We start from the raw sequence: 109,917 nt of genomic DNA on the forward strand, positions 1-109,917 counted from the left end.
ATCGTCGCATCGACCAGCGTGCCTTCCTTCATCATCAGCCCGCGTTCGCACAGCGAGATGCCAATCTCGTCGAACAGTTTGCGCGTCAGGTCATGTTCAAGCAGCAGGCGCCGGAACTTCAGCAGCGTGGTCGCATCCGGCACGGTCTCGACGGCCAGATCTATCCCGGCGAAGGCCCGCATCGCGATGCTGTCGTACAGCGCATCCTCCAGCCCTCCGTCCGACAGGCTGTACCACTGCTGCAGGAAGTAGATTCGCAGCATCCGCTCCAGACCGATCGGCGGGCGGCCACGCTCGCCCTTCGGGTAGTACGGCTCGATTGCCATCAGCAACCGCGACCACGGCACCAGCTTCTCCATCTCGTCCAGGAAACGCTGGCGCCGGGTCACGCGCTTCTTGCCCGCGCTTTCCGCTTCCGCAAAGCTCATTTGCCGTTTCATCGTCGTGGATTCGTTCCGTGAACTGTCTTCTACAACGTCCTCGGCTACGTCAGCGATGACCGCCGAGCCGGATAAATCAGTGTTTCCTTAAGTGAACCTATTCGAAGTTGCCAATTTGCTGATGTGCATCAATTCTGGTTGCGCGTCACCGCTGGTTTTGGTTGCGCCATAAATCTCTCGTAAAATCAATGGCTTGCGTGGCCGGTCCGACGACGTCAAATCGTACGTATGTTTGCATGTCCACCGTCAACACCCGAACACTCGTTTTTGCAATAGTTTGAGCTACGTACGCTGGGAACTGCGTGGGTGGCTCCCGAGACCGAGTCTCCCGTTACGCCTTGACGCACACTTCATTCGCGAATCGAAGCGGGTTGCTTAAGTTGCTTCAGAGTTCGGCGCCGCTCAAATTTTGGCGTTACGCAATCTCAGCGCGTTCGAGATGACAGATGCGGAACTCGAACTCATTGCAAGCGCCGCAATCATCGGCGAGAGCAGCAGCCCCGTGAACGGGTAAAGTACCCCGGCCGCCAACGGAACCCCGAGCGCGTTGTAAACGAACGCGAAGCCAAGATTTTGCTTCATGTTCGCGACAGTTGCTTCTGACAGTTCTCGCGCCCGCGCGATACCGCGCAAGTCGCCCTTGACGAGCGTCACCTGAGCGCTGCTCATTCGGTGTTGCCGTGACGGCGGTGCTAACACGCGCGTCGCCTTTACTGAGGCTAGCCGGTACGTCAGTTGCGTACAGTGAGACTATATTGCTAAATCATCAGAGGGCGCCATCGGCGACGCCCCGATGTGTTGAGCAATGCGTCAGTTCTGTCCATGGAGGCGGTTGTGTAACCACGCGAAGAAGGCGCCGGCTGCAAAGAACCAGACCGCAAACACGAAGGCCGGATAGATAACAAACCACCAGGACACTGGCTCGCCCGTCTGAAGGCGCCGGAAATCGAGTCCGTGAAAAAGAGCGTTCATGAAATTCATGAACGGTTCAGGAAGTGCCATCCATACAAGTGTGCATAGGAGATAGAAGAGCACAACCGTGGCTGAAAGTGTCACGCCAGTCTTGAAGGGCTTCATTGCAGCCTCCTCATCCCGGAAGATTACGATGGAGTCCGGCAGCAGCGTCGGCTATGGGTGAGCCGCCTGAATTCAATGTATTTGGGCCGGGCGTTTCCCAAACAAATTAGGTACAAAGCGCGGCGTGTGTGCTGCGTATTCACGCCACGCCGCGCCGAACTGTATCTCCGAATCGCGCTCCTCTTGTATCGCTAGTCGAACGTACATGAACACTAGAATGGGGAACATAGCCAGAGTCACGAGCGTGGGCCACTGGAGCAGAAAACCCAGCATGATGACGACGAACCCGACGTACTGAGGGTGTCGGATTCTCGCGTAGGGTCCGGTGGTCGCCAACTCCTTGGCACGCTGAGCTTCATACAGGACGTGCCACGCCGTGGACAGCAAGTAGAAACCGCCCAATATCAAGAAGAAGCTGAGAAGATGCGGAAGTCCGCCATGCGGGTCGCCGTGCCTGCCGGTCAAAGTCCACCAGAGGTGTCCCGCATCGTGCGACAGAAAATTTGTTTGCGGAGACCTCGTCTGCAACCAGCCCGATAGCAAATAGATGGTGAGTGGAAACCCATACATTTCTGCGAATAGCGCGACGATAAAGGCGGAGAATCCACCGAACGACCGCCAGTCCCGCTTTGTCGCCGGCTTGAAGAAGCTGAACGCGAAGATGATGAAGACAAGAGAATTGATAGCTACGAGGCTCCATAGCCCGTAACCGTCACCGATGCTGGTCATGACCGTCTCCCGAATCAGAACGCCCTTCGGTCGATTTCGTCCCATCGTGCCCGTGCCCGTGGTGCATAAACAGATGCATCAGCGGGCACGAGAGCAACAGCAGATATGGCAATACTCCGAGGAAGTGGGCGCGGTGTTCGGAAAGCAAGAGGAATAGTGCTATTGCAGCGAACGCTACAAATGCAATGGCTGACCGCGATTTCCAGAACGGCCGAGCGCCATGTGAGCTGTCATTCATGCCTGCCACCCATCTCGAACGGCCTTACTTCTCGGCCGGATGCTCCTGCGCAGCCTGACGGTCCATCATTGCCTGCATCATCATTTGCATCATGTCCATGCGCTTTTCCATACTCTCCTGTCGCGACGACATCGGCATGCCGGATGAATGGGCGCCCATCATTCCCATCATGCTCATACCGTTCTGCATGACTTTCATCTGCTCGTCCATCAGGGCAGCGCGTTCCTGAGGCGTCTTCGCGTTCATCATCTTTTCGTGCATTGCACGCATGCTCTGCATTTGGTCGTCCGCTTCGCGGTTCGCCTCGCTTGGCGCTTTTGCGGCCGCTTTACTGGGATGATGGGCATCGTGAGCTGCATTGTCGGCGGCCGCCGGCGTACCAGCGATTGCAACGGCACTGACCATGCCGAGCGTCGCAATTGCGATTGCGAGTTTTTGCGGGAATGCCATCTTGTTCTTCACGAGAATAGTTCTTGAGAGCCGGTTGAACCGTGAAACCACTCTATGCTGACGCCGCTTCGACGGCTTGACGTGGCTCAAAGAATCACGAACCGAATTCTTCGTACGTAGCACGGCCCAGACGTGCCGCGTCGAAGTGCCGGCAACCTGTGTGAATGCGATTAAGCTTCGACCAACGCATGTTCGGCGGCCGTAAGGCACCCGGAGTTCGTGTTTCGCCCGGCCGTACGCACAAGCGTCGAATGCAACGTATCGTGATAGTGCAATGTTTCGTAGCCCTCAGCATGAAATGACTGCAACTTTTCGAGTACGTTTTCAACGCGTTGTTCGAGAAATGCTAGCGCATCCGGAAATGTGAGGTCGTCCAAGCGAGTGGCAAGTAAGGAACCGAAGCAAAAGGTCGTCGTCCATTGACTGGTAGGTGACGGGCGTTGGGTGGCTGAAAGGTCTGGAGGGTGGCAGCTCAGGCCGACAATGAGGCCGCGAACGTCCGCTCAATGGGGCGTCGCTCCTGTGCAATTTGTGAAATCTGCAAGGCAATCGCAAAAAAGGGGCGCCGAAAAAAGCTCCGGCGCCCCTTTGACAACAGTTTCAGTTACGCCTTGTCAGGAAAGGTTTAGCGGCACAAAAGGCCCTCGTAACCAAACCTAAATCGAGCGCCCCGTAACAGGAATTAATGCAACTTAGCACACCTGCCGAGGCGCATTAATTCTGGTTACGCGTCACCGCTGGTTTTGGTTACGCCCGAACTCTCTCGGCAAATCAATGGCTTCCGTGGCCGACCCGACGACGTCAAGTCGTACGTATGTTTGCGTGACCACCGTCAACGTCCGAACACTCGCTTTTGCAATACATTGAGTTACGTACGCTGGGAACCGCGGGGAGGCCCCTAGACCGAGTCTCCCGTCACGCCCTGACACACACTTCATTCGCGAATCGAAGCGGGTTGGTTAAATTGCTTCAGAGTTCGGCGCTGTTCAAATTTTGGCGTTACGAAATCTCAGCGTGTTCGAGACGGCAGATGCGGAACTCAAACTCATTGCAAGCGCAGCAATCATCGGCGACCCCAGGCAATGCGGCGGCCGAAGCTTCAAGGTCGACATTGAGCGGGTAGCGCCTGAGCGGGCACATTGCCATCGTCTGAATGAGCCCGCAGACGGTAACCTCGTCAGCAGAGGCGAGCATCAGCAAGATGCTCTCGCATATCACCAACGGGTTTTGTGCGCTCACGGCTCTCAGCCGACGTCTCGAAAATGAAGCATCGAGACAGCAAAATCCTCGGCAATTCGGCGGCGGAGCGTGGTCCCCAGATGGGCATTGCGGCCTTCTGCGAGTTTTGGCCGAGAATGCAGTGGGGTAGCAAATCCGGCCAGCACAAAATTTACGGCAAAATGGCATCCAGGTCAAAAGGAGTCAATACGGGCCAGCTTATACGTCCCAGTTTTTGTGCACACTTCGCCGCGAACGCGCTATCAACGCCCTTCGCATAAGCGATTAATCCGTCAATATGGTGTTTCAACCCGACGATGGAGTGAAAGCCACGAGCTTTGGCGTGCTCAACTGGACCACTCATTTCGAGATGCCTTAGGTGTAGCGTCAATGCGTCCTTGAATTCCGAAGTGAGCCTTGGCCTGTCTCCGTCCACGAGCAGCCCGAGAACTATCCGTCGGTGACCTGGGCCCCGAATGACCGACTTAGCCAAATTCGGTGAGAAGCCATGCTTATAGAGCGCACTATGGATTGCACCAGCTACCTTAACGGCGTCTGCACGGGTGGTGTCAGGTGACGCAGATGAAAATGCAATGTCATCAGCGTACCTCGTATAACGAAATCCGGTGCGAATTGCGATTTGACTGAGGGTAACGTCTAGCGGATTGGCGACGAGATTGGCCAGCACCGGGCTCGTGGCAGCCCCTTGCGGCAGGTGCCCGATATAGCCGCTACGGTATGCCTGAATTTTATACGCCCGACTCTTTGTCCGTGAGTTTCGCAAGTCTTTTGCATTGGTTTCGTCCACTGTACGTACTCGGGTGCAGATGCGAGCGAGCTCAAAAGCTATCAAAGGCTGGTACCCAGCTGCCCGAAAAATTGAGTAAACATCTGGTTCCAGAATTGACTCGAAAAAGTTAGTGACATCAGCTTTGACCAGCCACCGAGCTTGCTGATGCCTCTGAGCCGCGTCAAAAGCGCAACGACCACTGCGATAGGCAAAGCTCGCAGGATGCTGCTGCAATTTTGAAAGAATTTCCGTATTAATCCAGCGCTGGACACGCAGCAAAAGTGGATGAGGCGCGGCTATCCATCGATAGCGTTCCTCTCCGCCAGCGCTAGGCTTCTTTAGCCGAAAGACTCGATACGGATATTCGCCGCGAGACCGAGATACGATTGCCCGTAGAAACTTATAGGGTACTCCTGTCCTATGTTCCAGGTGCCTAAGAGTAAATAGCGGTGGAAGGTCGGGACGCGCCAACAATGCGGCGGTTTGCGTTGCAGCGTCGAGCACGTCTTGAGGCGTGTTGGACGGGGCGTCATACTGGAAGAGCTGAGGGTCCCACATTGACATCGTATCTACCATCCGTTCGACATCCATGGATGCTATTGGCGCCTCCCGTGCTTAGGCCACGCAGCGTCTTTTGAGGGAGGTGCCAATCGCTTCTCTAATCGCAAGTTCCAACGTGGACTACCAGACAGGTAGCCCATCCTCGCCGAAGCAAGGACCCTCATCCGACCGTGGGCCGAGCCCGAGCCTTCAGAGACACTCTAGATACTTATGGAACCCTCAGCTGCGTAGGATAATAGTACACGGATGGGGGCGATGTCACCCTCAAATTGCCGTCCCGAGCGTTTGAGAGCAATGTATCCAGGCTTCCAATTCCCAAATCGGTTAGCCGGTTTTCGCTGGTCACCAGTTGATGCTTCATTGCCAATATCTTCAGCGCAGCGAGTTCATGCAACCCTAGCCCAAGTCGGTCACACTGAGCCTCAGCAGAACGTAGACCTGCTCTCAGTGCGGCTAAAAAAAGCACAAGCTTCTTGCTTTGCAGCGGTAGCGTCAGAAATTTTTTGCCTTGAGCGTATTCTGGAAATTTAAGTGCAGAAAAAGCAGCAAAGAAATCAAATTCTTTAAGTTTTGAGCCAAGACTGTCACTTGTTCTGATAGATGTTCGGTTGAGGAAAATTGGCTTCCATTTATCTGTGTCATCGTGAAAAATAGCAGGCACGTTGTTTGGGCAGCCGTGCTTAAATGACAATAAGACTTCGCCATTTTGATAACCCAAAGCGCGCGACGGTAAACCACGGTTGTACTTGACACATATGTTTCTCAGGGCTGACCAATCCGGTCGGTCAAACTGAGTGCGAATCGTAGGCGCCTCCCGAGCCGTCACTATTGTCGGCGACGACGGATGGTTTTTTATTCTCGCTACACCTTGACGAGTACCTGAGTATGCAAAAACCGTAAACCGAATCAACTTAGAGGAATGCCAACTCCGTACTGAGCGTACCGACCATGCACTATTCAAGTAGTCGCAAATTCGGTCGCCGCTTCCGATAAAATCGGTGACCACGGCAAAATGACGTATGTGCTTCTTTCTGATTAATCCTGGGCCTGGTACAGAGACATATCGATTGGGCTGGCGTCTGGCAAGCTGACCAATAAGAGAGGCGACGACGCCTTCACTACCGACCTCTATTCGGTCACCTCTCATTCGAGCGAATACAGCCGGCGCTTCTCCGAACGCACTTCTTTTTTTCTTCCGACTCGGCCGTTTACGAGCGGAAAGGCGCTCCTTGAACAGTCGATGAGGTACACCTAGCCGCTTTCGCACCTCCCTCTCGGGATACAGGCCTACCGCGCCTTCTTTCCGGTCGAACGCACCCATGATAAGCGTACACATGACATTGAAAAACTCATCATGCGATACGACGTGGACCGCGTTGAGTAGCTTTTCCGCAAATGGTCGGTCAGAAGAACTGAACTGGTCGAGCCACTCGCCTCTCGTCGCAGTCTTAAGCACACTCGTGGTAAGCGCTGGAGCGAGAGACATGGATTCCCAGTGAAAGATGGCGTGCCTCCGATATTATCGCATCCGTCTCATCTGCAGCTAGGCGGTCAATGCTTCCCCCAGCCCAACGACTACGTCCGCGCTGCTACCCATGGACCATGCCCGCCGACCTCCGTTGAGTTTCTCATCTCACGCCCCAGGTCAGACCGGCGTCCTTCATTGACTCCGATGGGGAAAATGATGTAGACACGCTAGTGTGTTACGTGCAACAACCAGAGTCACGAGTGCACCAAGAATTCGTGGCGCAGGGACTAGCCCACGGATAAAACAATGCTCCAAATCAGCACTGGCAAGTTTTTCAACACCAACGAAACCTACGACACGATTCATCGAGGCGTGCTGTATTCGAACCTCCATACGTTGCCGGGCGATTGCATCACTACACCGGCCGGCAATTTATCACCCGCAGCGCGTTGGGGAGATATCGAAACCCTCGTATGTGAGGTCATCGAACGCCAGCCGAACGTTCGCGCAGTAGGCGTAATTCTGTCGGTCGGCCCGGATGCATTCATTCATGATTTTGCCGCAGTATCTTCGTTTTCCCTACAGCGCCTACTGACACCAGACCACGACTTGGCGATGCGCCTGCTTACCGCGCAACGGCCGCCACTAGGTATTCCCAAACTTCCCAAGCAATACGTATCAAAAATGTTTGATATGTCATTGCCGTACGACGTCCAGGCCGGCCAGCGTCTCTCCACCTTCTTGGACGACCTGCTCAAGCTCGAGCGAAAATCGTTTTCTGGCGCAATGAAAGCGATTCGACGGTACGTGACGGCAACTCATCGTCTGGCCGATGACCTAGACCTTGCGTATGCCCTGTTGGTTGCCGCTATCGAATCGCTCGCGCAGGAGTTCGATGATTTTAGCCCTGAGTGGGACGATTACGACCAGAAGAAACGACAGCCTGTTGACCGCGCTCTCGAAGGGGCGCCCACTGATGTCGCGCTCGCTGTTCGCGAAGCAATCCTTGGGGCAGAACATATTGCTGTCAGCCGAAGGTTTCGCGAATTTACCTTGGCTCATCTTGGTCGCGATTTTTTTCGGGGCGAAGCCGAGGGGCGAGTAGCGCCAGTAGGTAAGGGGGACTTGGAAGTTGCGCTGAAGAATGCGTATAACGTCCGTTCAGGTTATGTCCACGCGCTGAAGTCGATACCGCGACTGCTGGCATCGCCGATGGCATTGACCGATTTGATGGCCGTGGATGGCATGCCCTTTTTGACGTTTGAGGGGCTAGCACGCGTTGCGCGCACTGTAATTCTCGAGTTTATTTCTCGCGCCCCGACGACAGAATCCGAGGAAGTCGCATACATGGACGACTTCCCCAATCTATTGCGGGCGCCGCTTGCGCCAAGTATGTGGATACATAATGCGGAGGGATATTCCGTCCAATCTGCTTATTTGTATTTGAATGGATTCTTAGAGCAAGTCGAGCAGGCGCTGCTGAGTGCTTCGCCAGTCACAGACATTCGCGGCGTCACAGAAAAAATTGAGATGCTGTTGCCGTCACTGGCAAAACCTGAGCAACGACGGCCACTAATTGCGCTTCACTTTTGGTTCTCTCACTTCCTGTCAAAAGAGGAAAGGTATCGTTATCGGAAGCGCATGGACAATTTCATTAGCGAGTTGGACACGGAATGCCCCGAAGGATTCTTTTTGTACGTCTATGGAGGTCATTTGCCGCCTTGGAGCGCAGAAAGCTGCGAAACGATATTCGACACATACATTCGACGTAGATATGGAAGCAAAAAACTGAATGTTGGTACCGTTCTCGGTGCAGCGGGGGCGCTCACCATCGCTGAATTGTATAGGCTTGCTGGTGATGAGGATTCCGCGCGCCGCCTCATAGCCCGCGCGATTGACGAGTTTCCGGGCCTGGCACGGTTGCGTGAGTATGAAGCCAATATCGGCGATTCAGTCCCACCGATACGCCAACACGCCGAAGCACTATCGGCACTACATGCACAACGGTGGTGGGGACGCAGCGGTTTTGCGACTTCGGCTCGACGAAATCGGCCCATCCTATATCCACTCGCGAAACTTGGAATTTCCTAGTCTGGTTGGAAAGCGGCTGACGCTCATAGGCTGTGGAGCGATTGGCGGGTATCTGGCGCAGGCATTGGTACGGCTGGGCGCTGGCACCGGGAAAGGTGGCTTGTTGCGACTCGTCGACGTAGGACAGCTTGAGCCTGACAACTTGGGACGGCACGCTCTGGGATTTCCGTCTCTGTACCAGAACAAGGCCGTTGCTCTTCGCGAGGAGCTCATTCGGCAGTTTCCGTATCTGCAGGTCGAGGCACAGTGGGACACGCCTAGATTGAACGACCAGTTTTTTGCGACGGACCTCATCATTGAAGCGACCGGGGAAGAGGCCCTGAGCAGTCTCGTGAACGCCTCGCACATGGCACATCGGCTTGGACCCGTTCTGTACGTGTGGGTAAAGGGGAACGGTGAGTGTGTCCAGGCGCTGTGGTCCGATTCATCGAAGTTCGGCTGTTTTCAGTGTCTGCGTCAGGGAATCGGGTCCAACTATCGTCAGGACCGGTTCCCGGTCCTGACGAATCCGCCTCGAACGAAATTCCGGGGGTGTAGCTCGTTTACTCCCTATGCGGTTTCTGCTCCCATGTCCGCGGCGGCATTAGCTGCCGATATGGTCAGTGATTGGCTGAAGGGTGCAGTCAGCCCAAGATTTCGTACCCGTTATCTGGAAACGGCTGATGCCCAACGCATCAAGAACCAGGATATCGCCCCGACGAACGGATGTCCCGCATGCCAGCAGCTCTGATTCTTCGACACCCGTTCCACGAAGACGCGCGAATTCTGATTGAACCGTTCGTACTGTCGACGTTGATGGGCTTTCGGCAAACGGACCCTACAGCGCCAGAGTCCGGTGGCATCTTGCTGGGCTATCGACGGGGCTTGCATCTTCACGTGTCGATGGTGACGACTCCACAACCAGGTGACACCCAACACCGTTACGGTTTTCGACGACAGGCACATGGGCATCAGAAAATAGCCCTTGACCTCTGGAAAGCCGAGCGCGAGACAATGGACTACCTCGGTGAGTGGCATACCCATCCGGAAGCTGTCCCTACACCGTCGTCAATCGACACCGGGGAATGGCGAAAGATTTGCGCGAAAAAAAGCGAGTCCATGATGTTTCTGATTCTTGGTACTCGCAACGTGCTGTGGGTCGGAGCGGGCCGACGTGGCGAACTGCGTGGGGAAACTGCCGACGTGCCTAGCGAAAGTAGAACAGAATAGCGGACGAATGTTCACCGCAATGGTGAAGCCGCAGGATGTCACCTCAAGGTGGAACATTGACGGCCGGAGAGCGTTCGGGTCATGTGATGGCATGCGCCCTGGTCCGTCGCTGCCTAAGCGTCTAACCAGCATCATCTATCGCGCGCCCATGCTTCAAATCTTCCTCCATGGGCGCAGCTGCTGAAGACATATGCTCGGTCGGCGTCGCTCGCCGCACGGCTCGCGTGGAGTCCTCTTGGCTCGACGGCGGCTTCCTTGGGCTGATGCGTCGTGAAGGCGAAATCCGGGATGCCGTGTGCAAACGAAGGGCGCTAGAAAATGCTCCATCGCCCCGTGAGGCATTAGTTTTGGTTACCGCTTGCCAGGTGCGGCTCAGCGGCCGGAAAGAGCTGCGTAACCAAAACTGAATCGAGGCTTTGTAACCGAAACTAATGCACCTGGGCACACCCCACAAGCATCCGGCGCTTGCTACTCCACCGTCACCGACTTCGCCAGATTCCTCGGCTTATCAATATCCGTCCCCCTCGCCAACGCCGCGTGATAGGCCAGTAGCTGCATCGGCACCGTATGCAGAATCGGCGACAGCGGCCCGTAGTACTCGTTGAGCCGAATCACCTCGATCCCCTCGCTCGGCACCAACCCGCAGTCCACATCCGCGAACACAAAAAGCTTGCCATTCCGAGCACTGACCTCATACATGTTCGACCTGAGCTTTTCCAGAAGCACGTCATTCGGCGCCACCGCGATAACCGGCATTTCATTACTGACCAGCGCCAGCGGCCCATGCTTCAATTCCCCCGCGGGATAAGCCTCCGCATGGATATAAGAAATCTCCTTCATCTTCAGCGCCCCTTCCAGCGCGATCGGATAATGCATCCCGCGCCCGAGAAACAGCATGTTGTCGCGTCGCGCGAGCAGCTCCGACCAACCCATGATCTGCGGCTCCAGCGCGAGCACCTTCGACATCGCATCGGGCAGATGCCGTAGCGCACGCAAATGCGCCTTCTCCTCGTCGTCACTCAACCGCCCACGCACCTGCGCCAGTGACAAAGTCAGCAAGAACAACGCCACGAGCTGCGTAGTAAAAGCCTTCGTCGAAGCCACCCCGATCTCGATCCCCGCCCGCGTGACGAACTGCAGCGCGCATTCGCGCATCAGCGCACTCGTCGCGACGTTGCAGATCGCGAGCGTATGCATCATCCCGCGCTGCTTCGCGACATGCACGGCGCCGAGCACGTCGGCGGTCTCGCCGCTCTGCGACACCGCGACGACCAGCGTGCGCGGATTCGGCACGCTGTCGCGATAGCGAAACTCGCTCGCGATCTCGACACTCGCCGGCAGCTTCGCGATGCTCTCGATCCAGTACTTCGCGGTCAACGCCGCGTGATAACTGCCGCCGCACGCGAGCAGCAACACTGAATCGACGTCGTTGAACACGCGCCACGCGCCGTCGCCGAACAGCTCGGGCATGATCGACGCGACATCGAGCAGCGTATCGGCCACCGCCTGCGGCTGCTCGAAGATTTCCTTCTGCATGTAGTAGCGATACGACCCGAGGTCGGCCGCGCCGCTATGCGCCGCAACCCGCTGCACCGCGCGCTCGACGCGCTGGCCGGCCGCATCGACGATCCAGTAACGATGCAGCTGGATATCGGCGACATCACCGTTCTCGAGGTAAGTGATGCGATCGGTGATACCCGACAACGCGATCGCATCCGACGCCAGGAAATTCTCGCCATCCCCGACACCGACGACGAGCGGCATCCCGTCGCGCGCACCGACGATCCGGTGCGGTTCGTCGCGGCACATCACCGCGATCGCATAGCTGCCGCGCAGTCGCGCGACGGCACGGCGCACCGCGTCGAACAGGTCGCCGTCGTACAGGTGATCGATCAGGTGCGCGATCGCCTCGCTGTCGGTCTGACTCGCGAACACGTAGCCGTGCGCCTGGAGTTCCGCGCGCAGTTGATCGCAGTTCTCGATGATCCCGTTGTGCGACAGCGCGATGCGCGCGTTGTCGTCGCTGGGCGAGAAGTGCGGATGCGCGTTGAGCGTGACGGGCGCGCCGTGCGTCGCCCAGCGCGTATGCGCGATGCCGGTGTAGCCCGACAGCGCATGTGCGGCGATTTCGCGCTGCAGGTTGGCGACGCGGTCGACGCTGCGCGCGCGTGCCAGCGCACGGTCGCGATAGACCACGACGCCGCACGAGTCGTAGCCGCGGTATTCGAGCCGCTTCAGCCCGTCGACGAGGTTCGGCAGGATGTCCCGCTGGGCAACCGCCCCGACAATTCCACACATATCGCGCTCCGTAAATGTCCTGTCTGGACCCGTGACAGCGATGGTAGAAGCGGTTGGATGGAATTAAATTTCAAAATACGTTAACAAGTGAAACGAACCGGCGATCAGATATCATGCTGAAATTAAATTTCACATCCTGACCGGAAGGAGCCGCGAATGGCCGGCATCACGCTCGACGATCTCGACCTGCGCATTCTCGCGATCCTGCAGGACGACGCATCGGTGTCGAACCTGCAACTCGCCGAGCGCGCGCTGTCGTCGCCGCCGACCTGCATGCGTCGCGTGCGGCGGCTGACGGAAGCGGGCGTGATCCTCCGCCAGGTCGCGGTGCTCGATCCGGTCGCGATCGGCACGGCGGTCACGGCCTTGATCGAGATCAGCCTCGACCGGCAGACGGCCGAAGACTACGACGCGTTCGAAGCCTACGTGTGCGCGGAGCCGGCGGTCACGCAGTGCTACCGTGTGTCGCCGGGGCCGGACTTCGTGGTGCTGGCCGATCTGGCCGACGTCGCCGAATACGACGCGTTCGCGCGGCGGCTGTTCACCGGTGCATCGAACGTGCGCAACGTGCGGACGTTCTTCTCGACGCATCGCGCGAAGTTCGAGGCGAACGCGCGGGTCGCGCATGCGATGCGCAAACGGAGCGACGATTAGGTCATACCGTGCTCGCCGGACGGTAAATGTGCGACGTCAGAACGCGAGCGTCTGCTGTACCGGATAACGTTCTCCGCGCGCGAACCCTGCACCCTCGAGCGACAACAACGCGCGTTTGCGCTCAATGCCACCCGCATACCCGGTCAGGCTGCCCGACGCGCCGATCACGCGATGGCACGGCACCATGATCGCCACCGGGTTGCGGCCGATCGCGCCACCGACGGCGCGCGCTGCACTCATCGGTAATCCGACGCGTTCGGTGATGGCGCCGTACGACACGAGTTCGCCGAACGGAATCGCGAGCAGTTCCTTCCACACGCTGCGCTGGAACGCGGTGCCGCGCAGATGAATCGGCACCGAGAAGGTTTCGCGCGTGCCGGCGAAATATTCGGCGATTTCTTCCGCAACCTTGCGCGCGGGCGGCGACGCGACGCGTGCGTCCGTGTTCGCGTCCGCAACGATCGCCAGCGACGGATAGTATTTCTGGCCGACGAAAAAAAGGCCCGTCAGCGCATCGTCCTCGATACGCATGGCGATGTCGCCCAGCGGGCTCGGAATCAGATGAGCGGGAGTCATCGCGAAACTTCTCCATGAAGGCGCCACACATGCAGTGCGGCGTACGCGCGCCACGGCGCCCAGCGCGCCGCATGCGGCGCGGATGATGTGATACGCGGCCGTTCGGCGGCGGCGCGCGGCGCAAGCCACGCTTCGTCGGCGGGGAACGCGTTCGGCCAGGCCATCGCCCGCATCGCGACGTACTGCACCGCGCGTTCGTCGAAACCGGGCAGCGCGCGCAACGCGGCCAGTGTCGCGTCGAGCGGCGCCATCGGTTCGAGCGCGAGCGTACCCTCGGCGATCGCGCGTGCCAGCGACACGATCGCTCGCGCCGCATCACGTGTCACGCCGATTGCCTCGAGCGCCGTCGGCGGTGCACTGGCCAGCGTTGCGGCAGAAGGCAACGCATGCGTGAGCCCCGGCGGCGCGTGGTCCACCGGCGTGCCGAAGCGCTCGGCCACACGCGCCAGCACCGCGCCTGCCTGCGTCGTCGCCAACTGTTCACCCGCGATCGCGCGCAAAGCAATCTCGAGCCCGTCGAACGCGCCGGGCACGCGCAGTCCGGGCGTGCCGTCGGCGAGTTCGCCGAGATGCGCGTCGATCACGTCGGGGCGGCTGTCGAGATCGAACAGCCGGCGCACGCGCGCGAGCACGGCCGGCACGACGGGCGTCAGCGCGGGCGACACGGTGACCGCGAGCGCGAACCGCTGCGGCACGTGCGTGACGGACAGCCAGCCGGTTAATTGACCGTTGCCGCTCGGCAGCGCGACGACCCGCGCATAACCATGCGCGTCGATCCGCTCGACGCCGTCGATCTGTCGCTGCGCGAGAAAGCGCATCAACTCGGGCCACGCGAACGGCGGCCGGTAGGGCAGCGGGAACGTCATGTCGCCGCCGGCGGACGCACCGGCGCCCTTGCGCAAGCGCAGCGGATTGAGGCCGTAGCGTTGCCGGAACAGATCGTTGAAGCGCCGCACGCTGCCGAACCCGGCAGTCGACGCGACGACGGCCACGGGCAGCGCGGTATCGGTCAGGAGGCGCTTGGCCATCAGCAGCCGGTGCGTCTGCGCGAATTCGACCGGCGACACGCCGAACTGTGCGGCGAAGATCCGGCGCAGATGGCGCTCGGTCACGCCGACCCGCTGCGCGAGCGCGTCGACGGAGCGCGCGTTCAGGAAACCGTCGTCGATCAGCGTGGCGGCCGCGTCGGCGAGATTGCCGGACAGGTCGAGCAGCCCGTGACCGGGCGCAAGCTCGGGCCGGCAGCGCATGCACGGGCGAAAGCCGGCTTTCTCCGCGGCGGCGGCGGTCGGGTAGTAACTGCAGTTCCGCGCCTTCGGCGGTTTCACCGGGCAGACGGGGCGGCAATACACGCCGGTCGTCGACACGCCGACGAAGAACCAGCCGTCGAAGCGGCGGTTCCGCGAAAGCAGGGCGTCGTAGCAGGTGTCGGGATCGAGGCGCATGCGACGACTGTAAACCATCCGCGCCATCGGTTCTGGCTGGAATCGGACATGTGTATCGACGCGCCGGCCCGCGTCATGGCCCCGTTTCGCACGGGGGAAAATCCCGGAAAAACGGTTAATGCCATCCCGCAAAACAGTCATCTCTTTTTGCGCGACCGATTTTGAGATGACTCATCGAAATCCCCGACTGACACGGCACCGGGCCACGCCCTATCCTTTGAAAAACGTTTTCCAGAACTTGACGGACGAGCGGCCGCGCCACGCAAGGGGCGGGCCGCCGCCCGCCCCGGCGCCCGTCGCCGGTCACGGACAGGCAACATCCAGCGGCGCGACGGGCGCGGCCGCGCATCGGAGACACTCATGCAATCTGCCGTCGTCGGCGCGGTGCGCGCGGCCGCCAGCCGCTACCGCTGGACCGTTTGTGCGCTGCTGTTCTTCGCGACCGTCATCAACTACATGGATCGACAGATCCTCGGCCTGCTCGCGCCGATGCTCCAGCACGACATCGGCTGGAGCCAGGTGCAGTACGGCCGCATCGTGATGGCGTTTTCCGCGTTCTATGCGATCGGCCTGCTCGGCTTCGGGCGCATCGTCGACTGGCTCGGCACGCGCATCTCGTATGCGGTCGCGATGCTGGTGTGGAGCATCGCGGCGATGCTGCATGCGGCGGTCGGCTCCGTGATGGGCTTCGCGGCGGTGCGCGCGCTGCTCGGGATCGGCGAGGGCGGCAACTTCCCGGCCGCGATCAAGACGACGGCCGAATGGTTTCCGCGCCGCGAACGCGCGCTCGCCACCGGCATCTTCAACTCGGGCGCGAACATCGGCGCGGTGTTCGCACCGGCGATCATCCCGGCGATCGCGGTGGCCTACGGGTGGCGTTCGGCGTTCGTGATCGTCGGCGCGATCGGCATTGTGTGGCTCGTGGTGTGGCTGGTGCTCTATCGCCCGGCCGACACGCGTGCGCTCGCCGCGGAATACGACGAGCCGCGCGACGAAGCCGAAGCGCTCGACGCGGCGAACGCGGACGCCGGTGCGCCGCGCTGGGGCGAACTGATCCGCAAGCGCGAGACGTGGGCGTTCCTGATCGGCAAGTTCCTGACCGACCCGGTGTGGTGGTTCTACCTGTTCTGGCTGCCGAAGTGGCTCAACGAGTCGCGCGGGATGGACATGCAGCATATCGGTCTGCCGCTCGTGTGCATCTATGCGCTGACGACGGTCGGCAGCATCGGCGGCGGCTGGCTGTCGTCGGCGCTGCTGCGCGCGGGCTGGAGCGTGAACGGCGCGCGCAAGACGGCGATGCTGATCTGCGCGTGCTGCGTGCTGCCGATCGCGTTCGTGTCGCAGGTGCAGAACCTGTGGATCGCGGTGCTGATCGTCGGCCTCGCCGCGGCCGCGCACCAGGGCTGGTCGGCGAACCTGTTCACGACGGCGTCCGACCTGTTCCCGCGCCGCGCGGTCGCGTCGGTGGTCGGCATCGGCGGGATGGCCGGTTCGATCGGCGGCGTGCTGTTCTCGGAAGTGATCGGCCAGGTGCTGCAACGCACGGGCCACTACTGGGTGCTGTTCGCGATCGGCGCGCTGGCCTACCTGGTCGCGCTGGCGGTCATGCACATGCTCACGCCGAAGATGAAGCCCGCGAAGCTCGACGCGTGATCGCGTGCCGGCAAACGAACGCGCCGCCCGGAGGCGGCGCGTTTTTATTTGCGATGTGCAGAAGCGAAGAGGCGGTCGGTGGCGGACGCGGCGCGCGCTTCAACCCACCGCGGCGGTCGACGCACGCATGATGAGGCGCGGCTCGAACGTCGAATAGCTCGCGTCGGTGCGCCCGGCGAGCGCGTCGATCAGCTTCTGCATCGCGAGCTCGCCCATGTTCTCGCTCTGGATGTCGACGGTGGTCAGCGCGGGCGCCGCGTATTCGCCGTACGGCACGTTGTCGATGCCGGCGATGGACACGTCCTGCGGCAGCCGGAACCCAAGCGACGCGGCTTCCTTCATGAAGCCGAGCGCGATCAGGTCGTTGTAGCAGATCACGGCCTGCGGACGCTGCGGCCCGAGCATCACGCGCGAGCACGCGCGCTCGCCGGCGTCGGCGGTCGGCGCATGCGCGTCGTGCACGTCGAGCGTGAGCCCCGCTTCGGCGAGGCAGTCGCGCGCGCCCTGGATCCGTTCGTCGTTCACGCGCGCCGCTCCGAAGCCGAGGTACGCGATGCGTGTATGGCCGAGGTTGAGCAGGTGACGCGCGAGCATGTAGGTGGCGAGCCGGTTGTCGATGCCGACGCTCGGGATCGGCAGGCCGGGGCTGCGCCGCAGCAGCACGAGCGGCTTGTGCAGGTCGAGCATCCAGCCGGCTTCCTCGTCGGGCATCCGCGTGCTGACGATCAGCCCGTCGACGCGCTGCGCGAGCGCCTCGATCAGCGAGCGTTCGCGCGCCTGGTTCTCTTCGGTATCGACGAGCAGCAACGTGTAGTCGTGCTGGAGCGCGACGCGGTTCGCGCCTTTGACGACGTTGGTGAAGTACGGGTTGCTGATGTCGAGGATCACGAGGCCGATGGTGCGCGTGCGCCCGGTGATCATCGAGCGCGCGAGCGGGTTCGAACGGTAGCCGAGCCGCTCGATCGCTTCCTTGAGCCGCGCTTCGACGGTCGGCGAAAAGCGCTGCGTGCCGTTCACGTACTTGGATACCGTCGCGACCGACACGCCGGCTTCCGCCGCCACGTCGCGGATCGTCGGGGAAACTTTTTTCATCCGAAGGGTAACGTTTTCGTTCGATTGCAACGGATTGTGGCAGAAAAAGCCGGCGTCCGGCCACCGGCCGATATCGGGAAAGTGCGGATGGCTGCGAACGGGCTCAGCCATTGACGTTCGGCTTTTGTCCCGCGTATAGTTGGAAAACGTTTTCCGATTTGGGCCGATTGCAACCGATTCCGCCGGTTTCGGGCAGCGTCCAGGACACCTCAGAACCGATTCAAGGAGATTCGATGAACGCCACATCCACCGGCGCACGCAAGCCGTTCGGGCGCCTGCTGCTGACCGGCGCGGCCGGCAACCTCGGCCGTCAGGTGCGCGGCGCGCTGGCGAACTGGGCCGACGTCGTGCGCGTGAGCGACATCGCCGCGCTGGGCGACGCAGCCCCGCACGAAGAAACCCGGGTCGTCGACCTGGCCGACCGGCCGGCGGTGATGGAACTCGTCGACGGCGTCGACGCGATCGTCCACCTCGGCGGCATTTCGGTCGACGCGCCGTTCGACGATCTCGTCGATGCGAACATCACCGGCACGTACAACCTGTACGAAGCCGCGCGCAAGCATGGCGTGAAGCGCGTCGTGTTCGCGAGCTCGAACCATGCGATCGGTTTCCATCCGGTCACGGAAGTGCTCGATGCCGATTCGCCGCAGCGTCCGGACAGTCTCTATGGCGTGACGAAGTGCTTTGGCGAGTCGCTGTCGCGCTACTACTTCGACCGCTTCGGGATCGAGACGGTGTGCCTGCGGATCGGTTCGTCGTTCGAGGCGCCGAAGAACCCGCGCATGCTCGTGACGTTCCTCAGCTATCGCGACTTCATCGAGCTCGTGCGCTGCTCGCTGCTGACGAACCGCGTCGGGCACGCGATCGTCTACGGCGTGTCGGACAATCCGGTGAAGTGGTGGGACAACACGAAGGCCGGCTTCCTCGGCTTCCGGCCGCAGGACAGTTCCGAGCAGTTCGCGGGGCTGTTCCCGCTGGCGGCGCCGACCGCCGAGTACGACGATCCGGCGCAACGCTACCAGGGCGGCGGTTTCGTCGTCGGCGAGCCGATGGAGCGCAACGCGAAGTAGCGTCGTACGCGTCGCCGGCGTAGCGGATCAGCGCAGGATGTCCGTCGCCTTGTGCGACTTGTCCACGCCGTCGATCAGGATCAACGGGCCGCTCGCGTGCCGCGCGCGCAGCGGCTGGATCTGCCGGTACGCATCCGATTCATACCACGCGCGCGCCGTATCGAGATCGGGAAACGCGATCGCGATCAGGTCGCCGCGCCACACGCCTTCGCGCACGTCGGGCCGCGCGCCGTGAATGACGAAATAACCGTCGAACGGTGTGAGCGTGCCGTCGATGCGTTCGAGGTATTCGAGGATGTCGTCGCACATTTCAACGTCGTGCAGGTGGGCGATGGCGTAGGCGGTCATGGCGGGCTCCGTGGCGTCGATGCGATGCGTCGATCGGTGAAGCCATGATCGGCGCGCGGGCGGGGCACGTCGATTACCTGCGACGTAAGCAAATCCATGTGGCCGTGCACGATGCGGGCCGCGCCGCGCGTTCACGCGCGCTTGCGCACCACCGGCCGCGGGTGCGGCACCGATGCAGGCGCCGATACCGCCTCGGCCTCTTCCTTGCACAGCTTGTCGAGCATGCGTTGCGCGGCGCTCGCGCAGTCCTCGCCGGCGGGCTTGTTCGCGATCTCGTCGATCAGCGCCTGCAGGTTGCGCCGATTCTGCGCGAGCCGCTGTTCGAGCAGCGCGATTTCATCGACCTTGTGCCGCAGCGTTTGCAGCAGCTCGTCGCGCGGCCACGCGCCAAGATCGGGCGGCAGCACCGCGCGGATCTCGTCCAGCGCGAAACCCGCGCGTTGCGCGCGGTCGATGATCGCGAGCCGCGTCAGCGCTTCAGGCCCGTATTCCCGATAGCCGTTCGCTTGCCGGCGCGCCGGTTCGAGCAGGCCGCTCGCTTCGTAGAACCGGATACGCGACGCCGCGATGCCGCTCTTGCGCGCCAGTTCGCCGATCTTCATGGTGTGCTCCAGGGGGGCTTGACCTTGAAGTTGACTTTAAAGTTATGGTTGGGCCTCGTCAATCGAGGATGTCACCATGAACCTGTTTGCCCCCCTCACGCTGCCCAATGGCGCGGTGATCCCGAACCGGCTCGCCAAGGCCGCGATGGAAGAGAACATGGCTGATGCGGATCACGCGCCGTCCGATGCGTTGGTGCGCCTGTACCAGGCATGGGCCGACGGCCGGGCCGGCCTGATCCTGACCGGCAACGTGATGGTGGACGGCCGCGCGATGACGGGGCCGAACGGCGTCGTGCTCGACAGCGACGCGCATCTCGACCGCTTCCGGCGGTGGGCGCGGGTCGCGCGCTCCGGCGGCGCGCACGTGTGGATGCAGATCAACCATCCGGGGCGCCAGATGCAGGCGGCGCTCGGCCAGACGACGCTCGCGCCGTCGGCCGTGCCGCTCGCGCTCGGCGCGCTGTCGAAGCAGTTTCCAGTGCCGAAGGAGATGACGGAAGCCGACATCGCCGACGTGCGGCAGCGCTTCGTGCGCGCCGCGCGGCTCGCCGAGCAAGCCGGCTTCACCGGCGTGCAGATCCACGCGGCGCACGGTTACCTGCTGAGCCAGTTCCTGTCGCCGCTGACGAACCGCCGGCAGGATGCGTGGGGCGGCAGCATCGAGCACCGCGCGCGCCTCCTGCTCGACATCGTGCGGGCGGTGCGCGCGACCGTGTCGCCCGCGTTCGTCGTGTCGGTCAAGCTGAACTCGGCCGATTTCCAGCGCGGCGGCTTCAGCGCGGACGATGCGAAGCGCGTCGTCGAATTGCTGAATCCGCTCGGCGTCGATCTGGTTGAACTGTCGGGCGGCAGCTATGAAGTACCGGCGATGCAGGGCGAGGCGCGCGACGGACGCACGCTGGCCCGTGAAGCGTATTTCCTCGAATTCGCGCGGGACATCACCGCCATCGCGGCCATGCCGCTGATGGTCACGGGCGGGATCCGGCGCCGCGCGGTGGCCGAGCAGGTGGTTGCCAGCGGCGTGGCGATGGTCGGCATCGCGACCGCGCTGTCGATCGATCCGAACCTGCCGCGCGACTGGCAGGCCGGCAAGGACAGCGCGCCGGCGCTGCAGCCGATCCGGTGGAAGAACAAGGCGCTGGGCGCGCTGGCGAACATGGCCGTCGTGAAGTTCCAGCTCGCGCGGTTGAGCGTCGGGCGGCGCACGCATCCGGGCGTGTCGCCGCTGCGCGCGCTGGTGTCGCAGCAACTCGCCGCGCAGTGCCAGACGCGGCGTTACCGCAAGTGGATGGCGGGGCGGGCGGCGCGCTAGCCGCGAACGCCGCGAACGCCGCGAAGGCGGTGCAGCGGGCTGCCCGATGCCCGCTCACACCGGATACGCATCGTCGACCTTCAGGTTCGCGAGCCGGAACAGCGTGCGCAGCGTCTGCGGGTGAATGTCGCGGCGTGCGGCGAGCGACGTCAGCATGAAGTCGAGGACCTTCGCGTAGCGCAGCAGCACGAGGCAGCGCGCGAGATCCGCGTTGCCGCCGCGCATGCCTTCGGCGAAGTGGACCATCTGGGTCGACAGCGAGCGCGCCATCTCGAGTTCCATCTGCTGTTTTTCGGTCCATTCGAGCTGCGGCTGTTCGAGCAGTTTCGCGAGAAAGAGCTGGAACGACGTATCGGACGAGTTGGGCAGCGCATCCATGATGAGCCTCGTTGCGTGCGTGGATCGTTCGGGCGTATCCGGTGAACGGATCGCGATCCGGGTTCATGTTCGCGCCGATCGGCGGCACGGCTGTCGCTGCAATGCGAATGCAGGTTCCGTACCAGCGCGGCTAGCCGATTGTCGAGCCATGTCGACGCGGGGCGCGGCAGCAGCCATCGCGTCCCGCCGATACTGGCTCGCACGGAAAATCGACGAGGGTGTCGATACGCCGCGCGCGATCGCGGTCGGCCGCGCGGCAGGGTCCGGACAGACGAAATGCTTCAGCGATGTAACGTAACGTCGGGTTAAAACCAACAGCGTGATTCGGTCGACGAATCGGCGGCGTGCCGCGGCGCATGTGCGACGGCGGCGCCCCACGGCCTCGGGCCGGTTGCGTGCGGCGCGCCGCGACGATGCCCGCCGCATGATGGAAGCGCGCGGCGCAGGCGCCGGATGTTTCATATCCGAGACGTTTTTTTCGCGGCCCGCCGGATGCATGCGCAACCTGCGTCACGCGCCACCCAACTGGCCCAGCGAATAACCGGACAACTGTCCATGGGCAGCGGCGCCGTGTTTGCGAACAATCACCGCATCATCCCCGCGAGGTTCGACATGAGCATCCATGCCTTTTTCTCGGCCAACCTGCTGCTGGCCTACACGGCTTATTTCGTCGGCACGGCCAGCCCCGGTCCGAGCAACCTCGCGATCATGTCGGTCGCGGCGAACCATGGCCGCAAGGCGGCGCTCGCGTTCGCGCTCGGCGTCATCTCGGGCTCGATGTTCTGGGCGACGGTGGCCGCGCTCGGCGTATCGGCCGCGCTGCTCGCATGGTCGAAGCTGCTGGTCGCGATCAAGCTGTTCGGCGGCGTGTACCTGCTGTGGCTCGCGTTCAAGTCGGGCCGCACCGCGTGGTCGGCCAAGGCGGCCGCCACGCTGAAGGCGGCGCCCGATCAGACGCTGTCGCGCGTCTACGCGCGCGGCGCGATGCTGCACCTGACGAATCCGAAAGCCATCCTGGTGTGGGTGTCGATCGTCGCGCTGTCGTCGAACGGCGCGGGCGCGTCGCACGGCGCCGTCGTGCCGGGCTGCATCGCGATCGGATGCCTGGTGTTCGGCGGCTATGCGCTGGTGTTCTCGACGGACGGCGCACGCCGGCTGTACGTGCGCGGCCGGCGCGCGATGGAAGCGTGTCTCGCGGTGGTGTTCGGCGTGGCGGGGATCCGGTTGCTCGCGTCGAACGTTTGAACGTATCGCGCGCACTCGTCACGCGTATCAACCAGCAAGCCGCCGCGCGATCGCGCGGCGGCTTGTTCATCGCATCGCACGCACTCGCTTCAGCGCTTCAGAAAATGAAGCCCGTGTTGATGAACTTCGAGTAGTGATCCGACACGATCGAATCGAGCAGTTGCTTGCTGCCGTCGGTCTGCTTCGCCGCGACCATCGAGCGGATCGAGAACGCGCGCAGCGCGTCGGTCACCGACAGCGTGCCTTCCGCCGAATCCTTGCGCCCGGCGAACGGGAACACGTCCGGCCCGCGCTGGCACTGGCAGTTGATGTTCACGCGGCACACCTGGTTCACGAGCGGATCGACGAGCGCACCGATCTGCGCCGGATCGGAACCGAAGATGCTGACCTGCTGGCCGTGCTCCGACGTCGTCACGTAGTCGAGCGCGGTTTCCACGTCGTCGAACGGCGCGACCGGAATGATCGGCCCGAACTGCTCCTCGCGATACAGCTTCATGCCTTCGGACACCGGATACACGACGGCCGGATAGAACAGCGTCTTGCTGAACTCGCCGCCCGAGTGGTTGACGACCTGCGCGCCCCTGGCCTTCGCGTCGTCGATCGCGTCGGTCATGTACGCGGTGCGATGCATGCCCGGCAGCGGCGTGATGCTGACGCCTTTCTCCCACGGCATGCCGATCTTCAGCTGTTCGAGCGCGGCGGTGAAGCGCTTCAGGAATTCGTCGACGATCGAGCGATGCACGAGCAGCATCTTCAGCGCGGTACAGCGCTGCCCGTTGAACGACAGCGCGCCGAGCAGGCACTCCTTCACGGTGAGGTCGAGATCGGCGTCGGGCAGCACGATCGCCGCGTTCTTCGCGTCGAGGCCGAGGATCGCGCGCAGCCGGTGCGACTTCGGATGCTGCTTCTTCAGGTGATCGGCGACCTTGCTCGAGCCGATCAGCGCGAGCACGTTGATCTTGCCCGACGCGAGCATGTGCGGCACGACCACCGCGCCCGGCGCGTAGATCGTGTTGATCACGCCCTTCGGGAACGCGTCGCGGAACGCCTCGAGCAGCGGTTCGAACAGCAGCGTGCCGTACTGCGGCGGCTTGAACACCACGGTGTTGCCCATCAGCAGCGCGGGGATCAGCGTCGCGAAGGTTTCGTTCAGCGGATAGTTGTACGGCCCCATGCACAGCACGACGCCGAGCGGCGTGCGGCGGATCTGCCCGATCGTGCCTTCCGCGATCACGAAGCGCGAGTTCGCGTTGTCGAGCTCCTTCAGCGCGTCGATCGTCTGCGTCATGTACGTGACGGTGCGGTCGAACTCCTTCTGCGAATCGGCGAGGCTCTTGCCGATCTCCCACATGATCAGGTTCACGACCAGCTCGCGCTGCGCGACCATCCGCTTGATGAAGTCCTGCATGCACGCGATGCGCTGCTCCACCTTCATCGTCGGCCACTCGCCGCGGCCCGAATCGTACGCGCGCACCGCGGCGTCGAGCGCCGCATCGCTTTCCGTCTCGCCCATCACCGGATAGCTGCCGATCTCCATCTGCGCGACGCTGCCGTCCGGCTGGCGCACGCACACCGGCGACAGCACGGTCTTGGTCGTGCCGTCCCACGGGCGCAGCTCGCCGTCGACCAGCGACACGCGCTGGTGGATCGGTGCGGCGAGCCGGAACTCGGCGGGGATGTCTTGATAGGCGGGAAACAGCTGCTGCAGGGAAGCGGAATCGGGCATGACGGTCTCGTTTGACGGGGTGTCCGGGAAGGACGGGCAATGCGGAATCCTGAGCTGAATGATCCTCGATCCTGAATCGGCATGATGACGCGCGGACGTCGAGGCGTCACGCGGAGGCATGGCCGAAACACGGAATGGAACCAGTTCCATTAAAAAGGAACGCCGCGCCGATTGCAAGATTTGCCGAACGTGATCGCACGCTGCGTAAACAAATTGAAGGATTGTGTCCGAATGCCGGGTATAAGCCGCTCAGAGCGTACGCAAACGTTTCACTTCGGCTGGTTTGGGCGGATAATGGTTGGGCGCGGCGCAGCAAAAAAATGCCCCGAACCTGAGAGAAAACACACGTAGTGAAGAAAAGAGAGAAGGTCCGCCGCGCTGCCGAAGCGAGGTCGGCTGCCCGGAGCGCCGGGTCGGGGTTGCCCGCCCGGCGCGCACCGGACCAACCGCGGGCCGCCGCGATCACTCGACGTCTTCGTCATCTTCCGCATCGGCGTCATCGCCATCGCCATCGTTGTCCCGCCCCGGCGCCGCATACGCGCTCGCCTGCTCCAGCAACCACGCACGAAACGATTCCAGCGGCTTGCTGTGGCTGAACTCCGTCGGATACACGAGGTAGTACGCCGAATCGCCGACCGTCGCTGCGTCGCAGGGCACGATCAGGCCGAGCTGCTGCAACTGTTCCTCGACGAAGAACTTCGGCACGAGCGCGATGCCGAGCCCGGCCGCGGCCGCGCTGATCAGCATCGTGTGCAGTTCGTAGCGCACGCCCTGCATCGTGCGGATGTCCTCGACGCCGTGCGTCTCGAACCATTGCGCCCATGCGCCGGGGCGGGTGGTCGAGTGCAGCAGCGGATACGCGAGCAGGTCCTCCACGCGTTCGACTGGCCGGTCGAGCAGCGCGGGCGAGCAGATCGGCACGACTTCCTCGCCGAACAGATAGTCGGACGATGTGCCGGGCCAGGTCGGCTTGCCGTAGTGGATCGCGGCCTCGAAGTGCGTGTCCTCGAACGAGAACAGGTCGGTGCGGCTGCCCATGTTCACGCGCACGTCCGGTGTGCGGTCGTAGAAGCTCTTGATGCGCGGGATCAGCCAGTGCGACGCGAAGGTCGGCAGCACCGCGAGCTCCAGGTAACCGCCGCCGCTGCCGTGCGCGATGATCGACAGCGTGTCGCGATCGAGCGCCTCTAGCGCGCGCCGCACCTGCGTGCCGTACAGCTTGCCGGCGCGCGTCAGCACGACGCGCTGCTTCACGCGCGCGAACAGCCGCACGCCGAGGCTGGCCTCGAGCGTCGCGATCTGCCGCGATACCGCGCTTTCGGTCAGGAACAGCTCCTTCGCCGCGTGCGTGAAGCTCTCGTGGCGCGCCGCGGCTTCGAAAGCCACGAGCGCACCCATGTTGGGGATCTTGAATTTGCGCATGCTGATTTTGTCTGACGAACGGACCCGCCCGCGGCGGGCCGGCGGACGAGTGCGGGGGCCGCGAATAATTCCAAAAACTCATCACGTGTCAATTTAATCTCGCTTTACGCCCCGCTGCAACCCTTTGAATAATGCATCCCACGCAAGGCCAGGCGCCCGCTGGGCGGCCGGCCATCCGAGTTGCCGGCACGTTTGCCGGCGGTCCCCCGAACACGAGAATCCTGATGCGCAATCCGAATATCGAGAGCCTGCTGACGAAGCTGCTGGGACAGGCGAAGACCGACGCCCTGTTCGCGACCCTGAACATGCCGGCCATCCTCGACGAATGGGAAACCGACGTCGTCACGCGCGCGGAAATCGCGCAGGCGATGAACATGGCGCTGTTCGAAGGGCTGCTCGAACGTTCGGCGAACGGCCGCGCGTACACGGCCGATGCCATCGAAAACGGCGGCTCGGTCTACTTCGACCATGGCGCGCTGCGCACGGTGCGCTGGCCGCACACGGGCGCGCTGCCGCCGGGCGAAGCCGCGTTCACGCGGATCCTGCGTCCGCTCGGCTTCCGCCTGAACGGCCGTTATCCGCTCGACAAGCTCGGCATGACCGGCCGTGCCTACGCGCATGAAGACGCGCCGGACGAGATCGCGCAGTTCTTCGTCAGCGAGCTGCATCCGGAGCGCTTCTCGAAGGAATTCCAGCAGGCGGTGACGAACGTCGTCAGCTCGTCACGCGATCCGCTGTCGCCGGCGGCCGTCGCGCTGTTGTGGGAGATCGAGCGCGAAGGCTGGCTGTCGCTCGACGCCGCGCACGCGCTGTTGCCCGAGATCGTCGGTGCGTTTGCGCGCCAGCACGACCTGCCGAACGAACTCGACTACGAGACGCTGCTGCTCGAATCGGCCGAAATGGCGTGGATCGCGACCGAAGGCAACGCGTTCAACCACGCGACCGATCGCGTGATCGACGTGTTCAAGCTGTCCGACGACGAGAAGGCGAAGGGCCGGCCGATGAAGCCGGAAGTCGAGCGCTCGCGTTCGGGCCGCGTGTTCCAGACCGCGTATCGCGCGGACATCGTCGAGCGCGAGTTCCGCACGCGCGACGGCGGCACGGTGAAGCGCAACGTGCCGGGCTCGTTCTACGAATTCATCACGCGCCGTCGCACGTTCGATCAGGCGGCGCGCCGCTGGGTGACGGACCTGCGTTTCGATGCGGGCAACGCGCAGGGTATCTTCAAGATGACGGCGAACGCGGCGAAGTAAGCGCGGCGCGCAAACACGAACGGGCCGACGGCTGATCACAGCCGCCGGCCCGTTTGCGTTGCATGGGCGCTTCGATTGTCAGAGTGCACCGTCGGCCGCATCGGCACTTGATGACAATTCCTCACAACATAGTTCCGATATTTCGTTTGCTGCACGCGTATTGGCTACCCACAATCGGTTCACCTCTTTCGCGCTGACAGGTTCCCCGGAGACGGAACCGCGGTGATCGACCGGCAGGCGACGCGCCATTGGCGACGCCCCGGCGACGGAAAAAATCACCGGCACGCGGGAGGTCGCCGGCGCGCGATGGTCGCGCGTCGCATCCCGACCCACAGAAGAAGGATTGGCCGATGACGTTCCGCATTCGCTCGCTTTCCGGCATGGCACTGACCGCCGCGATCTTCGCGTTCCAGACGGGCGCGGCCCACGCGCAGGAGACGGTCGTCAAGGTCGGCGTGGCCGTGCCGCTGACCGGCGGCGGCGCCGCGTATGGCAAGGACATCGAGAATGGCGTGCGCATGGCCGTCGACGAGGCGAACGCCGCGCACACGACGATCGGCGGCAAGCCGGTGAAATTCGTCGTCGCGTCGCAGGACGACCAGAGCGATCCGCGCATCGGCGTGCAGGCCGCGCAGCAGCTGACCGACGCGCAGGTGGCCGTCGTGATCGGCCACTTCAATTCCGGCACGACGCTGCCCGCATCGAAGATCTACGCGAAGGCCGGCATTCCGATGATCACGCCGTCGGCGACCAATCCCGACATCACGCGCGCCGGGCTCGGTACCGTGTACCGCGTGATCGCGACCGACGCGCAGAACGCCGGCAATGCCGGCGCGTATGCGGCGAGCGTGACCAAGGCGAAGCGCATCGCGATCATCGACGACCGCACCGCGTTCGGCCAGGGCGAAGCCGACGAATTCGAGAAGGCCGCGAAGGCAAGCGGCGGCACGATCGTCGCGCGCGAATTCACGAACGACAAGGCCGTCGACTTCAGCGCGCAGCTCACGAAGATCAAGAGCACGAATGCCGACCTGGTGTTCTTCGGCGGCCTCGACGCGCAGTCCGCGATGCTGGTCAAGCGCATGCGCCAGCTCGGCATCCGCGCGCAGTTCCTGGCCGGCGGCGGTGTGATGAACGCGAACTTCATCAAGCTCGCGGGCAATGCGGCCGAAGGCGCGTCCGTGTGGGAATACGGGCAGCCGCTGTCGCGTCTCGCGAAGGGCAAGCAGTTCGAAACGAAATTCAAACAGAAGTACGGCGTCGACATGCTCGCGTATGCGCCGTTCGCGTACGACGCGACGTGGATCGCGATCAACGCGATGCAGAAGGCAAATTCGACGAAGCCGGCCGATTTCAACGGCGCGCTGAAGACCACGCGCTACGACGGCATCACGGGCACGATCGCGTTCACGAACACGGGCGACCTGAAGAACCCGAGCTCGACGCTGTATGAAGTGAAGAACGCCGCGTGGCAGCCCGTCACCACGCAAACGGCGGACTGAATACCCGAACGCGCGCGGACTTTCGCGGCGACGCCGGACGTGCTGAAATAGCCAAAGCGATCGGATGCGATCGCGGCGCATGTCGGGGCGATTCGCCGGGTGGTCCGCACGCACGGCGCCGCGCGCGACGCGGCACGAACAACCTTCGGGCGCGGCTGGCTGGCCGCGCCTTTCACGTGCAACTGGAGTCAGTCGTGAGTTCTCAAGTCGTCATCGTCGGCGGTGGTGTGATCGGCAGCTCGATCGCCTATTTCCTGCGTGCTACCGATCCGACGGTGTCCGTGACCGTCATCGAACGCGATCCCACCTATGCGAAGTCGTCGTCCGCGCTGTCGGCCGCGTCGATTCGCCAGCAGTTCTCGACGCCGCTGTCGATCGAGATGTCGCTGTTCGGGATCGATTTCCTGCGCTCGATCGGCGAACGGCTCGAGGTCGACGGCACGCGACCGTCGATCGATCTGCATGAAGGCGGTTACCTGTTTCTCGCGACAGCGGCAGGCGATGCGACGCTGCGCGAGAACCACGCGCTGCAGACGAAGCTCGGTGCCGATATCCGGCTGATGGATCGCGATGCGCTGCGCGCGAAGTTTCCGTGGCTGAACGTCGACGATCTCGTGTCGGGCGCGTATGGCGTGAGCGGCGAAGGGTGGTTCGACGGTTACGGGCTCGTGCAGGCGCTGCGCAAGAAGGCGCAGGCGCTGGGCGCGCGCTACGTGCCGGCCGACGTGACCGGCGTCGTTCGCGACGGTCGCAAGATCACGCATGTGGTGACGAGCGATGGCGAGCGCTACGCATGCGACACGCTCGTCAATGCGGCCGGCGCGTGGACGCGCACGCTGTCGTCGATGATGGGCATCGACATTCCCGTGTATGCGCGGCGTCGCAGCATCTTCAACGTGTCGTCGCCGGCGAAGCTCACCGACTGCCCGCTGCTGATCGATCCGACCGGCGTGTATTTCCGGCCGGAAGGGCGCACGTATATCTGCGGGACGTCGCCGAGCCCGGATCGCGATCCCGACGATCTGCCGCTCGACCAGGTCGATCACGACCTGTTCGACGAGGTGATCTGGCCGACGCTCGCGAATCGCGTGCCGGAGTTCGAGGCGCTGCGCGTGGAGAACTGCTGGTCCGGGTACTACGAGTACAACGTGTTCGATCACAACGCGATCATCGGGTATCACCCCGAGCTCGACAACGTCGTGTTCGCGAACGGGTATAGCGGGCACGGGCTGCAGCAAGGGCCCGCGACCGGGCGTGGGGTAAGTGAACTGATCCTGGGCGGGCGATACGAATCGCTCGACCTGTCGTCGCTCGGCTGGGAGCGTGTGCTGGAAAACCGGCCGATCGTCGAAAAGAACGTCGTGTAGCGCGGCGTGACCGCCCGGTGTGGGGTGGGCGGGATTCTCCTTGTGTCTCAATCTGATTGGCCCGGCTCTGCCGGGCTTTTTTTGTTGACGCGCGGATGCCGGACGCATCGTTCCGGCGCGCGCGACTCAGGCCAGCAGGCACGCGATCAGATCGTGGGTCGTGCGGACTTCGTACTTTCGCAACAAGCTCGCGCGATGGATGTCGACGGTGCGCGGGCTGATGCTCAGCTCCTTGCCGATTTCCTTGCTGGTGAGCCCGTGAACCAGGAATGCGGCGACGTCGCGCTCGCGATCGGTCAACGTGCTGGCGACGTCGGGATGCTTCGCGTCGCCCGACAGGTCGGTGAACGTCCAGATCGCCAGCTCGAAAGGCCGCTTCGGGTTGTAGCCGAAGCCGCACACGGTGACCCAGAAATGGCTGCCGTCGACGCGGCGCATGATGCGGTCGTCGCTGAATCCCGCATGTTTCGCGAGCAGCGGCGCAAGGCGACGGCCGGTCGTCGCGAAGTCCTTCTGCTGCGGATACAGCTTCGCGAACGACTGGTCGACGATGTCGTCGCGGGTCGCCCGGAACAGTTGCAGCGCCTTCTCGTTGCAGTCGACCATGATGCGTTCCCTGGCCACGATCGCCGCGACGGGCAGATGCCTGAAGAGGTCTTCGTAGTCGAGGCTGGGCATCGTGTCGGTCATGTTCGGCATCGGGTCGACGGGGCCGAACCGCGTTCGGACCCAGGCTATCGGGTGGGGGCGCTCCTGTCGGATTGTAGCCGTAGCGTTTGCAAGAAACTCAACCGACGTGAAAGACGCAGCAGTCGTGCCCTTCGCCCGCACACCGGACTTCCGCCGAATGCGCGCGCGGGCCCTTGCTCGCCGTGTCGGCCGCGGTGTCGTTGACCCAGTCCATCGCGCCGGCGAACCAGCCCGCGAACATGTAGCAGAGCTTGCCATGCTTGTCGGGCTGCGCCAGCACGAAGGACGAGTGGTGCAGATGGATGCGCGCATGCGACGTCGCCGGATCGGCTTCGGCGAGGGTGAACACGCCCCAGCCGCGCTGCGACAGCCGCTTCAGATAATGCTCGAACACAGCCATGCCGCCGAGGCCGTGCTGCTTCGCTTCCTTGTCGCACCAGTGATAGGCGGACTTGTAGCCGGCCTGGTAGAGAATCGACGCATAGGCTTCGCGGCCGAGCGCTGCTTCGACGGCGACATGATTGTTCGTGAAGAAATGGCGCGGCACGTACAGCATCGGCAGCGCGTCGGTGGTCCAGACACCGGTGTCCGGGTCGACGTCGATGGGCAATTGTGGCTGCATGGCGGGTGCGTATGCGTCGTGCGATTCAACCGTTCCAGACTTCGCCGAACACCCGCAGCCAGTTCTCGCCCATCACCTTCTTGATGCGCGATTCGCTCCAGCCGGCGCGTTGCATCGCGGCCGTGAGGTTCGGGAATTCGCCGATCGTGCGGATGCCTTCCGGATTGATGACCTTGCCGAAGTCCGTCAGGCGACGATAGCGGCCCTTGTCGTGCGTGATCCAGTCGAAGAACTCGGTGCTGTAGCCCTGCGTGAAGTCCGTGCCGATGCCGACCTTGTCCTCGCCGATCACGTCGATCACGTATTCGATCGCTTCGAGATAGTCGTCGATCGTCGCGTCGGCGCCGCGACGCAGGAACGGCATGAACATCGTGACACCCACGAAGCCGTTTGCTTCGGCGATCTCGCGCAGTTGATCGTCCGTCTTGTTGCGCGGATGCTCTTTCAGTCCGGACGGGCAGCAGTGCGAGTAGGTGACCGGCTTCTTCGAGCAGGCGATCGCGTCGGACGACGTCTTCGCGCCGACGTGCGACAGATCCACCATGATGCCGACGCGGTTCATCTCCTGAATCACTTCGCGACCGTATCCGGACAAGCCGCCGTCCGGTTCGTAGGAACCCGTGCCGACGAGGTTCTGCGTGTTGTAGCAGAGCTGCACCACGTTCACGCCGAGTTCCTTGAACACCTCGATGTAGCCGAGGTTGTCCTCGAACGCATACGCGTTCTGGAAGCCGAAGATGATGCCGGTCTTGTTCTCCTTCTTCGCGCGCAGGATGTCGTCCGTCGTGCGCACCAGCGTGAGGATCTCACTGTATTCGCGGATCTGCTGCTTCATCTCCGCGATGTTGTCGATCGTCTTCTGGAAGTCTTCCCACACGGAGACCGTGCAGTTGACGGCCGTGACGCCGCCCTTGCGCATGTCTTCGAACACCGAACGCTCGAATTTCGAAATGTTCAGGCCGTCGATGATGATGCTGGAGTCGTGAAGGCTGGTCATGGTGTCTCTCGATGTATGCGTTGATTTTCTTGCGTGACGGGTACTCAAACCGCGCCTTCGACGCCGCGCTTGGCGGACCGGGCGGTCCTCGCGGATGCCGGACCGGCTTCCTCGAGTGCCGTCTTCGACGTTTCCGGCAGCGCCAGGCCGCCGATCATCGCGAAGATCGACACGGCGATCAGGTAGTACGCCGGCGACAGGTTCGTTCCGGTCGCGGAGATCAGCCACGTGGCGACGAGCGGGGCGGTGCCGCCGAAGATCGTGTAGGCGAGGTTGTAGGTGATCGCGGATGCCGTATAGCGGGTCTTCGTCGCGAACACTTCCGACATCAGCGGTGCCGTCACCACGCCCGAGAACACCGCGCCGATGGCGAGCAGCGCGACGCCGATCAGCGAGTGCGACAACACGCCCGAGCCGCCGAGCGAGAAGGCCGGATACACCGACACGATGATGAAGATGCCGGTCGTGGCGATCGTCGCGCGGCGGCCGACGAGGTCGGAGAAGAAGCCGGCGACCGGGCACAACGCCGCTGCGAAGAGGAGGGCGAGCACCGTCACGAGGAGCGACGTGCCGCGGGACAGGTGCCCGGCCACTTGCAGGTAAGTCGCGAAGTACGTCGTGAACGTGTAGAACGACAGCGCCGTCACGGACACGAACGCACCGAGCTTCAGGATATTCAGCGACTGCGAATGCAGCGTTTCCATCAGCGGGGCATGCGCGATGTCGTGCTTGCCTTCGAGCGCCTGGAACGCGGGCGTTTCATTCAGGTTGACGCGCAGGTAGATGCCGATGAGGCCGACCGGTGCCGCGATCAGGAACGGCACGCGCCAGCCCCAGTCGATCATCGCCTGAGATGACAGCGACGACTCGAGCAGATAGGCGACCACCGCCGCGCAAGCGAACGACGAGAAGGTCGATACCGGCACGAAGCTGCCGAAGAATGCGCGGCGGCGGCGCGGTGCGTGTTCCATCACGTACGCGCATGCGCCGGCGTACTCGCCGCCTGCCGAAAACCCCTGGACGCAGCGAATGATCGTGAGCAGCAACGGTGCCCAGTAGCCGATGCTCGCGTAGGTCGGGAGCAGGCCGATCAACGTCGTCGAGCCCGCCATCATCAGGATCGTCAGCGCCAGCGTGCGCTTGCGGCCGATCCGGTCGCCGATGACGCCGAAGATCAGGCCGCCGAGCGGACGGAATGCAAAGGCCACCGCGAAGACAGCGAAGGTCTTCAAGAGTCCGATCGTGGGGTCGCCGCTGGGGAAGAATTCGCGGGTGAGGATGGTGGCGAGAAAGCCGTATGCGGCGAAATCGAACCATTCGACGAAATTGCCGATGGACGCTGCGGCGATCACGCGCCGCAGGGTGCTGGTGTCGACGTCCTGGGTGGTCATGGTCGTGTCCTCTTGGTGTGGGGCGCTTTGGGTCGCGTCGAAAACCATGGTAGGGACGCCAATTACCTAGGTCCATACGTGTCAATTACCTAGGTAATCGGGGGCGGGATGGCGAGGCTGCCATGCGTCTTCGGCCGGTAACCGCTGTTTGTGCGCGGTGCTGCGGGCCGTTGAAGAGCATCCCCCGCTGCCCCCAATTAATGACCAAACCGCAAGACCTAGTGCATAGATATCGTTTGCCGCAGCGTTAATGACTATCGACAATCGTGGCTCGAATTCCCGCCGTTGCGCCAGAAGCGCGTTGGCGGGCGGCACCTGTCGGCTATCCCGGCCGTCCGTGCCATCCAGCTCACGACGACATGTACGCGTTCACGCCCTCATTCCAGAATCCTGCCGGTTCGCCGATCCGCGAGCTGTTCAAGTACCTCTCCGAACCGGGGATGATTTCCTTCGCGGGCGGCTATCCGGCCAGCGACCTGTTCGACGTCGACGGTCTGAATACGGCCGCCGAACGCGCGTACGCGCAGCCGGTCCGCTGCCTGCAATACGGCCCGACCGACGGCCTCGCCGAACTGAAGCAGCAGCTGATCGCCTTGATGGCGCGCCGCAACGTGACCTGCACGCCGGCCGAACTGCTCGTCACGACCGGCTCGCAGCAGGGCCTCGACCTGTTGCTGCGCGTGATGGTCGCGCCGGGCGACGTCGTGCTGACCGAGCAACCGGCGTATCCGGCGACGCTCTCGGCGATGCGTCTGCAACAGGCGCGCATCGTGACGATCCCCGTCGACAGCGAAGGCCTCGACGTCGACCGTCTCGCGTCGCAGCTCGCATCCGGCGCGATCGTTCAGCCGAAGCTGCTCTACACGGTCCCGACCTTCGCTAACCCGACCGGCGCGACGCTCACGCGCGAGCGCCGGCTGAAGCTGCTGCGTCTCGCGGTGCAATACCGTTTCCTGATCGTCGAGGACGATCCCTACGGCGACCTGCGTTTCGCGGGCGAACCGGTGCCGTCGATGCTCTCGCTCGCAAACGAAGTCGAAGGCGCGCGCGACTGGATCGTGCACTTCGCGAGCCTGTCGAAAATCGTCGCGCCGGGGCTGCGCGTGGGCTGGACGATCGCGCCGGCCGAGATCGCGCGACGCTGCGTGATCGCGAAGCAGACGGTCGACCTGTGCAGCACGCCATGGACGCAAGCCACCGCCGCCGAGTATCTCGCCGACGGCGCACTCGAACGCCATCTGCCGCGCATCACGGCGGCCTACAAGCGCAAGTGCGACGCGCTGTGCGACGCGCTGCGCGACGGCTTCGGCGATGCGATCGCGTTCCATCGTCCCGAAGGCGGGATGTTCGTGTGGGCGCGCATCGGCGCGGTGTCGTCGGACGTGCTGCTGCAACAGGCGATCGCGAACAAGGTCGTCTTCGTGCCGGGCAAGGCGTTCTTCGTGGACAACGTCGACGCCGCATCGCTGCGGCTGTCGTTCGCCGCGCCCGACGTCGACGCGATCCGGGAAGGCGTGGCGCGCCTGGTGCGCGCGTATGGTGCGGCGCTGGCCGCGTGAGGAGACAAACATGAACATCGTCATCAACGACACCGCATGGATGGATGAAGCGCCGGGCATGGCCGATATCCGTCCCGTCGAGCACAAGTCGTCGCAGATCAGCGCGGGGCCGCAGTATGTCGCGGATGTGCTCGGCCGCTTCGGCGCGGATTCGACCGACACGAGCGACGCCGCACCGGTCATCCTCGGCTACAACTGAGCCACGCGGCGGCGGGCTCGCAACGGAAGCCACGGCGCACCCGGAGCCCGTCGCCGAAACGGTTAAGCTAGCGCGATCGAATCCCGCCAGATCGCCGCGCCATCATGTCCGATCCCGCTTCGGAATCGCTCACGCAAACCTACGACCGCCTCTGGTCCTGCCTCGAGTCCGGCGTCGGCACGCAGCGCTCGCCGTTCACGATGCTGCAGGCCGCGACGCTCGGCCTCGACGGCGCGCCGAAGGTACGCACGATCGTGTTGCGGCAAGTGAGCCGCGCCGATCGTCTGCTGTCGTTCCATACCGATGCGCGGTCGGAGAAGGTTGCGGAGTTGCGCCGCGATCCGCGCATCGCCGTCGTCGCCAGCGATCTCGACGCGCTCGTGCAGATTCGCGCGGAAGGCGTTGCATCGATCTGCGACGACGAAGCGCAACGGCGCGCGATCTGGCAATCGAGCCGTCCGCATACGCTGCTGTTGTATCGCGCACCGTTGCGGCCGGGCACGCCGATCGACTCGCCTGAAGAAGCGCATGTCACCGCAAGCGGGAACACCACGCCGGCCGACGACGGTTACCGGAACTTTTGCGTGTTCTACGTCACCGTGACGCGCATCGACTGGCTCGATCTCGCGCGCAGCGGCCATCGACGCGCGGTATTCGACCTGAACGACGACGGCTACGAAGGCCGCTGGATCGCGCCCTGATGTGACGGCGACGTCCGCATCTCCGCTACAAACGCGTACAAATCAGACAAATCCCGGATACATCAGACCTTTCAAATGGGCAACGCCGCGTGGCCGGCGCGCGCCCGAATGAAAGCGAAGGCGCGCTCGGGCGCGCGGCATGTTCACTTTCCACTTCACGAAAGGAGATGCCGAACGATGTCTTCCTCACCGTTTTCCCCGATGCGTCGCCACCTGCTGGCCACTTCCGTGGCCGCCGGTGTATCCGCGATGCTGCCTACCGCGCTACATGCGGCGACCGGCGGCAACGGCATACGCCCGTTCACCGCCCATATCCCTGATGACGCACTGGCAGACCTGCGCCGCCGCATCGCCGCGACGCGCTGGCCGGGCCGCGAGACCGTCGCCGACGAATCGCAGGGCGTGCGGCTCGCGCGCATGCAGGCACTGCTGCAGTACTGGGGCACCGATTACGACTGGCGCAAGGGCGAGGCGCGCCTGAACGGTTTCCCGATGTTCATCACCGAAATCGACGGGCTCGACATTCACTTCATCCACGTCCGGTCGCGGCACGCGAACGCGATGCCGATGATCATGACGCACGGCTGGCCCGGTTCGATCTTCGAGCTGCTGAAGGCGATCGGCCCGCTGACCGATCCGACCGCGCACGGTGCCAGTGCCGACGATGCGTTCCACGTCGTCGTGCCGTCGCTGCCGGGCTTCGGTTTCTCGGGCCGACCGACCAGGACGGGCTGGGGTTCCGACCACATCGCGCGGGCCTGGGGCGAGCTGATGGCGCGCCTCGGTTATACGCGCTTCGTGTCGCAGGGCGGCGACTGCGGCTCGGTGATCTCGCACCGGATGGCGATGCAGCGCGTGCAGGGCCTGGCCGGGATCCACGTGAACATGCCGGCGACGGTGCCGCCGGACATTGCGACGCTGCTCCAGACCGACGCGCCGGCGCCGGCATCGCTGTCGCCGAAGGAGAAGGCCGCGTACGAGAAGCTCGCGACGTTCTATCGCGACAACTGCGGCTACTCGGCGATGATGGTCACGCGTCCGCAGACGGTCGGCTACGCGCTCGCCGATTCGCCGTCGGGGCAGGCCGCGTGGATGTACGACAAGATCTCGCAGTGGACCTACAGCGGCGGCGTGCCCGAACGCTCGATTCCGCGCGACGAGATTCTCGACGACATTTCGTTGTACTGGCTGACCAACACGGCGACGTCGGCCGCGCAGATCTACTGGGAGGATCACTCGAACAACTTCAACGCGGTGGACATCTCGCTGCCAGCGGCGATCACGGTGTTTCCCGGCGAGATCTACCAGGCACCGCGCAGCTGGGCCGAGCGCAGCTATCACAACCTGATCTACTTCAACGAAGTCGACAAGGGCGGGCATTTCGCGGCATGGGAGGAGCCGGAACTGTTCGCGCGCGAAGTGCGTGCCGGGTTCCGGCCGTTGCGTCGCGCGTAAGCAGGGCTTGACGGGAGCGCGCGGGCCGGTTGCAATGCCGGCCTGCGTCGCCGCATCGAGAAAGGCATCCTTGCTGATGGCGCTGTATGAAGCAAGGAAGACCATTACCAAGCTCACGGGCGGAACGGTGCTTCCGATCGGGCGGCAACGACGGTGAGTCGCGCTGCAGGATACAGTCGGCGCTCATCATGCGACCCGCCACGTACCTTTCGAGACCATGACGGGGTTGGAGAACGCTTTCCGCGCCGTGGCTAAATTTCCGACAGAGCGTCCAATTCGCGAGCCTCCGGCAACTGCGCCCACGATGCCGGTCCCGCGCTGATTTCGTCGACGGTCAGCAGGCACGTATCGAGTTCATGCCTCAACTGCTCGCAATCGATAGCCTGACCGATGAATACGATTTCTTGCCGGCAATCACCGACCGGCTCTTCCCATTTGTCGAGAACGCCGGCGACGCGATAATCGTCGCGCGGCCAGTCCGATTGCCGGACGAACCGCCACCAACGACCGACATAGCCCAGCTGGAATCGCCCGCCGGTCTGGACCAGCATGCCGATTTCAGCATGGCGGTGTGCGGCCCAGAGGTAGCCCTTGCAGCGCAGCAGGCGTCCGTTGGTCCATGGCTGACGCAGCCACGCGAGCAGGCGTGCCGGGTGAAACGGTGCACGTTGGCGATAGACCCACGACGAGATTCCATACGACTCTGACTCCGACGGCCTGTCATCGATCCGCATCCGTTGCATCCATCCGGGTGAATCGACGAGTGCCGGCAGGTCAAAGCGGTGGGTATTCAGAATGGCGAAAGGATCGATTGCCCCGTCTCTCATGGGTAGAACTACCGCGGATGGGTTCAATGCTCGGAGCACGGCGCGGAGTCGGTCGAAACCTGCGTCACCAATCCGGTCGACTCGGCTCACGAGAATCACGTTCGCATATTCGATTTGCTCGATGAGCAGCGTCGAGAGCGGACGCGACTCCGCGGTATCGCGACTGTCCGTGCCGTTGGCATTTCGCACGACCGCTTTCGTGACGGACGCGACGGACGCAATCCTGCTCTCGATCGTCTCGCCGTCAACGACCGTGACGAGCGTGTCGAGTCGAGCGAGTTCGCTGAGGCAGAAGCCGTTGCTGTCGAGGAATGCGAACGTCTCCGCAACCGGCATCGGCTCCGAGATACCTGTGGATTCGATCAACAGGTAATCGAAGCGCCGCTGCCGGGCGAGCGTGCTGATTTGCTCGAGCAAATCAGCACGCAGCGTGCAGCAGATGCAGCCGTTGCTCATCTCGACCAGTTCTTCGTCGCCGCGACGCAACTCGACATGGCGGCGCACGTCGTCCGCGTCGATGTTCACGTCGCTCATGTCGTTGACGATCACCGCCACTTTCAACCCGGCGCGATTGCGCAGCACATGATTCAGCACGGTCGTCTTTCCGGCGCCGAGAAATCCCGACAGCACCGTCACAGGGATTCGCGCCGGCGCTTCAACCGGCGCACCCGAATTCGTGCGGGTATTCATGCCGGCGTTTCCGGAGCGCGATCGAGATAGCCTTCGAAAAGGTCGGCAACGACGTAACCGTCGTCGGCGGCGTCGCCCCACAGATCCTTCACCCTGAATTCGACGTGATAGGTCGGCTGGTGTACCGCGCTCGCGTCACCGTGGCCGATCGTATCCGGGAACGGCCACGATTCGGTCGTTCGATGCAGTACGACGCCTTCCTTGCCGCGCACGTAACCCGGCGCGCGAATGTGCCCGGCCACGTATTCGTCGCGAACAACGACGCGATCGCCGACCTCGAACCGCGTCGAGTCGGCGGGCGCCGCGCGGCCGGCGGCGTGCGGCGGGTTGGCGAGCTTGAAGCGGGAGCCCAGCGCGCGGTCGAGTTCCGCCTGCGTCAGCACGCCGGTCTCGACCAGCAGTGTCGCGGTCGCGATCACATAGCGTTCGTAGTAGCGCGTGCCGACGTGCTGACGCACGTCAAGCCGTTCGACGGCGTGACGTACTTCATCCACGCTGAATTTCTTCAGGTGATCGACACCGACGAACATCAGGCCGTACGCGAGATGTTCCCAGTCTTCCTTGAAGACCGGCTTGTAGCCGAGACTGTTGATCGTGTGCGGTACCTTGCCGAAGCCCTGGAATCCGCCGAGGTCATGAAAGCCGTCCATCCGTGATCTCCTAAATGAAATTCGATTGAGGTGCGCTGCCGATCAGTGCGTACGCGGCAGCGCGACGCCGATCAGCACGTCCTTCGTGACAAGCTCCCGCAGTTGCTCCTCCGTCATGTCCTCGGTGCCGGATGGGCGCAGCGGCAGCACCAGATAGCGGCTTTCGGCGGTCGTGTCCCAGACTTTCACGACGACGTCGTCGGGTAGGTCGGTGCCGAGCTCACGCAGCACCGTACGGCCCTCACGGACGAGCCGCGCGCGGTACTCGAAGCCCTTGTACCACTCGGGCGGAAGACCGAGCACGGGCCAGTTCGTACACGAGCACAGGCTGCATACGATCACGTTCTTCAGTGTCGGCGTGTCTTCGAGCGCGACGATGTACTCGCCTTGCGGGCCCGTGTAGCCGAATTCCGCGCATGCGGCGGTACCGTCCTTCAGCAGGCGTTCGCGAAACGCCGGATCGACCCACGCACGCGCGACGATCCGCGCGCCGTTGGCCGGATCCCAGGTCGTCGACATCAACTCCGTCAGGCTTTCGATATAGCCATCCGGGATCAGATTCTTCTCATTCATTACGCGAAACAGCGCCCAGGCACGTTCGCCGGGCGTCGAGGTTGTTTCCGCGGGGGGCTTCGCGTTCATCGTGGGGCTCCTTGTCGTGGTTCGGGTCGAGCGGCGCCGAGGCGTGGTTCCGCGGCGGGTCGCGGCTACGTCGTGTCGGTCACGCTCCACGAGCAGGGTAAGAAGAGAAAAAGCGCGGTTCTTTGTCGGCACGGATCGGAAACTGTGCTGAGACGGTCACGCCGGCCGTTTCGTTACCGCTGCATGGCATTGCCCCTGGAAGCCCGTCACAGCCAATTTCTTGTTCCGCCCGAAAACAGAACCGCGGATTTTGCCTTCCTATTCTCATCCTCAAGCGACGACCGGTCGGTGTCGCGAATCCACGGTGCGTCGGACGCGCCGGCCGATAACAGTCAAGCAGCACACCGAAACCACGACGTCCATCAATGGCGCGCGTTTGCCGCGCGACGGACGAGACGGTGTCTGCGCATCCAGGTGAGGGGAATGATGGACAACGTCAACAAAATGAAGCTGAAGCGAATTGCGTACTGGATCGGCTCATCCCTGATGGTGGTGGCATCGCATTACGCAGGCGCGGTCGAGGTCGATCCGGGCGATTACGAGCAGTACCCGGCTGGCGCGACAATCGGCGTGCTGTACTACAACTATTCGGCGACGAACGCGTATTACGCAAACGGTCACAAGACCTCGGATTTCGATCTGCAGTCGAACATCGGCATTGCGCGTCTGTTGCACGTGTTCCAGCTCACCGATCGCCTGACGATCGATCCGCAGGTGCTGCTGCCGTTCGGCCACGTGAGCGGCTTTGGCAATGCAAGCGCTCTCGGCAGCACGACCGGCGTCGGCGACGTGATCCTGACCGCTCCACTGAAATACCGCCTGAACGACGCGAAGGATGTCGCCGCGGCGACCGTCTATCTGTACGCACCAACCGGAAGCTACGATCGGAACCGCGCGCTCAATCTCGGCGCGAACCGCTGGTCGCTCGATTTTCAGGCCGCGTACGTGAAGCATTTCTCGCCGCAGTGGGCACTCGATGTCGTCGGCGACGCGATCTGGTACGGCAACAACACGTCGTACGGTGCAAGCGGTGCGACGCTGCACCAGCGGATGAGCTACAGCGCACAGGTGATGGTCCGTTACATGCCCGATCCGGGCACGTCGCTCGGCCTCGGCGTCACGCAGCTTTGGGGCGGCGAGACGAGCGTCGATGGTCTTGACAGTCACGATGCGCTGCGCACGACGCGGATGAGGTTGACCGCATCGAAGTTCGTGACGAAGGCGGACCAGGTGCAGATCCAGCTCGGTACCGATCTAAGCGTGCGCAATGGACCGAAGGACAGCGTGTTGGTCGGGCTGCGTTACGCACACATCTTCTGAAGGTACGCCCGCACCGGGATCCCACGCCGGTGTCTGTTAATTCGTTTTACTGACCGTCGAATCGTCGACATCCGTCCTATTCTCCAGTGAGGTCATGCATGGAATCCGCCATCGATAGACACCTTGTCTGCCCGCGAACGCTGTCACGTCGCGTCGCCGACGATTACCAGCCGCCGTTCCCGATGTATGTTGCGCGGGCGGGTGAAGATCTGAGCCAGGTCGTGATGGGCTACTTCGGGGTCCAGTATCGCGGGGCCGATAAACGGGCCGCCGCGCTGGACGCACTGCGCCGGATCGTCGCCGATTTCGGCGCGCCGGATGGCCCGGGCAATCATGACCTGACGCAGCATACCGACAATCAGGGCTACGAAAATCTGATCGCCGTCGGCTACTGGCGCGACCCTGCCGCCTACGCACGCTGGATTGCGTCGCCGGCAGTGGTCGAATGGTGGACATCCGATGCGCGACTGGCGGACGGAATCGGCTACTTCCGCGAGATCGTCGCGCCGCGCGCGGAGCAGTTCGAGACGCTGTATGCGTTCACGAACGATTTCCCGGGCGTCGGCACCATCATGGACGGCGTCAGTGGCGAGATCGAGGAGCACGGCTACTGGGGATCGATGCGCGACAGGTTTCCGATCTCGCAGACCGACTGGATGAGCGCAGACGGCGAACTCCGGGTCGTCGCAGGCGATCCGGCCCGCGGCGGCCGGGTCGTCGTGCATGCGCACGACAACATCGCACTGATTCGCTCCGGGCAGGACTGGCGTACGGCCGAAGACGACGAGCGCCGGCTGTATCTCGACGAAATCGAGCCGACGCTGCGCGCCGGAATGGATTTCCTGCGCGACAACGGCGTCGACGTCGGCTGCTACAGCAACCGCTACGTGCGATCGATCGATCTCGACGGCAACCTGCTCGACGAGAGCTACAACATCGGTCACTGGCGCTCGCTCGACCGTCTCGAGCGCTGGGCCGAATCGCATCCGACCCATCTGCGGATCTTCGTGACGTTCTTCCGCGTTGTCACCGGGCTGTCGAAGCTGCGGCTGTATCACGAAGTATCCGTATTCGACGCGAAGCATCAGGTCTACGAATACGTGAACTGCCATCGTGAAACCGGGATGATGCGCGACGCCGTCGCCAACACCCGCTGAATCGTGCCGGTGCCGCACGTTGCATGCGGCACCGCCTTACCGAACTGGAGAACTTCGATGGCAATCAAGCGCCCGACCCGCGAACAACTTTCCGACATCGCGGCCGACTTCGGCTTTCATGTCGATGCCCGGCAACTCGCCGATTACGACGAGGCGCTGCAGGCGAATTTCGACGCCTACGATGCGATCGATGCGTTGCCCGACTATCTGCCGACCGTTAGCTATCCGCGCACACCGGGTTACCGCCCGGAAGGCGACGAGAACCGCTATGGTGCGTGGGCACGCAAGAGCACGATCCATGGCGCTGCCGACGGCAAGCTGCGCGGCAAGACGGTGGCCGTGAAGGACAACATCTGCGTTGCCGGCGTGCCGATGCGTAACGGGGCGAGCACGTTCGAAGGATACGTGCCCGACGTCGATGCGACCGTCGTCACGCGGATGCTCGATGCAGGCGCGACGATCGTCGGCAAGTCGACCTGCGAGTACTACTGCTTTTCCGGCGGATCGCATACGAGCGCATCCGGGCCCGTGCACAATCCGCGCAAGGCTGGATATTCGTCGGGCGGCTCGTCGTCCGGCAGTGGCGCATTGGTCTCGAGCGGGGAGGTCGATATGGCACTGGGCAGCGACCAGGGCGGTTCGGTGCGGATCCCGTCCGCCTATTGCGGGGTCTACGGGATGAAGCCGACGCACGGGCTCGTGCCGTACACCGGTGCGATGCCGATCGAGGCGACCGTCGACCACCTCGGGCCGATGACGAGCAACGTGCTCGACAATGCGTTGCTGCTCGACGTGATTGCTGGCGACGACGAACTCGATCCACGGCAGCGGGCATTGCCGCCGCGCGCCGACTATCTCGGCACGATTCGCGGCGGCATCACCGGTATGCGGATCGGGATCCTGCGCGAAGGGTTCGGGCTCGGGAATTCGGAGGCAGTTGTCGACGAGGCGGTGCTTGCCGCCGCCCATCAGTTGCGCCGGCTCGGTGCGATCGTCGACGAGGTGTCGGTGCCGCTGCATGCGGCTGGTACCGCGATCTGGCTGCCGATCGCGGCCGAGGGTGCCACGCAGCAGATGATGAAGGGCAATAGCCACGGCTTCAACTGGAGCGGCCTTTACGTTACCGGCATGATCGATCATCACGCGGGCTGGCGAGCGCGCGCCGACGAGCTGCCGGACACGGTGAAGGTGACCATGCTGCTCGGCGAGTACTTCACGAGCCGGTATCGCGGCCGTTACTACGCGAAATGCCAGAATCTCGCGCGGCGGCTGCGCGCGGATTACGACACGGCGCTGCAATCGTACGATCTGTTGCTGATGCCGACCGTGCCGATACGCGCGTCGAAACTGCCGGAGTCCGATTGCACGATGTCCGAGTCGCTGACGCGCGCCTTCGAGATGCTCGCCAATACCGCACCGTTCGACGTGTCCGGACATCCTGCAATGTCGTTGCCGTGCGGGGTCGCCGAGGATCTGCCGCTTGGGTTGCAACTGGTTGGCCGACGCTTCGACGAGGCGACGATCTACCGATGCGCGTTTGCGTATGAACAATCGTCAGACTGGCGAGCGACGACATACGGATAACGCGCCCACTGTGCGTGTTCCGCGCCAACGTGCAACGCAGCTTGAACGGTCGAATCGGTTGGACAATCGTTTTATGAACGGGCACCCTGTCGGTTGCCCGTTCGCCGACCAATTTGGGGCATGATCATGACGATGCATCCGATCCTTCCTGCCTCGCGCGGTGCTGACGCGGGGCTCACGCCAGGCGGTGCGCCGTTCGAGTGGGCGAGTTCATCGATCGAAGTGGCGACCGACGGCTCGGTTAGCCAACGCATCGAATTCTGGCGCGAAATGATCCTGCGTCTGTTCGCCGACGTGCAGATCGCGACCGTGCAGAAGGCCGATTTCTTCGGCCAGGTACGGCAGCGCAAGTGCGACAAGCTGCGAATCTCGGACATCCAGGCAAGCGAGCAGGCGGTAACCCGACGCTATCGTCAGGCGCGGAGCGAATACGAGGACAAGTATTTCGCGGTCCTGATGCTCGAGGGGAGCCAGGCTGTCGAGCAGGACGGCAAGATCGTCACGCTGCAGCCGGGCGATTTCGCGGTGTACGACGCGACACGGCCGCATCATCTGCAATTCGGACAGTCGTGGCGCGAGATTGTCGTCAGTATTCCGCGCGCGACGCTGAACCAGCTTGTCGTCGGGATGGAGCACCGGACGGCGTGCCCGATCCCGACAGGACAGGGCGTCGGCTGTGTCATGCGCGGGTTTCTCGAACAGATGTCCTCGCAGATCCGCCACGTCTCCGAAGACGAGATGCTGCAGTTGTCGGATACCGCGATCTCGCTGATCGCGATGACGCTCGGGAGCCTGCAGCGCAACGATCTCGCGCAGTCGCGCATGAAGGCGCTGACGCTGACACGGGTGAAGCGGCATCTGCTTGAGCACTTGCACGACCCGGACCTGAACCCGATGCTGATCGAGCAAGCGATCGGCATTTCGTCGCGGTATATCAACAAGCTGTTCGAGGCGGAGAACACGTCGTTGATGCGTCACGTGTGGAACCTGCGTCTCGAACGGTGCGCGAACGATCTCGCGAATCCGCAATGTGCGACGTTGCGCGTGTCCGATATAGCGTTGCGCTGGGGGTTCAACGATATGTCGCATTTCAGTCGCGTATTCCGCGAGCGATTTGCGATGTCGCCAAGGGAATGGCGAGAGTTGAGGCACGCAGGGAGAGCCCCGGATTGACCATTCAGGGCGGGCGTTTCGCGGCGTGGGTAGCGCCGGAGCTGATTGCCCGCGAAGTGCGTGCCGGGTTCCGGCCGTTGCGGCGCACGTAAGCGTCGCCTGAGGGAGCGCGCGGGTCGGCTGCGATGCCGCCCCGCGTTCATTGCTACTTCAGCGCATGCAGCGCCTGCGCAAACCGCTTGTCGGCCAGATACGCGACATTGAACCGGCAATACGCGGACGGTTGATCGGCCTGCGGCGAGAACACTGCACCCGGCGCGAGGATCACGCCGCGCTCCAGCATCGCCTGCGCGAGCTGCATCGAATCGGACCAACCGGGCAACGTGGCCCACAGATACAGGCACTGCTCGCTCGGCCGATAGACCTGCGCGCCGAGCCGATCGAGCGCGTCGAGCGCGGTGGCGGTCGCGCGCCGCAGCTTCTCCTGCAGATGATTCGTGTGCCGGAGGAAATGCCCGTCGCTGACGATCGCATCGAGCGTGCGCTCGCAATACTCGGAGCTGCTGACGTGGGTCAGCATCTTCACGTCGGCGAGGTCGCTCGCGAGTGCCGCGTTGCACGCGAGGAAACCGACGCGCAGCGCCGCCGACACCGACTTCGAAAAACTGCCGATATAGATCGTCCTGCGCAGCTGATCGAGCGTCGAGACGCGCGTGAGCGAGCGCGGCCGCAGGTCGGCCAGTGCGTCGTCCTCGACGATGATCAGGTCGTGCACATCGGCGAGCTGCAGGATCCGGTGCGCCTTGGCCGCGCTCGTATCGGTCGCGGTCGGGTTGTGCCCGACCGATTGCGTGAAGAACAGCTTCGGCCGATACGCGGCGATATGCTCGGCCAGTTTCGCGACATCGGGGCCGTCGATCTCGCGCGGCACGCCGACGATGTTCGCGCCGCTCAGCTTGAGCTTGCCGAACAGCGGGTAGTAGCCGGGATCGTCGACGAGCACGGTGTCGCCGGGGCGCACGAAGTAGCGCAGCACGAGGTCCATCGCCTGGTTCGCGCCGTGCGTGAGCACGATCTGCGCGGGCGGCGCCTCGATCTCGTAGCCGGCGAGCTTCTGCTGCAGCGACTGGCGCAGCGGCAGGTAGCCGAAGCGGCTGCCGTAACGGAACAGCGACGCGGACCCGGTGCGCACGATGCGCTGCTGGTACTGGTTCAGCCGCGTCTCCTCGAGCCATTCGATCGGCGGGAAGCCTTCGCCGAGATTCAGCACGTCGGGTTTCTCGTGAAGCTGCTCGCGCATCAGCCACACGATGTCCATCGCGCGGTCGAGCGAGCTTGGCTCGTCGACGTCGGGCGCGGCCGCCGCGCGCCGCGTGACGAAGAAGCCGGAGCCGCGGCGCGGTTCGATCAGGCCGTCGGCGGCAAGCATCTCGAATGCGCTGATCACGGTGTTCTTCGAACACCCGGACGCCTCGGCGTATTCCCTGATGGAAGGCAGCTTCGCGTCGGCCGGCAACACGCCTTCCTCGATCTGTCTGGCGAGATTGTCCGCCATGGCGCCAGACAGGCTGGCTCTTGCACGCTGTTTCATCGCGATGTTCCGTCGGGCAGGTTCACTGTCATGGGTACAGGTGGTCGACTGTCTGGTCCTTCTGTACCTTTTCAATGGGTACAGCGTGACTATTATTCGGCTATCCGCTGCCTGCCGCAACCGTGGCAGTCAACACCGCCACCCCGAAACAGAACGACATCATGCCCATCGATTCCGCGTTGCCGAACTTCCGTGCGCTCACGCCCGCACAACGCCTGTCCCATCTTGCCCGTACCGTCGGACTCGACGATGCCGAGCACGCGCTGCTCGCCGCCCCCGGGGCGCTGCCGCTCGACACCGCGAACGGCATGATCGAGAACGTGATCGGCACATTCGAGCTGCCGATGGCGGTCGCCGGCTACTTCCGGATCAACGACCGTGACGTGATCGTGCCGATGGCCGTCGAGGAGCCGTCGATCGTTGCGGCCGCATCGTATATGGCGAAACTGTCCCGCGCGGCCGGCGGCTTCCGCACGTCGAGCAGCGGGCCGCTGATGCGCGCGCAGGTGCAGGTGATCGGCGTCGGTGACCCGTACGGCGCGCGGCTCGCGATCCTGCGGCACGCGGCCGAGCTGATCGCGCTCGCGAACAGCCGCGACAAGGTGCTGGTCGGCCTCGGCGGCGGCTGTCGCGACATCGAGGTGCATGTGTTCCCGGACACGCCGCGCGGCGCGATGGTGGTTGCGCATCTGATCGTCGACGTGCGCGACGCGATGGGCGCGAACACGGTCAACACGATGGCCGAAGCCGTCGCGACGCGCATCGAAGCGATCGCAGGCGGGCAGGTACGGTTGCGGATACTGTCCAATCTCGCGGATCTTCGGCTGGCGCGCGCGGAGGTACGGTACTCGGCCCAGACGCTCGCGACCGACGACTATTCGGGCGAGGCGGTGATCGACCGCGTGATCGATGCGTACGTGTTCGCGGCGACCGATCCGTACCGCGCCGCGACACACAACAAGGGGATCATGAACGGCATCGATCCGGTGGTGGTCGCGACCGGCAACGACTGGCGCGCGGTCGAGGCCGGCGCGCATGCGTATGCGAGCCGCAGCGGCCGCTACACGTCGCTGACGACGTGGGAGAAGGCCGGCAACGGCGACCTCGTCGGCACGATCGAGATGCCGATGCCGGTCGGGCTCGTCGGCGGCGCGACGAAGACGCATCCGCTCGCGCGTCTTGCGCTGAAGATCATGAACGTGACGTCCGCGCAGGAACTCGGCGAGATTGCGGTCGCGGTCGGCCTTGCGCAGAATCTCGGCGCACTGCGCGCGCTCGCGACCGAAGGGATCCAGCGCGGCCACATGGCGCTGCATGCGCGCAACATCGCCGTCGCCGCCGGTGCGACGGGCGCGGACATCGACCGGATCGCGCAACGGATGATCGTGGCGAAGGACGTGCGCGCGGATTTCGCGGTCGCGCTGTTGGCGGAGCGCAGCGCGGGCTGACGCGCGGCGTTCGGCATGCCGCGTGCCGCGTGCCATGCCGGTAGGGCCGGCGACATATCAATCAAGGAGGAGACACATGGAACAGACCGGTTCAAGCGCCGTATCGGTGGCGTCTCATCGCGTGCGGCCGTTTGCGCAGGCCGACGCGTCCGCCGGCACGCTCGTCGAGGTGTGGGGCGACACGGTCGCCACGAAGCACCTGGCGTGGTCGGTCCTGCTCGGCATCGCGATCAGCCTCGGCGCCTTCGAGGCCGGCCGGCTCGCGCTCGCATCGTTCGTGCACGACGCGGCCATCGCGCGAGCGTACGCGATGCTGATTGGGCTCGGCGGCTGCCTGCTGGCCGGCGCGCTGTGCGCATTCCTGTTCAAGCCGAAGCGCACGGTCATCGAGCATGCGGCCGGCGGCCCCGAGCGCGACGAAGCGCTGCGGCAGCTCGCCGAAGCATCGGGCGGGCTCGGGTCGGTGAGCGACCTGTCGCCGAGTGCACGCGCCGAGATGGAAGAGCTGGGTCTGCTCGACCTGTTCGCTTCTTACGAAGCGTCTTCCGCGCGGGTGCGCACGGGAGGCCGCTGATGGACGCTCTCCTGCATGCGTTGCCGTCCGCGCTGGCGATGGGGCTTCTTGGCGCGATCGTGTTCTCGGGCATCGGCCTGATCTCCGGCACCGACGAAACGACGACGATCGCGCCGCTCACGTTGCTCGTCGCGCTGCTCGGCGTGCCGCCCGCCGGCGTGTTCACGTTCTTCCTCGCGGGCGCGGTGGCCAAGCACATCACCCATTCGATCCCGACCGCGCTGCTGGGCATTCCCGGCGACACGATGGCCGCGCCGCTGCTGCAGCAGGCGACACTGCTGCGCGCGCTCGGCGTGCCGCACATCGCGCTGCGCAAGATGATCTCCGGCGCGATCGTCGCCGCGTTCGTCGCGCTGCCGCTCGCGGTGCTGTTCGCGTCGCTGCTCGCACCGTTTGGCACGGTGATCGCCAAAGCCGCACCGTGGGTGTTCCTCGCGGCCGCGGTCGGCATCGCGTATTTTTCCGCGGGACGCTGGGCGTCGGTGCTGCTGCTCGTGCCGTTCGTGATGCTGGTGGTCGGGCTGCAGGCGCTGACCGGTCATTACGGCGTGAAGCTGAGCGTCAGCTATTTCCTCGGGATCGCGATCGGCCCGCTGGTCGCCGATCTGTTCTCGATCCTGTCGCCGGCCGAGCGGCGGCGCATGCGCCGCGACGGGCCGTCGACATTCGTGCTCGCGCCGGACGTGAAGAGCTGGCGCGGCTACTTCCCGAATCCGCTGAAGGTGCTCGACCGCGAGCAGGTGGGCTGGACGGTCGGGACGGCCGCCGTGTCGAGCGCGACCTTCGTGTTCAGCCCGGTCGCGATGACGGTGCTGATGGGCGAGATCGTCGGCGCGCGCGTGCGTCATGCATATCAGCGCCTGACGACCGTGATCGCCGCGCGCAACGGCGTGACGGAGGCAACGTACATCGCCGAGGCGCTGATCCCGCTGATCGCGTTCGGGTTGCCGCTGAGTCCGGTGGCGGCCGGCCCGGCCGCGCCGCTGTTTAACGCGCCGCCGCGCTTCACGGTCGACGCGGCCAGTGGGCAGATCCACAACCTGCATACGCTGATGAGCTGGCCAGAGTTCCTCGGCTATGGGCTGCTGTCGATCCTGCTGGCCGCACTGATCGCGTATCCGCTCGCGATGCACCACGCGCACCGCGCGGCATCGTTCGTCGCACGCAAGCTGAGCCACGAGGCGATCATCGCGACCTTCGCGGGGCTGATCGTCGTGATCGGCGTGTGGGAAGGGCAACTGCTGGGGCTCGCGGTGATCGTCACGGTCGGCCTGTTCGGCGGGATGCTGTCGCGCCTGTTCGCGTTCAACACCGGCGTGCAGTTCATGGGCTACTACGTCGCGGTGCTCAGTGTGCCGGCGATCGTCAAGCTGCTCTGACGCTTCGGCGCACCGGGCCGCGTGTGCCGCGCGGCCGCCGAAACGCCTCGATTCACACCGATTCGCGTGCGATTTTGAATCGCTGTATGTCGTATCCGAACACGGATACGTTGAGATACAAAGCATCCGGAGGGTTCGGATATAAAACCCGTGAAGCGATTCACACGGCGGCGCGGTGCCATGCGCCGCCGATGTGAAACAGCGAAACCGGAATCCCTTCCTTAGCGATCGACAATGGAGAACGAGTCATGCCTGATACCGTGAACACCCGCCGCCGCCTGATCCTGGGTACGACACTCGCCAGCCTGAGCCTCGCCGACCTCGGGTTCGGCTCGCTGGCACGCGCGCAGTCGGCACCCGATGCGTCGACGACGAAGCGCACGGCCGGCGCGGCCTCGCTCGGCAAGATCCACCAGATCGACGCGGGCGTGCTGAACGTCGGGTATGCGGATCTCGGGCCGAAGAACGGCCCCGTCGTGTTCCTGCTGCACGGCTGGCCGTACGACATCTACAGCTACGCGGAAGTCGCGCCGCTGCTCACGGCGGCCGGCTATCGCGTGATCGTGCCGTACCTGCGCGGCTACGGATCGACGACGTTCCGCTCGGCCGACACGGTGCGCAACGGCCAGCAGGCGGTGACGGCCGTCGACATCGTCGCGTTGATGGATGCGCTGAAGATCGACCGCGCGGTGTTCGGCGGCTACGACTGGGGCGCGCGCACGGCCGACATCATCGCGGCACTGTGGCCGCAGCGCGTGAAGGCACTGGTGTCGGTGAGCGGCTACCTGATCGGCAGCCAGCAGGCGAACAGCAAGCCGCTGCCGCCGCAGGCCGAATTCCAGTGGTGGTATCAGTTCTACTTCTCGACCGAGCGCGGCGCGCTCGGCTACACGGAGAACCGCGATGCGTTCAACAAGCTGATCTGGCAGCTCGCGTCGCCGAAGTGGCAGTTCTCCGACGAAACCTATGCGCGCAGCGCCGCGTCGTTTCAGAACCCCGACCATGTGGCCGTCGTGATCCACAACTATCGCTGGCGCCTCGGGCTCGCGAAGGGCGAAGCGCGATACGACGACATCGAGCGGCGGCTCGCGGCCGGCCCGGCGATCACCGTGCCGACGATCACGATGGAAGGCGACGCGAACGGTGCGCCGCATCCGGACCCGGCCGCGTATGCGAAGAAGTTCACCGGCAAGTACCAGCACCGGACGATCACCGGCGGCATCGGCCACAACCTGCCGCAGGAAGCGCCGCAGGCGTTCGCCGATGCGATCCTGCAAGTGGAGCATCTGTGATGCGGGCCGGGAGTGACGTGATGCGTCGCGGTGCGCGCCGTGCGCTCGTCGCGGGCGTGCTGCTGGCCGGCGTGTGGTCGGCGACCGGCCCGGCTGCGTTCGCGGAGCAGCCGAAGCCGGCCGCGTCGCCGATCTACGGCGTGACGATCCCGCCCGGCTACCGGAAGTGGGAAATGGTCGCGCCGGCCGAGGAAGCGGCGCCGCTCGACGAATTGCGCGTGGTGCTCGGCAACCCCGTTGCGATCCGCGCGCTCGAACAGTCGACGCTGCCGTTTCCGGACGGCACGATCCTCGTGAAGCTCGCATACAAGCGCAAGCAGTCGGACGAGTTCGCGCCGGCGACGGTGCCCGGCCAGGCGACGACGGTGCAGGTGATGGTGAAGGATTCGCGTCGCTATGCGTCGACGGGTGGGTGGGGCTTCGGGCGTTTCATCAACGGCGTGCCGGCCGATATCGGTCAGCATCAGACGTGTTTTGCGTGTCACCAGGCGCGCGTGAAGAATCACGACTTCGTGTTCACGCGGTTGGTGCCTTGACGGTGTGTGTGCATAGAAGCCACCGAGCGTGTTGATTGCCGTTCCATCATCAATGGGAGGCTGCGTGGGACTACGCTCGGCCCGGGTTGGACGCGGCCGCCCGGATGATTCCTCGCGCTTTGGCCATTCCGTTCGACGGCATGGCAGCGGCAACCCGGTCGCTCGGATTGCGCCGCCGTATCGCTTGCGTCACCACGAATAACCCTGCATGCCGTAATCGGTATCGTGTCGGCGTCCCCACCACGGCAAGTAGGCGTTGTTTCCGCCGCGCGCGCGGAACCAGTCCTGGTTCGGATCGATCGGCGTGACCTTCGACGGCGGCCTGACGACGACCGCGACGGGGTGCTCCGCGTCGGTCGTGCCGGCAACCAATGCATTGCCGCCGAAGTGATTGACCCGGCCGATCGCGAGCGCGACGTTGGTCAATGCGCTACCGGTTCCCATATCGCCGAGCAGTCCGGCCGTGTTGAAGGTCTGCTTCGTGTAGTCGTATTCCGGAAGGGTTTCGGTCAACGTCCGTGCGAGTGACGCGATGCGTGACGACGCTGTGTCGCTGGCTTTGCCCGCGTCGTGGAAGATGTAGTGGAGGTCGGGAACCGCGACACCGGCGTTTCGAGCCGCCTGATCGATGGTTGTCTTCCATGCCTGCACGGCGCGTGTCGTGCCGACCTGTGGCGGAAACGCTTGGGTGTCGCCCGTCGCGGCCTTGCCGATCCATGCAAGCGGTTCGCGCTCGGTGTTGAAGGTCGGGCCGGCGAGGAACAGCACGACGAGGTTTTCGTTGATCTGCGCATCCGTGGGCGGGAAGTTCGGGGCGTCCCAGTTCGCCACCCATACGGTCTTGTCGGGGTTTTCCTGCAAGTAGTCCAATGCCTTGTTCAACGATGTGAAGCCGGCGTTTGCGTCGCCTTGCGTGATCTGAACATCAGGAGGCGTGTCGCGGCTCCAAAGCGTCTTGGGTGACGGCGGGCCGATCTCGAAGAAAGTCATCATCCGATCAACCATGCGGGACTTGGCAAAGGCCGGATCAAGTCGGGGAGGAATAGCAATTTCTACGTGTATGCCGGCGAGTTCGCGCCAGTCACTCTGGCGATCGGGACTCACTGTATAGAAATACTTTGCATTGCTAAAATAGCGCGAGCGTAGCAATAAAATGAATTTATCAATGTACTTGGCGTAGAAGCCGTTGAACGTCTCCGTACCGCGGTTGCCGTACACCAACGCGCCGATCGACTTAAGCGTTGCAAACGACTTCGGATCAGTGCGCACCATGTCATCGTTTTTGTTTGGCGCGGTCAGCCCTTGTGCCCACAACAATTGCCATTCGGTCGGGTAGTCCATACGTTGCAACGGATTCAGCCACATCAGGCCGACAACCTGCGCGACGAACGGCTTGGCTGGCTCTTCCGCTGCTGGCGCTGCGATCTCTGCAGGCTCCCGGACAGCTGCAGCTTGTGCCGGACGCATGATGGCCGTGGTGAACAGAAACACCATAAGCGCGGTCAGGCCAGGTACAATAACGAATCGTTTCATCCAATCTCCTATTTCCAATTGTGCCGGGTCGGGTTGCTCTACGTGAGCCATCAGCGTGGCCATGAGCGCGGTGGCGATCAGCCATGCCGAAACGGCAACAGCGGCCCGTCGCGGCCATGTAGCGATCAGCGCCTTCAAATCACACCCCCGACCATCAGATAGAACTCACCTTCACGGACATTCACGATCGCGTCTGGAATCTTTCCTTCGCTATCGTTGAGATGTATCCATTCGTACATCGAAGTACGATCGAGATTTCCGGAATCAAAATACTCGGCATATTTCTTGTTCGAGTTACTCAGGGGAATCCCATCCCCCATCCTCCAATCCGCCTCAATGCGCAAGTCGTAAAGTTGATCGGGCGTCAGGTAGCACAGGCCCACAGAAACGTCATAAGCAAGCGCCTTCTCAGCATGCTCCGGATTGGTCATCGTCGTAGAGTGGTTGGTCGGGCTGTTGGTCGCACCACGATCGAGCCAGTCGACAATCTGCTTGTCGCGCCATTCCTTGTAGCCGTCCGGCATCGCGCTTTTGCCGTCCTCGCCGATCACGTGGCCATCGCCATCGAGCCATTCGGTGTTCAGCGTTCGACGTGCCTCCATCCGCATCAGCGCGCGATCCTCGTAACGCTGTCCGGCCTCGGTTTCTGCCGTACCCTGCGCGACGCTATCCTCGTTCTTCGCGTTGTACTGGTCGTAGGGATCATCGGCGCGCTTGTCCGCATCGGCCTTGTTCGCATCACGCCAAGCGGCCGGCGGATCGTTGCCTTCGTTGAAGTCGCTGACCGCGTCACCGTCCTTCGTTTCAACAGGCTTGCCGAATCGCAGCGCCTTCGGCGGGAACGGATCATCAAGTGCCGGAGCATCCGCCACCACGGTCCAGCCCTTCGGCGGATCGGCGTTCACGCGGAGCATGTTCAGCGCCGAACTGATTCCGGTCACGACGAACATGAGCGGTGCGGTCACAAGCGTAGCTGCCACGCCCAAAACAGACTCGTTCCCTTTGAGTGCGCCGATCAGATTGAACTTGGCCGGCGGCGATGGCGGATACCAGAAACCCGGTTTCGTTCCGTGCTTGCCGTGCCGCCAATCGTCTTCCCAATACCGGTAGGGTTTCTGAATACCAACCGGAAGGCCGGATGCGAACACGCGCTGCGTCAGGATGCCGGCCGCGCCGATATCGGCGAGTTCATGCTTGCTGATTCCGCGCCAGCCGATGCCTTGAACCGTCACGGCCGAGATCACCTGGTCGTGCGGGCAGCAGTACGCCGTGACGCGACCGTATGTCGACTGATTCAGGCCGTGCCGATCGCGATCCTCTTGCGCCGCATAAGAGCGGTTGCTCGTTGGTGAGACACGCTCGTTTTCCATGTCTTCATCGATTTTTTCCGCGGGCAGTTCGTATGCCTTGCGGGCGCCGATGATCGATAGAAACGTGCCGAATGTTTTCGTGCGCGCGGTGTAAGCCTGCCGTCCGCGCTGCCCGCTCGCGTCTTTTGTCGCGCGCTGTGACCACGTATCCATGAACGTGTCGGATTTGTACGGACCGTCCGCGTTCGCGAAGCTGTACGGTGCATTCGCCAGCACGTAGGCGTCCGCAACGCAGTGGCCCGTGCGTCCCCACGGGTCTTCCACATCGGGGAATGCGTCGCCGAAGAACGCTGCCGTGAGGCCCACGATGTTGCCTTGGCTATGGCACACGACGGTAATGGGTACGTCGGCCTGCATGCGGCGAATCGACTCGATCAGCCTGGCCAGTCGCAAGGCAGCGAGCACGCCATACGCGCGCGGCGGCGCGCGATACAGCGGACGGTTGGTCGAGTTGATGCCTTGCACCGTCATCCATCCCATTGTTCGATCGTCCAGACCGCCGTGCCAGAGATCGGGTAGGCTCGAACAGCCGTTCGTAAACGGACCACCGCCCCAATAATCCTTTTCGTTCAGAAAGATCTTGTCGCCGTATTCCTTCAGTTCGGCCCCAGTCGCGCGATAGCCCCATCGAAAATGAATCACGGGCGAAAACGACGGGTCGGGCTTGACGTAGTTGTTCGGGAGCAGCTTCGGATTCAAGAACCCATCTGGCGTCACACTTTCCGTGTACTTCGCGGGCGTCAATTGTCCGGCCTCGATGCCGTGATACATCATTTGATCGTCCAGTCGCCCGAGCCGACGATTCAGACCTTTGCACAGCCCTTCCTCCGTTGCGTCGAACCATTCGCCTTCGGAGTTCACGCCATGCACGAAGATCACGATACCGGGCAAGGGCATCTGCTTGATGCAGATCAGCCGTATGCCTTTCGTGAACCGAGTCACGCCTTCGCCCCGGCCGACGACGATCGGCGGCGGCTCCGGGCGCGGCGCAACCGCGCCGGGTTTATCGGTTTTAGCGGCGGGGTCGCTGGTGGGCGAATTCGCTGTCGGTCGCGGATTGATCAATGAATCGGTCATCCAAACTCCTGAACATCTCAAACACGTTCCTCCGTTATCGGATGCTTACGAAATGAATAGATAAGTGTCCGAAACGATTGAGAATCGCAACGAGGCGGCAAGCATATCGAACTGGAGCAGGTGCTAACCGTTGGTGCCGGAAAAATGTGCTCAGGGGCTATGGCGACGAACTCAAATTGTCAGAATGTGTTTCCAGGCGGAAATCCGTCGCGTCTTTTCATCACTAAAAAAGCGCAGCTGAAGCGGGCTGTTTCCCAACCCATCGCGCTGTCAGGCCCGTCACCCGCCGATGTGGCCGTCTGACGCGCTGCATACGACATTGCGTCTGTATTTGTCCACGAGAAATTCGTTATCGTCCGTACATCCATGGCGACGCCGACGAGTTTGTATCGCACTGTATCTATCGCCGCTCCGGAAACATCGGATTGCGCTGAAGCCATGGTTCGGAAACATGCCGGATACGTGAGCGGGTTCTACTGTCGACATGCAGCAAACGTTCGGTGCCAGACGTTCGCACCGGATACCGAGTGATCGATACCCCCCAACTTCCGCCAAGGAGAAATCTCATGAAAGCCGCTCGAATCCTCGCAGTTGCCGTGCTCGCCTCGATCCCCGCGTTGTCGTTCGCCGATACCGGCCACGGCCTCACGCGTGCCGAAGTACGCGCCGACCTCATCCGGCTCGAGAAGGCCGGCTACAGCCCGGCCAGCAGCGAAGCGCACTATCCGGACGATATCGCCGCCGCACAGAACGCCGTCGCCGCCGCGCAGCGGGTCGCGCGTTCCGACCAGAACGGTCCGTCGAAGTCGCAGGACGACAACGTGGCGGACGCGTCGGCACCGGCCGCCCGCTTCGCCGCATCCGACACGCGGGCCGCACGCAACGCACGCACGGACGCCGACGATCTGTACGCGCACTCGTGATTCGCTGCCGCGCCTGCCGCACGTAGGCGCGGCCGCATCGGAAACACCTCATATGAACAACACGATGGAAAGGAGCATGACGATGGTCGGTTTGACGAAACGGGTTCTGGTGTCCGCGGCGGTGCTCGGCGGGCTGTTCGGTGCGGTCGCGGTGCAGGCAGCGCCGAAGGACGACCTGAAGGGCACGAACGTCGTGCTCGTGCACGGCGCGTTCGCCGACGGGTCGAGCTGGAACCGCGTGATTCCGCTGCTCGAAGCGCGCGGCCTGCATGTGGTATCGGTGCAGAACCCGCTGAGCTCGCTTGCCGACGATACGGCCGCGACGAAGCGCGCGATCGACGAGCAGAAGGGGCCCGTCGTGCTGGTCGGTCATTCGTGGGCCGGCGTCGTGATCAGCGACGCAGGCAACGACGACAAGGTGAAATCGCTCGTCTACGTCGCCGCGTTCGCGCCGGACAACGGCCAGTCGATCGCCGACGTCACGCAGGGGCTGCCGGCGCCGGCGTGGGCCGGCGAGCTGCGCAAGGACGCCGGCGGCTTCGCGACGCTGTCGGACAAGGCGATCGCGCAGGATTTCGCGCCGGACCTGCCGCCCGTGCAGCAGCGCGTCGTCGCGGCGACGCAAGGGCCGTGGTACGGTGGCTGCATTTCGGAGAAGGTGACGCAGGCCGCGTGGCATGCGAAGCCGTCGTCGTTCGTCGTCGCGACGCAGGACCGGATGATCGATCCGAAGCTGCAGGAGGCGATGGCGAAGCGGATCGGTGCGACGGTCACGCGCGTGAACGGCAGCCACGTCGCGATGCTGAGCGAGCCGAAGGCCGTGGCCGATGCGATCATCGCGGCCGCGGAACGTGCGAAGCAGGATGCGCAGTGAGTGAATGCGGCGCCGCGATGCGGGTGACGCGCGGTGCCGTCGGTGATTGTGATGTCCTTTCACGAGGAGCAGTCATGACGCAGCAACTCTGGCAACTGTCGGCGACTGAAATTGCGAAGCGGGTGCGGCAACGCGAAGTGTCCGCAAGGGAAGTGGCGGACGCCACGCTGGCGCGTCTCGACGCGGTGAACCCGGCGATCAATGCGGTGGTCGAGCATCGTCCCGACGACGTGCGGCGACAGGCCGACGCAGTCGATCGCGCGATCGCGCGCGGCGACGATCCGGGGCCGCTCGCCGGCGTGCCCGTGACGGTGAAGATCAACGTCGACGTCGCGGCATTCGCGACGACCAACGGCACGCGGCTGCAGGAAAACCTGATCGCGAGCGCGGATAGCCCGTCCGTCTCGAACCTGAGAAAGGCCGGCGCGGTGCTGCTCGGCCGCACCAATTCGCCGACGTTCGCGCTGCGCTGGTTCACGTCGAATCTCGTGCACGGCCATACGTACAATCCGCGCAACCGGTCGTTGACGCCGGGCGGATCGAGCGGCGGCGCGGCGGCGGCCGTGGCCGCCGGGATCGGCCCGATCGCGGTCGGCACCGACATCGGCGGCTCGGTGCGTTACCCGGCCTATGCGTGCGGCGTGCATGGCATCCGGCCGTCGCTCGGGCGTGTGCCGGCGTTCAACGCGTCGTCGCCCGAGCGTGCGATCGGCGCGCAACTGATGTCGACGACGGGACCGATCGCACGCACGATCGACGATCTCGCGCTGGCGCTACGTGCATTCGCCGCGCCGGACCCGCGCGACCCGTGGTACGTGCCGGTGCTGATCGAAGGCCGCGCGGTGCCGAAACGCGCGGCGTTGTGCGTGCGTCCGGGCGGCTTGCAGGTCGTGCCCGAGGTCGAGGCCGCGTTGCGCGATGCGGCGCGCCGGCTCGTCGATGCGGGCTGGACCGTCGATGAAATCGACGATACGCCGCCGATGCGCGAGGCCGCGCTGTTGCAGGAGCAGCTCTGGCTGGGCGACGGATTCGACGCGTTGGCGAACGCGGTCGCCAGCGACGGCGATCCGGGCGCGGCCGCGGTGATTGCCGCCGTGCGCGGCAAGGTGCGCGATCTGCCGGCCGACGTGATCAGCCGCGCGCTCGTGCGGCGCACGACGCTGACGCGGCAGTGGCGGCTCTTTCTCGATGAATACGCGGTGTTGCTGCTGCCGGTGTCGTCGGAGCTGCCGTTTCCCGACGATCTCGATCGGCAAGGACCGGAAGGGTTCGAGCGCGTATGGGAAGCGCAGCTCACGCTGCGCGCGCTGCCGGCGATGGGGTTGCCGGGGCTCGCGGTGACGACGGGGTTCGTCGATAACGTGCCGGTAGGCGTGCAGGTTGTCGCCGCGCATCATCGTGAGGATCTGTGTTTGCTGGCCGGGCGCGATATCGAGGCGCGTGGCGTGTCGATCGCGGCGGTCGATCCTGTCGTTTGATGCGGTGACGGGCGTGGTGCGTCGGCGATGCACCGCGCCCGTCGGTTGTTGTTTGTCGAATCGTCGATTCATCAAAGCGCGCGTCATCCCGCCCGGCGCATGATTCCGCTTCGGATTCCATTACAACGTGCAGCGCGTCGCGTCCTACACCGTTCTTGACTTCGCACCCGCCAATCCTTTCAACAACCTTCGATGCATGACGTCGAACGGCCGTCGTTCCACATCCCCCGCGCGAACCCGCACCCATAGCGCGCCTCTGCTATTGCAATTCACGCGCCGCTGATTTGGAAATGAATTTTTATTGGTTCTGCTTCCCCGACCGCGCTCGCATAGTGGGGCTGACGGCTATAGACAGCACGCAAGCTGCACCGGCCGCATTCCCGGTGTTGTTGATCATACGAATCTGCGAGAACAAGGAAGCGTGATGACGTTTGCATTGGAAGAACGAACCGCCGCCCACCAGGCGCTCGAAGACGCCCGCGCGGCGGCCGCATTGGCGGGCACGCCGTACGCGGGTGGCGTGGCACCCGAAGCAGCGTGGGCGCTGTTTTCCGCCGGCGACGCGTTGCTGGTCGACGTGCGCACCGCGGAAGAACGGAAATTCGTCGGCCACGTGCCGGAGTCGCTGCACGTGGCGTGGGCGACCGGCACGAGCCTGACGCGCAACCCGCGCTTCGTGCGCGAACTCGAAGCGAAGACCGGCAAGGACGCGGTGGTGTTGCTGCTCTGCCGCAGCGGCAACCGCTCCGCGCAGGCGGCCGAAGCTGCCACCAAGGGTGGCTTCACGCAGGTATTCAACGTGCCCGAAGGGTTCGAGGGCGACCTCGACGAACAGCAGCATCGCGGCGGCCGGAACGGCTGGCGCCATCGCGGCCTGCCGTGGGCGCAGGACTGAGTCACGGCCGTTACGGGGAGAAGTCAGCATGGCCGCATTCGACATCGACGACATCGTTCAGTCGCTCCAGACCGTGCGCCGCGCGTGGCGCGAGAAACAGCGGCGCTCGCTCGAACCGGGCGGGCGCGACCTGCCGGCGCGCGAGGCGCTCGCACAGATCATCGGCGCGCTGAAGGGCGTGCTGTTCCCGATGCGGCTCGGGCCACCCGACCTGCGGCAGGAGAGCGAGAACTTCCATGTGGCTCACGCGCTTGACGCGGCACTGAACGCGCTGCTCACGCAGGTGACGCTCGAGCTGCGCTACGCGGCGCGGCAACGCAACGCCGACGCGCAGATCGACGAAGCGGCCTCCATCGCCGTGCAGGCATTCGCCGCACGACTGCCCGACATCCGACGGCTGCTCGACAGCGACGTGCTGGCCGCATTCCATGGCGATCCGGCGGCGGGCAGCGTCGACGAAGTGCTGCTGTGCTATCCCGGCATCCTCGCGATGATCCACCACCGGCTCGCGCACGAGTTGTACCAACTCGGGCTACCGCTGCTCGCGCGGATCATCGCCGAGCAGGCGCACGCGGAAACCGGCATCGACATTCATCCGGGCGCGCGCATCGGCGGCGGCTTCTTCATCGACCACGGCACGGGTGTCGTGATCGGCGAGACCGCGATCATCGGCGAGCGCGTGCGCGTGTACCAGGCCGTGACGCTCGGCGCGAAGCGCTTCCCGCGCGATGCGGCCGGCCATCTGGAGAAGGGGCTCGCGCGCCATCCGATCGTCGAGGACGACGTCGTGATCTATGCGGGCGCAACGATCCTCGGCCGCGTGACGATCGGCCGCGGCGCGGTGATCGGCGGCAACGTGTGGCTCACGCAGGACGTGCCGGCCGGCGCGAACATCACGCAGGCCGTGCTGCGCAGCGAGGCGAATGCCGCGCCGCGCGCGCGGACCGAGCCGGCCGAGCCGGTATCCGACACGCAGGTGACGACATGAGCGACCTGATCCAGCACTTCGGCGCCAACGTGCGCAAGCTGCGCGAAGCGCGCACGTGGTCGCAGGAGCAGCTTGCCGAACACGCGGGGCTGAACCGTTCGTATGTCGGCGAGATCGAGCGCGGCGAGGCGATTGCATCGATCGTCACCGCCGACAAGATCGCGCGCGCGTTCGACGTGTCGATCTCGACGCTGTTGCCCGGCGTGTACGTCACCTGACGCATCCCGCTTCCTTTCCCGTTCGGTTGTGCCGTGTGACGGCTATAGCATGTTGAGCCGGCAGGTGCGTGCTTCCGATAATCCCCCCCGCGTCATAAGCAATCCCGTTTTTCATCTTAAGAACCCGGAGCCACACATGTCGACCGTTGCAAGCGGCACGGCCGCGCTGAGCGATCACGCCGCCCGCCAACTAGCGAACGCTACCAAGACCGTCCCGCAGCTTTCCACGATTACACCGCGCTGGCTGACCCATCTGCTGCAGTGGGTGCCGGTCGAGGCCGGCATCTATCGCCTGAATCAGGTGAAGAACCCGGAAGCCGTGCGCGCCGCGTGCACGCAGCTCGAGGACGAAAGCGTGCTGCCGCGGACCTTCGTGCCGTACGAGGAACAGCCGCGCGAGTATTTCCTGAACGCGGTGAGCACGGTGCTCGACGTGCATACGCGGATCTCCGATCTCTACAGCAGTCCTCATGACCAGATCAAGGAACAGCTGCGCCTGACGATCGAGACGATCAAGGAGCTGCAGGAAAGCCAGCTGATCAACAACCCCGACTACGGGCTGCTCGCGAACGTGACCGACGAACAGCGGATCTTCCCGCTGACCGGCGCACCGACGCCGGACGACCTCGACGAGTTGCTGACCAAGGTGTGGAAGGAACCGGCGTTCTTCCTCGCGCACCCGCTCGCGATCGCCGCGTTCGGCCGCGAATGCACGCGGCGCGGCGTGCCGCCGCCGACGGTCAGCCTGTTCGGCTCGCAGTTCCTCACGTGGCGCGGCATTCCGCTGATCCCGTCGGACAAGGTGCCCGTCGCGGACGGCAAGACCAAGATCCTGCTGCTGCGCGTCGGCGACAAGCGCCAGGGCGTCGTCGGCCTCTATCAGCCGGGCGTCGCGGGCGAGCAGGGGCCGGGCCTGTCGGTGCGCTTCATGGGGATCAACAACCAGGCGATCGCGTCGTACCTGATCTCGCTGTACTGCTCGCTCGCGGTCCACTCGCCGGATGCGCTGGCTGTCCTCGATGACGTTGAAATCGCCAAGTACCATGACTATCCCGACACCTACCGTTAATCCCGGCTCGGCCGCCAGCGACGCGCTCGCGTTGCCGCACGCGCCGCTGCCGGCCGGCCTGCCCGACCCGGCGGCGCTCGCGCGGCTTGCGTCCGAGTTCTTCGCGACGCCGCCCGGGCAGGCCACCGCGCCCGGGTTGTCGGCGGGCAGCGGGGCGGTCGGCGGCGTGCCGTCGGCGTTGCCGGCTGCCGCACCGATCCTCGCGTCGGTGAGCAATCCGGCACCGGCCGGCTCGCCGCTCGCGGGGCCGGGCGGCATGGGCACCGGCGTGCCGGGCCTTGCGTTGCCGCAAGGCAAGGCGCCCGGCGCGAACCTCGCGCCGTCCGCACCGACGCACGTGCTGTCGCTGGGAAACCGCGTGCCCGCGCTCGCGCCGCATGCGGCCGCGCAGAATGGGCTGCCCGACAACGCGGTGTCGATCGCGCCCGCGTTCGAGCCGCGCGTTGGCGGCGCGGCGCTCGGCGTGCCGCAGGCGAATGCGGCGGTGTCGGAGGGCGCGGTGAAGGCCGCGCCGGCCACGTCGCCGTATTACTTCACCGACGGCGCGCTGCAGGGCTGGCAGGCGACGCCGCAGGACATCGTCGTGCCGTCGAACGGCCTCGCATCGCCGGAAGCGTTCGGCCTGCCGGGCGACGACGCATTGCGCGACCTGCTCGCCGTGCATCGCGACGTGCCGGTGTCGCGCGCATCGGGCGCGGACGTGCCGCGTTACTTCATCGACGATGCGCATGCCGCCGAGCCGCGGGGCCACCTGCATCGCGGCGCGCACCCGCCGTTCGACGTGAACGCGATTCGCCGCGATTTCCCGATCCTGCAGGAGCGCGTGAACGGCAAGCAGCTCGTCTGGTTCGACAATGCGGCGACGACGCACAAGCCGCAGGCCGTGATCGACCGTCTCGCCTATTTCTATGCGCACGAGAACTCGAACATCCACCGCGCCGCGCATGCACTGGCGGGCCGCGCGACGGACGCGTACGAGCATGCGCGGGATACCGTGCGGCGCTTCATCGGCGCGGCTTCGCCGGACGAGATCGTGTTCGTGCGCGGCACCACCGAGGCGATCAACCTGATCGCGAAGACGTGGGGCGTGCAGAACGTCGGCGAAGGCGACGAGATCGTCGTGTCGCATCTGGAGCATCACGCGAACATCGTGCCGTGGCAGCAGCTTGCGGCGCTCAAGGGCGCGAAGCTGCGTGTGATTCCGGTCGACGATTCGGGGCAGGTGCTGCTCGATGAATACCGGAAGCTGCTCAACGACCGCACGAAGATCGTGTCCGTCACGCAGGTGTCGAATGCGCTCGGCACGGTCGTGCCGGTGAAGGAGATCGTCGAGCTGGCACATCGCGCGGGCGCGAAGGCGCTGGTCGACGGCGCGCAGTCGATCTCGCACATGCGTGTCGACGTGCAGGCACTCGATGCCGACTTCTTCGTGTTCTCCGGACACAAGATCTACGGGCCGACCGGCATCGGCGTCGTGTACGGCAAGCGCGCGATCCTCGACGACATGACGCCGTGGCAAGGTGGCGGCAACATGATCGCGGACGTGACGTTCGAGCGCACGGTGTTCCAGCCGCCGCCGAACCGCTTCGAGGCCGGCACCGGCAACATCGCGGATGCGGTGGGGCTCGGTGCGGCGCTCGACTACGTGAGCCGCGTCGGCATCGAGAACATCGCGCGCTACGAGCACGATCTGCTCGCGTATGCGACGAGCGTGCTCGCGCCGGTGCCGGGCGTGCGGCTCGTCGGCACCGCGCGCGACAAGGCGAGCGTGCTGTCGTTCGTGCTGAAGGGCTATGAGACCGAGGAAGTCGGGCAGGCGTTGAACGAGGCGGGCATCGCGGTGCGCTCCGGGCATCACTGCGCGCAGCCGATCCTGCGCCGCTTCGGGCTCGAGGCGACGGTGCGGCCGTCGCTGGCGTTCTACAACACCTGCGATGAAGTCGATGCGCTGGTCAGCGTCGTGAGGCGGCTGGCGGCGCGGCGCTGAGACGCGCGGCACGCGAGAAGGCCGCTTGCGGCTCCCGGCAACGGGACGTCGCAAGCGGCTTTTTTTCCGGCTCTGCGCATATTTCCCGGGAGAGGACCCGGCAGCCCGGCAATCGGCGTTCGTCGGTCGTGAGTCTGCACGGCACGCGAGCGACCATCAATGCGACAGCGCCGCGGCATGATCGTGCTCGCGCAGCGCGCCAGGAATCGCGCACTGCGCAAGTCCGCCCGCATCGATCCACGCGCGGGTGCGTTCCGCGGCCTTGTCGATCAGTTGCGCGCACTGCGAGTAATCGTATGACGACACGTCGAGCGGACAGAGCGGCGGCACGACATGGATTTGCGCGTGTGCCGCGTACAGTTCCAGATCGCGCACCAGTTGCCGCGCGATCACGAGCGTCAGCGCGTGCGTCGCATGCGCGATCGCGCTTCGCGGCGGCACGCGCAACGCACAGGCGAACCCGGCCGGCAGCACGACGATCCGCTTGACGCCGAGCGCGATCGCAACGGAGATCGGCGTATTGTTCGCGACGCCGCCGTCGACGAGTTCCACGCCGCCGATGCTGACCGACGGAAACACGCCGGGAATCGCCGCGCTGGCCTGCACGGCATCCACGACCGAGCCGGCCGACAGCACGACTTCGTGGCCGTTCAGTACGTCGGTCGCGACGATGTGGAGCGGCAACGCGGCCTGCTCGATTCGCCGGTACGGCAGGTTCTTTTCCAGCAGCAGGCGCAGCGCATCGGCCTCGACCAGATGCGGCCGGTTGCGCAGAAGCATCGCGATGACGCTGCGCATCGAGAACGGCATGACGTCCTGGCGGCGGATTCTGCACCACAGCGCGGCGAGCATCGCGACGCCGTCCGCGTCCGGCCGGCCGGCGAAATAGGCGGCATTGATCGCGCCCGCCGACGCGCCGACGACGCAATCGGCCCGTTCGCCGCTCGCGACCAACTCGCGGAGCATGCCGACCTCGATCGCGCCAAGACTGCCGCCGCCGGCGAACACGAAGGCGGTCGAGGGACTGGGATCGGAAGTCACGGTGCGCCCTCCTGCGGTTGGCTGCGACAGTGCTTTCTCCATCATGGATCGTACGGCGTACCGGATGTCCTGATGAAAACCCTGCCGGCACGCGGAGCCGGCCGTTCCGCCGACGACGCGCGCTGCAGGCCGCGTTCCCCGGAATCCCGCGATGAACCTTTTTTTGAGGGGTAGTGCGGAAACGTGACGCCGATCAACGCCCCGCCAGCATGCGTCCGCCGAGCCCCATCAGCAGCAGCCCGGCCGTCGTATCGAGCACGGCCTTGCGCCGAATCAGCAGCCGGCGCACCGACGGGTGCGACGCGAGCAGCGCCATCGCGCAGTACCACGCACCCGAGATCCCGATCGACAACGCGACGACCGTCAGATCGAACCATGCCGGTGCGTGAGCCGGCACCATCAGCGCGAAGATACTGCCGTAGAACGCGACGGCTTTCGGGTTCGTCATGCTGACCACATAGCCCTTCTTCGCGGCGCTCCAGTCGGAGGACGCGGCCGGCGCGGAAACGGGCGGCGGCTTGCGTGCGGTCAGCACCATTTTCAGGCCGAGCCAGATCAGGTACGTGGCGCCCGCGAGCCGCAGCGCGGTGTGCACCCAGGCGGCGTGGGTCACGAGCAGGCTGAGCCCGGCAATCGCGATCGCGGCCCAGGTGCCCGATGCGGCGGCGAGACCGAGTCCGGTCATCACGCCGGCGCGGCGCCGCGCGACCGCGGTCGACGTGACGATCACGAAGTTCGGGCCCGGGCTGGTGACGCTCAGCAGCAGGACGCCGGCGAGCGGCAGCAACGTGTTGACGGTGGTCGACATGGCGGCGGGCGGTGAGGCGGGAGGGGCTTTCATCTTACCCGAGCGCGACGACCCGGTCGCCGCATGGCCGCCACGGCAATTGTTGACGGCGCTGGAAAGGTCCAATCCAGAAGCAGCAATAGGTGCTGCGAATATGACCGATTATTCTCCCGATCGCAGTACCGGCCGGCGAACGCAAATGCTGTCGGACTGCTTACAAAATCAATTGCTCAGGGAGGCCTTTCATGAGACGCATCGTCGCTTCCGGTGGTATCGGCGCGGTTTTCGTCGTTGCAGCATCGTCCGCGTTCGCGCAGAGTTCCGTTACGTTGTATGGCCTCGTCGATACGGCGATCCGTTATCAGACGAACGCCGGCCCTGACGGCAAGGACTTGATCGGTATGACGGTCGGTCCTGAAACGCACAGCCGCTGGGGCTTGCGCGGCAGCGAGGATCTCGGCGGCGGGCTGTCGGCGATCTTCCGTCTCGAGAACGGCTTCGAGCTCGGCGACGGCAAGCTGCATGTCGCGAACACGCTGTTCAGCCGGCAGGCCTACGTCGGCCTGTCGAGCGACCGGTACGGCTCGCTGACGTTCGGCAACCAGTACGCGCCGCTGTACGACACGATGGGCGACGTATTCGATCCGATGACCGTCGGCGACTACTGGCAGGACAGCTGGGCGTACAACGGTATCGGCAACTACCTGACGGTGCCGAACTCGGTGAAATACCAGTTCTCGTACAACGGGTTCGGCGTCGATGCGATCTATGGGTTCGGCAATCATGCCGGCGCGATGGGTCTCGACAGCACGTACGGCGTGGAGCTGACCTACGCGCATGGGCCCGCGTCGATCAACGCAGGTTTCCAGCAGACGTCGGTGTCGTCCGTGAACGGCAGTTCGGTGAACGGCGCGAAGGTGAACTTCGTGCACGTGAGCGGTGCGTACCAGGTCACACCGTCCGTGCGTCTGCTTGCCGGCTGGCTGCACGGCCAGGACAAGACGGGCACGACGGACTTCAACATGCAGCAGGCCGGGGCGCCCGCATTGGGTGGCGGCAGCCCGAACCGGATCGACGATACGTTCTACGTCGGCGCGAACTGGCAGGCCACCGCGCCGCTGCTGATCACGGTGGCCGGCTATTACGGCCATGCGCGCAACGCGCAGCGGCTCGACGGCACGCTCGGCTCCGGGATCAACTACTCGGCGACCGTACTGGCCGAATATGCGCTGTCGAAACATACCGAGGTGTACGGTACGGTCGATTTCGCACGCGGCAACGGTGCGTTCGCGGCCGACTATCCAGGCGCCACCAACCGGCTCACGGGCAAGGTCGACCAGATCGGCCGGACCAACAATGTCGGGGCCGCGATCGGCCTGCGCCAGATGTTCTGATGGCGTTTGACGGCGGCTCGCACGGCGTTCGCGAAAAAAAAACGTGGCGACCGCTGCCGCCACGCGTCGTGGGTCAAGCATGTGGCCGCCCGGCTCGGGCGGCCACATTGACCGCCGTCAGAAATTGAACCCCGGCCCGCCCGCGCCCGGGCCGCCCGGCACCGCGGCCGGTGCTGCATCCTTCGGCGCTTCGAACACCGTCGCATCGGTCGTCAGCAGCAGCCCCGCGACCGACGCCGCGTTCTGCAGCGCGGTGCGCGTGACCTTGGTCGGATCGAGCACGCCCGATTCGACGAGGTCGCCGTATTCGCCGGTCTGCGCGTTGTAGCCGAAGTTGCCCGACCCGTCCGCGACCTTCGCGACGACCACGCTCGCTTCCTCGCCCGCATTCGTGACGATCTGGCGCAGCGGTTCCTCGAGCGCGCGCAGCACGATCTTGACGCCGGCGTCCTGGTCGGCGTTCGCGCCCTTGAGTGCGCGGATCGCCTGCCGCACGCGGATCAGCGCGACGCCGCCGCCCGGCACGATGCCTTCCTCGACGGCCGCGCGCGTCGCGTGCAGCGCGTCGTCGACGCGGTCCTTCTTCTCCTTCACTTCGATCTCGGTCGCGCCGCCGACCTTGATCACCGCGACGCCGCCCGCGAGCTTGGCCACGCGTTCCTGCAGCTTTTCACGGTCGTAGTCGGAGCTTGCTTCTTCGATCTGCACGCGAATCTGCTTCACGCGCGCCTCGATGTTCTTCGCGTCGCCCGCGCCGTCGATCACGGTCGTGTTTTCCTTGCCGACCTCGATGCGTTTCGCCTGGCCGAGCTCGGCGAGCGTCGCCTTGTCGAGCGTGAGGCCCGTTTCCTCGGCGACGACTTGCCCGCCGGTCAGGATCGCGATGTCCTCGAGCAGCGCCTTGCGGCGATCGCCGAAGCCCGGTGCCTTGACCGCGACCGTCTTCAGGATGCCGCGGATGTTGTTCACGACCAGCGTCGCGAGCGCTTCGCCCTCGACGTCTTCGGCGATGATCAGGAGCGGCCGGCCCGACTTCGCGACCTGTTCGAGCACCGGCAGCAGGTCGCGAATGTTCGAGATCTTCTTGTCGTGCAGCAGGATGTACGGGTTCTCGATCTCGGCGATCTGCTTGTCGGGATTGTTGATGAAATACGGCGACAGGTAGCCGCGATCGAACTGCAGCCCTTCGACGACGTCGAGCTCGTCGGCGAGCGACTTCCCGTCCTCGACGGTGATCACGCCTTCCTTGCCGACGCGGTCGATTGCTTCGGCGATGCGCTGGCCGATCGATTCCTCGCCGTTCGCGGAGATCGTCGCGACCTGCGCGATTTCCTTGCTGGTGGTGGTCGGCTTGCTGATCTTCTTCAGCTCGTCGACGGCCGATGCCACGGCCTTGTCGATGCCGCGCTTCAGGTCGAGCGGATTGAGCCCGGCCGCGACGTATTTCTGGCCTTCACGCACGATCGCCTGCGCGAGCACGGTGGCCGTCGTCGTGCCGTCGCCGGCTGCGTCGCTGGTACGCGACGCGACTTCCTTCACGAGCTGCGCGCCGATGTTCTGCAGCTTGTCCGCGAGTTCGATGTCCTTCGCGACCGACACGCCGTCCTTCGTGACGACGGGCGCGCCGAAGCTGCGTTCGAGCACGACGTTGCGGCCCTTCGGCCCGAGCGTGACCTTCACCGCGTTCGCGAGAATGTTGACGCCTTCGGTCAGCTTCGCACGCGCGACGTCGCTGAAAATGATTTCCTTCGCTGCCATGATTGCACTCCGTTATTGATTGACGACCGCGACGATGTCTTCCTCGCGCAGCACGAGGAATTCGTTGCCGTCCACCTTGACGGCCTGGCCCGCGTACTTGCCGAACAGCACGCGTTCGCCGACCTGCAGGTCGGGCACGATGCGCTGGCCGTCCGCGTCCTTGCGGCCGGGTCCGACGGCGATCACTTCGCCCTGGTCGGGCTTTTCCGCGGCGCTGTCGGGGATCACGATGCCCGAGGCGGTGGTGGTTTCCTGGTCGAGTCGCTTCACGATGACCCGGTCGTGCAAGGGGCGTAGGCTCATCTGTCCGTCCTGTTCTGTTGCGTCGAAATGGGTTGGCACTCTTTATCGGAGCGTGCTGACGAGTATAGAAACGCGCGGCGGCGCGATCCAATAACGGATTCGGAAAAGCATTTGCGCGGAGGCGCTATGGATGAGCGGCGCGCGGCGCCGCGAAGCGCAAGCGTATGATTTCGACATCGCACACTCGTCCGGGGAGCACATGAGCGTCGCAACGACACCGGAAGCCGGACATCAGCCGGGCTGGCTGCGCATCGCCTCCGCATTGTTCCTGTTGCTGTGGGCGAGCGGCTTCGTGTTCCTTAAGCTCGGGCTGCGCGACGCCGATCCGCTGACGTTCCTCGCGCTGCGTTATGCGTGCGTGGTCGCGCTTCTTGCGGGGCCGTTCCTGTGGCTGCATCCCGCGTTGCCGCGCACACGCAACGAATGGCGCAATCTCGTCGTCGTCGGTTTGCTGCTGCAGGCGGGCTATTTCTCATTCACATATCTGAGCCTGAAACTCGGGATGTCGGCCGGCGCCGTCGCGCTCGTCACGTCGCAGCAGCCGATTCTCGTCGGGCTGCTCGCGCCGATGATCGCCGGCGAGCGGGTCGGCGCGCTTCGCTGGATCGGCCTCGCGCTCGGCGCGGCCGGCGCGGTGATGGTGATCCTCGCGCGTTCGTCGGTTGCGGTGTCGTCGTCGTGGGCGCTGGCGTTCGCATTGCTCGCGCTCGCGTGCATCACCGGCGGCACGCTGTGGGAAAAGCGCTTCGGCACCAACGTCCATCCGGTGACCGCGAACCTCGTGCAATACACGGTCGGCTTCGCGGTGACCGCGCCGCTCGCGTTCGCGCTCGAACCGATGAACTTGCACTGGACCGCCGGCCTCGCCGGTTCGCTCGCGTACCTCGTGGTCTGCAATTCGCTGATCGCGATCTCGCTGCTGCTCGCGATGGTGCGATACGGCGAAGCATCGCGCGTGTCGGCGCTGTTTTTCCTGATTCCGCCGGCCGCCGCGTTGATCGCGCTTGTCGTGCTTGGTGAGACGATCGGTGTGCTCGCATGGCCGGGCATGGCGCTTGCGGCCGCCGGCCTGTATCTGGTGATGCGGTACTGAGCAAGCCGCACGTGCTGCCTCGAGTCCGTAACACAATTAAAAGGTTTTGATGGGGCGAGTGCGCTCTTGTGTACCCGCCCGAATGCACTGGACTATCCGTGCCCACCCCGCGGGCCGCAGTGCTTCTCCAAGGAAACCATGCAAGCTTTCAGCCCCGCCGAGCGCGGGGCTTTTCTCTGTTCCATGAAAACCGGGAGCTTGTGGCGTCGTGTTTCGAAAAGTAGATTCGCCCGACGGTAACGCTGGGGTGTCGAATGGCTTCAATTGCGATCGAGTTGGGTTCGGGAAAGCGCGCGACGCTGACACGCGCGGGAAGTGCAACGTTGTCAGTCGATCAACGCGCTGCGGTCACTGAGTTGATGCTCCACTGGCCGAAGTACGCGGGTCTGACAACGAACGCGATGACGTATCTACGAGAATTGGGTATTGACGCATTCCGTGGTGCCCCGCTCGATGTGCTCAGGTCTGCCATCGAGGGTGGGCGGGTCGTGGTCGAGATCGAACGCCTGGCGGTTGGTGGAGGCGCTTCTGGTGGTCATCCGTCCACGCCACCTTTCCCGCGAGCGAATCGTTCCACGAGTGTCGCGCCTATAGCATCGCTTCCGGTAGACAAGCCAATCCCGAGTTGGGCATGTCCAAGTGATGTATCGGCCGATGAGTTGATAAGCTATTTGGAAAGCGTCATAGAGGCCGCAGGCAGTCGTGTTGCCGACATCACGCGCGGACTCGTTGACAGTACGCCGCTCGGCGGTGCCGGCCCGTTCTTGCTCGATGATTTGCCGTTGGGCGCTGCTTTGAGCATGGCGGCTGTCGACCCGTTTCGCGAGGAACAGTGTTTCGCACGATACGAAATCGACATGGAAATGTGTGCGGCTGTTGGCGCGATGTATAAAGACCCCCTGACCTACGCGCTATGCAAGCAACGTGCTTTTGATAAGTACCAAACCTGTAGAGGAATGTGACATGAGCAAACCGAGACGCGCAACCATCGTGTTTTACGACGAAGATACCGAACAGGTTACGTTGTGCAATGTGTTTCGCAAGGACGTGCAGGCTGTCCTTGACCGCGAAATGAAGGCAGGTGTCGCCATCACGATCCCGCCGCATGCCGAACCGAACGACGGGTGCCCGATTACCGATGAGGACGCGCGAAGATTAGGCGGTATGGCACTGTTGATGCAGGCGGGCATCCACCCGGAATTGCGCGCACGGCTCAAGTTCGCGGAGGCAGGTTCCGTCGACTGGTCCCCTCTTCGCCGTCCTGATTCAGACTGAAGTTTCCGTGCACGGGCCGCAGGACTACCACGACGATCGCGTTAAAGGCGCCGATCGAGCAGGTGACCTCGGCGCACGCAGCTGACGCAAAGGAACCATCGCGGCGCTGGCCATGGAATACTGGCTCGCGCCGCATATTCCCGCTCCCCGTTAGCATGTGACGAATCCGACTTTGGGCGCCGCGCGGGCGACGCTAAGATCGCCGATCCCGTAGATCGAGCGTTCACAACAATGAAGAAGTCCGCCGCGCCGTTGCATGCTTTTCGTTTCCGTGTCGTCTGCGCCGCGATCGCCGGCGCGCTGTCGCTCGCGTCGTGCGGCGGCGTCGACAGCAATCCGCCGCCACAGGCCAATGCGACGCCCGCGGCCAAGCGCCCGAACATCCTGTACATCATGGCCGACGATCTCGGCTATTCCGACATCCATGCATTCGGTGGCGAGATCAACACGCCGAACCTCGACGCGCTCGTCGCATCGGGCCGCATCCTGTCGAACCACCACACCGGCACCGTGTGCGCGATCACGCGCGCGATGCTGATTTCCGGCACCGATCACCACCTCGTCGGCGAAGGCACGATGGGCGTGCCGACCGACGAGCGACGCGGCCTGCCCGGTTACGAGGGATACCTGAACGATCGCGCGCTGTCGTTCGCGCAACTGCTGAAGGACGCCGGCTATCACACGTACATCGCGGGCAAGTGGCACATCGGCTCGGGGATCGTCGGCAGCGCGACGGGCAGCGGGCAGACGCCGGACCAGTGGGGCTTCGAGCGCAGCTACGTGCTGCTCGGCGGCGCGGCGACGAACCACTTCGCGCACGAACCGGCCGGCTCGTCGAACTACACCGAAGACGGCAGCTACGTGCAGCCTGGCCAGCCCGGACAGCCGGGCGGCGCGGGCGGCAGCCCGGCCGTGTTCTACTCGACGAATTTCTATACGCAGAAGCTGATCTCGTACATCGATTCGAACAAGCAGGACGGCAAGCCGTTCTTCGCGTACGCGGCGTATACGTCGCCGCACTGGCCGCTGCAGGTGCCGGACCCGTGGCTGCACAAGTATGCGGGCGTATACGACGCCGGCTACGACGCGATCCGCAACGCGCGGATCGCGCGGCAGAAGGCGCTCGGCCTGATCCCCGCGGACTTCAAGCCGTTCGACGGCCTGCCCGAAACGACGGCGGCATCGCCCGCGACGGCGAACAACGGCACCGCGAACGCGAAGTACCTCAGCGCCGTGCATTTGGCCGCCGACGGCTACAGCGACTACGGCACCGGCAAGGTCGACAAGCTGTGGGCGAGCCTGAGCCCGGCCGAGCGCCGCGCACAGGCGCGCTACATGGAGATCTATGCGGGGATGGTCGAGAACCTCGACTACAACATCGGCCTGCTGATCCAGCACCTGAAGGACATCGGCGAATACGACAACACCTTCATCATGTTCCAGTCGGACAACGGCGCGGAAGGCTGGCCGATCGACTCCGGCGCGGACCCGACGGCGACCGACACCGCGAACGGGCAGGAGCCGATCTACTCGGCGCTCGGCACCGACAACGGCAAGCAGAACGCGCAGCGGCTGCAGTACGGGCTGCGCTGGGCCGAAGTGAGCGCGACGCCGTTCCGGCTCACGAAGGGCTATTCGGCAGAAGGCGGCGTGTCGACGCCGACGATCGTGCGTCTGCCCGGCCAGACGCAGCAGTTGCCGACGTTGCGCGCGTTCACGCACGTGACCGACAACACCGCGACCTTCCTCGCGGTCGCGGGCGTCACGCCGCCGTCGCAGCCGGCACCGCCGCTCGTGAACACGCTGACGGGTGTCGACCAGAACAAGGGCAAGGTCGTCTACAACAACCGCTACGTGTATCCGGTGACGGGCCAGTCGCTGCTGCCGGTGCTCACCGGCTCGGCGACGGGCGAAGTGCATACGGCGCCGTTCGGCGACGAAGCGTATGGCCGCGCGTACCTGCGCAGTGGCGACGGGCGCTGGAAGGCGTTGTGGACCGAACCGCCGCTCGGGCCGCTCGATGGCCACTGGCAGCTGTACGACCTCGCGGCGGATCGCGGCGAGACGACCGACGTTTCCGCGCAGAACCCGTCGGTGATCAGCACGCTGGTCGACCAGTGGAAGACCTACATGAGCAACGTCGGCGGCGTCGAGCCGCTGCGTCCGCGCGGCTACTACTGAGGACGGCATGATGCGGTTGCGCTTCTGGACGCTCGGCGCCGTGCTCGCGGCCACACTGTTCGCCGCCGCGTTTGCCGCCGGCTATGCGAGCCCGTCGGTGTCGCCCGCCGGGGCCTTCGACGACGCGAATCGCGGCCGCACGCTCGCGCCGCTCGGCTCGGAGCGGCAGTGCGAGCGCTACTCGGGCCTGCCCGCGCAGTGGCGCGACGACCCGAAGGCCGGGATGGTGCACCTGAGCGGCGGCGCGTTCGTGTTCGGCAGCACGCGCGGCTATGCGGACGAGCGTCCGGTCGGTGACGGCAAGACGCGCGTCGGCGGCTTCTGGATCGACCAGACCGACGTGACGATCACGCAGTTCGCCGCGTTCGTGCAGGCGACCGGCTACGTGACCGAGGCCGAGCAGCAGGGCGGCGCGGCGGTGTTTCATGTGCCGACGCGTGACGAGCTGAATGCGCGCGACCTCGCGTGGTGGAGCTGGGTGAAGGGCGCATCGTGGCGGCAGCCGCGCGGCCCCGGCAGTAGCGTCGACGGGCTCGGCAACCTGCCCGTCACGCTCGTCACGCAGCGCGACGCGCTCGCGTATGCGCGCTGGCTCGGCCGCGATCTGCCGACTGAAGCCGAATGGGAATACGCGGGCAAGGCGGGGCGCGACGACGCGTCGCTCGACGCGGCGCCGCGCGACGCGCAGGGCAAGCCGGCCGCGAACTACTGGCAGGGTGCGTTCCCGGTGCTCGATACCGCCGAGGACGGCCATGCGGGCCTGGCACCGGTCGGCTGCTATGCGGCGAACGGTTTCCGCCTGTACGACATGATCGGCAACGCATGGGAATGGACGAAGGACCCCTACACGGGCCCGCACCAGTCGCACACGAACGGCGACACGGCGGCCGTCGCACCGCCGACGCGTCGGCACGACACGCCGATGGTGATCAAGGGCGGCTCGTTCCTGTGCTCGCGCGATTACTGCGTGCGCTATCGCGCGTCGTCGCGCGAACAGCAGGAAGCCGATCTCGGCGCGTCGCATATCGGGTTTCGCACGATTCTGAGGGATGCTTTATGAAGCAGGTGATGCACGTCATCGCCGCATCGCTGATTGTCGCGTGCGGCCTCGCTCATCCGGTCCGGGGTGTCGCTGCCGAGTCCGCCGTGCCGGTTGTGCGCGTCGGCGTGACGCGCGGCGTGCATGCGGACATCCTCGACGAGGTGAAACGTGTCGCTGCCGCGCGCGGGCTGGGTGTCGATGTCGTCGCATTCGACGATGCGTCGCATATCGATACCGCACTGGCGGACGGTACCATCGACGCGGCAAGCTTCGAGGACGCGCAGCGCCTTGCCGCGACGCGTGCCGCAAAAGGCTACGCACTGACCGCCGTCGCGCCGACTGTCACGTTGCCGATGGCACTCTATTCGCGCAAGATCAGGAGTCTGAACGAACTGCAGCCCGGCGCGACGGTCGCGATCCCGGCCGATCCGCGCGGGATGGCACGCGCGCTCGTGCTGCTCCAGAACGACACGCTGGTGACGCTGCGCGACAAGGCCGGCCTGCATGCGACGCTGCGCGACGTGACGGGAAACCGGCTCGCGCTGAAGTTCGTGGCACTGCGCCGCGACCGGCTGCATGCGGCGCTCGACTCGGCCGCGTTCGTCGCGATCGACAGCGAGGACGCCGCGCGTGCGGGGCTGCAGCCGGCGCGCGACAGCATCAATCTCGAGGACGCACGCTCGCCGTATGCGAACGTGCTGACCGTGCGCGACGCCGACCGCGCGAAGCCGTGGGTCGCGCAACTCGTCGCCGCGTATCACTCGGACGACGTCGCGCATTTCATCCTGACGCGCTACCAGGACTCGGTGCGACGGCCGTGGTAGACGACTATCGCCTCGCGTGCAATGCGTGCGGGCGCTGCTGCAACAGCGCGCCGACGTTGTCGTTGCGCGAATTGTTCCGGCATCGGCACCGCTTCGTCGGCGCGCTGACGATCCAACGCGTGCCGAAGCGGCGCATCGGCGAACGAACGCGCACGGCTGGACGCGCGCATGCGCTCGACGCGGACGACGTCGCGGCCTTCGATGCGCTCGCGAATGCGTTGTTCCACCGCACACGCGGGGCCGGTGACGAATGGATCGCACTGACGCTGCAAGGCTACGACTATCCGTCGTTCGGCCGGTGCCCGGCGCTGGCCGACGACGGACGCTGCAGCGTGCATGCCGACAAGCCGTCGATCTGCGGCGCGGTGCCGCTCGATCCGATGCTGCCGGATCGCTTGCAGTCTCGCGTGCTCGCCGGGCGGCGCGAGGAGGCAGCGTGGCTGGGTGCACGTTGCATCGTCGGCGCGGACGACGGCACGGCTTCCGTCGATGCGGCATCGGCGATCCCGCTGGTGACGGCAGGTCAGGTCGCGGACCGCGCGGCGCTCGACACGTTTCGCGATGCGCTCGCGTTCGAGCGCGCGGTGTGGCGCGACGCGGTGTTCGCATCGCTGATCGATGGCGGGCCGCAAGTTCGCGAGGCGTTGTCGCGGCTCGCGCCCGGCGGCTACCTGACGATGTCGATCGTGCCGGTGCTGCTCGCCGTCGCATCGGTCTCCGCGCATTGCCGCGTACTGTGCATCGATTTCATCGACGCGCAGTGCACGTTGATCGACGCACGCGTCGAAGCGGCGCTCGTGCGCCGGCGTCTCGAGGATAGGCCGGCGACACGCGAGTTGCGCGGTTTCGCAGCGGCCCTCGAACGTGCGCGACACGCACTCGCCGCAATGCCGACAGCGACAGCGACGGCGACGGCGACGGCGACGGCGACAGCGACAGCGACAGCGACAGCGAGCACGCGCGCCGACGCCCCGCGTATCGACGCTTGGCTCGACGATCGACACGACTTCGGCGTGCTCACCGCGTGACGACGGCGGCACGCGACGCGTGCCTTACACTTGGCGCTCTTTCAACCGTCTCCGATGGAGCGCGCATGTACGCATCGACCTTCATTTTCCGCGCCGGACAATACGACGACGAATTCCATCGGCTCGACCGCCAGATCGCCGACATGGCACGCGCGACGCCCGGTTATCTCGGCGAGGAGACATGGGAGAACGCCGACGCGGGGCTGATCCAGAATGTTTATTACTGGGAATCGGAGGCGGCGCTGCGGCAATTGATGCAGCATCCGGCGCATCTGGAAGCGAAGGCGAAGCAGGCGCGCTGGCTGGACGGTTATCGCGTGGTGATCTCGCAGGTGCTGCGCGAGTATGGCGACGGCAAGCTCATGCAACCGCACGCGGGACAGCCCGCGTGAGCTGAACGGCGCTCAAAGCGCTTCCACGAGCAACCGGTTGCTCTTCTCGCAATACTCGTGACACGCGGCACGCGCGGCAATCGACGCGCCGTGCACGAACTTCGGCGCGTCGGCCCGCCGCGACATCGACACGACGATCGACGGCGGCGACGGCTGCAGCGGCAGCTCGACGACCTCGCCGCTCGCGATCAACGCATCGACGAACAGCACCGGAATCGCGGCGACACCGAAGCCGTCGCGCACGAGCTGCACGATCACCGAGATCGACGGCGAGCCGGTGATGCGCGTCTCCGACAGCGGCACGCCATGCGCATGCGCGAGCGTCCGCACGATGTCCTCGAGCGCGCGGTGCGGCGCGGTACCGCGCCCGTAGGTCAGGATCGGCTGGCGCAGCACCTGCCGCGCGAGGCCCGTGCGCGTGGTCGGCAGCAGCCCCGCGCGCGCGATCCAGCGCACCGGATAGTTCGCGAGCGCGTCGCAGACGACCGACGCCTCGTCGCTGCCCTCCACGCGAATGATCAGGTCGAGCTCGCCGGCCATCAGCCGGCGCTGCAGCACGACACTGACATCGACGGTCAGGTCGATTTCCAGTTGCGGATAGTCAGCGGCGAGGCGGCGCAGGTAATGCGGCAGCCAGCTGTGCACGACCGTCTCGATCACGCCGAGCCGCAGCTTGCCGCGCAGCGCGCTTTCGCCGGCCGCGGCGGCCTGCAGCTCGTGCGTCGCCTCGACGACGGCCTTCGCATAACCCAGCAGGTACTCGCCGTTCGGCGTGAGCCGGAACTCGCGGCTGTCGCGGTCGACGAGCACGGTCTGCAATTCGTCCTCGAGCGCTTTCAGGCGTTGCGAGATCGCGGCCGGCGTCGCGTGCAGCGCGGCGGCCGTCGTGCGGAAGTTGCGCAGCTTCGCGAGCGTGACGAAGGTTTCGAGGAAACGCGTGTTCATGGCGATCGGACGGACGGTGGACGCGCAGCTTGCCGGTGAAGAAAAGTGAACGGGACCGGGGAAAACCCCGAGATCCGTTAAGAAATTCTATACACGGGGCGCAAAAAAACTCGTTGGCGACAAAATTTTTTCTTTTCTATTCTTCGCCGTATCCGCTGACACAACGCCGTCACCACGACGACACCCCGATCCGCCACCACACATCATGACGCCTTCCGAATTCCGCCAGTCCGTACGCGACGGCACCTTCCGCCGCCCGACCGCCGGCCAGTGCGGCCCGTTCGCGCAAGCGAATCTCGCGATCCTGCCGAATGCGTACGCGCACGATTTCCTGCGCTTCTGCCAGGCGAACCCGAAGGCGTGCCCGCTGCTGGGCGTCGGCGAACCGGGGGCGTTCCGGCTCGACGTGCTCGGCGAGGATCTCGACATCCGCACCGACGTGCCGAGCTACAACGTATACCGAGACGGCCGCCTGACGGAGCGGGTGGAATCGCTCGAAGCGCTGTGGCGCGACGATTTCGTCGTATTCGCGATCGGCTGCTCGTTCTCGTTCGAGGACATGCTGGCGCGCGAAGGGATCGGGCTGCGCCACATCGAGGAGGGTCGCAACGTGCCGATGTACCGCACGTCGATCCCGAATCGCCGCGCGGGGATCTTCGGCGGCCAGCTGGTCGTGTCGATGCGGCCGCTGCGCGGCGCCGACGCGATCCGCGCGGTGCAGATCACGAGCCGGTTCCCGGGCGTGCACGGCGCGCCGGTCCATATCGGCCATCCGGAGGAACTGGGCATCGCCGATCTCGGCGCGCCCGATTTCGGCGACGCGGTGACGGTGCGCGACGGCGAGCTGCCGGTGTTCTGGGCGTGCGGCGTGACGCCGCAAACCGCGCTGATGGAAGCGAAGCTGCCGCTCGCGATCGCGCATACGCCCGGCTACATGCTGATGACCGACATCACGAACGCGTCGCTGGCCGTGTTCTGACCCGACCGACGCCGGCAGCCCGCGCGGCTGCCGGTCCGGCCCCGTCGCGGCGGCATGCCGCGACCGCAGACGATCCGCCCGGCCGGAGGGCGGCGCGCAGCCGCGACCCGACGATCGCGAGCGCGATGCACGCACGACACGCACGGTTTCGACCGCACATTTCGACAGGAGCATCACCATGGAAAGCAAGACCCTAGCGGCGCCCGCCGCCGATCCCGCGGGCCCCGCACGCAACGGCCTGTTCGGATGGTATGCGGACGCACAACCGCGCGAACGCCGCGCGTTCTGGAGCTGCAAGGTCGGCTACATGCTCGACGGGATGGATACGCAGATGCTGTCGTTCGTGATCCCGACGCTCGTCGCGACCTGGGGCATCTCGCTCGCGGACGCCGGCTTCATCGGCACGATGACGCTGCTCGCGTCGGCGCTCGGCGGCTGGATCGCGGGCATCTTGTCCGACCGGATCGGCCGCGTGCGCACGCTGCAACTGACGGTGCTGTGGTTCGCCGTGTTCACCGCACTGTGCGGGCTCGCGCAGAACTATCACCAGCTGCTCGCGGCGCGCGCGCTGATGGGCTTCGGCTTCGGCGGCGAATGGACGGCCGGCGCGGTGCTGATCGGCGAGGTGATCCGCGCGCGCGATCGCGGCAAGGCGGTCGGCCTCGTGCAGTCGGGCTGGGCGATCGGCTGGGGGCTGTCGGCGCTGCTGTATGCGCTGCTGTTCTCGGTGCTGCCGGCCGAGCAGGCATGGCGCGCGCTGTTCCTCGTCGGCCTCGCGCCGGCGCTGCTGGTGGTCGTGATCCGCCGCTACGTGAAGGAGCCGGAGGTCTACGAGCAGGAGAAGGCCACGCAGGCGAAGGGGGCCGACGCGCCGCGCCTCACCGAAATCTTCGCGCCGAAGCTGCTGTCGACGACGCTGCGCGCGGCGCTGCTGACCACCGGCGCGCAGGGAGGCTACTACGCGATCACGACCTGGCTGCCGACGTTCCTGAAGACAGAGCGGCACCTGACCGTGATGGGCACGGGCGGCTATCTCGCGACCATCATCATCGGCTCGTGGGTCGGCTACCTGACGAGCGCGTACCTGACCGACCGCCTCGGCCGCAAGCCGAACTTCATCCTGTTCGCGCTCGGCTCGATGGTGATCGCGTTCGCCTACACGTCGCCGGTGCTGCACCTCACGAACGCATCGATGCTGTGGCTCGGCTTCCCGCTCGGCTTCTTCGCATCGGGGATCTTCTCCGGGATGGGCGCGTTCCTCACCGAGCTGTTCCCGACGCGGGTGCGCGGCTCGGGGCAGGGCTTCTGCTACAACGTGGGCCGCGCGATCGGTGCCCTGTTCCCGTTCCTGATCGGCGCGCTGTCGAAGCACTACGGGCTCGGCGCGAGCATCGGGATCTTCGCGGTCGCCGCCTACGGCGTGATGATCGTCGCCGCGCTGACGCTGCCCGAAACGCGCGGCCGCGAACTCGACGCCGCCTGAGCGGACGCCAGCCCGCCCGCCGCCTTACTTTCCCTTTTCATCGAAGCCCTCACGCGGCGCGCGACGCGCGCCGTGCGGCGGCGCTCGTCCTTAGATTCAACGACGCTCCACATTCATCGCCATGACTGACCGACACACTTTCCCCGTTTCCTCCGACGCCGCGCGCTGGCAATTCTGGATCGACCGCGGCGGCACCTTCACCGACATCGTCGCGCGCCGGCCCGACGGCTCGCTCGTCACGCACAAGCTGCTGTCGGAGAACCCCGAGCAGTATCGCGATGCGGCCGTGGCCGGCATCCGCCACCTGCTCGGTCTCGCCGACGGCGAGCCGATCACGCCCGAACGCGTCGACATGGTGAAGATGGGCACGACGGTCGCGACCAACGCGCTGCTCGAACGCAAGGGCGAACGCACCGCGCTCGCGACGACGCGCGGCTTTCGCGACGTGCTGCGCATCGCGTACCAGAACCGCCCGCGCCTGTTCGATCTAGACATCGTGTTGCCCGATGCGCTGTACGAGACCGTCGTCGAGGTCGACGAGCGGATCGGCGCGCACGGCGACGTCGTCGCGCCGCTCGACATGCAGGGCGCGGAAGCGGCGTTGCGCCGCGTGTTCGACTCGGGCGTGCAGGCATTGGCCATCGTGCTGATCCACGGCTATCGCTACACCGCGCACGAGCGCGGGCTGGCGGACCTCGCGCGCCGCATCGGCTTCACGCAGGTGTCGGTGTCGCACGAGGTGTCGCCGCTGATGAAGATGGTGTCGCGCGGGGACACGACCGTGGTCGACGCGTACCTGTCGCCGATCCTGCGCCGCTACGTCGAGCAGGTCGCGCACGAGATGCCCGGCGTGAACCTGCAGTTCATGCAGAGCAGCGGTGGCCTGACGCGCGCCGATGCGTTCCAGGGCAAGGACGCGATCCTGTCCGGCCCGGCCGGCGGCATCGTCGGGATGGTGCGCGCCGCGCGCGCGGCCGGCTTCGACCGCGTGATCGGCTTCGACATGGGCGGCACGTCGACCGACGTGTCGCACTACAACGGCGAATTCGAGCGCGTGTTCGAGACGCAGGTGGCGGGCGTGCGGATGCGCGCGCCGATGATGAGCATCCATACGGTCGCGGCCGGCGGCGGCTCGGTGCTCGGCTTCGACGGCGCGCGGCTGCGCGTCGGGCCCGAATCGGCGGGCGCGAACCCGGGGCCGGCCGCCTACCGGCGCGGCGGCCCGCTGACGGTGACCGACTGCAACGTGATGCTCGGCAAGATCCAGCCCGATCACTTTCCGCGCGTGTTCGGTCCGCACGCGGACCAACCGCTCGACCGCGACGGCGTGGCCGCGAAGTTCGCGGCGCTCGCCGACGAGATCCACGCGGCGACGGGGCGTCGCGAGACGCCCGAGGCGCTCGCCGAAGGGTTCCTGGAAATCGCGATCGGCAGCATGGCGAACGCGATCAAGAAGATCTCGGTGCAGCGCGGCCACGACGTGTCGCGCTACGTGCTGACGACGTTCGGCGGCGCGGGCGGCCAGCACGCGTGCGGCGTGGCCGACGCGCTCGGGATGACGCAGGTGTTCGCGCATCCGCTCGCGGGCGTGCTGTCCGCTTACGGAATGGGCCTCGCCGACCAGACCGCGATGCGCGAGCGCGCGGTGGAGGCCGTGCTGTCCGACGCGTCGCTGCCAGCGCTGAACGCGGCGCTCGACCGGCTGACCGACGACGCGGTCGGCGCGCTGCTCGAACAGGGCGTGCCGCCGGAACGCATCGCGACCGAGCGGCGCGTGCACCTGCGCTACCAGGGCACCGATTCCGCGCTCGATGTGCCGGCCGGCAGCGTCGTCGCCATGCAGCAGGCGTTCGAAGCCGCGTACCGGCAGCGCTACGCATTTTTGATGCCCGGCACGCCGCTGGTCGCCGAACTGGCCTCGGTCGAGGCGATCGGCCGGTCCGATGCGCCGGTCGAGATCGCGCCGCTCGTGCCGCGCGACGAGGGCGCGGCGCCGCACGCGCACAGCGCCGTGCGCTTCCATTCCGGCGGCCAATGGCATGACGCGGCGCTGTACGTGCGCGACACGCTGCTGGCCGGCGACACGATCGACGGCCCGGCGATCGTCGCGGAGAAGAACGGCACGACCGTGGTCGAACCCGGCTGGTGCGCGCGGATGACCGCGCAGGGCAACCTCGTGCTGACGCGCACGACGCCGCTGCCGACGCGCCGCTCGCTCGGCACCGATGCCGATCCGGTGCGGCTCGAGATCTTCAACAACCTGTTCATGTCGATCGCCGAGCAGATGGGGCTGCGGCTGCAGAACACCGCATACTCGGTGAACATCAAGGAGCGGCTCGACTTCTCGTGCGCGATCTTCGATGGCGACGGCAACCTGATCGCGAACGCGCCGCACATGCCCGTGCACCTGGGCTCGATGGGCGAGAGCATCCGCACGGTGATCGAGCGCAACCGCGGCCGCATGCGCGACGGCGACGTGTTCATGCTGAACGACCCGTATCACGGCGGCACGCACCTGCCGGACGTCACCGTCATCACGCCGGTGTTCGCGGACGGCTCGGACACGCCGCTGTTCTACGTCGGCTCGCGCGGCCACCATGCGGACATCGGCGGCACGACGCCGGGCTCGATGCCGCCCGATTCGACGCACATCGACGAAGAGGGCGTGCTGATCGACAACTGGCAGCTCGTGTCGGCGGGCGTGCTGCGCGACGCCGACACGCGCGCGCTGCTCGCGTCGGGCCGCTATCCGGCACGCAACGTCGAGCAGAACATGGCCGACCTGCGCGCGCAGATCGCGGCGAACCAGAAGGGTGTCGACGAGCTGCGGCGGATGGTCGGGCAGTTCGGCCGCGACGTCGTGCTCGCGTTCATGGGACACGTGCAGGACAACGCGGAAGAGGCGGTGCGGCGCGTGATCGGCGCGCTGCAGGATGGCGCATACCGCTATCCGCTCGACAACGGTGCCGAGATTCGCGTCGCGATCCGCGTGGACCGCGCGGCACGCCGCGCGGAGATCGATTTCACCGGCACGTCCGCTCAGCTCGACAACAACTTCAACGCGCCGAAGGCCGTCTGCATGGCCGCGGTGCTGTACGTGTTCCGTACGCTGGTCGGCGACGACATCCCGCTGAACGCCGGCTGCCTGAAGCCGCTGACGGTGATCGTGCCGGCGCGCTCGATGCTGAACCCCGAGTATCCGGCGGCGGTCGTGTCGGGCAACGTCGAGACGTCGTCGGCGATCACCAACGCGCTGTACGGCGCGCTCGGCTGCGTCGCATCGAGCCAGGGAACGATGAATAACTTCACATTCGGCAACGATCGATACCAGTACTACGAGACCATCGCCGGCGGCAGCGGCGCGGGCGACGGCTTCGCGGGCGTCGGCGCGGTACAGACCCACATGACGAACTCGCGCCTGACCGACCCGGAGGTGCTCGAATGGCGCTATCCGGTACGGCTCGACTCGCACCGGCTGCGCGCGGGTTCCGGCGGCGCGGGGCGCTGGCGCGGCGGCGACGGCGCGGTGCGGCGGATCCGCTTCCTCGAGCCGATGACCGCGTCGATCCTGTCGAACAACCGGATCCACGCACCGTTCGGCGCGGCGGGCGGCGAGGCTGGCGCGCTCGGCCGCAACACGATCGAACGGGCGGACGGCACGGTCGAGACGCTCGAGCATATCGGCCGCGCGCAGATGGCACCGGGCGACGTGTTCGTCGTCGAAACGCCGGGCGGCGGCGGTTACGGCGCGGCGGGCTGAGCGATACGGCATTGACGCACGCGGACGCCGTGCGGCGGGGCGCCCGCCGGCCGGTTTCCGCGTGTTCCGGCCGGCCAATCGTACCGGTTCCATTCATGCCGCCGCATTGCCTGCGCGGTCCGGCGATATATTCGCTCGCACCGATCGGCGAGATATTGCAGCTAATACGGGAATAAGGACGCGCATTCACGCGCGAACGGCACCGAAAATCCCCGATTCCGCGGGCGGCGCAATGCGATCCGACCCCGCCACGGTACCTGCCGGCGCGTCGCTGCCGGGATGCCGCGATTTCCCGCAAACCCCCGTCCCACGGGGCGCTCCGGCGATTCCGCCGGCCTGGTTCGACGCGCTTGCGCCTGCCTGCGCGCATCCCGCCAATCATGAAAAAGCCCCGGTGCCAATCGAGTTCCGATTCCTTGACACCCCGTTCCAAATGTGAGTGCCAATCTTCATCGTCATTTGATAAGATGGGTTCCACCATTCGTTTGGAAAACCTGCGCGCGACATGCGCGAACGCCGGGTCGCATTAGTTGGAAACAAGTACGGAACGAGGGCCGCTGTCACAGGCATCACGACTGCCTCGCCGGGTGTGCGCGCTGCGCGCCCGGGGGACGGGTGCGGCCAGCTCGCCTCCGTCTACACTGTGCGTTTTTTCTGGATCGGGGCGTGTCCATGGATGACGAAAACGAAAGCGCCGTGCTCGAAGCGCATCTCGGTACGCGCAGCCCATGCTGGCGCCTCGGCAGCGACAGCAATGCACTCGAACTGGCCGCCGTTCGCGGCCTGACCAATGTCGCGGTTGCGCTGAGCGGCGAGCAGGCCGCGCGGATTCGCGCGCTCACCGGCGTCACGTCGCACCTCGTGCTCGAACTCGCGCTGTTCGGCGATCCGGTCAGCCTCCATCTGGTCGGCAGGAAGGTCGATACCACCAATTGGGCCGGCACGGCCTCCGCCTATTCCGATACCGCGTCCGTCGCCAGCGACCTCGCGCACGGGCTCGCGTTCGCCGAGCAGGTCGTGTCGGAAGTGAATTCGCTGGTCGTGATCCTCGACCGCAACGGCATGGTGCAGCGCTTCAACCGCCTGTGCGAGGAAGTGACGGGCAAGCGCGAGGTCGACGTGATCGGCCGCAGCGCGTTCGAGCTGTTCATGAGCGCCGAGCAGGGCGCGCAGTCGCGCACCAACATCACCGGCTTTTTCGCGAGCAACCGGTCGTTCGCGGTCGAGCGCTACATCAACACGGTCAACGGCCCGCGCCTGTTCCAGTTCCGCAACAAGTTCGTGCAGAGCGGCAGCGGCGCCGACGAGCAGTACCTGATCTGCTCGGGCATCGACGTCACCGAGGAGCGCAACGCGCAGCAGCGGCTCAGCGAACTCGCGAATACCGACGTGCTGACCGGCTTGCCGAACCGTCATGCGATCAGCGAGCGCATCCGCGTCGCGCTGGCCGCGGACCGCACCGACGTGCGCGGCCAGGTCGGCATCCTGTTCCTCGATCTCGACAACTTCAAGCGCGTCAACGACCACTACGGGCACATCACCGGCGACCGCCTGCTGCAGGACGTGTCCACGGTCATCGGCGGCTGCCTGCCGTCCGGCGCGACGCTCGCGCGGCTCGGCGGCGACGAATTCCTCGTGCTGTTCGAGCACGGCACGCGGCCGCTGCTCGAGGCGACCGCGCAGATCATCCTCGAGCGGCTGCGCACACCGATCCACCTCGGGCTGGTGGAGGTCTACACGAGCTGCTCGATCGGCATCGCGATGTATCCGCAGCATGGCGATTCGCTGGAAACGCTGATCCGCAGCGCCGACACCGCGATGTACGTCGCGAAGGAAGAGGGCAAGCATACGTACCGCGTGTTCTCGCTCGAGATGAACCAGAAGGTCGCGAAGTACATGTGGCTCGACACGAACCTGCGCAAGGCGCTCGAGGAAGAGCAGTTCGTGCTGCATTACCAGCCCGTCGTCGACATCGCGACCGGCGACGTGCACGCCGTCGAGGCGCTGATCCGCTGGCAATCGCCCGATCGCGGGCTCGTCGCGCCGATCGAATTCATCCGCTTCGCGGAGGAGTCGGGGCTGATCGCGCCGCTCGGCCGCTGGGTGATGCGCACCGCTGCCGCGCAGGCCGCCGCGTGGAAGGCGAAGGGGCTCGGCGTGCGGATCGCGGTGAACGTGTCCGCGCGGCAGTTGCAGGACATGAACATCGTCGATCAGTTCGCGTCGATTCTCGACGGCGCGGGGATGAAGCCGAGCCTCGTCGACATCGAGCTCACCGAAAGCAGCTTCATCGAGGACGAGGAATCGGCGCACGAACTGATGAAGCAGTTCCGTCAGCTCGGCGCGGAGATTCACCTCGACGATTTCGGCACCGGCTATTCGTCGCTGTCGCAGCTGTCGCGGCTGCCGCTCGATTCGATCAAGCTCGATCGCAGCTTCATCACCGGCATCGACCGCAACCCGCGCTCGCAGGCGCTGGTGCGCTCGGTCGTGTCGCTCGCGAGGGCGCTGAGTTTCTCGGTGGTCGCCGAAGGCGTCGAGACGCATGCGGAAGCCGAATTCCTGAAGCAGATCAACGTCGACCACGCGCAGGGCTTCTACTTCGCGCGGCCGATGCCGGCCCAGGCCTTCGAGGCCTGGCTCGCGGAGACGAGGAAGCTCAGGCTGATCGCCTGAGCCTCCCCGCATGACGGGCGCCGCCGCCGACGCGGCGGCGCTTCGCTCACATCACACCGTGCGCAGCTTCGACACGCGCCGGTTCTGCAGCATCACCAGACGTTCCATGTACGCGAGATCCTTCGGCTCGATCGTGAACGCCGCGTGAACCCATTCCTCGGTGATGTCCATCAGCTCGGAACGCGTGAGGTGGAACACGCGTTCGCGTGCGCGCAGCATCGCGCGGATGCCGTTCAGCTTCGGCTTCATCACGTCGATGAAGGTGCGCGTCGCGAGGTACGCGTCGCCCGCGTCGAACGTCTGGTCGATCAGCCCGCGATCCTCGTACCACTCGGCCGCATGAGGCTCGCCGGACGAGATCAGCGATTCCGCGAGCCCGCGGTCCGCCTTGCGCGCGACCAGCGAATAGCCGCCCATGCCCGGGAACAGGTTGAACGCGATCTCGGGAAAGCCGAGCTTCACGCCCTTCTGCGCGAGCATGTAGTGGTGCGCGAGGGCGGCCTCGAAGCCGCCGCCCAGCGCGCTGCCCTCGACCATCGCGATCGAGATCGCACCGGTGCCGAAGCCCGTGTAGATCTCGTACACGCCGTCGATGCACGAGCGCGCGTAGGCCATCAGCTGGTCGCGGCGGCCGCTGCGGATCGCGTCGACGAAGAAGCTCAGGTCGCCGCCGACGTTGAACAGCTCGGGGACGAGCGAGCCCGTCACCCAGAAGTCGAACGGCAGGCCCGAGTCACGTGCGACGCGCGCGAGATGGATGATGTCGGTGACGAGTTGCTGGTTGAAGCACGGCCGCGGCTCCGATCGCAGCATCATCCACATGACGTTGCGGCCTTCTTCGTAGAACGCGGTCAACTGCGTGAGTTCGCCTGCTTCGTAAAACGGGCGGCACGCCGGATGGGATTGGAGTTGCATGGTATGTCCTCGTGAGATGTGGTTTTCCAGAAACCGTCGCGACCGGCGTCGTGGAAACCTGCCCCCGGATGGCGCCGACCGCGAGGCACCGCCATTGTTGCGCGCACACAAATGTCGAATTGCGGGGAACAACGCAGGACCGGGACGCGGGTGGGCGTCCCGTCCGATGCGAACCGTGCGAGTCATGCGAATGACGCGATCGATGCGATCGATGCGATCGCTCGACGGGACAACGGTGAGGGGAGATGAGCGGGACCGGGCCCGTGGTCGTCCGCGCCGGTGAAGGCGGTAAGGGCCGCCGGGATGACGATGCCGTGCGCGACCCGCGCGGCCGGCCGGCGGGCAGTGCAGGCATGCCGCTTCGGGAGACGTGCGGCGTGCCGGATGCTTACGCGTTGAAAGCGACACCGCGCCGTCGGCCGCGTCTCATGGAATATGCGGACTGGTGCGGCGGCCGGGCGTCGGCTAGCTTTAGAGGATGACGCCGCCGCACCCGGCGTTCCGGGAGGGGACCATGACCGCAGTCCAGAAGATGTGGCGGCTGCTAGTCGGAAAGCCGCTGGACCCGCTCGATCCGCGCACGCGCCATGCGATCGCCGTGACGCCGTTGCTGGCCTGGGTCGGACTCGGTGCGGACGGGCTGTCGTCGTCGTGCTACGGCCCGGAGGAGGCGTTCCTCGCGCTCGCGCACCACACGCCGCTTGCGCTGTTCCTCGCATGCGCCACCGCGGCGACCGTGTTCATCATCGCGCTCGGCTACAACCAGGTGATCGAGCTGTTCCCGACCGGCGGCGGCGGCTATCGCGTCGCGACGTCGCTGCTCGGGTCGAAGCCGGGCCTCGTGTCGGGCGCGGCGCTGCTGGTCGACTACGTGCTGACCGTCGCGACGTCGCTCGCGAGCGGGGTCGACGCGTTCTTCAGCCTGCTGCCGGTCAGTGCGCAGGCGTTCAAGCTCACGACCGAGATCGTGCTGATCCTGTTGATGACGGGGCTCAACTTCCGCGGGATGCGCGAATCGATCATGGTGCTGCTGCCGATCTTCATCGGCTTCGTCGTGCTGCACTTCGGGCTGATCGTGTACGGCGTCGCGGTGCACGGCAGCAACCTGGCGGCGATCGTACCCGACGCGGTGCACGAGGCGCACGGGATGTCGCAATCGCTCGGCGTGTTCGTGATGCTCGCGTTGCTGATGCGCGCGTTCTCGCTCGGCGGCGGCACCTATACGGGCCTCGAGGCCGTGTCGAACAACGTGAACATGCTCGCCGATCCGCGCGTGCCGAACGGCAAGGTGACGATGTGGTACATGTCGACGTCGCTCGCGTTCACGGCTGGCGGCATCATCCTGCTGTACATGCTGTGGCATGCGCGGCCCGTCGAGGGCGAGACGCTGAACGCGGTCGTGTTCGGCAGCGTGATCGACCATCTCGGGCTCGGCTCCGCGTTCGCGCGCCACGCGCTGCTCGCGGCCGTGCTCGCGTTCGAGGCGGGGCTGCTGCTGGTCGGCGCGCAGACGGGGTTTCTCGACGGGCCGGCGGTGCTGTCGAACATGGCGTCGGACTCGTGGGTGCCGCGCCATTTCCGCGACCTGTCGACACGCCTCGTGCGGCAGAACGGCATCATCGTCGTCGGCCTGTCGAGCCTCCTGATCCTGCTGTGGACCCACGGGAACGTCGACGTGCTCGTCGTGCTGTACAGCATCAACGTGTTCCTCACGTTCAGCATGTCGCTGCTCGGGCTATGCACGTACTGGTGGCACCATCGCAGCGATCGCGGCTGGTTCAAGCACTTCTTCCTGTCGGCGCTCGGGCTCAGCGTGACGGCGACCGTGCTCGTCATCACGCTGATCGAGAAGTTCACGGCCGGCGGCTGGCTCACGGTGCTCGTGACGAGCGCGGTGATCGCGCTGTGCGTCATGATCAACCGCCACTACGCGTACACGCGCACGCAGCTCGCGAAGGAAGACGCGCTGTTCTCGGGGCCGCCGCCGGCAGTCGACGAGGCTGCCGCGCCGGGCCGGCCCGATCCGTCGCAGCCGACGGCCGTGCTGCTGGTCGGCAAGCATCGCGGTGCGAGCATGCACGCGCTGCTGTGGGTCAACCGGCTGTTTCCCGGGCACTTCCGCAACGTGATCTTTCTCGCGGTGGGCGAAGTCGATGCGAAGGCGTACGACGGGCACGAGCATCTCGAGCGCCTGCGTCACACGATCACCGAATCGCTCGACTACTACGTCGCGCACTGCCGTCGCAACGGCATCGCGGCCGACTACCGGATCGCGTTCGGCACGAACCCGGTCGTCGAATTCATGAACCTCGCGTCGTCGACGCTCGATGCCTATCCGAACGCCGTGTGCTTCGCGAGCAAGCTGATCTTCCGGCGCGTGAATTTCCTGACCGCGTGGCTGCACAACCAGACGCCGGTCGAGCTGCAGGCGCGGCTGCACGTCGAGGGGCGGCAGATGGTGCTGTTGCCGATGAATGTCGGGTAGCGGGGCGGCCGAAACGGGAAGCGCCGGCCGATGAAAACGATTCAACCTGACGCGTGGCGTCATATCGTAAGCAATAGAAAATAATTTGAAGAATTGCCCGGAAAGATTTGGCAAGATTCGCGCGCTTCGAACCAACAACAATTCTTTCCGAGAGACTTCATGACGATCGCAGCCACGACTGCCACCCGTTTCCTGCGCCACGGCCCGCGCGCGCTGTCCGCCGCCGCGCTGCTGTCGCTTTCCGCGCTCGCGTGCGCCGCCGGCGACGTGCCCGGCTCGAAAGACCATCCGCTGCTCACGCGCTTCACGGGCGCGACCATCAACGCCTATTCACAGACCGCGTTCGACGAGGCGTTCCTGCCGAGCCAGCCGATCGACGACTACCAGGCAGCCAAGGGCCTGGCGCTGGAAGGCAAGGTGACCCGTGTCGCGTACACGATCGGCGGCAACAAATCGACGCTGGAAGTCGAGCGCAACTATCTCGACGCATTGCAGAAAGGCGGATTCCAGATTCTCTTTCGTTGTACGCAGGATCAGTGCGGCAAGGGCAACGGTCTCGACTTCCAGAAGTTCGTGATCAGCTCGAACAAGATGATGAAGTCGGGCGGCGGCGAAACGTACTTCGGCGACAAGCACCGCACGATCCTCGCGAAGCTGCCGCGCGCGTCCGGCGACGCATACGTGTTCCTGCACGTGATGGACGATTCGGCATCGAACAAGCGGACGCTCGTCTACGAGGAAGTCGTCGAGGTGAAGCCGATGCAGACCGGGCAGGTCAAGGTGCTCGATTCCGGTGCGCTGCAGAAGGGGCTGGCCGCGACGGGCAAGGTCGCGCTGTACGGCATCTACTTCGACACCGACAAGGCACAGGTAAAGGCCGAGTCGAAGCCGCAGCTCGACGAGATGGCGAAGCTGCTGACGGCGAACCAGGCGCTGAAGGTGTACATCGTCGGGCATACCGACAATCAAGGGCAATTCGCGCACAACGCCGACCTGTCGCAAAAGCGCGCGGAGGCCGTCGCGCAGGCGCTTGAGACGACGTACAAGATCGCGCCGGCGCGGCTGGTCGCGAAGGGCGTCGCGTCGCTGTCGCCGGTCGCGTCCAATGGCGGCGACGCGGGCCGCGCGCAGAATCGCCGCGTCGAACTCGTGCAGCAATAACATCCCCCGACCGGACGCATGCGCCGCCGCGCACGCGTCGTCCGGTCGATCGTCGATCTCGCGGCACACATGGGTTCGTTCCGGGGCCGGATGCTTGAATGCATCACAACGCGAAATAAAATAAAAGCAGGCCTTCTTGTCATCCGGCCACTCCGCCGCAAACGAACCCGGCCGCGCGATGCGCGCGTCGTGCCGGGCGAACGTCCGGTTTGGAAGAACGGGGCGGCGGCCGGGCGCGGCAGGACGGCCGCGGGTTTCGCCGCGACCGGCGGCGGACAACGTCGCCCGGCTTGGTGGCGACGACAGGGGGGCATGACGATGATGGTTACGTTTCGGTCATCTGCCGCACCGGATATCGTGATGTTGCGCGATCTGGCGCAGTACCTGCTGGGGCTCGTCGGCAAGGAGCTCGACGTGCGCGGCGTGATTTCCACCGACGAATTGCCGGGCGCGATCGCGCGGCTCGAGCAGGCGATCAGGGATGACGCGGAGCGGGAAAGCGCGCACGAGCGTTCGACGCAGGCGCGGCGCAGCGAGCTGTCGCCGTATGCGGGCAACCTCGCGCAACGCGCGTGGCCGCTGCTGGACATGATGCGTGCGGCCCGTGAACAGGGCCGCCACGTGATGTGGATTGTGTAGGCGCGCGACGCGCGCCGGCTGCCCGGGAACCGGACCTCCGCTGCAAGGCCGACGGCCTGGCGTCGCAAGGCGCCGAACCGTCGGCCGTTTTTTGTGCGGTGGCGCTTTCCGCCTACGAATGGTGGTGCGTATGCGAGCGTGCCGAACGTCGCGACGAGCGATGCAGCAGCCGGTCGCGCGTGCTGTCGCGGCTGCGCCGTTCCGCGAAGAACAGCACCGCGAACACGAGGACCGCGAGCAGCAAGACGGTCACGACGATAGTGTTTTCCATGTCGCCTCCGGCAGGTTGCGGCCGGTACCGGTCGTTCCGACCCCGCGTTGCGAACGCGCATGTCGCAAACGCGCACGTCGCGGCAGGAGCGGGGCGCACGAACGAGGGCCAGGCCGTGTTTACGTCAGCATCGGCATCGCTTCGATCAGCGCGATCCCGAGCAGCGCGCCGATCGCGGCGCCGACCAGCTTCGGATACCACCGCTCGAGATGCAGCGCGGTCAGCAGCGCACCGATCAGGATCACGCCCAGCAGCGCGAACGCGATCACGAGATAGCCGATTTCGAAATCGGTGTTGATCAGCATGATGTCTCCTTCCCCATGTCGGCGTGTCGAATTCATCGGATCGTCATTCGTTTCGGCGACGTCGCATGCACGCTTTGGCTGTCTTGATTATATGTCATGGCGTGATATAAAAAGCGATCGGGCGCGGAGCAGGTCGTGAAAGTGCGCCAGCCCGCCTGCGCGACGCGCGCGGCGCTTCCTCGCCCGCCCGGTGCGTGGCGGCGCGGGCCGCCGCGCCGCGGCTTGACGCTCGCGGGCACGTCACCCACACTGGGCTGGACGACGGGGCGCGGCGTGCGCGCATGCGTGTCCGTTGCGTCCCGAGATGAACACGAACGCGCGGAGAGCTTCGACGTGGTGCGTTTTCCGTTCCGATCGACCGGCAGGCTGCCGGGCCGCACCGTTGTGTTCGCGGTTGCCGCCGCCGCCGCCGCCGCCGCCGCCGCCGCCGCGGTCGCGCTGGCGCTCGTGCGTCCCGCGTTCGCCGACACGGGCGACGAGGCGCCCGTGACGCTCATCAGCGATGTCCATGTATTCGTGATCCAGCACGACGGCTCGCTCGACGAGGACGACGATTCGACGCTGCGTGCGAACGATGCGAACGGGATCGATGCGATCGCGCAGCGCTACGTGTGGTTCGACAAGAACCTGGAGAAGGTCGACCTGGTCGCGGCCGAGACGATCGATCGCGACGGCGCCGCGCATCCGGTCGGCCCCGACGGCGTCCGCGACGTCCAGGAGCCACGTTCGGCCGGCGCGCCGACCTTCCAGGACGGGTTGCTGCGCACCGTCGTTTTTCCCGGCGTCGAGGCGGGGTCGAGCACGCGCATCGCGTTCCGCAAGTCGCGCACGAGGCCGGTCAACGCCGGTTACTTCGGCTACACCGTCGAACCGTCGCGCGAGCCGGTGGAGAACCAGCGGCTGATCTTCGACGTACCGGCCGACATGCCGCTGCATGCGGACGCGCGCGGCTACGTCGCGCTGCCGCCGGTGACCGCGAACGGCCGCACGCGCTACGCATTCGATTACCGGCACGGCCCGTACGACCGGATCGAGAACGGCTCGGTCGGCTATCCGACCTACGGGGACCGGCTCGTTGTGTCCACGCTGCCCGACTACGCCGCGTTCGCCGCGCGCTACCGGAACGCGGCCGTCGACCCGAGCGTGAACGATCCGGCCGTCGAGGGGCTGGCGCGCGCGCTTACCGCCGACGCCGCCGATCCGCACGACAAGGCGCGCATCCTGTACGACTGGGTGCAAGCGAACGTGCGTTACGTCGCGATTTTTCTCGGCGAGACGGCCGCCGCGCCGCATCGCGTGACGGACATCCTGCGCAACCGCTATGGCGACTGCAAGGACCACGTCGCGTTGTTCGGCGCGTTGCTCGCGGCGATCGGCATCCGCAGCGAACCGGTGCTGATCAATCTCGGCTCCGTGTACACGCTGCCGTCGGTGCCGGGTTACGGCGGCGGCGCGATCAATCACGCGATCACGTGGCTGCCCGATCTAGGCCTCTACGCGGACACCACGACGACCGGCATTGCGTTTGGCTACCTGCCGCCGATCGTGATGGACCGGCCGGCGCTGCTCGTCGATACCGGCGTGCTGTCGCGCACGCCGGCCACGCAGCCGAAGCGCCGCGCGGCGCGCGTGGCGATCGACGCGGCGCAACCGGGCGCCGCGCAGTTTCACGCGCTGGTGGAGGACGACGGCTGGACCGCGGAGCTCGAACGCACGCTGTTTCGCCGCGCGGCGCCCGACCGCATCCGGCAGCTCGCGAACGAACGCCTGCGGCAAAGCGGGCTGCGCGGCCGTGCCCGGATATCGACCGGCGATCGCCGCGCGACGGACGGACCGTTCGACGTCACGTATGTCGGCACGCTCGATCACTTCGTGTGGCCGGACGGCACGACGGCCGTGCCCGCGCTGTCGAGCGTCACGGGCGGCATCGCGACGCAGGTCGAGGGCTGGCTGGCCGAGCCGGTGCGCACCCAGCCGTGGGTATGCCTCGGCGGCACGTTCGACGAGACCGGCCAGATCGCGCTGCCGGCCGACGTCGCGGTGACCGACCTGCCGGCCGATACGGCCGTGCACGACCGCTTCGTCGATTTCACGTCGCATTACGTCTTCGATGCGGCCGCGCACGTCGTGCAGGTCACGCGCAGGATGACGGCGGCGTTCGGCCGACAGGTCTGTACGGCCGATGAATTCGCCGCGCTGCGCACGTCGCTCGAACGCATCGAACGCGACACGCAGGCGCAGATCGTCGTGCGGGCAAGGCAACGTTGAACGTCGCGCGCGGCGGAAGCGGTGCCCGGCGCGATTGCACGCGCGGCCGAACCGGCCGACGCACAGGAGAGGAACATGACGGAACGGGAATACGAGATCGCCGACCTGTCGAAGGAATTGCTGGGCAGGATCGTGCAGGGCGCGGTGATGAGCGGCGCGCCGGTGGATGCGCAACAGTGCGCCGCGCTGGCCGTGGAGTGCGCGACGGCGCTGATGGACCAGCTCGACGCGCGTAGCGGCTGAGCCGGCGAGGTCGATGCGCCGCGCGGACGTTGCTCGCCAGTGCGTTATTGCGGCGTTGTCGCCAGCGCTCCGCGGAGCGTGGCCCGCTGACGCCGGCAGTACCGCCCGAGCCCGACGATGCCGACGAGCGAGACGAACGACAGCAGCGTGAAGAACGCCGCAAGCGGCAGCCATTGCCCGCGGAACTGCTGGGCGAGCAGCGTGCCGATCATCGGCGTGGTGCCGCCGGCGATCATCGCGCACAGCTGGTAGGCGATCGAAATGCCGGAGTAGCGCACGCGTGTCGGAAAGGCCGGCGTCATGAAGCCGGCGATGACCGCGTATATCGCCGACAGGGTGACGACCGCGAACGAGATACCGGCGACGATCGCGACGGGGTTCTGCGTCTGGACGAGCAGGAACATTGGATAGGGCGTCGCCATCGACAGCAGTGCCGCGCAGGTCAGGAAGCGGGTCTCGCCGAATCGTTGCGCGAGCAGCGCGGAGACGGGCTGAGACAGCAGCTGGATGACCGTGACGACGAACAGGCAATCGAGGATGAACGACTTGGACATGCCGAGGTAGGTCGTCACGTACGAAATCATGAACGTGTTCGTGAAGAAGAAGCCTGCCGAGCCGATCGTCGTGGCCGCGGCCGCCAGCAGGATCGGCACCCAGGCAGTGCGCAGTACCTCGGCGACCGGATACTTCGCCACTGCATTGGTATCGCGCACGCGTTCGAATTCGGGTGATTCCTTCACACCGAGGCGGATGGCCATCCCGAAGAGGAGCAGCACGAAGCTCGCGAGAAAGGGCAGGCGCCAGCCCCAGCTGACGAAGCTCTCGTGATCGAGCGTCGTGACGAGCCGGAACGAGATCAACGACAGAATCAACCCGGCCGGGCTGCCCATTTGCGGGAACGATGCGAAGAACGTCTTGCGGCCGGCCGGCGCATGTTCGCTGGCCATCAAGACGGCGCCGCCCCATTCGCCGCCGACCGCGATGCCCTGGAGGATCCGCAGCAGGACCAGCAGGATCGGCGCCCAGATGCCGATCGTCGCGTAGCCCGGCAGCAGGCCGATGCCGGTCGTCGCGATACCCATCAGGAACATCGTCAGCACGAGCATCTTCTTGCGGCCGATGCGGTCGCCGAGATGGCCGAACACCGCGCCGCTCAGCGGTCGCGCGACGAAGCCGACGAAAAAGGTGCCGAACGACGCCATCGTGCTCAGGAAATGGTTGCTGCTTGGAAAGAACACCTCGCCGAGCACGAGCGCCGCGGCGGTCGCATACGTGTAGTAGTCGTAGAACTCGACGGCAGTGCCGATGAACGCGGCGGTGGCGGCGCGCACGGGTTGATGCGTGGTGGGGGTGGGTTGAGACATGGGCTGTCCTATCGTTCGTCCTGGGGGCGTTCGGCCGCGGCAATGCACCGCCTGCGGTGTCGCGGGGCTGCTGCGTGGTTTATCCGTCGCCGATATGCGTGCGTAAAATTCTGTTTCTTAATCGCCAGCATTAGTGGTGCTTATGCTCGACCCGCTGGCATGCACGTCGACCGCCCGCTGGCACGCTGCATGGCGCGCCAGCAGGCGGCGCGCGTTGTTTGCGTCCGGCGCGTCGATCCTGTCGCGCATGGCGCCGTTGCCGGATGCGGCTTGCGCGCGATCGGCGTCGAGCAAGGCGCGCGCTGCGTCCGCATCCGCGTCGCCGGGCGTCAGTGCCCGGTTGATCGCGTCGACGTGCTCGGCGAACACGGCGCATTTCGACTGGAACCCGAGCTGCGTCGACGTATCGAGGTCGAGCGCGAGTGCGTCCGGCGCACGGTAGGTGCAGGGCAGGTCGATCGGTGTGCAGCCGGCGGCGATGCACTCGATCAGGAACCGGCTGCGTGCGTGCAGCAGTTCGCGCCCGTCGCGCGAGCGGCGTGCACCCAGGCTGGCCGCGAGATCCTCGGTCGCCAGCATGGCATGGCGGATACGCGGGCTCGCGCCAAGCATCGCGCCGAGGTGTACCAGTCCATACGCCGATTCGATCGTCGGCACGATTTCCGTCGATCCCTCCGGGATGCTGTGATGCGCTTCAAGCGCCGTCAGCGCATCGGCCAGCCGCGCGAGTTGCAGCGGGGTTTCCGCATGAGGCAGGAAGATCGCGGCGGGCCGGCCCGGCATCACGCCGGCGAGATCGTCGTGGCCGTCTTGCTCCAGCTTGTTGATCCGTACCGCGCCGAGCGCGCCGCGGGCGGCCGCGTCGGCGAGCAGCGCGGTGATATGCCGGTGTGCGGCCGGCCGGTCGTCGGGCATGGTCATTTCTTCCAGGTCGGCGACGATTGCGTCGGCAGACGTACCGAGTGCGACGGCGTGGGCCGACGTGTCGGCGCCGGGCACGAAAAGCCAGACGCGGCGCAGCGCGGCGAGCGGTCGATGAGGGTAGCGTGTCATGGTCGGGAGCGATTGCGGGGGAAGGAAGCGGGCGGCACCGGTCATGCGTGCCCGGCGCGGGCAAGCATCGCGTGCAACAGCACGTCCGTGCCGCGCGCGACGTCGGCCGGCAGTGCGTCCTCGGCTTCGTTGTGGCTCAACCCGGCAACGCACGGAATGAACACCATTGCGGTCGGGCAGTACTTCGCGAGATGGATCGCGTCGTGTCCGGCGCCGCTGATGATTCGCTGGTTCGGGTAGTCGAGCGCGTCGACCGCGTGCTGAACGGCGTCGACGCAGGCCGGATCGAACGGCGTCGCCGGACTGACCCAGTGCTGCCCGATCTCGACCGTCACGCCGCGGCGTGCGGCCACCGTGCCGAAACGCGCGTGCACGGCGGCTTCCATGTCGGCGATCGTCTCGTCGTCCGGATGACGCAGGTCGACCGTGAACGCGATGTCGCCCGCGATCGTGTTGCGCGACGCATTCCGGATCTGCCATTCGCCGATCGTCGTCAGGCCCTGCGGAAAGTAATCGGCAGCGATCGCCTCGAGTTCGGCCGCCATGTCGGCGGCGGCAAACAGCGCGTCTTTCCGGTACTGCATCGGTGTCGTGCCGGCATGCGCGGCCTGTCCCGCGACGCGCACGTCGAGCCAGCGGATTGCCTGGCCGCCCGTGACGACACCGATCGGTACGCCTGCTTCCTCGAGCACCGGCCCCTGTTCGATATGCGCTTCGAAATAGGCGTCGAACACGTCGCCGGGCACGGCACGCTCGCCTGCATAGCCGCTCGCGCGGAGCGCATCGTCGACGCTTTCGCCGGCCGCGTCGCGCGACGCAAGTGCCGCGTCGAGCGGCATCACGCCGGTGAACGCGGCGGAGCCGAGCATCGCCGGCGTGAACCGCGCGCCTTCTTCGTTGGTCCATACGACGATCTCGATCGGTCGTTCCGTGTCGATTCCCGCGTCGTTCAGCGTCCGCACGACTTCGAGCGCGGCGAGTACGCCATAGACACCGTCGAAGCGCCCGCCCTCCGGCTGGGTGTCGAGGTGGCTGCCGCTTGCGACGGGCGCGGCAGCGGATTGCCGGCCCGCCCGTCGCGCGAACAGGTTGCCGACGCGATCGACGGACAGCACGAGCCCTGCTTCCCGGCACCACGTCTCGAACAGCGCCCGGCCGGCCGCGTCTTCCCGCGTCAGCGCGAGACGCCGCACGCCGCCCTTCGCGGTCGCACCCACCTGCGCCATGTCCATGAGGCTCTGCCAGAGCCGCTCTGCATTGATTTTCAGCATCGTCCAGGTTCCTGATCGGTCGGCCGTCGAACGGCCGGAGTTCATCGTGTCGTATTTATCGAAAATCAAAAACAATTAGTCCAATTTTTAATCGTTATCCTGAGTATAATTTTCACGAATGATGAGACCATGAGACCCGCGATGAGCAAAGATCGTCCCGACACCTACCTGAACGACCGCCTCGACTGGAACCTGCTGCGGACCTTCCTGGCGATCGCGCGGGAAAAGAGCGTGAGCCGCGCGGCGATGCGCCTGCACCTCACGCAACCGGCCGTGAGCCAGGCGCTGCGGCGGCTCGAGGAGCAGCTCGGCCTGCGCCTCGTCGATCGCCACGGGCCGCGTATCGAGGTCACGCAGGCGGGCATCGAGGTGCAGCAGATCGCCGAGGACATCTACGGCACGATCTCGCGCCTGTCGCTTGCCGACGTCGACCGCGATCACGACATCTCGGGCACCGTGCGCATCGGGATCGTCAGCGGCATCGACTTTCCCGCGTACGACGATTTCCTTGCCGAATTTCATCGGACCTATCCGCGCATCGAATTCGAAAGCCAGGTGATGCGCAGCGCCGACGTCGTCAACAGCCTGCAACAGAGGGCGCTGACGCTCGGGCTGACGCCGCGGCGGGCGTTGCCGAAGCGCATCGACGCCCGCGTGTTCCTGCGCCAGCACTACGCGCTGTTCTGCGGGCGTCATCACCCGCTGTTCGGACGCGACGATCTGCGCGCGGCCGACCTGGCCGGCCTTCCGTTCGTGTCGTTTACCGGCGACAAGGTCGGTGACCACATGTCTCCGCTGACGATCTTTCGCGACGAGATGGGTTTTACCGGGCGCGTGCTCGCGTCGTCGTCGAGCATGGCCGAGGTCAAGCGCTTCATCTTCGCGGGGCTCGGGATCGGTTGCCTGCCCGAGCACATCGTCCGGGACGATATCGAGCACGGACGTTTCTGGCGTTTGCCGCCCGACGAAGGCGTGGCCGACGTCGACATCTATTTCCTGTGGTCGCAGGACCGCAAGCTCAATGTGGCCGAGTCGGCGTTCGTCGACGCGCTGAATGCGTTCCTCGACCGTGAGGAAGCCCCCGACGCACCGGCCGTGCCGTGATCCGGACAGCCGTAACGCGAATGTGCACGGTGGCCGCCGCTGGTCAGTAGCCGCGTGCGACATCCACCACGTTGAGCAATGGCTCGCCGTCCAGCAGCCGCTGCACGTTCTGCGCAACCTGCTGGCCGATCGTGTCGGAGCTGGCGACCGACGCCATGTGTGGCGTGACGATCAGGTTCGGTGCTTGCCAGAGCGGATCGTCGGCGGGCAGCGGCTCGACCGGGAACACGTCGACGAGTGCGCCGCCGAGTTGGCCGCCTTCGAGTGCCGCGACGAGATCGGCGACGACGAGATGTTCGCCGCGTCCGACGTGGATCAGTTTCGCACCCGGCTTCAGCCGGTTGAACGTCGACGCATTCAGGATGCCGCGCGTTTCGTCGGTCAGCGGCAGCAGGCACACGAGGATGTCGGTGCTGGCGAGGAACGCCTGCAGACCGTCGTCGTGTTCAAACAGTTCGACGCCCGGCAGCGCGCGCGGCTGGCGTGCCCAGCCGCGCACCGCATAACCGCGTTGCTGGAGATCGACGGCGACACGGCCGCCGATCTCGCCGAGCCCCATGATGCCGACCGTGCATTGCGACGGATGCGCTTGCTCCGGGCGCAACCAGCGTGCCGCCTGCTGGTTGCGCATGGCAAGGTCGAGCCGGCGGTGGAAATGCAGCACGCCCCATGTGACGAATTCGCTCATGCCGCGCGCATGCTGCGGATCGACGACGCGGCACAGTGGCAGCGCCGGCAATGCGGGATCGGCGAGGATGTTGTCGACGCCGGCCGCGATGCTGTGGACGAGGCGCAGGTTCGGCATCGCGGCGAGCGCGCCGTGCGGCGGATCCCAGCACGCGGCGATTTCCGCATCGGCGGCGCCCGGCTCGCCGTGCATCACGACGTTGAAGGCCGGCGCGGCACGCCGGATCGATGCGACGAGATGCGACATGTCGTAGCTTTTGCTAAGGAGTGCGATTGTAGTCATCGGAATCGGTGGCTGAGGCCGGCCTGGGTGGCCGGCGCATGAGGAAGGGGTTTCAGCAGCGGTAGTCGGACGCGGGATCGTCGATCAGGCGGAGTGCCGCGCGCCACGCGGTGTCGGCGATATCGGCCGATTCGTCGCGCGTGAATTGCGCGGCCGTGCGCCGGCAGACGTCGGCGGGCGGCACGATCAGTTTCGCGCCACCGGCCAGCGCCTGCACCTGCGCCTGGCAGGCACGTTCGAGGAAGTAGATTTCGTGGAATGCCTCGGCAGCCGTGGCGCCGCCCGCGAGCAGGCCGTGGTTGCGCAGGATCATCGCCTTGTGCGTCCCGAGGTCGCGCACCAGCCGCTCGCGTTCGGCGAGGTCGAGGGCAATGCCCTCGTAGTCGTGGTAGCCGAGCTTCTCGTAGAACTTCAGCGCATGCTGGCTGATCGGCAGCAGGCCGTGTTCCTGCGCGGAGACGGCGATGCCCGCGGCGGTATGCGTGTGCACGACGAAGTGCAGGTCGTCCCGCGCGGCGTGGACTGCGGAGTGGATCGTGAAGCCCGCTGCGTTGACGCGAAATCGGGCGGGCTCGCTGGCTGCGCGCGGGTCGATCACGTTGCCGTGCGCATCGATCTTCACGAGATCGGACGCGCGCATTTCGTGGAACAGCACGCCGTAGCGGTTGATCAGGAAGGTCGGCGTGTCGCCGGGCAGGCGTGCCGAGATGTGCGTGTCGATCATGTCCGTCATGCGGAAATGGGCGACGAGGCGGTACAGCGCCGCAAGGTCGGTGCGGATCGCCCACTCGTCGGGCGGGCAGTCGTGCGTGCCGGCCGGCAGGCGTGCGTCTTCGAGGGATCGCATCGGTGTCTCTCCATGTTCAGGCATTGATGGCGGGGTAGTGTTCGCCCGCGTGGGGCAGCCCGTCAATTTCATTGTGCTAATGCGGATCATTAGCGCGGCGAATGCTCGTAGGGCGCGGTGACGGACAGCACGTCGGATACCGGGTCGCCGGCCCGCAGGCGGGCGAGCAGGGCCGGCTCCGCGCGGTCCGATGCGAGCGCGGCATCGATGACGGCAGCGAGTGTCGATGCATCGGCAAACAGCACGCCGTTGTCGTCGGCCACGACGATCGAGCCCGGCGCGACCGTCACGCCGCCGCACTGGACGGGCACGCCGAACGCACTTGCGCCGTCGTCGAGGCGCTTGGTGGTCAGTGCGCTCGTGCCGCGAGCGAAGACGGGTAGACCGATCTCCCGAAGTTCGCGCAGATCGGTTACGACGCCGTCGACGACGATGCCGGCCGCGCCCGTACATTGCGCGGCCGTCGCCGTGACTGCGCCGACACACGCATGCATGTGATCGCCCTGCATGTCGATCACGAGTACATCCCCCGCCGTGAGCCGCGCCAGCGAGCGATTGACCGCGATCGCGTCGGGGCTGCGCAGTTGCAGGGTGACCGCGCGGCCCACCAGCTTCACGTCGGGAACGAGCGCATGCAGCACGGGCGGTGCGAAACCGGTTTCGAGAAAATGGCCAAGCGTCGGGAGACTCACGTTGCGCAGTTGCCGAGCGAGTGCGGGATCGAAGGAACGTGTCATGGAATTCACCGTTCGATCGGCCGGCATCATGCGCGTCCAACGACGGGTTCGTCGCGATGCGCGTTCGTAGACAAATCGCGTTTCAACGTTTCGGTGAGCAGCAGGAGTGCGAGTGCCGAAACCAGTGCGGACGCAACCATGTACCATGCGACCGACGAGCCGCGCCCGGTCGCGGACAGCAGGGCGGTCGTCACGATCGGCGTGGCCGCACTGCCGAGCAGGCCCGACAGCATGTAGCTGACCGACAGCCCCGAGTAACGCACTTCGGTGCCGAACAGTTCCGCGAGGAAGGTCGCGATCGGCCCGTAGTTTGCCGCGAACGCGGTCATCATCAGCAGGTAGCCGGCGAGCGCGAACGAGAATTCGCGGCTGTCGAGCAGCCAGAACATCGGGAATGCAAACAGCGCCTCGGCGAGAATGCCGCCGATGATGACGGGCTTGCGGCCGATGCGGTCCGACAGGCGGCCGAACAGCGGCAGCATCACGATGCAGAGTGCGCAGGCGATCAACACGATCGACAGCATCGCACCGCGCGAGTAGCCGAGCGTCTGGGTGCCGTAGGTGAGCCCGAACGCGACCATCAGGTTGAACGCGGTGCCGGTCGACATCGTCGCGACGCCGCCGAGCACGACCTGCTTGCCGTAGCGGCCAAGCACCGCGGCAATCGGCAGCTTCACTTGTGCGGCAGCTTCCTTGACTTTCGCGAAGGTCGGCGTTTCGGTCGTGTTCAAGCGGATATACAGGCCGACGCCGACGAGCAGCGCGCTTGCGAGGAACGGAATGCGCCAGCCCCACGCGAGCAGCGACTCGGGCGTCAGCATCGCGCTGCTGACGAGGAACGCGAGGTTGGCGATCAGCGTGCCGGCGGGCACGCCGATCTGCACCCACGAGCCGAACAGGCCGCGCTTGCCGGCAGGCGCATGCTCGACCGCCATCAGTACCGCGCCGCCCCATTCGCCACCGAGCGCGAGCCCCTGGACGATGCGCAGCGTGAGCAGCAACACGGGCGCCCAGATGCCGATCGCGCCGTAGCTCGGCAACAGGCCGATCGCGAACGTCGCGCAGCCCATCAGGACCAGCGACACCAGCAGCATCGACTTGCGTCCGAGCCGGTCGCCGAAATGGCCGAACAGCGCGGCGCCGACGATGCGCGCGAGATATGCGGATGCAAAGGTGCCGAACGCGAGCAGCGTGCCGACGAGCGGCACGAAGCTCGGAAAGAACACTTTGTTGAAGACGAGCGCGGACGCGGTGGCGAACACGAACAGGTCATACCATTCGACCGTCGTGCCGATCACGCTCGCGACGGCGATGTGCTTCAGGTCGTTGGGGGTTGCATGAAGCGCGGGGGATGAGGCGGCGGGACGAACCGTGGCCATGGCGTTCTCCGGGGTGGGGCGGTCAGCGTTGAGATGACGGGCCGCGCGTTGAGCACGGCAGATGCGCCTTTATCGGAAGCCAAAAACAATAAGTAAAAGTGCGTTTTCTGATTGTTTGTATTAGTGACGTTGATGATGGGCTGGGCGGTGGCTAGCGCGCCTCGGCGCTGTCATCGGTGTTGCCGTGACCGTCACCGTTGACGCGCACCGCCCCCGGCGGCCGCCCGACCACGCGCTTGAACGCGCGGCTGAACGCCGCGAGTGACCCGTAGCCGAGCCGGTATGCAACGGCCTCGATCGTCTCGCGGTCGCGTGCGATCCACTGCGCGGCGAGCCGCATCCGCAGCTCGGTCAGGTAGCGCACCGGCGTCATCCCGGTCGCCGCGAGAAAGCGCTCGGCGAACACCGAGCGCGACACGCCCGCTTCGGCGGCCAGTTCCGCAACGCTCCAGTTGCGCCCCGGATCGCGATGCAGCGCGACGATCGCGCGGCCGAGCTTCGGTTCGCGCAGCGCCTGCACCCAGCCGGTCGCGTCGCCGCATCCGCACTCGACCCAGCCGCGCACGATGAACGCAGCGACCACGTCCGCGAGCCGCGCGAGGATGCCCGCGAAGCCCGCGCGTTCGGAGCACGATTCGCGCTCCATCGCGTCGAGCATCGGGCGGATTTCCGGGTAGCGCGCGAGCAGCGTGTCGACGTGCATGAATTCCGGCATCGTCCCGACGAGCGGCTGCATGCCGCCGAGATCGAGCTCCATGCACGCGCTGAAGATCAGCGCATCGCCGGCGGCCGGCTCCGTCGCGGCGCACGACGTCGCGCCCACCGACGCGACCGTGTCGCAAATCTTCGCGACCTCGAACCCGCCAATCTCGCGGCACGGCGCATCCGGATCGGACACCAGCGCATGCGTGCGGCCGTGCGGCAGCAGGATCGCGTCGCCGGCCTCGAGTCGCACCGTCGTGCCGTCCGCGTCGCGCAGCAGCACGGGCCCGCGCCCGACGAAATGGAACTGCGCGCGGCCCGGCGCATGGCCGAAGCTCAGCCCGAACGGCCGCGGCACCTGGATCCGGCGGTACTGCACGCCGCTCAGGCGCATGCCCAGCAGCAGCTCGCTGACGAGGTCGTGCACGTCGGACACGGGAGGAAGTAGAGGATCGGACATAGCGAGATTCGGACGATCGATCAACAAGAACGGATTGTATGTCATAGACCGTCCTGTCGTCGTTCCTTACGATACGCCGTCATCAGTACTTTCCCTATACGACTCGGAACCACGCATGAATCCCGGAATCTCCTCTGCCGCCACCACGGCGGCTCCCCGCGAGCCGGCCTGGGGTGCCGTGTTCGCGATGACGCTCGGCGTGTTCGGTCTCGTCACCGCCGAATTCCTGCCCGCGAGCCTGCTCACGCCGATGGCCGACAGCCTCGGCGTGACCGAAGGCGTGGCCGGCCAGGCCGTCACGGCCACCGCGACGGTCGCGCTCGTCACGAGCCTCCTGATTTCGGCGCTGACACGCACGATCGACCGCCGGCGCGTGCTGCTCGCGTTCTCCCTGCTGCTCGTCGCGTCGAATCTCGCGGTCGCGTTCGCGCCCAACCTGGCGACGCTGCTGATCGGCCGCGTCGTGCTCGGCGTCGCGCTCGGCGGCTTCTGGACGATGGCGACGGCCACCGCGATGCGGCTCGTGCCGACCGCGATGGTGCCGCGCGCGCTGTCGATCATCTTCAGCGGCGTGGCGGTCGCGACGATCGCGTCCGCGCCAATGGGCAGCTACTTCGGGCACCTGATCGGCTGGCGCAACGTGTTCCTGATCGCGGCCGGGCTCGGCGGCATCGCGTTCGTGTCGCAGGTCATGACGCTGCCGTCGATGCCGCCGAGCGGCACGACGCGGCTGCGCACGCTCGTCGACGTGCTGCGCCGGCCGACCGTCGGCCTCGGGATGTTCGCGACGATCCTCGTGTTCACCGGGCATTTCGCGTTCTTCACGTATCTGCGCCCATTCCTCGAACAGGTTGCCGGCGTCGGCGTGAACGGGCTGTCGGCGATCCTGCTCGGCTACGGGATCGCGAATTTCGTCGGCACGTCGCTCGCGGGCCGCGTGCTCGAGCACCGGCTGCGGCCGATGCTGATCGGGATGCCGGCGCTGATGGTCGTGCTCGGCATCGCGCTCGTCGCGCTCGGCCGCGCGCCGATGATCGACGCGGTGCTCGTCGCGTTGTGGGGGATGGCGTTCGGCGGCGTGCCGGTCGCCTGGTCGACGTGGGTCACGCGCACCGTGCCCGATGAAGCCGAGAGCGCGGGCGGGCTGATCGTCGCGGCGATCCAGCTCGCGATCGCGACGGGCGCGGCGGCAGGCGGCGTCGTGTTCGACGCGAACGGCGCGGGCGGCGTGTTCCTCGGGGCGGCCGCGGTGCTGGCCGTCGCGGTTGCGACGATCGTGACCGGGGTGCCGAAGCGGGTCGGCGTGGCGCCGGCGCTGGCGGAGTGATGGGCGTGCGGACCGATCGACGCGGGCGTGGATCGGCCCGCTGCCTGGTCCGTCGAAAACCCGAGGTGTCCTGATGAAATGACCGGCGCGGGCACGTTGCATCATGCGATGTGCCCGCGTCGTGCTTCATGCGGCTTTCATCGGGCGGTCAGCCGCCTTGCTTCATCACCGCGAGCGCCTTCGTCGCCCGCAGGCAAAAGGGTACGGCCCGTGACTGATGCGCGCCACCGGCTGACGGAACTCGCAGAGCGTGCCGCTTCAGCCGCGCGTGGCTGGATCCTCCGACAGCGCGCGCAACTGGCCGCGCAACACATCGACTTCTCCTGCCGCGAACGGCCGTTCGATCTCGGCATGCGTTTGCTGCCAGAGCGGGAACGCTTCGGCCAGCAGTTGATGACCGGCCGGCGTGAGTTCGAGCAGGCGGCTGCGCTTGTCGTCCGGATCCTGCACGATCGTCACCAGCCCGCGCCGCTCGAGCGGCTTGAGCGCGGCGGTCAGCGTGGTGCGGTCCATCGCGAGCAGCGACGCGACCGATTTCATCGTGGCCGGCTTTGGCCGGTTCAGCGACATCAACAGCGAGAACTGGCCGTTGGTGAGATCCAGCGGACGCAGCGCATCGTCGAAGATGCGCGCGAGATTGCGCGCCGCGCGCTGCATGTGCAGGCACAGGCAGCAATCGCGCACCATCAGCGTCGTTTCGAAAGGAAGCTTTTCTTTGCGTGCCATGTTGCAATTGTGTTGATATCAACCTATCTTGTCAAGGGCGAGGAGCGGCAGCCCGCCGTTCCCGCCACCGGACGGAGGAAGCATGAGTGCGCAACAGCAGTTGTATCTCGCGGTATTCCTCGGCAGCAAGGATAGCCCGGGCATGAAGGCGTGGATGGCGCTACCGGAGGAGGAGCGGCGCACGCGGGAGCGGGAAGGGATCGCCGCGTGGCATGCGTGGGTCGACCGACATCGCGATGCGATCGTCGAGCCCGGCGGGCCGCTCGGCAAGACCAAGACCATCGGCAAGGGCGGCGTCACGGATACCGCCAATGCGATGAGCGGCTTCACCGTCGTGCGGGCCGCATCGCACGACGCGGCCGCCGCGCTGTTCGAAGGCCATCCGCATTTCACGCTGTTTCCGGGCGACGCGATCGACGTGATGCCGGTGCTGGCCGTGCCCGGCATGTGAGCAATGGCAGGCGCTGCGCGCGCGGTCGTCGAGGTCGATGGGCGGTTGCCTGCGCGCGGAGATCTTCCCCGACATTTTCGATGGAGACATTGCGATGAAGCTTTACGGATTCGCGGGCACGCGTTCGCAACGCGCGCTCTGGGGGCTCAAGGAACTGGATGCGGATTTCGAGTTCGTGTCGGTCAACCTGCTGGCGGGCGAGCACAAGCGGCCCGAATTCCTGCGCCTCAATCCGGCCGGCAAGGTGCCCGTGCTGGTCGACGGCGACCTCGTGATTCCCGAGTCGGCCGCGATCGTGCTGTATCTCGCGGACAAGTACCCGGAGAAGGCGCTGTTGCCCACCGATCCGGCGCTGCGTGCGCAGGCCTATCGATGGGTCATGTTCGCGGTGACGGAACTCGAGCAGCCGCTGTGGCGCATTACGCGGCATACGTTCCTCTATCCGCCGGAGAAGCGGCTGCCGGCCGATATCGAACTCGCGCGCGAGGATTTCAAGGCGATGGCCGCGATCCTCGACAAGCATCTCGAAGGGCGTGAATTCATCGTTGGCGACACGCTGACGGTGGCCGATTGCGTGACGGCGTATCTGATCGACTGGGCGAGCGAGTGCCATCTGATCGAACCGTTCCCGCAACTGCAGGCGTATCTCGAGCGGCTCTATGCGCGGCCGAAGGCGCCACAGCGGATCGCGGAGGCGAGGAAGGCGGCGTGATGCGGTGGTCGGTCGTGCCGGCGGGTGCGATCGACCACGAACATTGTTGCAGACCGTTGCCATTCGCTGGACGTGAATCTGACCATCCTTTATTTCTTCAGCTTCCGAGAAAAATGACGGTTGCTGAGAGAGAAGCATGGCCCGAGAACGAGATACGCAACGCGCGCTCACGCAATGGATAACCGGTCGTCAGTCGTATTTCCCTGAGGTGCTCGGCGCACCTGCGGCGCAGGATCTGTCGATCATGTCGTTCGTGCTCGACGAGCGGCTCGGCGAATCAGCTGTGCTCCGGAATCCGTCGCTTTACCCGCATGCGGCCGGGCGGCTCGAAGTACGTGCCGAAGCGCACGAGTCCGGTCTTCTTCAGGTGGCACGTCATCTCGAAACTAACCAGCACGCCGGGATCGTCGTTCTTGAGAATCTCGACGTCGATCGCGCGGATGCGCGGCTCGTACTTCAGCAGCGTCGCTTCCATCTGTTCCTTGAGCAGGTGCGCGGACGCCGGCAGCGCCTTGTAGATGTT

General features: G+C 65.3%; 98 protein-coding genes and 2 pseudogenes. 54 read left to right on the top strand and 46 right to left on the bottom strand.

Annotated features, from left to right (window positions below):
• The 9 genes and pseudogenes from DIE23_RS20705 to DIE23_RS20740 form a co-directional block, all read right to left on the bottom strand.
• Nucleotides 1–440, bottom strand: a 440-nt coding sequence (locus tag DIE23_RS20705; protein ID WP_124613839.1) for an IS5 family transposase, incomplete at its 3' end; no start/stop codon positions are given.
• A gap of 402 nt (nt 441–842) precedes the next feature.
• A pseudogene (locus tag DIE23_RS20710) lies at nt 843–1,109 on the bottom strand (copper-transporting ATPase); the annotation flags it as partial.
• A gap of 141 nt (nt 1,110–1,250) precedes the next feature.
• The gene (locus DIE23_RS20715; protein ID WP_124613840.1) at nt 1,251–1,517 is read right to left on the bottom strand and encodes a DUF5676 family membrane protein; all 267 of its coding nucleotides are present in this window, start codon (nt 1,515–1,517) and stop codon (nt 1,251–1,253) included.
• 72 nt (nt 1,518–1,589) lie between these two features.
• Entirely contained in the window at nt 1,590–2,246 is a 657-nt protein-coding gene (locus tag DIE23_RS20720) for an isoprenylcysteine carboxylmethyltransferase family protein (RefSeq protein WP_124613841.1), read from the bottom strand.
• The gene (locus DIE23_RS20725; protein ID WP_124613842.1) at nt 2,230–2,484 is read right to left on the bottom strand and encodes a DUF2933 domain-containing protein; all 255 of its coding nucleotides are present in this window, start codon (nt 2,482–2,484) and stop codon (nt 2,230–2,232) included. The genes DIE23_RS20720 and DIE23_RS20725 overlap by 17 nt, the downstream gene beginning before the upstream one ends.
• Nucleotides 2,485–2,508: 24 nt before the next feature.
• Complete coding sequence (locus tag DIE23_RS20730) at nt 2,509–2,934, bottom strand: hypothetical protein (RefSeq protein WP_124613924.1); 426 nt, start codon at nt 2,932–2,934, stop codon at nt 2,509–2,511.
• A gap of 999 nt (nt 2,935–3,933) precedes the next feature.
• Complete coding sequence (locus DIE23_RS39620; protein ID WP_175942419.1) at nt 3,934–4,134, bottom strand: hypothetical protein; 201 nt, start codon at nt 4,132–4,134, stop codon at nt 3,934–3,936.
• Between the two features lie 190 nt (nt 4,135–4,324).
• Nucleotides 4,325–5,533, bottom strand: coding sequence for a reverse transcriptase family protein (locus DIE23_RS20735; protein ID WP_124613843.1), 1,209 nt, complete (start codon nt 5,531–5,533; stop codon nt 4,325–4,327).
• Nucleotides 5,534–5,711: 178 nt separating this feature from the next.
• The gene (locus DIE23_RS20740; RefSeq protein ID WP_124613844.1) at nt 5,712–6,824 is read right to left on the bottom strand and encodes a hypothetical protein; all 1,113 of its coding nucleotides are present in this window, start codon (nt 6,822–6,824) and stop codon (nt 5,712–5,714) included.
• A gap of 453 nt (nt 6,825–7,277) precedes the next feature.
• Between DIE23_RS20740 and DIE23_RS40265 the strand changes: the two genes are divergently transcribed.
• The 3 genes from DIE23_RS40265 to DIE23_RS20750 are packed head-to-tail and all read left to right on the top strand — an operon-like array spanning nt 7,278 to nt 10,271.
• On the top strand, nt 7,278–9,062 hold the full coding sequence (locus tag DIE23_RS40265; RefSeq protein ID WP_260436125.1) for a hypothetical protein: 1,785 nt from the start codon (nt 7,278–7,280) through the stop codon (nt 9,060–9,062).
• Nucleotides 8,968–9,792 carry a ThiF family adenylyltransferase gene (locus DIE23_RS20745; protein WP_260436126.1) on the top strand — a complete coding sequence of 275 codons (825 nt, stop codon included), beginning with the start codon at nt 8,968–8,970 and terminating at the stop codon, nt 9,790–9,792. Before DIE23_RS40265 ends, DIE23_RS20745 begins: the two co-directional genes overlap by 95 nt.
• Nucleotides 9,777–10,271, top strand: a complete 495-nt coding sequence (locus DIE23_RS20750; RefSeq protein ID WP_124613845.1) for a Mov34/MPN/PAD-1 family protein — start codon at nt 9,777–9,779, stop codon at nt 10,269–10,271. Before DIE23_RS20745 ends, DIE23_RS20750 begins: the two co-directional genes overlap by 16 nt.
• A gap of 468 nt (nt 10,272–10,739) precedes the next feature.
• On the opposite strand, the gene glmS is transcribed toward DIE23_RS20750, so the two are convergent.
• Entirely contained in the window at nt 10,740–12,569 is a 1,830-nt protein-coding gene (gene glmS, locus DIE23_RS20755) for a glutamine--fructose-6-phosphate transaminase (isomerizing) (RefSeq protein ID WP_124613846.1), read from the bottom strand.
• A 156-nt stretch (nt 12,570–12,725) separates the two neighbouring features.
• Between glmS and DIE23_RS20760 the strand changes: the two genes are divergently transcribed.
• Complete coding sequence (locus DIE23_RS20760; RefSeq protein ID WP_124613847.1) at nt 12,726–13,223, top strand: Lrp/AsnC family transcriptional regulator; 498 nt, start codon at nt 12,726–12,728, stop codon at nt 13,221–13,223.
• Between the two features lie 36 nt (nt 13,224–13,259).
• Here the strand turns inward: DIE23_RS20760 and DIE23_RS20765 are convergent, their stop codons facing one another.
• Both DIE23_RS20765 and DIE23_RS20770 read right to left on the bottom strand, forming a co-directional pair.
• A complete protein-coding gene (locus DIE23_RS20765; protein WP_124613848.1) occupies nt 13,260–13,799 on the bottom strand; it encodes a methylated-DNA--[protein]-cysteine S-methyltransferase in 540 nt (179 codons plus the stop codon).
• A complete protein-coding gene (locus DIE23_RS20770) occupies nt 13,796–15,262 on the bottom strand; it encodes a DNA-3-methyladenine glycosylase 2 family protein (protein ID WP_124613849.1) in 1,467 nt (488 codons plus the stop codon). Before DIE23_RS20770 ends, DIE23_RS20765 begins: the two co-directional genes overlap by 4 nt.
• A gap of 342 nt (nt 15,263–15,604) precedes the next feature.
• Here DIE23_RS20770 and DIE23_RS20775 point away from each other — a divergent pair, with 342 nt between their 5' ends.
• A complete protein-coding gene (locus DIE23_RS20775; protein WP_124613850.1) occupies nt 15,605–16,897 on the top strand; it encodes an MFS transporter in 1,293 nt (430 codons plus the stop codon).
• A gap of 99 nt (nt 16,898–16,996) precedes the next feature.
• Here DIE23_RS20775 and DIE23_RS20780 read toward each other — a convergent pair whose 3' ends face one another.
• Entirely contained in the window at nt 16,997–18,100 is a 1,104-nt protein-coding gene (locus DIE23_RS20780; protein ID WP_124613851.1) for a LacI family DNA-binding transcriptional regulator, read from the bottom strand.
• Between the two features lie 122 nt (nt 18,101–18,222).
• Here DIE23_RS20780 and DIE23_RS20785 point away from each other — a divergent pair, with 122 nt between their 5' ends.
• Nucleotides 18,223–19,059 (top strand): NAD(P)-dependent oxidoreductase, encoded by an 837-nt coding sequence (locus tag DIE23_RS20785; protein WP_124613852.1) that lies wholly within the window; start codon nt 18,223–18,225, stop codon nt 19,057–19,059.
• Nucleotides 19,060–19,086: 27 nt separating this feature from the next.
• Here DIE23_RS20785 and DIE23_RS20790 read toward each other — a convergent pair whose 3' ends face one another.
• Entirely contained in the window at nt 19,087–19,407 is a 321-nt protein-coding gene (locus DIE23_RS20790; RefSeq protein WP_124613853.1) for a DUF1330 domain-containing protein, read from the bottom strand.
• A gap of 131 nt (nt 19,408–19,538) precedes the next feature.
• Entirely contained in the window at nt 19,539–20,009 is a 471-nt protein-coding gene (locus tag DIE23_RS20795) for a MerR family transcriptional regulator (protein ID WP_124613854.1), read from the bottom strand.
• A 76-nt stretch (nt 20,010–20,085) separates the two neighbouring features.
• On the opposite strand from DIE23_RS20795, the gene DIE23_RS20800 reads away from it, so the two are divergent.
• On the top strand, nt 20,086–21,321 hold the full coding sequence (locus DIE23_RS20800; RefSeq protein ID WP_124613855.1) for an NADH:flavin oxidoreductase/NADH oxidase family protein: 1,236 nt from the start codon (nt 20,086–20,088) through the stop codon (nt 21,319–21,321).
• Between the two features lie 54 nt (nt 21,322–21,375).
• Here DIE23_RS20800 and DIE23_RS20805 read toward each other — a convergent pair whose 3' ends face one another.
• A complete protein-coding gene (locus DIE23_RS20805) occupies nt 21,376–21,699 on the bottom strand; it encodes a hypothetical protein (RefSeq protein WP_006749566.1) in 324 nt (107 codons plus the stop codon).
• A 612-nt stretch (nt 21,700–22,311) separates the two neighbouring features.
• Here DIE23_RS20805 and DIE23_RS20810 point away from each other — a divergent pair.
• The gene (locus DIE23_RS20810) at nt 22,312–22,944 is read left to right on the top strand and encodes a LysE family translocator (RefSeq protein ID WP_124613856.1); all 633 of its coding nucleotides are present in this window, start codon (nt 22,312–22,314) and stop codon (nt 22,942–22,944) included.
• Nucleotides 22,945–23,041: 97 nt separating this feature from the next.
• Here DIE23_RS20810 and DIE23_RS20815 read toward each other — a convergent pair whose 3' ends face one another.
• Both DIE23_RS20815 and DIE23_RS20820 read right to left on the bottom strand, forming a co-directional pair.
• Nucleotides 23,042–24,670, bottom strand: coding sequence for an NADP-dependent glyceraldehyde-3-phosphate dehydrogenase (locus DIE23_RS20815; protein WP_124613857.1), 1,629 nt, complete (start codon nt 24,668–24,670; stop codon nt 23,042–23,044).
• A 462-nt stretch (nt 24,671–25,132) separates the two neighbouring features.
• On the bottom strand, nt 25,133–26,092 hold the full coding sequence (locus DIE23_RS20820) for a LysR family transcriptional regulator (RefSeq protein ID WP_124613858.1): 960 nt from the start codon (nt 26,090–26,092) through the stop codon (nt 25,133–25,135).
• A 224-nt stretch (nt 26,093–26,316) separates the two neighbouring features.
• On the opposite strand from DIE23_RS20820, the gene DIE23_RS20825 reads away from it, so the two are divergent.
• The 3 genes from DIE23_RS20825 (at nt 26,317) to DIE23_RS20840 (ending at nt 30,214) form a co-directional block, all read left to right on the top strand.
• Nucleotides 26,317–27,345: a DUF1338 domain-containing protein gene (locus DIE23_RS20825; RefSeq protein WP_124613859.1), complete on the top strand. Its 1,029-nt coding sequence runs from the start codon at nt 26,317–26,319 to the stop codon at nt 27,343–27,345.
• 350 nt (nt 27,346–27,695) lie between these two features.
• Entirely contained in the window at nt 27,696–28,847 is a 1,152-nt protein-coding gene (locus tag DIE23_RS20835) for a branched-chain amino acid ABC transporter substrate-binding protein (protein WP_124613861.1), read from the top strand.
• 194 nt (nt 28,848–29,041) lie between these two features.
• The gene (locus tag DIE23_RS20840; protein WP_124613862.1) at nt 29,042–30,214 is read left to right on the top strand and encodes an FAD-binding oxidoreductase; all 1,173 of its coding nucleotides are present in this window, start codon (nt 29,042–29,044) and stop codon (nt 30,212–30,214) included.
• A 126-nt stretch (nt 30,215–30,340) separates the two neighbouring features.
• Here DIE23_RS20840 and DIE23_RS20845 read toward each other — a convergent pair whose 3' ends face one another.
• The 4 genes from DIE23_RS20845 to DIE23_RS20860 form a co-directional block, all read right to left on the bottom strand.
• Nucleotides 30,341–30,913, bottom strand: a complete 573-nt coding sequence (locus DIE23_RS20845; protein WP_124613863.1) for a PAS and helix-turn-helix domain-containing protein — start codon at nt 30,911–30,913, stop codon at nt 30,341–30,343.
• Nucleotides 30,914–31,001: 88 nt separating this feature from the next.
• Nucleotides 31,002–31,526, bottom strand: coding sequence for a DUF5943 domain-containing protein (locus tag DIE23_RS20850; RefSeq protein WP_124613864.1), 525 nt, complete (start codon nt 31,524–31,526; stop codon nt 31,002–31,004).
• Nucleotides 31,527–31,551: 25 nt separating this feature from the next.
• Nucleotides 31,552–32,523 (bottom strand): dipeptidase, encoded by a 972-nt coding sequence (locus DIE23_RS20855; protein ID WP_124613865.1) that lies wholly within the window; start codon nt 32,521–32,523, stop codon nt 31,552–31,554.
• A gap of 44 nt (nt 32,524–32,567) precedes the next feature.
• Entirely contained in the window at nt 32,568–33,914 is a 1,347-nt protein-coding gene (locus DIE23_RS20860; protein WP_124613866.1) for an MFS transporter, read from the bottom strand.
• Between the two features lie 359 nt (nt 33,915–34,273).
• On the opposite strand from DIE23_RS20860, the gene DIE23_RS20865 reads away from it, so the two are divergent.
• The 4 genes from DIE23_RS20865 to DIE23_RS20880 all read left to right on the top strand — a co-directional run bounded on the left by DIE23_RS20865 (nt 34,274) and on the right by DIE23_RS20880 (nt 37,828).
• Nucleotides 34,274–35,473: a PLP-dependent aminotransferase family protein gene (locus DIE23_RS20865; protein ID WP_124613867.1), complete on the top strand. Its 1,200-nt coding sequence runs from the start codon at nt 34,274–34,276 to the stop codon at nt 35,471–35,473.
• Between the two features lie 10 nt (nt 35,474–35,483).
• Nucleotides 35,484–35,672: a hypothetical protein gene (locus DIE23_RS20870; protein ID WP_124613868.1), complete on the top strand. Its 189-nt coding sequence runs from the start codon at nt 35,484–35,486 to the stop codon at nt 35,670–35,672.
• A gap of 104 nt (nt 35,673–35,776) precedes the next feature.
• Nucleotides 35,777–36,373 (top strand): pyridoxamine 5'-phosphate oxidase family protein, encoded by a 597-nt coding sequence (locus DIE23_RS20875; protein WP_124613869.1) that lies wholly within the window; start codon nt 35,777–35,779, stop codon nt 36,371–36,373.
• 177 nt (nt 36,374–36,550) lie between these two features.
• A complete protein-coding gene (locus tag DIE23_RS20880; RefSeq protein WP_124613870.1) occupies nt 36,551–37,828 on the top strand; it encodes an epoxide hydrolase family protein in 1,278 nt (425 codons plus the stop codon).
• 251 nt (nt 37,829–38,079) lie between these two features.
• Here the strand turns inward: DIE23_RS20880 and DIE23_RS20885 are convergent, their stop codons facing one another.
• Genes DIE23_RS20885 through nthA form a run of 3 tightly spaced genes read right to left on the bottom strand, consistent with a single transcriptional unit; the run spans nt 38,080 to nt 40,637 of the window.
• The gene (locus DIE23_RS20885) at nt 38,080–39,345 is read right to left on the bottom strand and encodes a GTP-binding protein (protein WP_124613871.1); all 1,266 of its coding nucleotides are present in this window, start codon (nt 39,343–39,345) and stop codon (nt 38,080–38,082) included.
• Nucleotides 39,342–39,995, bottom strand: a complete 654-nt coding sequence (gene nthB / locus DIE23_RS20890) for a nitrile hydratase subunit beta (protein WP_124613872.1) — start codon at nt 39,993–39,995, stop codon at nt 39,342–39,344. Before nthB ends, DIE23_RS20885 begins: the two co-directional genes overlap by 4 nt.
• A gap of 42 nt (nt 39,996–40,037) precedes the next feature.
• Complete coding sequence (gene nthA / locus DIE23_RS20895; protein WP_124613873.1) at nt 40,038–40,637, bottom strand: nitrile hydratase subunit alpha; 600 nt, start codon at nt 40,635–40,637, stop codon at nt 40,038–40,040.
• 423 nt (nt 40,638–41,060) lie between these two features.
• Between nthA and DIE23_RS20900 the strand changes: the two genes are divergently transcribed.
• The 4 genes from DIE23_RS20900 to DIE23_RS20915 all read left to right on the top strand — a co-directional run bounded on the left by DIE23_RS20900 (nt 41,061) and on the right by DIE23_RS20915 (nt 45,871).
• Complete coding sequence (locus DIE23_RS20900) at nt 41,061–41,957, top strand: transporter (RefSeq protein ID WP_124613874.1); 897 nt, start codon at nt 41,061–41,063, stop codon at nt 41,955–41,957.
• A 98-nt stretch (nt 41,958–42,055) separates the two neighbouring features.
• On the top strand, nt 42,056–43,114 hold the full coding sequence (locus DIE23_RS20905; protein WP_124613875.1) for a phenylacetaldoxime dehydratase family protein: 1,059 nt from the start codon (nt 42,056–42,058) through the stop codon (nt 43,112–43,114).
• Nucleotides 43,115–43,171: 57 nt separating this feature from the next.
• Complete coding sequence (locus DIE23_RS20910; protein WP_124613876.1) at nt 43,172–44,698, top strand: amidase; 1,527 nt, start codon at nt 43,172–43,174, stop codon at nt 44,696–44,698.
• 126 nt (nt 44,699–44,824) lie between these two features.
• Nucleotides 44,825–45,871 carry a helix-turn-helix domain-containing protein gene (locus tag DIE23_RS20915; protein WP_124613877.1) on the top strand — a complete coding sequence of 349 codons (1,047 nt, stop codon included), beginning with the start codon at nt 44,825–44,827 and terminating at the stop codon, nt 45,869–45,871.
• 145 nt (nt 45,872–46,016) lie between these two features.
• Here the strand turns inward: DIE23_RS20915 and DIE23_RS20920 are convergent, their stop codons facing one another.
• Nucleotides 46,017–47,402 carry a PLP-dependent aminotransferase family protein gene (locus DIE23_RS20920; protein WP_124613878.1) on the bottom strand — a complete coding sequence of 462 codons (1,386 nt, stop codon included), beginning with the start codon at nt 47,400–47,402 and terminating at the stop codon, nt 46,017–46,019.
• A 161-nt stretch (nt 47,403–47,563) separates the two neighbouring features.
• Here DIE23_RS20920 and DIE23_RS20925 point away from each other — a divergent pair, with 161 nt between their 5' ends.
• The 5 genes from DIE23_RS20925 (at nt 47,564) to DIE23_RS20950 (ending at nt 52,631) form a co-directional block, all read left to right on the top strand.
• Nucleotides 47,564–48,850 carry a hydroxymethylglutaryl-CoA reductase, degradative gene (locus DIE23_RS20925; RefSeq protein ID WP_124613879.1) on the top strand — a complete coding sequence of 429 codons (1,287 nt, stop codon included), beginning with the start codon at nt 47,564–47,566 and terminating at the stop codon, nt 48,848–48,850.
• A gap of 76 nt (nt 48,851–48,926) precedes the next feature.
• Entirely contained in the window at nt 48,927–49,424 is a 498-nt protein-coding gene (locus DIE23_RS20930; protein WP_124613880.1) for a hypothetical protein, read from the top strand.
• The gene (locus DIE23_RS20935; protein WP_124613881.1) at nt 49,424–50,803 is read left to right on the top strand and encodes a tripartite tricarboxylate transporter permease; all 1,380 of its coding nucleotides are present in this window, start codon (nt 49,424–49,426) and stop codon (nt 50,801–50,803) included. The genes DIE23_RS20930 and DIE23_RS20935 overlap by 1 nt, the downstream gene beginning before the upstream one ends.
• A 248-nt stretch (nt 50,804–51,051) precedes the next feature.
• Nucleotides 51,052–52,095, top strand: coding sequence for an alpha/beta fold hydrolase (locus DIE23_RS20945; RefSeq protein WP_124613882.1), 1,044 nt, complete (start codon nt 51,052–51,054; stop codon nt 52,093–52,095).
• The gene (locus DIE23_RS20950) at nt 52,095–52,631 is read left to right on the top strand and encodes a cytochrome P460 family protein (RefSeq protein ID WP_124613883.1); all 537 of its coding nucleotides are present in this window, start codon (nt 52,095–52,097) and stop codon (nt 52,629–52,631) included. Before DIE23_RS20945 ends, DIE23_RS20950 begins: the two co-directional genes overlap by 1 nt.
• Nucleotides 52,632–52,820: 189 nt before the next feature.
• Here the strand turns inward: DIE23_RS20950 and DIE23_RS20955 are convergent, their stop codons facing one another.
• Both DIE23_RS20955 and DIE23_RS20960 read right to left on the bottom strand, forming a co-directional pair.
• On the bottom strand, nt 52,821–54,164 hold the full coding sequence (locus tag DIE23_RS20955; protein ID WP_124613925.1) for a virulence factor: 1,344 nt from the start codon (nt 54,162–54,164) through the stop codon (nt 52,821–52,823).
• Between the two features lie 134 nt (nt 54,165–54,298).
• Nucleotides 54,299–56,611 carry a hypothetical protein gene (locus DIE23_RS20960; protein WP_124613884.1) on the bottom strand — a complete coding sequence of 771 codons (2,313 nt, stop codon included), beginning with the start codon at nt 56,609–56,611 and terminating at the stop codon, nt 54,299–54,301.
• Nucleotides 56,612–57,177: 566 nt separating this feature from the next.
• On the opposite strand from DIE23_RS20960, the gene DIE23_RS20965 reads away from it, so the two are divergent.
• The 8 genes from DIE23_RS20965 (at nt 57,178) to DIE23_RS21000 (ending at nt 65,043) form a co-directional block, all read left to right on the top strand.
• A complete protein-coding gene (locus DIE23_RS20965; RefSeq protein WP_124613885.1) occupies nt 57,178–57,534 on the top strand; it encodes a DUF4148 domain-containing protein in 357 nt (118 codons plus the stop codon).
• A gap of 82 nt (nt 57,535–57,616) precedes the next feature.
• Nucleotides 57,617–58,408: an alpha/beta fold hydrolase gene (locus tag DIE23_RS20970; protein ID WP_124613926.1), complete on the top strand. Its 792-nt coding sequence runs from the start codon at nt 57,617–57,619 to the stop codon at nt 58,406–58,408.
• 74 nt (nt 58,409–58,482) lie between these two features.
• Nucleotides 58,483–59,886, top strand: a complete 1,404-nt coding sequence (locus DIE23_RS20975) for an amidase family protein (RefSeq protein ID WP_124613886.1) — start codon at nt 58,483–58,485, stop codon at nt 59,884–59,886.
• Between the two features lie 424 nt (nt 59,887–60,310).
• Nucleotides 60,311–60,781: a rhodanese-like domain-containing protein gene (locus tag DIE23_RS20980; RefSeq protein WP_124613887.1), complete on the top strand. Its 471-nt coding sequence runs from the start codon at nt 60,311–60,313 to the stop codon at nt 60,779–60,781.
• Nucleotides 60,782–60,809: 28 nt separating this feature from the next.
• Nucleotides 60,810–61,769: a serine O-acetyltransferase EpsC gene (epsC, locus tag DIE23_RS20985; protein ID WP_124613888.1), complete on the top strand. Its 960-nt coding sequence runs from the start codon at nt 60,810–60,812 to the stop codon at nt 61,767–61,769.
• On the top strand, nt 61,766–61,987 hold the full coding sequence (locus DIE23_RS20990; RefSeq protein ID WP_006749621.1) for a helix-turn-helix domain-containing protein: 222 nt from the start codon (nt 61,766–61,768) through the stop codon (nt 61,985–61,987). Before epsC ends, DIE23_RS20990 begins: the two co-directional genes overlap by 4 nt.
• Before the next feature lie 136 nt (nt 61,988–62,123).
• Nucleotides 62,124–63,056 carry a family 2A encapsulin nanocompartment shell protein gene (locus DIE23_RS20995; RefSeq protein ID WP_124613889.1) on the top strand — a complete coding sequence of 311 codons (933 nt, stop codon included), beginning with the start codon at nt 62,124–62,126 and terminating at the stop codon, nt 63,054–63,056.
• Entirely contained in the window at nt 63,031–65,043 is a 2,013-nt protein-coding gene (locus DIE23_RS21000; RefSeq protein ID WP_124613890.1) for a family 2A encapsulin nanocompartment cargo protein cysteine desulfurase, read from the top strand. The genes DIE23_RS20995 and DIE23_RS21000 overlap by 26 nt, the downstream gene beginning before the upstream one ends.
• A gap of 156 nt (nt 65,044–65,199) precedes the next feature.
• Here the strand turns inward: DIE23_RS21000 and DIE23_RS21005 are convergent, their stop codons facing one another.
• Nucleotides 65,200–66,084, bottom strand: coding sequence for a patatin-like phospholipase family protein (locus DIE23_RS21005; protein WP_124613891.1), 885 nt, complete (start codon nt 66,082–66,084; stop codon nt 65,200–65,202).
• Between the two features lie 193 nt (nt 66,085–66,277).
• Nucleotides 66,278–66,892 carry a LysE family translocator gene (locus tag DIE23_RS21010; protein WP_124613892.1) on the bottom strand — a complete coding sequence of 205 codons (615 nt, stop codon included), beginning with the start codon at nt 66,890–66,892 and terminating at the stop codon, nt 66,278–66,280.
• 224 nt (nt 66,893–67,116) lie between these two features.
• Here DIE23_RS21010 and DIE23_RS21015 point away from each other — a divergent pair, with 224 nt between their 5' ends.
• Nucleotides 67,117–68,265 carry a porin gene (locus DIE23_RS21015; protein ID WP_124613893.1) on the top strand — a complete coding sequence of 383 codons (1,149 nt, stop codon included), beginning with the start codon at nt 67,117–67,119 and terminating at the stop codon, nt 68,263–68,265.
• A 117-nt stretch (nt 68,266–68,382) separates the two neighbouring features.
• On the opposite strand, the gene groL is transcribed toward DIE23_RS21015, so the two are convergent.
• The gene (gene groL / locus DIE23_RS21020) at nt 68,383–70,023 is read right to left on the bottom strand and encodes a chaperonin GroEL (RefSeq protein WP_124613894.1); all 1,641 of its coding nucleotides are present in this window, start codon (nt 70,021–70,023) and stop codon (nt 68,383–68,385) included.
• Nucleotides 70,024–70,035: 12 nt separating this feature from the next.
• Nucleotides 70,036–70,326 carry a co-chaperone GroES gene (locus DIE23_RS21025; protein ID WP_011356207.1) on the bottom strand — a complete coding sequence of 97 codons (291 nt, stop codon included), beginning with the start codon at nt 70,324–70,326 and terminating at the stop codon, nt 70,036–70,038.
• A 199-nt stretch (nt 70,327–70,525) separates the two neighbouring features.
• Between DIE23_RS21025 and DIE23_RS21030 the strand changes: the two genes are divergently transcribed.
• From DIE23_RS21030 to DIE23_RS21065, 8 genes are all read left to right on the top strand, one after another.
• Entirely contained in the window at nt 70,526–71,419 is an 894-nt protein-coding gene (locus DIE23_RS21030) for a DMT family transporter (RefSeq protein ID WP_124613895.1), read from the top strand.
• Nucleotides 71,420–71,673: 254 nt separating this feature from the next.
• The gene (locus DIE23_RS21035) at nt 71,674–72,381 is read left to right on the top strand and encodes a hypothetical protein (protein WP_124613896.1); all 708 of its coding nucleotides are present in this window, start codon (nt 71,674–71,676) and stop codon (nt 72,379–72,381) included.
• Nucleotide 72,382: 1 nt separating this feature from the next.
• Nucleotides 72,383–72,694 carry a hypothetical protein gene (locus DIE23_RS21040; RefSeq protein ID WP_124613897.1) on the top strand — a complete coding sequence of 104 codons (312 nt, stop codon included), beginning with the start codon at nt 72,383–72,385 and terminating at the stop codon, nt 72,692–72,694.
• A 231-nt stretch (nt 72,695–72,925) separates the two neighbouring features.
• Nucleotides 72,926–74,875 (top strand): arylsulfatase, encoded by a 1,950-nt coding sequence (locus tag DIE23_RS21045; protein WP_124613898.1) that lies wholly within the window; start codon nt 72,926–72,928, stop codon nt 74,873–74,875.
• 10 nt (nt 74,876–74,885) lie between these two features.
• Nucleotides 74,886–75,935 carry a formylglycine-generating enzyme family protein gene (locus DIE23_RS21050; RefSeq protein ID WP_124613927.1) on the top strand — a complete coding sequence of 350 codons (1,050 nt, stop codon included), beginning with the start codon at nt 74,886–74,888 and terminating at the stop codon, nt 75,933–75,935.
• The gene (locus tag DIE23_RS21055; protein WP_124613899.1) at nt 75,932–76,741 is read left to right on the top strand and encodes a MetQ/NlpA family lipoprotein; all 810 of its coding nucleotides are present in this window, start codon (nt 75,932–75,934) and stop codon (nt 76,739–76,741) included. Before DIE23_RS21050 ends, DIE23_RS21055 begins: the two co-directional genes overlap by 4 nt.
• On the top strand, nt 76,735–77,769 hold the full coding sequence (locus DIE23_RS21060) for a YkgJ family cysteine cluster protein (protein ID WP_124613900.1): 1,035 nt from the start codon (nt 76,735–76,737) through the stop codon (nt 77,767–77,769). Before DIE23_RS21055 ends, DIE23_RS21060 begins: the two co-directional genes overlap by 7 nt.
• A 65-nt stretch (nt 77,770–77,834) precedes the next feature.
• Nucleotides 77,835–78,161: an antibiotic biosynthesis monooxygenase gene (locus tag DIE23_RS21065; RefSeq protein ID WP_124613901.1), complete on the top strand. Its 327-nt coding sequence runs from the start codon at nt 77,835–77,837 to the stop codon at nt 78,159–78,161.
• Nucleotides 78,162–78,173: 12 nt separating this feature from the next.
• Here DIE23_RS21065 and DIE23_RS21070 read toward each other — a convergent pair whose 3' ends face one another.
• A complete protein-coding gene (locus tag DIE23_RS21070; RefSeq protein WP_124499407.1) occupies nt 78,174–79,106 on the bottom strand; it encodes a LysR family transcriptional regulator in 933 nt (310 codons plus the stop codon).
• Between the two features lie 205 nt (nt 79,107–79,311).
• Between DIE23_RS21070 and DIE23_RS21080 the strand changes: the two genes are divergently transcribed.
• From DIE23_RS21080 to pdeR, 4 genes are all read left to right on the top strand, one after another.
• Nucleotides 79,312–80,085: a putative hydro-lyase gene (locus DIE23_RS21080; RefSeq protein WP_124613903.1), complete on the top strand. Its 774-nt coding sequence runs from the start codon at nt 79,312–79,314 to the stop codon at nt 80,083–80,085.
• Nucleotides 80,086–80,263: 178 nt separating this feature from the next.
• Complete coding sequence (locus tag DIE23_RS21085; RefSeq protein WP_124613904.1) at nt 80,264–81,568, top strand: MFS transporter; 1,305 nt, start codon at nt 80,264–80,266, stop codon at nt 81,566–81,568.
• A 121-nt stretch (nt 81,569–81,689) separates the two neighbouring features.
• On the top strand, nt 81,690–85,328 hold the full coding sequence (locus DIE23_RS21090) for a hydantoinase B/oxoprolinase family protein (protein WP_124613905.1): 3,639 nt from the start codon (nt 81,690–81,692) through the stop codon (nt 85,326–85,328).
• Nucleotides 85,329–86,000: 672 nt separating this feature from the next.
• Nucleotides 86,001–88,004, top strand: coding sequence for a cyclic di-GMP phosphodiesterase (gene pdeR, locus DIE23_RS21100; RefSeq protein WP_124613906.1), 2,004 nt, complete (start codon nt 86,001–86,003; stop codon nt 88,002–88,004).
• A 51-nt stretch (nt 88,005–88,055) separates the two neighbouring features.
• Here the strand turns inward: pdeR and DIE23_RS21105 are convergent, their stop codons facing one another.
• Nucleotides 88,056–88,919: a crotonase/enoyl-CoA hydratase family protein gene (locus tag DIE23_RS21105; protein ID WP_124613907.1), complete on the bottom strand. Its 864-nt coding sequence runs from the start codon at nt 88,917–88,919 to the stop codon at nt 88,056–88,058.
• Between the two features lie 514 nt (nt 88,920–89,433).
• Here DIE23_RS21105 and DIE23_RS21110 point away from each other — a divergent pair.
• From DIE23_RS21110 to DIE23_RS21120, 3 genes are all read left to right on the top strand, one after another.
• Nucleotides 89,434–91,404 (top strand): APC family permease, encoded by a 1,971-nt coding sequence (locus DIE23_RS21110; RefSeq protein WP_124613908.1) that lies wholly within the window; start codon nt 89,434–89,436, stop codon nt 91,402–91,404.
• A 159-nt stretch (nt 91,405–91,563) separates the two neighbouring features.
• Nucleotides 91,564–92,565 carry an OmpA family protein gene (locus DIE23_RS21115; protein WP_124613909.1) on the top strand — a complete coding sequence of 334 codons (1,002 nt, stop codon included), beginning with the start codon at nt 91,564–91,566 and terminating at the stop codon, nt 92,563–92,565.
• Nucleotides 92,566–92,883: 318 nt separating this feature from the next.
• Entirely contained in the window at nt 92,884–93,204 is a 321-nt protein-coding gene (locus DIE23_RS21120; RefSeq protein WP_124613928.1) for a DUF1840 domain-containing protein, read from the top strand.
• Between the two features lie 112 nt (nt 93,205–93,316).
• On the opposite strand, the gene DIE23_RS39625 is transcribed toward DIE23_RS21120, so the two are convergent.
• Both DIE23_RS39625 and DIE23_RS21125 read right to left on the bottom strand, forming a co-directional pair.
• Nucleotides 93,317–93,475: a hypothetical protein gene (locus DIE23_RS39625; protein ID WP_185646503.1), complete on the bottom strand. Its 159-nt coding sequence runs from the start codon at nt 93,473–93,475 to the stop codon at nt 93,317–93,319.
• A gap of 119 nt (nt 93,476–93,594) precedes the next feature.
• The gene (locus DIE23_RS21125; protein ID WP_124613910.1) at nt 93,595–93,780 is read right to left on the bottom strand and encodes a hypothetical protein; all 186 of its coding nucleotides are present in this window, start codon (nt 93,778–93,780) and stop codon (nt 93,595–93,597) included.
• 333 nt (nt 93,781–94,113) lie between these two features.
• Here DIE23_RS21125 and DIE23_RS21130 point away from each other — a divergent pair, with 333 nt between their 5' ends.
• Together DIE23_RS21130 and DIE23_RS39630 are read left to right on the top strand one after the other, a co-directional pair.
• On the top strand, nt 94,114–96,048 hold the full coding sequence (locus DIE23_RS21130) for a DUF3857 and transglutaminase domain-containing protein (RefSeq protein ID WP_124613929.1): 1,935 nt from the start codon (nt 94,114–94,116) through the stop codon (nt 96,046–96,048).
• Nucleotides 96,049–96,123: 75 nt separating this feature from the next.
• Nucleotides 96,124–96,291, top strand: a complete 168-nt coding sequence (locus DIE23_RS39630; RefSeq protein ID WP_185646504.1) for a hypothetical protein — start codon at nt 96,124–96,126, stop codon at nt 96,289–96,291.
• Between the two features lie 44 nt (nt 96,292–96,335).
• On the opposite strand, the gene DIE23_RS21135 is transcribed toward DIE23_RS39630, so the two are convergent.
• The 3 genes from DIE23_RS21135 to DIE23_RS21145 all read right to left on the bottom strand — a co-directional run bounded on the left by DIE23_RS21135 (nt 96,336) and on the right by DIE23_RS21145 (nt 99,979).
• Nucleotides 96,336–97,655 (bottom strand): MFS transporter, encoded by a 1,320-nt coding sequence (locus DIE23_RS21135; protein WP_124613911.1) that lies wholly within the window; start codon nt 97,653–97,655, stop codon nt 96,336–96,338.
• Nucleotides 97,656–97,772: 117 nt separating this feature from the next.
• Nucleotides 97,773–98,708 carry a CoA ester lyase gene (locus DIE23_RS21140; protein WP_124613912.1) on the bottom strand — a complete coding sequence of 312 codons (936 nt, stop codon included), beginning with the start codon at nt 98,706–98,708 and terminating at the stop codon, nt 97,773–97,775.
• 41 nt (nt 98,709–98,749) lie between these two features.
• Complete coding sequence (locus DIE23_RS21145) at nt 98,750–99,979, bottom strand: Zn-dependent hydrolase (RefSeq protein WP_124613913.1); 1,230 nt, start codon at nt 99,977–99,979, stop codon at nt 98,750–98,752.
• Nucleotides 99,980–100,120: 141 nt separating this feature from the next.
• On the opposite strand from DIE23_RS21145, the gene DIE23_RS21150 reads away from it, so the two are divergent.
• Nucleotides 100,121–101,083 carry a LysR family transcriptional regulator gene (locus tag DIE23_RS21150; protein ID WP_260436127.1) on the top strand — a complete coding sequence of 321 codons (963 nt, stop codon included), beginning with the start codon at nt 100,121–100,123 and terminating at the stop codon, nt 101,081–101,083.
• A 43-nt stretch (nt 101,084–101,126) separates the two neighbouring features.
• On the opposite strand, the gene DIE23_RS21155 is transcribed toward DIE23_RS21150, so the two are convergent.
• From DIE23_RS21155 to DIE23_RS21175, 5 genes are all read right to left on the bottom strand, one after another.
• Nucleotides 101,127–102,053 (bottom strand): glyoxylate/hydroxypyruvate reductase A, encoded by a 927-nt coding sequence (locus DIE23_RS21155; RefSeq protein WP_185646505.1) that lies wholly within the window; start codon nt 102,051–102,053, stop codon nt 101,127–101,129.
• Between the two features lie 52 nt (nt 102,054–102,105).
• A complete protein-coding gene (locus DIE23_RS21160; RefSeq protein WP_124613916.1) occupies nt 102,106–102,900 on the bottom strand; it encodes a class II aldolase/adducin family protein in 795 nt (264 codons plus the stop codon).
• An 89-nt stretch (nt 102,901–102,989) separates the two neighbouring features.
• Nucleotides 102,990–103,637 (bottom strand): RraA family protein, encoded by a 648-nt coding sequence (locus tag DIE23_RS21165; RefSeq protein WP_124613917.1) that lies wholly within the window; start codon nt 103,635–103,637, stop codon nt 102,990–102,992.
• Nucleotides 103,638–103,663: 26 nt separating this feature from the next.
• Nucleotides 103,664–105,016, bottom strand: coding sequence for an MFS transporter (locus tag DIE23_RS21170; RefSeq protein WP_124613918.1), 1,353 nt, complete (start codon nt 105,014–105,016; stop codon nt 103,664–103,666).
• Nucleotides 105,017–105,167: 151 nt separating this feature from the next.
• Nucleotides 105,168–106,223 (bottom strand): AraC family transcriptional regulator, encoded by a 1,056-nt coding sequence (locus tag DIE23_RS21175; RefSeq protein ID WP_124613919.1) that lies wholly within the window; start codon nt 106,221–106,223, stop codon nt 105,168–105,170.
• Nucleotides 106,224–106,293: 70 nt separating this feature from the next.
• On the opposite strand from DIE23_RS21175, the gene DIE23_RS21180 reads away from it, so the two are divergent.
• Nucleotides 106,294–107,505 (top strand): MFS transporter, encoded by a 1,212-nt coding sequence (locus tag DIE23_RS21180; RefSeq protein ID WP_124613920.1) that lies wholly within the window; start codon nt 106,294–106,296, stop codon nt 107,503–107,505.
• Between the two features lie 258 nt (nt 107,506–107,763).
• On the opposite strand, the gene DIE23_RS21185 is transcribed toward DIE23_RS21180, so the two are convergent.
• A complete protein-coding gene (locus DIE23_RS21185; protein WP_124613921.1) occupies nt 107,764–108,231 on the bottom strand; it encodes a MarR family winged helix-turn-helix transcriptional regulator in 468 nt (155 codons plus the stop codon).
• Between the two features lie 82 nt (nt 108,232–108,313).
• On the opposite strand from DIE23_RS21185, the gene DIE23_RS21190 reads away from it, so the two are divergent.
• The gene (locus DIE23_RS21190) at nt 108,314–108,682 is read left to right on the top strand and encodes a hypothetical protein (protein ID WP_124613922.1); all 369 of its coding nucleotides are present in this window, start codon (nt 108,314–108,316) and stop codon (nt 108,680–108,682) included.
• A gap of 94 nt (nt 108,683–108,776) precedes the next feature.
• Nucleotides 108,777–109,394, top strand: a complete 618-nt coding sequence (locus DIE23_RS21195) for a glutathione S-transferase family protein (protein ID WP_124613923.1) — start codon at nt 108,777–108,779, stop codon at nt 109,392–109,394.
• A gap of 277 nt (nt 109,395–109,671) precedes the next feature.
• On the opposite strand, the pseudogene DIE23_RS21200 reads toward DIE23_RS21195, so the two are convergent.
• Nucleotides 109,672–109,917: pseudogene (locus DIE23_RS21200) on the bottom strand (type VI secretion system baseplate subunit TssE); the annotation flags it as partial.

This window comes from Burkholderia sp. Bp9143, assembly GCF_003853645.1.
In the GTDB taxonomy this organism is placed as follows: domain Bacteria; phylum Pseudomonadota; class Gammaproteobacteria; order Burkholderiales; family Burkholderiaceae; genus Burkholderia.

What these genes read in the sequence shown, in the direction of transcription:
- DIE23_RS20715 (WP_124613840.1), bottom strand. Translation starts at nt 1,517, where the DNA reads ATGAAGCCCTTCAAGACTGGCGTGACACTTTCAGCCACGGTTGTGCTC.
- DIE23_RS20720 (WP_124613841.1), bottom strand. Translation starts at nt 2,246, where the DNA reads ATGACCAGCATCGGTGACGGTTACGGGCTATGGAGCCTCGTAGCTATC.
- DIE23_RS20725 (WP_124613842.1), bottom strand. Translation starts at nt 2,484, where the DNA reads ATGAATGACAGCTCACATGGCGCTCGGCCGTTCTGGAAATCGCGGTCA.
- DIE23_RS20730 (WP_124613924.1), bottom strand. Translation starts at nt 2,934, where the DNA reads ATGGCATTCCCGCAAAAACTCGCAATCGCAATTGCGACGCTCGGCATG.
- DIE23_RS20735 (WP_124613843.1), bottom strand. Translation starts at nt 5,533, where the DNA reads ATGGATGTCGAACGGATGGTAGATACGATGTCAATGTGGGACCCTCAG.
- DIE23_RS20740 (WP_124613844.1), bottom strand. Translation starts at nt 6,824, where the DNA reads ATGGGTGCGTTCGACCGGAAAGAAGGCGCGGTAGGCCTGTATCCCGAG.
- DIE23_RS40265 (WP_260436125.1), top strand. Translation starts at nt 7,278, where the DNA reads ATGCTCCAAATCAGCACTGGCAAGTTTTTCAACACCAACGAAACCTAC.
- DIE23_RS20745 (WP_260436126.1), top strand. Translation starts at nt 8,968, where the DNA reads ATGCACAACGGTGGTGGGGACGCAGCGGTTTTGCGACTTCGGCTCGAC.
- DIE23_RS20750 (WP_124613845.1), top strand. Translation starts at nt 9,777, where the DNA reads ATGCCAGCAGCTCTGATTCTTCGACACCCGTTCCACGAAGACGCGCGA.
- glmS (WP_124613846.1), bottom strand. Translation starts at nt 12,569, where the DNA reads ATGTGTGGAATTGTCGGGGCGGTTGCCCAGCGGGACATCCTGCCGAAC.
- DIE23_RS20760 (WP_124613847.1), top strand. Translation starts at nt 12,726, where the DNA reads ATGGCCGGCATCACGCTCGACGATCTCGACCTGCGCATTCTCGCGATC.
- DIE23_RS20765 (WP_124613848.1), bottom strand. Translation starts at nt 13,799, where the DNA reads ATGACTCCCGCTCATCTGATTCCGAGCCCGCTGGGCGACATCGCCATG.
- DIE23_RS20770 (WP_124613849.1), bottom strand. Translation starts at nt 15,262, where the DNA reads ATGGTTTACAGTCGTCGCATGCGCCTCGATCCCGACACCTGCTACGAC.
- DIE23_RS20775 (WP_124613850.1), top strand. Translation starts at nt 15,605, where the DNA reads ATGCAATCTGCCGTCGTCGGCGCGGTGCGCGCGGCCGCCAGCCGCTAC.
- DIE23_RS20780 (WP_124613851.1), bottom strand. Translation starts at nt 18,100, where the DNA reads ATGGCTGAGCCCGTTCGCAGCCATCCGCACTTTCCCGATATCGGCCGG.
- DIE23_RS20785 (WP_124613852.1), top strand. Translation starts at nt 18,223, where the DNA reads ATGAACGCCACATCCACCGGCGCACGCAAGCCGTTCGGGCGCCTGCTG.
- DIE23_RS20790 (WP_124613853.1), bottom strand. Translation starts at nt 19,407, where the DNA reads ATGACCGCCTACGCCATCGCCCACCTGCACGACGTTGAAATGTGCGAC.
- DIE23_RS20795 (WP_124613854.1), bottom strand. Translation starts at nt 20,009, where the DNA reads ATGAAGATCGGCGAACTGGCGCGCAAGAGCGGCATCGCGGCGTCGCGT.
- DIE23_RS20800 (WP_124613855.1), top strand. Translation starts at nt 20,086, where the DNA reads ATGAACCTGTTTGCCCCCCTCACGCTGCCCAATGGCGCGGTGATCCCG.
- DIE23_RS20805 (WP_006749566.1), bottom strand. Translation starts at nt 21,699, where the DNA reads ATGGATGCGCTGCCCAACTCGTCCGATACGTCGTTCCAGCTCTTTCTC.
- DIE23_RS20810 (WP_124613856.1), top strand. Translation starts at nt 22,312, where the DNA reads ATGAGCATCCATGCCTTTTTCTCGGCCAACCTGCTGCTGGCCTACACG.
- DIE23_RS20815 (WP_124613857.1), bottom strand. Translation starts at nt 24,670, where the DNA reads ATGCCCGATTCCGCTTCCCTGCAGCAGCTGTTTCCCGCCTATCAAGAC.
- DIE23_RS20820 (WP_124613858.1), bottom strand. Translation starts at nt 26,092, where the DNA reads ATGCGCAAATTCAAGATCCCCAACATGGGTGCGCTCGTGGCTTTCGAA.
- DIE23_RS20825 (WP_124613859.1), top strand. Translation starts at nt 26,317, where the DNA reads ATGCGCAATCCGAATATCGAGAGCCTGCTGACGAAGCTGCTGGGACAG.
- DIE23_RS20835 (WP_124613861.1), top strand. Translation starts at nt 27,696, where the DNA reads ATGACGTTCCGCATTCGCTCGCTTTCCGGCATGGCACTGACCGCCGCG.
- DIE23_RS20845 (WP_124613863.1), bottom strand. Translation starts at nt 30,913, where the DNA reads ATGCCGAACATGACCGACACGATGCCCAGCCTCGACTACGAAGACCTC.
- DIE23_RS20850 (WP_124613864.1), bottom strand. Translation starts at nt 31,526, where the DNA reads ATGCAGCCACAATTGCCCATCGACGTCGACCCGGACACCGGTGTCTGG.
- DIE23_RS20855 (WP_124613865.1), bottom strand. Translation starts at nt 32,523, where the DNA reads ATGACCAGCCTTCACGACTCCAGCATCATCATCGACGGCCTGAACATT.
- DIE23_RS20860 (WP_124613866.1), bottom strand. Translation starts at nt 33,914, where the DNA reads ATGACCACCCAGGACGTCGACACCAGCACCCTGCGGCGCGTGATCGCC.
- DIE23_RS20865 (WP_124613867.1), top strand. Translation starts at nt 34,274, where the DNA reads ATGTACGCGTTCACGCCCTCATTCCAGAATCCTGCCGGTTCGCCGATC.
- DIE23_RS20870 (WP_124613868.1), top strand. Translation starts at nt 35,484, where the DNA reads ATGAACATCGTCATCAACGACACCGCATGGATGGATGAAGCGCCGGGC.
- DIE23_RS20875 (WP_124613869.1), top strand. Translation starts at nt 35,777, where the DNA reads ATGTCCGATCCCGCTTCGGAATCGCTCACGCAAACCTACGACCGCCTC.
- DIE23_RS20880 (WP_124613870.1), top strand. Translation starts at nt 36,551, where the DNA reads ATGTCTTCCTCACCGTTTTCCCCGATGCGTCGCCACCTGCTGGCCACT.
- DIE23_RS20885 (WP_124613871.1), bottom strand. Translation starts at nt 39,345, where the DNA reads ATGAATACCCGCACGAATTCGGGTGCGCCGGTTGAAGCGCCGGCGCGA.
- nthB (WP_124613872.1), bottom strand. Translation starts at nt 39,995, where the DNA reads ATGGACGGCTTTCATGACCTCGGCGGATTCCAGGGCTTCGGCAAGGTA.
- nthA (WP_124613873.1), bottom strand. Translation starts at nt 40,637, where the DNA reads ATGAACGCGAAGCCCCCCGCGGAAACAACCTCGACGCCCGGCGAACGT.
- DIE23_RS20900 (WP_124613874.1), top strand. Translation starts at nt 41,061, where the DNA reads ATGATGGACAACGTCAACAAAATGAAGCTGAAGCGAATTGCGTACTGG.
- DIE23_RS20905 (WP_124613875.1), top strand. Translation starts at nt 42,056, where the DNA reads ATGGAATCCGCCATCGATAGACACCTTGTCTGCCCGCGAACGCTGTCA.
- DIE23_RS20910 (WP_124613876.1), top strand. Translation starts at nt 43,172, where the DNA reads ATGGCAATCAAGCGCCCGACCCGCGAACAACTTTCCGACATCGCGGCC.
- DIE23_RS20915 (WP_124613877.1), top strand. Translation starts at nt 44,825, where the DNA reads ATGACGATGCATCCGATCCTTCCTGCCTCGCGCGGTGCTGACGCGGGG.
- DIE23_RS20920 (WP_124613878.1), bottom strand. Translation starts at nt 47,402, where the DNA reads ATGAAACAGCGTGCAAGAGCCAGCCTGTCTGGCGCCATGGCGGACAAT.
- DIE23_RS20925 (WP_124613879.1), top strand. Translation starts at nt 47,564, where the DNA reads ATGCCCATCGATTCCGCGTTGCCGAACTTCCGTGCGCTCACGCCCGCA.
- DIE23_RS20930 (WP_124613880.1), top strand. Translation starts at nt 48,927, where the DNA reads ATGGAACAGACCGGTTCAAGCGCCGTATCGGTGGCGTCTCATCGCGTG.
- DIE23_RS20935 (WP_124613881.1), top strand. Translation starts at nt 49,424, where the DNA reads ATGGACGCTCTCCTGCATGCGTTGCCGTCCGCGCTGGCGATGGGGCTT.
- DIE23_RS20945 (WP_124613882.1), top strand. Translation starts at nt 51,052, where the DNA reads ATGCCTGATACCGTGAACACCCGCCGCCGCCTGATCCTGGGTACGACA.
- DIE23_RS20950 (WP_124613883.1), top strand. Translation starts at nt 52,095, where the DNA reads ATGCGGGCCGGGAGTGACGTGATGCGTCGCGGTGCGCGCCGTGCGCTC.
- DIE23_RS20955 (WP_124613925.1), bottom strand. Translation starts at nt 54,164, where the DNA reads ATGAAACGATTCGTTATTGTACCTGGCCTGACCGCGCTTATGGTGTTT.
- DIE23_RS20960 (WP_124613884.1), bottom strand. Translation starts at nt 56,611, where the DNA reads ATGACCGATTCATTGATCAATCCGCGACCGACAGCGAATTCGCCCACC.
- DIE23_RS20965 (WP_124613885.1), top strand. Translation starts at nt 57,178, where the DNA reads ATGAAAGCCGCTCGAATCCTCGCAGTTGCCGTGCTCGCCTCGATCCCC.
- DIE23_RS20970 (WP_124613926.1), top strand. Translation starts at nt 57,617, where the DNA reads ATGGTCGGTTTGACGAAACGGGTTCTGGTGTCCGCGGCGGTGCTCGGC.
- DIE23_RS20975 (WP_124613886.1), top strand. Translation starts at nt 58,483, where the DNA reads ATGACGCAGCAACTCTGGCAACTGTCGGCGACTGAAATTGCGAAGCGG.
- DIE23_RS20980 (WP_124613887.1), top strand. Translation starts at nt 60,311, where the DNA reads ATGACGTTTGCATTGGAAGAACGAACCGCCGCCCACCAGGCGCTCGAA.
- epsC (WP_124613888.1), top strand. Translation starts at nt 60,810, where the DNA reads ATGGCCGCATTCGACATCGACGACATCGTTCAGTCGCTCCAGACCGTG.
- DIE23_RS20990 (WP_006749621.1), top strand. Translation starts at nt 61,766, where the DNA reads ATGAGCGACCTGATCCAGCACTTCGGCGCCAACGTGCGCAAGCTGCGC.
- DIE23_RS20995 (WP_124613889.1), top strand. Translation starts at nt 62,124, where the DNA reads ATGTCGACCGTTGCAAGCGGCACGGCCGCGCTGAGCGATCACGCCGCC.
- DIE23_RS21000 (WP_124613890.1), top strand. Translation starts at nt 63,031, where the DNA reads ATGACTATCCCGACACCTACCGTTAATCCCGGCTCGGCCGCCAGCGAC.
- DIE23_RS21010 (WP_124613892.1), bottom strand. Translation starts at nt 66,892, where the DNA reads ATGTCGACCACCGTCAACACGTTGCTGCCGCTCGCCGGCGTCCTGCTG.
- DIE23_RS21015 (WP_124613893.1), top strand. Translation starts at nt 67,117, where the DNA reads ATGAGACGCATCGTCGCTTCCGGTGGTATCGGCGCGGTTTTCGTCGTT.
- groL (WP_124613894.1), bottom strand. Translation starts at nt 70,023, where the DNA reads ATGGCAGCGAAGGAAATCATTTTCAGCGACGTCGCGCGTGCGAAGCTG.
- DIE23_RS21025 (WP_011356207.1), bottom strand. Translation starts at nt 70,326, where the DNA reads ATGAGCCTACGCCCCTTGCACGACCGGGTCATCGTGAAGCGACTCGAC.
- DIE23_RS21030 (WP_124613895.1), top strand. Translation starts at nt 70,526, where the DNA reads ATGAGCGTCGCAACGACACCGGAAGCCGGACATCAGCCGGGCTGGCTG.
- DIE23_RS21035 (WP_124613896.1), top strand. Translation starts at nt 71,674, where the DNA reads ATGGCTTCAATTGCGATCGAGTTGGGTTCGGGAAAGCGCGCGACGCTG.
- DIE23_RS21040 (WP_124613897.1), top strand. Translation starts at nt 72,383, where the DNA reads ATGAGCAAACCGAGACGCGCAACCATCGTGTTTTACGACGAAGATACC.
- DIE23_RS21045 (WP_124613898.1), top strand. Translation starts at nt 72,926, where the DNA reads ATGAAGAAGTCCGCCGCGCCGTTGCATGCTTTTCGTTTCCGTGTCGTC.
- DIE23_RS21050 (WP_124613927.1), top strand. Translation starts at nt 74,886, where the DNA reads ATGCGGTTGCGCTTCTGGACGCTCGGCGCCGTGCTCGCGGCCACACTG.
- DIE23_RS21055 (WP_124613899.1), top strand. Translation starts at nt 75,932, where the DNA reads ATGAAGCAGGTGATGCACGTCATCGCCGCATCGCTGATTGTCGCGTGC.
- DIE23_RS21065 (WP_124613901.1), top strand. Translation starts at nt 77,835, where the DNA reads ATGTACGCATCGACCTTCATTTTCCGCGCCGGACAATACGACGACGAA.
- DIE23_RS21070 (WP_124499407.1), bottom strand. Translation starts at nt 79,106, where the DNA reads ATGAACACGCGTTTCCTCGAAACCTTCGTCACGCTCGCGAAGCTGCGC.
- DIE23_RS21080 (WP_124613903.1), top strand. Translation starts at nt 79,312, where the DNA reads ATGACGCCTTCCGAATTCCGCCAGTCCGTACGCGACGGCACCTTCCGC.
- DIE23_RS21085 (WP_124613904.1), top strand. Translation starts at nt 80,264, where the DNA reads ATGGAAAGCAAGACCCTAGCGGCGCCCGCCGCCGATCCCGCGGGCCCC.
- DIE23_RS21090 (WP_124613905.1), top strand. Translation starts at nt 81,690, where the DNA reads ATGACTGACCGACACACTTTCCCCGTTTCCTCCGACGCCGCGCGCTGG.
- pdeR (WP_124613906.1), top strand. Translation starts at nt 86,001, where the DNA reads ATGGATGACGAAAACGAAAGCGCCGTGCTCGAAGCGCATCTCGGTACG.
- DIE23_RS21105 (WP_124613907.1), bottom strand. Translation starts at nt 88,919, where the DNA reads ATGCAACTCCAATCCCATCCGGCGTGCCGCCCGTTTTACGAAGCAGGC.
- DIE23_RS21110 (WP_124613908.1), top strand. Translation starts at nt 89,434, where the DNA reads ATGACCGCAGTCCAGAAGATGTGGCGGCTGCTAGTCGGAAAGCCGCTG.
- DIE23_RS21115 (WP_124613909.1), top strand. Translation starts at nt 91,564, where the DNA reads ATGACGATCGCAGCCACGACTGCCACCCGTTTCCTGCGCCACGGCCCG.
- DIE23_RS21120 (WP_124613928.1), top strand. Translation starts at nt 92,884, where the DNA reads ATGATGGTTACGTTTCGGTCATCTGCCGCACCGGATATCGTGATGTTG.
- DIE23_RS39625 (WP_185646503.1), bottom strand. Translation starts at nt 93,475, where the DNA reads ATGGAAAACACTATCGTCGTGACCGTCTTGCTGCTCGCGGTCCTCGTG.
- DIE23_RS21125 (WP_124613910.1), bottom strand. Translation starts at nt 93,780, where the DNA reads ATGCTGATCAACACCGATTTCGAAATCGGCTATCTCGTGATCGCGTTC.
- DIE23_RS39630 (WP_185646504.1), top strand. Translation starts at nt 96,124, where the DNA reads ATGACGGAACGGGAATACGAGATCGCCGACCTGTCGAAGGAATTGCTG.
- DIE23_RS21135 (WP_124613911.1), bottom strand. Translation starts at nt 97,655, where the DNA reads ATGTCTCAACCCACCCCCACCACGCATCAACCCGTGCGCGCCGCCACC.
- DIE23_RS21140 (WP_124613912.1), bottom strand. Translation starts at nt 98,708, where the DNA reads ATGACACGCTACCCTCATCGACCGCTCGCCGCGCTGCGCCGCGTCTGG.
- DIE23_RS21145 (WP_124613913.1), bottom strand. Translation starts at nt 99,979, where the DNA reads ATGCTGAAAATCAATGCAGAGCGGCTCTGGCAGAGCCTCATGGACATG.
- DIE23_RS21150 (WP_260436127.1), top strand. Translation starts at nt 100,121, where the DNA reads ATGAGCAAAGATCGTCCCGACACCTACCTGAACGACCGCCTCGACTGG.
- DIE23_RS21155 (WP_185646505.1), bottom strand. Translation starts at nt 102,053, where the DNA reads ATGACTACAATCGCACTCCTTAGCAAAAGCTACGACATGTCGCATCTC.
- DIE23_RS21160 (WP_124613916.1), bottom strand. Translation starts at nt 102,900, where the DNA reads ATGCGATCCCTCGAAGACGCACGCCTGCCGGCCGGCACGCACGACTGC.
- DIE23_RS21165 (WP_124613917.1), bottom strand. Translation starts at nt 103,637, where the DNA reads ATGACACGTTCCTTCGATCCCGCACTCGCTCGGCAACTGCGCAACGTG.
- DIE23_RS21170 (WP_124613918.1), bottom strand. Translation starts at nt 105,016, where the DNA reads ATGGCCACGGTTCGTCCCGCCGCCTCATCCCCCGCGCTTCATGCAACC.
- DIE23_RS21175 (WP_124613919.1), bottom strand. Translation starts at nt 106,223, where the DNA reads ATGACATACAATCCGTTCTTGTTGATCGATCGTCCGAATCTCGCTATG.
- DIE23_RS21180 (WP_124613920.1), top strand. Translation starts at nt 106,294, where the DNA reads ATGAATCCCGGAATCTCCTCTGCCGCCACCACGGCGGCTCCCCGCGAG.
- DIE23_RS21185 (WP_124613921.1), bottom strand. Translation starts at nt 108,231, where the DNA reads ATGGCACGCAAAGAAAAGCTTCCTTTCGAAACGACGCTGATGGTGCGC.
- DIE23_RS21190 (WP_124613922.1), top strand. Translation starts at nt 108,314, where the DNA reads ATGAGTGCGCAACAGCAGTTGTATCTCGCGGTATTCCTCGGCAGCAAG.
- DIE23_RS21195 (WP_124613923.1), top strand. Translation starts at nt 108,777, where the DNA reads ATGAAGCTTTACGGATTCGCGGGCACGCGTTCGCAACGCGCGCTCTGG.